This window comes from Rhizobium sp. P2_G2, from assembly GCF_056403555.1.
Genome location: NZ_JBFUFF010000001.1, coordinates 1 through 115,343, shown reverse-complemented (window position 1 = coordinate 115,343; position 115,343 = coordinate 1). Strand labels below are relative to the sequence as shown.

Here is a 115,343-nt window from a genome sequence, read left to right as displayed (position 1 = left end):
ACGGGATCACGACGATCGACTTCGGTCCGAGATTGACGGAGCCTGCCAGAACAAGTTCGGCCGGGAAGTCGATGAAGGCGGGAAAGCGCGACCGGCGCTGTAGAAGCTGTGCTGCCGGCTGCATCAGGATGGCTGCACCGCCCGTCCCGAGAAAATGAATGTTTTCGGCGCCGGCAGCAAGACACGCGCCGATGACCTGGTCGAGCCGCTGGCGCAATCCAACCGCCCCGGACTGGATGCGGAGGAATCTTTGTTCATCGAAATTGAGCATGCTGCAGCCCCGTGGAAACTGAAATCCGGTTCAAAGTTGTAAGACAACTGACATCTACAGATATGGCTGTCAAGCGCGCTATGGTGATTTTGCACGGACTTTGGACACAGAGTGGCGCGCGTTTAACACCATGGCGACATGGAAATATCTTGACCGGTCACGCATTGTCAGACAAGAAATGGGTGGGCGGATGATAAGAGGACGGCGGCCGTGGATGAGCCTTTGCGTGATGCGCGAACCCTGGCAATCCAACTGCGCGACCGGATCGCCGACCTGATCCGGGAAGACGGGCTCAAGCCCGGCGACAAGCTTCCGACCGAAGCCCAGTTGACCCAGCGTTTCAAGATCTCCAGGCCCGCCATTCGCGAGGCCCTGAAACTGCTTGAACAGGACGACCTGATCTTTGTCGAGCATGGCCGCGGCCGCTTCGTGTCAGCCATTTCGGCAGTGCAGGTGGATCGTCCGATCACGGTGTTCGAAAGTGTCACCGACATGACGAAGCACTACGGCTACACGACCGTCAACAAGGTGCTGTCGATCGCCGAGGAGAGCCCTGACAAGCTGGTGATGGAGAAGCTGCAGTTGAAACCTTCGGACCGCGCGATCCGCATCGAACGGCTGCGGCTGCAGCGGGAAGAACCGATCATGTACTGCGTGGATTATGTTCCGCGCAGCATCATCCCCACACGGCTCTACGACATCGACTGGAGCGGCTCGCTGCTGGCGCTGCTCGATCAATACAGAAACAAGCCGCGCATGTCCGCGGCGACGGTGTCCGCCGTCATGCTGCCCAACGACGTCGTCGAGCGCAACGATCTCCGGGATTTCGGACCGGCTTTGCTGATCACCGAGACCTGTTTCAATGCCGCCGGCATACCGGTGATCTATGCCATCGATTATCACCGCGGCAGCCATTTCTCTTTCAGCCTGGCACGAAAGTAGTCCTGCCGCTTGGATCTCTACTATTCTCATTTCGCATCAACATTATGAGTAGCCGGCGTTTTGGCGGCAGAGTAAGAGTAGATCGTGCAAAACGGGAATGAACATGCGCCGCAGCCTGCTTCCTGATATTGTCGATCTGCAAGCCTTCGAATGCTCTGCGCGCCACGGCAGCTTCACCCGCGCCGCAGAGGAGCTGAACCTGACGCAAAGTGCGATCAGCCGGCAAATCCGCGACCTCGAACAGAAAACCGGCCTGCTGCTCTTCGAGCGCGTCCGCCAGCGTGTCGTGCTGTCTGCCGCCGGCCAGCGTTTCCTGCCGGAGGTGCGGCGCCTGCTGGCACAGTCCGAGCAGCTGATGATCCGCGCGGTTGCCGCCGCTGAAAAAGAGGAATCGCTCAGCATCGCCACCCTGCCTACTTTCGGCTCGCGCTGGCTGATGCCACGGCTTCCGGATTTTCTGGCACACAGGCCATCGGTGGCGCTCAATGTCGAGTCGCGCTCGGAACCCTTCGACTTCGAACGGGAGGGTTTCGATCTGGCGATCCATTACGGACAGCCGACCTGGGCAAAGGCCATTCCCACTTTCCTCTGCAGCGAGATCGTCCTGCCGGTGGCCAGTGCCAGCGTCGCGGCTGGTCTCGCAACCCCGGTCGATCTTGCCGGCGCGCCGCTGATCCACCTGACGACACGGGCGCGGCTCTGGTCGCAATGGTTCGAAGCCAATGGGGTGGCAGCCGAAAACGGTTTCCGCGGCAACCGCTTCGATCAGTTCTCAATGATCATCGCCGCGGTGCTGGCAGGCATGGGCGTGGCGCTGCTGCCGTCCTATCTGATCGAAGAGGAGATCCGCACCGGCGCCCTGGTGCCGGTCTTCGACCTGCCGATGGCAACCGAATTCGGATACTATATCGTGCTGCCGGAAGATCGCCAGCACAACAAGGTCGCCACCGCCTTCCGCGACTGGCTGCTCGGCCAGGTCAGCCGGCCACAAACGGGGTAAGGTACTTGCGAACCTTGAATTCAGCAGCGACACCTGTCATATATAATACGACAACTGACATAGGATGACCTCATGGCTGTGCTGGCAGAGAAAATAGCGCCGGAAACGACGGCTGGCGAACTGCAGAAGGTAGCGGCCTTGCTCGGCGGTTCCCGCGTGCTGTCGCGCAGCCTGACCAGCCCTCTCGATGCACATGAATTGCTGCTGCGCGGCCTGCCGGCTTCGGCGCTGGACCATCTTGTCGGACAGTTGATTGTCATCGGCAAAACGGAGTCGCTTGAAAAAGCAGTTGGCATGAGCCTCAGGACATGGCAACGGCGGAAGGATGCGCCCTCCAAGCCGCTCAGCCAGGAGCAAAGCGGGCGGACCTGGAAATTCGCCGAGATTTTGTCCAAGGCGACGGACGTCTTCGGATCGCAGGCGGAGGCCGAACAATGGCTGGAACGTCCCGCGATCGGGCTCGACCAGCATCGCCCCATAGACCTCCTCGGTACGCCTGCCGGCGTCGAGCTCGTCGAAGCTCACCTCGAACGCCTCGAATACGGCGTCTATGCATGACTCTGCTGCCATTGGCGCTCGGCGGCACCGAGTTGATCGCCTGGCGGCTCGATCAGGCCGGCTATGCGTCGACATGGGACAGCGGTGAAGGCGCCTATCGTGTCGGCGGCCGGTGGAACAGCAAGGGTGTCAGGGCGGTCTATTGTTCGATCGATCCCGCAACGGCCATTCTCGACGTCGCCGTCCACAAGGGTTTTCGTGCCCTCGACATCCTTCCGCACGTGATGACGGCGGCTGTCATTACCGATATCGCCGATGTCCATGTCGTTGATCCGGCGAGTGTTCCGAATCCGAACTGGCTGCGACCCGGTATTCCCGGCGCCGGACAGCAGGACTTCGGCAACGACCTGCTCCACCGCCATCGTTTCGTAGCGATCCCCAGTGCGGTCTCGCGGCACAGTTGGAACCTCATCTTCCTGGCGGGCAGCGCAGCCGGTGCCTATACGTTGAAACTGCAGGAAGCCTTTGCCCTCGACACGAGATTGCATCCGCCGGCGGCGTGATGGAGCAAAGGCATCGCCGGATAGACAATGACGGCAATCGCGGAGAGATCGCTTCGGTCTTGACTACGTAGGTAGACAAGTTAGCGTGCGCACGAAATGCAAACGAGGACACGCCATGCATCTTTCCATGTGGACCTATCCCTGGGACATTCAGGACCAGGGGATGGAGGGCACTTTCCGTGATCTGCGCGATCGCGCCGGACTCAACACGATCAGCCTCGCCACATCTTATCATGCCGGGCGCTTCCTGCAGCCGCGCAGCCCGGCGCAGAAGGCCTATTTCCCGGAAGACGGCACGGTCTATTTCACGCCGGACGAGCAACTCTGGACCGACAAAGTCATCCGGCCGCTGAAGGCACAGAATGTCGGCGTGCGCGGCGACATGCTGAAGGCACTGGTCGAGGAGCGTGCACGCGGCGGCATGAACGTGTCCTGCTGGACGGTGTGCCTCCACAATACGCGGCTCGGCATGCTGCATTCGAACCACGTCACCCGCAACGCCTTCGGCAATCCGAACTATTACAATCTCTGCCCGTCCAGTCCGGAGGCGCGCGACTATGTCGTGACCCTGGTGAAGGACATGACGACGCATTACAAGCCCGACATGCTTGAGCTCGAAAGCCCGAATTTCATGGGTTTCGCTCATGAATACCATCACGAGAAGGATGGCGTCGGGCTGAACGACGAGGACGATTTCCTGCTCTCGCTCTGCTTCTGCGATCATTGCATGCGGCGCGCGTCGGCGGCCGGCGTGCCGATGGAAGAGGCGAAGCGGACCGTGGCCGGCTTCATCGCCGAAATGTGCGAGCGCGAAATTCCGGCAAGGCAATTTGCCGACTTCCCTGGTGCCGGCATCGATGCCTTCAAAGCCTGGCCGGCACTGCATGCCTTCCTGCAATGGCGGACGGAGCCGGTCACCAGCCTGATCAAGGAAATCAAGGACAATGCAGATCCGGCGACGAAGGTCGTGCTGATCGACCTCAAGGACGGGTGGCTCGGCGGCGTCGATCTCGAAGCCGTCGGCAAGATCTGCGACGGCGCCATTCTCTGCTGCTATTTCATGCCGCCGGACCAGACTGCGGCGGTGATGAAGGAAGGCCGCGCCGCACTCGGCCCGGATAAATATCTCGGCGTCGGCTTGCGTGTGTTCTATCCCGAGATGATCTCAGCCGAGGATCTGACCACGCGCGCCAAGGCGGCGATCGAAGCAGGGGCGGACGGCATCAATTTCTACAATTACGGCCTGATTCCAGCCAAGCGGCTGGACTGGGTACGACAGGCGGTGGACGGATTGCCGACAGCATCAGGCTGAGCGCCGCCGCCCGTCGAAAGAAGGCGGAATCGACCCTACTTGGCACATGCCTTGAGTTGCTCTATCCCGCCCCACTTCTTCAGCGCAGCGTCCCCTTTGGACTTGATCTCGTCACGCCATTTCTGCGCATTGACGGTGGGCGCAGTTGTCACGCCGGGAAACACCACCGCCAGCGTGCTGTCATCAAGACCGCCCTTGGCGCGTTTGACGCCACCTTTATCGACCATAGGATCATTGCCTAAATCCTGATGCAGCCGTACCGATGCCTCGCCCAGCTTGCCTCCGTCCCCATAGACCGCCAGTGCAAATTTACCGGTCTTTGGTCGATAGACGACAGCGAGGTCTCCAGGCCTAACCTTGAAATCATTCACGAATTTTGGCGACAACACGATGTACGGAATCTCGTTGGCATCGATCCAGTGGCGCTGTGTTCCGGCAGGGCCATCAGCAACCGAAACACTCGTCGTCGTGATATAGGCTTCATTCGGGAGGGGTCACCGGCGTCCTGCTTGACCGGCACATTCTTGGCACCGGTCAAGAAGCCGAAAATGCGCAGCTTTGTATAGTCCCCGGTCTGCAGGGCAAGTTTCCAGCCGTCGCGGCACTTCTGCTGCCAATGTTTCGGGTCACTGTCCGGCGTCGAGCCAACGGCTGTGACCCCGTCGCAGGTATAGGACAGCCCATTGCCATCCACACGATAGGAATTCGGAGCCCCGTCGGCGTCGACGGCAAGCTGGCTGCTGACGAAGGAAACGCTATCCGCGGTGGTGCGGACGACCTTGCTGTTGTATTTGACCAACGCCAGCTTGCCGCATTCGGTCGCATCCGCTCCAACGGGCGTTGCAAAAGCCAACAGAGCTGTAAGGCAAGTGGATACGACTTTCTTTGCGTTCATAATGTCACCCCCCCAATATTGTTGTCCATACACTATAAAATTGCTTTTGTCTACATAACCATCCCGAAGGTAGCAGATCGGGCGCGACGGGATGCCACCACAGGAAAAACGTTTGCATAAGCGAGCACAGGCATCCGTGTTCTCGCTTGACTACATGACCAGTCAAGTTAACATGCTTCAATCATTAAGGCTCTGGCAACGAGGGGAACCACTATGAACCTGAAGAACGCAATGATGGCCGCGGCCATCATACTTGGGCTCGCGGCGCCGGCCGCGGCGGCCGACAAATACAAGATCGGCTACGACATCTATTTCGGCGGCAATTCCTGGTCCGTGCAGCTCTACAAGGAGTTCCAGGCCGAAGCGGAGAAGCACAAGGATACGGTTGACGTCGCCTATACTGAGTCCGAGCTCAAGGCCGACAAGCAGGTCGCCAATATCGAGGACCTGATCACCAAGGGCGTCAATGCCATCATCATCACGCCGATCTCGCCGACAGCCGTCATCCCGGCGGTCAAGAAGGCGCGCGCCAAGGGCATCAAGGTCGTGCTGCTCGCCTCCAAGATCAAGACGCAGGACTATGATGCGCTCGTCACCGTCAATGACGAGGATTTTGGCAAGGCCGGCGCCGAATGGCTGGCCAAGAAGCTGAACGGCAAGGGCAAGATCATCGCGCTCAACGGCATTGCCGGCATTTCCGCCAGCGACGACCGCTGGGCCGGTGCGCAGGACGTATTCAAGAAAAATCCCGATATCCAGATCGTCAGCGTCGTCAATGCGTCCTGGGATTATGCCCAGGCCAAGGTCGCCGTGTCGAATCTGTTGGCGGCCAATCCGGAAATCGACGGCATCTGGTCGCAGGGCGGTGCGATGACGCTCGGTGCCATCGATGCTTTCGACGCCGCCCAGCGCAAGCTGGTGCCGATGACCGGCGAAGACAACAACGGCTACCTTAAGCGCTGGGTGAAGCTTGAGGACAAGGGTTTCAGCTCCGTCGCGCCGTCCAAGCCGACCTGGCTCGGTTCGGAATCGCTGCTGGTGGCGCTGAAGCTGCTCAAGGGCGAAGCGGTTTCGAAGGACACAATCTTCCCGCCGCCGGTGATTGATGACAGCAAGGTCAAGGCGTCTGTCCGCGACGACCTATCCGACAGTTTCTGGGTCAACACTCGCCTCACCGACGATCAGATACGCGCAGCCTTCAAGGACTGATCGAACCTGGCGGGTGAAGAGACAAACGGCACCCGATTAGAGCGAGGGCGGAGCGGCTTCATGCGTCGTGTATCTGAGGCCGCTCCAATTGAATGGATTAAAGACATGGTTTCCGCGAACGCCGATGCCCGCCAAACGCCATTGATGACCGTCTCCGGCATCTGCAAGGCGTTCGGCCGCAACACGGTGCTGAAGAATGTCTCGTTCACGCTGAAGCCCGGCGAAGTACTGGCGCTGGTCGGCGAGAACGGCGCCGGCAAGTCGACGCTGATGAACGTCATTTCCGGCAACCTGCCTTATGACAGCGGCGAGATCCGGCTGGCCGGCGAAACCTATCGCCCCGCTCGTCCGTCCGAAGCTATCCGCCGCGGCATCGCCATCGCGCATCAGGAAACGGCGATCATGCCGGATCTGACAGTGGCCGAGAATATCTACTTCCGCAGCGAGCCACGCAATGCATTCGGCTTGATCCGCCAACGGCGGATGCATGATGACGCCGGCCGGCTACTGACGGAACTCGGATTCGGCATCGATCCACGCCAGCTTGGCCGGACGCTCTCCGCCGCTGAGCGGCAGATGGTGGAGATCGCACGCGCCATGGTTCAGGAACCGCGCCTCCTGGTTCTCGACGAGCCGACGGCGTCGCTCTCCGCCAAGGCGGCGAACATCGTCCTCAACCTAATGACGACGCTGAAACGCCAGGGCACATCGGTGATCTTCATCTCGCACCGGCTCACGGAAATCATGGATGCCGCCGACCGCGTCGTTGTGCTGAAGGACGGCGAGATGACCTTGGAGGCCCGCCGCGGTGCCTTCGACCGCGATGACCTGATCCAGGCCATGGTCGGCCATAAGCTCACCAATATTTTCCCGCCGCGTCCGCATCTGGCGGTCGCCGATGTGGTCTTCGCGCTGGAAAATGCCGGCAACGCGGCTCTGCCGCCGATCAATCTTGAGGTTCGATGCGGTGAAATTCTCGGCATTGCCGGCCTGGAAGGCCAGGGGCAGAAGCCGCTCGCGGAGGCGCTGTGCGGCACTAGGCCGTTCACGGCAGGGATAGTCCGCCTAGAAGGCGGTGCCCTTCGGCTGAACTCGACGGCCGCGGCCATCGCCGCCGGCATTGCCAGCATTCCGGACGACCGCAAGCATGAAGGCCTGGCGCTTGGCCTGCCGATCCGCATCAATATGAGCCTGTTTGCGATTTCCGACGAGACCCGCTTCGGCTTCCTGCCGCTGGCACGCGAACGCGCTTTCGGCGAGGCGGCGCGCAAGCGCTTTTCCATCCGTTCCACCGACCTCGAACAGCCCGTCGGACAGCTTTCCGGCGGCAACCAGCAGAAAGTCGTCTTTGCCCGCTGGCTGGCGCATCGACCAAAGCTGCTCGTGCTCTACGAACCGACCAAAGGCATCGACATCCAATCGAAGAGCGAAATCTATCATCTGGTCGACGAACTGACACACCAGGGCGTCTCGGTGATCCTGATCAGCTCCGACCTAATCGAGCTGATCGGCTTGTCGGACCGTATCCTGACACTCTACGAGGGCAGGATCACCGGCGAGATCGGCAGCGCCGAGTTCTCCGAAGAAAAGATCATGCGGCTTGCCGCCGGCATCGGTGAGGACGAGCATGTGTTGAAGGTGGCCGAACATGCTTGAGGGCTCGCTGCGCTTCAATCTGCTGCTTGCACTACCGGCATTGGTGCTTACCATCCTATTGGTGGGGCTGACCGGCACGCTTTCACCAAGTTTTCTCACTGAAGCGAACCTTGCCAATCTCGCGACGCGATTGCTACCGCTCTGCCTGGTGGCGCTGGGCGAAGCCATGGTCCTGTTCGCCGGCCGTATCGACCTTTCAGTCGGTTCGATCGTCAGCCTGTCAACGGCGGCGATGGCGCTGACGTCGACAACGCTTGGCTGGGTCTCCATTCCGCTGACGCTTGCCATCGGTGTCGCCTGCGGCGTCTTCACCGCGGCCGGCATCAACCTCCTCCGGATCAATCCTCTGGTCATGGGGTTGGCCACGGCCGCGATCGTAAAGGGTATCACCTTGCTCATCCTGCCCTCCCCGGGCGGTGAAGTCGAATACGACCTCTACGATTTCCTGTTCGGCTCGGAGAGGCTGCTGGCCCTGCCGCTGTTGCTGTCGATCATGGCCTATGCGATCTTCCTGCTGGTCATGGGCTGGACGCGCTTTGGTCGGTCCGTCTATGCCTTCGGCTCCGATCCGCGCGCGGCCTTCGCCAATGGCGTTTCTAGCTGGAAGGTCGACGTTTCGGTCTACACCCTCTCCGGCTTTTTCGCCGCTGCCGCCGGCGTCGCTATCTCAATCAAGATATTGTCGGGCGATCCGCTGATTGGCGAGGCCTATACGCTGGACGCGGTCTCCGCCGCCATTCTCGGCGGCGTGGCGCTGCAGGGCGGGCGGGGCAGTCTGATCGGCGTGTTCTTCGCCGCCGTCGCACTGGTGCTGGTCAACAATACATTCAACCTGCTCGACCTCGACACCAATTACCAGGACATTGCCAAGGGGCTGATCTTCGTGCTGGCGCTCGTCTTCTTCATGCGCGGCAAGGCGGGAGAAGCATGATGGCGCTTCCGCTCGCGCTTGCCAATGCCAAGCCCGGTGCCGCCACGCTGCGTGCCATCGGCCTCCTCGCCGTGCTGCTGATCGTGCTCTTCGTCGCCTCCGGCAAGGTGTCGATGCAGCAGATCATGGACAATGCCCGCCAGGCAGCACCGCTCGGCATTATCGCGCTCGGCCAGGCGCTGATCCTGATGATGGGCAGACTCGACCTTTCGGTCGGCGCCACGGCCGGTCTCGCCAATGTCGTGCTCGCCACCGCCTTTGCCGGCAATATGGCGAACATGCCGATCGCATTGGCCCTCACCATCGGGCTCGGGCTTGTCGTCGGTCTGGTCAATGGCCTGCTGGTCGTGGCGCTGCGTATCCCCGCTTTTCTAGCCACGCTCGCCACCTCGCTGGCGCTGACCGGCGGCATCCTTGTCTATACCGGCGGCAGTCCGCGCGGCTCGATCCCCGCAGATTTTCGGGTGATCAGCGAAGGCTGGCTGATCGGCGTCCTGCCCTGGTCGGTGGTGATCTGGCTTATCGTCGGCCTCGTGCTGATGCTCTTCGTTCACTACACACTTGCCGGCCGCAAGATGCTGCTTGCCGGTGCAAACGCCACTGCGGCGCGGCTGAGCGGCATCGCTGCCGACCGCATGGTGATCCTCTCCTTCGTCATCGCCAGTTTCATGGCAACGCTCGGCGGTATCCTGCTGTCTGCTATCACCGGCATGGCTTCGATCGGCATTGCCGACAGCTACACCGTCGATACGATCGCGGCGGTCGTCATCGGTGGGGCGCTGTTCTCGGGCGGCGTCTTCCTGCCCGCGGGCGCCGCGGCCGGCAGTCTCATTCTCTTCTTCCTGCAAAGCCTGCTCTATGTGCTGTCGCTGCCGCCGGCGGCACGCTTCATCCTGCAAGGCGCGATCATCATCGCAGCGCTTGCGCTCGCCAACCTCAAGAAGGACCGCTGACCATGGAATTCATCCGGACTTTGAACGGCGACATCGCCCCTTCGGAACTGGGCGTCACCTATTCGCATGATCATCTCTTCTGCATTCCACCGCTGTGGAAGGAAAAGAAGATCGACGACTTCATGATCGATGACGTCGAAGCCTCGATCAAGGATGTCGAACTGTTCACCGCGCAGGGCGGCCAGGCCGTCTACGATGCAACCGCCATCGACTACGGCCGCGACCCGACGGCTCTGAAGACGATTTCCGACCGCACGGGCATCAAGATCATCGCCACCGCCGGCTTCAACAAGGCGATCATGTGGCCGGGACAGATGGCCGGCACAGGCGGCACATTCCAGCAATGGATCGATGGCCATAGCCGCGCCGAGATCCGCGACCATGTGGTGCGCGAACTGACCGTCGGCATGGACGGGACCGATCTCAAGGGCGGCGTCGCCAAATTCGGCACCGGCTACAACACGATTTCCGCAGCGGAAGACAAGATGGTCCGCGCCGTGCTCGACGCACACAAGGAGACGGGCTGCCCGCTGCATTCGCATACCGAACTCGGCACGTTGATCCTGGAACAGCTGAAGATCGTCAAAAACGAAGGCGTCGACCCGTCGCGGCTGACCATGGCCCATGTCGACCGCAATCCCGACCACTGGCTGCATCTCAAGGCCGCCGAGACCGGCGTCTTCATGTGCTTCGACGGTATCAGTCGTATCAAGTATCATCCCGAAAGCGTACTGATCGACTGCATCCTCAATCTCGTCCGCCACGGCCACGAGGATCAGCTGGTGGTCGGCGGCGACATTGCCCGGCGCACCATGTATCGCAATTATGGCGAAGGGGGCCTCGGCCTCGGCTATATCCTCGAAAGCTGGGTGCCGCGCTTCCGCGAACAGGCCGATGATGCCGGGTTCGACGGCAAGGCACTGATCGAGAAATTCTTCGTGAAAAATCCGCAGCACGCCTTCGTCTTCAAGCAGTGAGGAGCAATCTTGGCCATTGATAGAACCGACATAAGCCGGCTCAACGACAGCGACATGATCGCCGCCCTGGCGCAAAAGCCGGTGCTGCTCCTGCCGATCGGCGCCGTCGAAAGCCATGGCGACCACCTGCCGGCCGGCACTGACAATATTCTGGCCAGCCGCATGGCCGAGGAACTGGTGCACGTGGTCGATGGCGCCACGCCGCTCTTGCGCCTGCCGCTCCTGCCTTTCGGCCAAGTCTGGTCGCTCGGCGACGCGCCCGGTTCGTTCGGTATTTCCAACGAGACGGTGACGCGCTCGATCGTCGAGATCGCCCAATCGGCGAAGGCCAAAGGCTTATCGGTCATTGCGGTGATCAACGGCCATCTCGGCAATGCCAATGCCATCCGCGACGCGCAGCGCATCATGCGCGAACAGGGCGTCACCATCGCCAATTTCTTCTATCCCGGCTCTGGCGCCGCAATCGCAGCTCTGCGTGAAAAGCCCGAGGCGCATCCGGCCTATATGCATGCCGACGAGATCGAAACCTCCTACATGCTGCATCTTGCGCCCGGTGCCGTCGACATGGCGAAGGCGATCGCCAACTATCCGGTCTTTCCCGAGGATTTCAACACTGTCGCCTATCGCTGGACGGACTTCTCCGAAAGCCCGGTGCTCGGCGATGCCACCGCGGCAACCGCCGAAAAAGGCGAGAAAATTCTGACCGCGGTGCTCGCCAATATGGCCAAACAGGTGTCCGCGCTCTATAAAAGGCAATTCGAATAGCGCTTTTCCGGTGAGGGCCAGGTTGAATACACAGGCAGCGGCGAAGGATCATAGACCGGTCTATATCCAGATCGCCGAAACGCTCCGGGCCCGCATCGTTTCCGGTTACTACGACGACAAGATCGACGGTGAATTGCCGCTGGCCGGCGAATTCAAGGTTAGCCGGCGAACCATCCAGCAGGCGCTCGAAATTCTGGTGCAGGAGGGTCTGCTGGTTCGCCAGCATGGCATGGGCACTTTCATCAATCGAAAGGGCGTCGAGAAACGCTATCGCGCCATCACCTCGATCACCGAGGGCATTATCGGCCAGGGACTGAAGCCGGAATTCACCGTGCTCGCCAGCGCCCCGGCGTCCACCTCCGAAGAGGAACGCGCTTTCTTCCGCATCAATCCTGGTGACCAGGTCTATCGCCACAAGCGCCTCGTGGCCGCCGACGGGCGGGCATTGGCGGTGGTCGAAACCAGCCTGAACCTGAAATTCCTCGAAGGGTTGGAACTCTCGCATCTGTCGCAATCGCTGTATCAGACGCTACGCCACCAGTTCGGCAGAACTGTCGTGCAGGCCGAGGACCAATATATTCCGGCCGTCGCGGATGCAGAGATCGCACAATTGCTCGGCATTGCCGTCGGCCACCCGATCTTCATTGCTATCCGCCGTGCCACGGACCAGACAGGGGCGCCGATCGAACTTTCCCGGGTTCTGATGCTACCGGTGCCGCTCGACATCTCGATCCGCAATGTCGGCTTTCCGCGCCAGGGGCCGGACGATCTGACGCCGGAATCGCGCGAGTGGACCTATACGGTCGGCTTCGGGGATTTTCATAAGTAGCGGAAATCATGGCAAATAAGGGGAGCAGCTCAGCCTGTAGCTTTTCTACACATGCGCTGTGATCATTAGATATACTGGCCCAGAAAACACTTGCGAGTTGCAGGCCAATATGGCCTATGGCGGATGGACGCGGGCTCGTTACCCAAATCAATTCCGCGTGGCGTTTGGAGCCCGGTCTGGCGATAATGATCGCCAGACCGCCGCTTCAATAGTTTGGCATTTGCCTGCCGCAGTCTGGCTGCACTGACGCCATAGGCGGCTTCACTCCATCGCGGCCACGTTGCGCAATACATCCAGCGTCGCAGCACTGGCGATCGTGAAGCGCGCAAATCCCTCGTCATAGATTGATTTTGCCTTCGCGTTCGGCGCATGCCGACGCTTCGTACGATAGGTCGCCTCGACGGCCTCACCGAGCGAGCCGAAATCGCCGATCGCCACGGCCGAGCACAGTGCCGCCCCTTTGGCACCGAATTGCGTACCCTCGGGGATTTCCACCCCGTAGCCGGTCACATCGGAAATCATCTGCGCCCAGAACGGGCTGCGCGCGCCGCCTCCCGAAAGCCGGATTCCCTCGCCGGCGCCACCGATCGCCTCGTAGCAATCGCGGATCGCATAGGCCATGCCCTCATAGATCGAGCGCACCAGTTGCGGGCGGCCGTGATGCGGTGCCAGACCATGGAAGCCGGCACGGGCGCGCGGCTCGATCCGCGGTGCGATGACGCCGCTGGCTGAGAGATAGGGTACGAAAATCACGCCTTCGCTGCCCGGTCGGCTCGTCTCGGCCAATGCACCCAGCGTCTCGTATGGTCTTTCGCCACCGGCGATCTCAGGGCAGAGCGCGTTGAGGCACCAATCGAGCACAGTGGTGCCGGCGACATTGACCATGGTCTTCATCCAGCGCCGGCCGGGAATGATGAACAGCAGGCCAAGGTCGCGTGGCTCGTACATGGCGTGATCGAAAAGGACTCCATTGAGGCAGGTCGTGCCCAGCACGGTCACCGCCTGGCCGGGCTTGTAAGCTCCGGCGCCAAGGACGCAGGCGCCCGTGTCACCGGTTCCGATCGCCACCGGTGTACCGGCAACCAGGCCGGTGAGCGCGGACGCCTCGGCCGTGACCTCGCCCGCCAAGGTCTCACCACGCTCAACGGGAGCCAGCAGATGAGTGAAATCCTCGATACCGAGAAGCGCGGCCTGATCGGGATGGAAATCGCGGGTGCGCGCCGAGCCCGGCGCCATCGCCGCCTCGGATTCATCCGTGGCGATGCGACCCGTCAGACGATAGCGGATATAGTCCTTGGCGCAGAGCACATGGCTGGCGCGGGCGAGTGTCTCCGGCTCATTCCGCTTCAGCCAGGCAATGACCGGCAAAGTGCAGCCGAGCTGCATCATCGAGCCGGAATGGGTGAAAACTTTCGAGAACAGTTGCGGCTCACGCGTGAGCAGCGTGTCGACCAGACCCTGCGCCCGCGCGTCGTTCCAGAGCACCGGCGGGCGCAGAAGCCTGCCTGCCGCATCCATCAGCCAGGCGCCGACCATGACGCCGGTGACGCCAATACCGCGCACATCGTCTGGCCGGTAAGCGGAATTCACAAACAGAGCGCGGATGACCCTGACCGCGACCTGCCACACCGCATCGCCATCCAGTTCCGACCAACCGATCGGCGCCGGCAGCAATTGCATGCGCTCTGCCGCCTCCGCGCATTCACGGCCGGCGGCGTCGAAGAGCGCCGCCTTGATCACCGACGTGCCGATATCCAGACCGAGATACATGATGCCTCAACTTGACGAGAGATGTAGTCAAGTTATGCCGCGCGCGCGGGCATTTCTCAAGTCCTATATGAGCTTGCCGGGACGGTTGCCAGTCTGCACGCCGTTCTTGATCACTGCACCGCCATTGACCCAGACATGCGAAATGCCTGTAGGAAGTGCGGTGGAATTGGCGAATGTGGCATTGTCGGTGATCGCATCGTCGAACAGCACGAGATCTGCGGCAAGGCCGGGACGGATGAGGCCACGATCACGCAGTTGGAAACGTTGCGCCGCCACCGAGGTCATGCGCCGCACGGCATCCTCGATGCTGAACCATTTTTTGTTGCGCCTGAGCGGTCCGGCAATGCGCGGAAACGTGCCGAAGGCACGCGGATGCGGCTTCGAGCCCGGCCGCGGCAGACCGTCGGAGCCCGCCATATAGAGCCGGTTGCAGCAGGCATCATGGAGATCGATCTCGTCGAGTTGAAAAAGGATAATGCCGGTCTGGCCGGAATCCTCTTCGATGAAACGCAGCATCAGGTCGAAGGGCGTCACGCCAAGCGTGCTGGCTGCCTCGCGCATGTCGCTGCCTTCTAGATGCTTCAGGTCCGCGACCCCGATGGCGGAGAGCCGCACATTCTCCCAACCGATGAGAAACACCTTGCTCTGGCCTGGAAAGGCGGTGCTGCCATTTTCCACCCAGTTGCGAATGTCCGACAGCTGGTTCGGATCGGCGAGCCGCGCCCTGAGCCCTTCGAGCCCGCCATCCATGGCGGCAGGCGGCAGGAGTTGCAGGAGCCAGGTGCTGCCCGCTGGATAGGGATACATGTCGAAGGAAATGTCGATGCCTTCGGCGCGCATCGCCTCCAGCCGCTCGATGGCTCTGGGGATCTGCCCCCAATTCGGCTGACCGGCCGATTGCAGATGCGACAGCAGTCCTGCCGTGCCGGATTTGCGGAGCAGGCCGCCGAATTCGTCGATCGCGTCGAACAGGCCGGCCTCGTAGCTGCGCACATGGGCGGCCAGAAGCTTGCCATGCGCCTGGCATGTCCTCGCCAAGGCAACCAATTCATCTTCGTCGGCGAAGGCGCTCGGCGGATAGACGAGGCCGAGCGACAGGCCGCAGGCACCTTGCTGCAACTGTTCCGCCAGCAAGCCGCACATGTGCTCGATCTCGTGGCTGTCGGCGGGGCGGCGGTCACAGCCCATGGCGGCGAATCTGAGCGCCGCATGGCCGACGAGCGAGACGACATTGAGCGCGACGCCCTCGCCTTCGAGCGCCTGCCTGTAGCCGTCGAGATCGGCGAAGATTTCGCTGTCTCTGGTTTCACCGAGCAGGCCGGAAAAATGTTCACGGAGCATGCCGGCGGAAGATGGTGTCGAGGGGTAAAGCGAGAACGAGCAATTGCCGACGACGATGCTGGTGACGCCCTGGAACGCCTTTTCCGGGCGCTCACGCTCACGCAGGAAAATCAGGTCGTCATGGCAATGCGCATCGATGAAGCCCGGCGCCAGATAGCGCTCCGCAGCGTCGACGACTTCAGCATCTGGACCGGCCTGCAAACCATAGCCGATCCGGGAAATCGTGTTGCCGGAGATGATCAGGTCGCCGCGATACCACGGCGCACCGGTGCCGTCGATGATGCGGGCATTGCGGATCAATGTCTCCGGCATGGCGCTCTCCGATCAGACGGCTGCGACGGCGGTCATCTCGACGCGCAGATCCGGATCGGCAAGCCTGGCTTCGACGCAAGCGCGGACCGGCGGGTTATCCTTGTCGATCCAGTTGTCATAGACTGAATTCATCGCCTCGAAATCGGTGATATGGGGCAGGAAGACATTGACCGACAGTAGCTTCGACTTGTCCGTGCCGGTTTCCGTCAGCAGCGCGCCGATCTTCTCCAGCACGTCCAGCGTCTGGTCTTCGATGGAACCCTTGCGGTTGTTGGCCACCAAGCCGGCAATATAGACGGTGCCGGCGTGGACGACGGCCTGGCTCATGCGCGGGCCCTTCTGGTAACGGTCGATCATGGTTCTTCCTTTGCTTCTTGGGAGTGCTGAGATCAGCCGAAACGGGTGGGATAGGCCGCCGTGACGCGATGGTCGACGTCGAGGCCATAAAGAATGGCGTGGCGGTCCAGGCAGGTGCAGGGATGCGAAATGCCGAATTCGATGACGTCGCCGATCCGCACGTCCTCGTGCCCACTGAGATCGACGAAAGCGTGCTGGTCGTTGAGCTTGGTCACGGCAGTGCCGCTCAGATCGATCTTGCGCGCACCGTCGCGGTAAAGCGCCAGCGGTCGCGGCAAGCCCTGGTCCATGGCGACATCGCGAAGCCCCATGCCGCAGATCGCAAGGCCGGTTTCCGGCCGCGACAGAACCTCGGCCCAGACGCGTAGCGCCGGCTTGAACGTCGTGCCCGCGCTCGCCACGGAGCCATCGGGATCAAAGCCCTTACGGCTGTCGAGCGCGGCAAGCCCCCGTTCATACGTGCCATGGTCATGGAAGAAGATCGCGCCACTGCGCAGGACGATCCTGGCATTGCCGTCGCCGGCAAGCGCCGGCTTCAATGCCCTCACGACGCGATCGAAAAACACCGAGCCGCCGGCGGTGACGATCAGCTTGCGATCCGACCCGACCTTTTGGCGCACGGTCCGATAGAGCTCCACCGTCTTGGCCATCAGGCCATCGATACGCTCCAGCGTCTCTGCAGGGTCGGCTGTCGCCGCAGACCCTTCATAGGCAGCGATCCCTGTCAATCGGAAGTGTTCCGTCTCATGCAGGAGCACGTAATCGACGATGTCCATAGCCGCCTCCACAGTGCGACTGCCGGCGCGGGCTGCCCCGAGTTCCGGCAGAAGACCCAGCATTGGCAAATCGCGCCGACCTTGCCAGGCGGCTTGCAGGGTCTGTGCCAGTGCGATGGAGTCGACAAAAATATGGATTTCCGCATCGGGATATCCAGCGAGCAGCGCTGCCAGGCGTTTCGCCGCAGAGGCGCCACCCACCTCATTGGCGAGGATCAGCCGCTTCTGCCCGGCCTTGAGCATGACTGAGGCCTGGCGGATATCGGCCACTGTCGTGCCCCAGGCGCCGCCCTCGACCAGTTGCCTGGCCAGCGCCGGAACCATCGGCGTCTTGGAATGCGGCGCAATCTCCAGTCCGTGGCTGCGGACATAGCGCATCATCGCCTCGATATTGGCTGCAAAGGCATCACGGTCGAGCGAAATCAGCGGCAACGACATAGCACCATCATAGGGCTGCCAGCCCTGAGCGGCGACATCGTCGATCGAAACCGGCCCATGGCCGGCCGGAAAGCCACGGATACGATCATCGAGCATGGCGAAGGAAAGCGAGAGATCAGACATATGCAGATACCATCATCTTGAACGGGCCTCGCGGCCGGAAATCAACAGCAGCGCCAGGATCAGCGTGCCGAACATGATGCTGCGCCAGCCGGCCGAGGCATTGACCACGGTGATCAGCGCCGTGGTCGTGACCAGCAGGATCGCGCCGGGTATCGTGCCGGCATAGGTGCCGCGACCGCCGAGGATCGAGGTGCCGCCAAGCACGACCGCGGCGATAGAGGTCAGCACATAGGGTTCGCCAATGCCGACATAACCTTGCTGGTTCATACCGAGGATCAGGATGCCGGATATCCCGGCGAAGAAGCCGGACAGCGCATAGACGATCAAAGTGTGCCGGGTGACGCTGATGCCGGAAAGCCGGGCGGCAAGCGGGTTGGCGCCGAGCGCCAGGAAACGGGCGCCGATCGGCATGCGATGGATGAGCACGATGACCGCGATCGAGACGATCGCCCAGAGGATCACGCTCGCCGAAATGCCTGATGGACGCGCCTGACCGAGCCAGATCACTGCCGCATTGGTGACCGACACCGCGCTGCCGCCGGCAACGATGACCAATAGTCCCTGCAGAAAGGTCGCCATGGCGAGCGTCATGATGATCGGCGGCACGCCGAGGAAAGCAGCACCAGCGCCATTGAGAAAGCCGATCAGCGTGGCGATCGCCAGGATGACCGCGATGCCGACAAGGCCGGTGGCATCGAAACCCGGCGACAGCAGCGGCAGCAGGATCGCCGTCACTGTCATGATCGTGCCGGCGGACAGGTCGATGCCGCCCACCAGGATCACCAGCGTCTGGCCGGCGGCGACAATGCCGATGACAGCGGCGAGTTCCATCAGATAGCGCAGATGGCCGAACGAGCCGAAGCCGCGCAGGCTGAAACTGGCGATCACCAGGACCAGCACGACAAGGATGAGCGTCAGCAGCGGCGGATTGCGCATCAGCCTGGACAGGGCGTTCATCGTCTTCTCCACCGTGCTGCGAGATTGGGAATGGCGACAGCCCCGACGATGATCAGGCCCTGCGCGACATATTGCGCCACCGGCGGAAAACCCATGAAGAACATGACGTTGATCATCAGCGACAGGATCAGGCTGCCGCAGATCGCGCCGCGCATCGTTCCCTTGCCGCCGAGGAAGCCAACACCGCCGAGCACCGCGCCGGCAATCGAGTTGAGCGTGAAGGGGCCGCCGATCACCGGATCGCCCGAACCGGTCTGCGCGGCGACGAACACGCCGGCCAGCGCCGTCAACAGGCCAGAAATGGCAAAGGCCGTCAGCTTCACCCGGTCGACCGTCACGCCGGAGCGATAGGCGCCGACCGGATTGTCGCCCGCGGCATAGATGCCGAGACCGGTCGGCGTCAGCAGAAAAATCTTCCAGGCGATCAGCACCAGCACGAGCAGCATGAAGGCGACGGGCGTGTTGCCGGCGAGCAGATCGGAGAACCAGGTGGGGATGAAGCCGCCGGGCCGTGGGAGGATGAGCAGCGCGATGCCGGTGATGATGAACGAGCTCGCAAGAGTGACGATGATCGCCGGCAGCCGGAGATAGGCGACGACCGTTCCCATCAATGCCCCAAGGATCAGCCCGGAAAATGCGGCCGCGACGATGCCGCCAGGCGTGCCGAGCGGTCCGCCCATGGTCGTCGCAGCGATCACGGCGCCGAGGCTGACCATCGGGCCGATCGCCAGCGAAATGCCGCCATTGAGCATCAACAGCGCCTGCGCCAGGGTCACGAGCGCCAGCGGGAACCAATTCTGGCTGAACTTTGAAAAGCCCTCGACGCTCAGGATGCCCGGCGAGAGGAAGACATAGAGCGCGATAAGAGCTGTGACGACGATATAGAGTCCCGGCAGTCCGCGATTGCGGCGTCCCTGGACGGCGAGATAGAGATTGCCCGATGCACTGGTCATGCTGCTTCGCTCCGGGCGAGGCCCATGGCTGCGCCGACGATTGCTTCCTCGCTGGTGGCGCCGCGTTCCAGGCTACGAACAACTCGTCCCTCACTGAACACCAGCACCCGGTCGCAGAGATGCACCAGCTCCGGCGTGTCCGAACTCAAGAGGATGACCAGCTTGCCCTCGGCTGCAAAACCCTGCAGCATCAGGTAGATTTCCCGCTTCGTCTCGATATCGACGCCGCGGGTCGGATCGTTGAGCAGCAGGATCGATGGCGCTTTGGGCAGCCACTTGGCCAAAGCCACCTTCTGCTGATTGCCGCCCGACAGCGCCTGCACGGCGCGGCTCGTATCCCCCTTGATGCTGAGCCGCTGTGCCAGGCTGCCGACCAGACTCTCTTCCGCCGGGCGGTCGCGCAGACCGTTCTTCATGTTCTGCCCCAGCGACGGCAGCAGCAGATTGGAAGCAATGGAATGGGTGAGCACCAGGCCTTCCTTCTTGCGATCGGCCGGCACATAGGCAAGCCCCAGCGCATTGGCCGATCCGACCGAGGTCGCGAGACCCGCACAACCGCTGATCTCGGCCCGCTGGGCGGAGGCGGGAATGGCGCCGTAGAGGCCGAGCAGGAAATCCTCCTGCCCCTGCCCGACAAGGCCGCCGATGCCGACGATCTCGCCGGCGAAGGCGGAAAAATCCACATCGCGAACAATGCCTGCGGCAAAGCCGCTGATCTCGATCCGCCGCTCGCCGCGCTGGCGCGGTTGGTGCGGCGGAAACAGATCGCCTGGGTCGCGCCCGACCATCAACCGCACCAGGCTTTGCCCATCGATGCCGGCGAGGCTTTGGTCTGCCGTCACCACACCGTCCTTCAGGATCGTCACATGCCCGCAGAGCGACCGGACCTCGTCCAGCCGATGAGAGATGTAGAGAATGGCCGTCCCCTTGGCGGCAAGGTCGCGGACAAGGCTGGAAAGCACACCGGCCTCATGCGCCGACAGCGACGAGGTGGGTTCGTCGAGGATCAGCACGCGCGGCTTGCGATAGAGCGCCTTGGCGATCTCTACCATCTGCCGCCGGCCGAGCGCCAGATCGCCGACCGGCATATCCAGCGGCTCGGTCAGACCGACCAATGCGCAGGCCTCGGCGGCGCGATCGCGCAAAACCCTGTAATCGATGAGGCCGAGGCGCCGCGGATAGGCGCCGAGGCCGATATTTTCGGCGATCGACAATTCGGCCGCCAGGCTGAGCTCCTGCTGCACGACGGCGATGCCGGCCGCGCGCGCCGCCTTGGGGTCATAGCGGCCGGCCGGCTTGCCGTCGATCAGCACCTCGCCGCCATCCGGCAGCAAGGCGCCGGAGATGAGATTGATGAGCGTCGATTTGCCCGCGCCGTTCTCGCCCAGCAGAGCATGGATCCTGCCGGGCACAAGGCTGATGCTCACACCCTTGAGCACGGGATTGCCGAAGAAGCCCTTGGACACGGCACGGGCTTCCACCACGGGCAGACGAACGCTCATCATGGTACCTTCATCATTCGGACCGAGCAGGTTCCGGAAAAGTGTTCCACGGTTTTCCGACAAGAACCTGCGACAAAACAAAGGACTAAGCGGATGAATCGTTGGCTTGCCAACGAAAGTCTGCTTGGTCGAACTTACTGCGCCAGCAGCTTGTCGAACAGCGCCTTGTCATAGTCCGAATAGATATAGCCGTCGGCCGGGAACTTGTCGGCGCGGGCGAGGTAGCTGTCGATGTTCGAATTATCGATCACCGGCAGCGGCACTTTCACGAAGGCGGGAACATTCTTGCCCTGCAGCGCCTGAACGGCGGTGTAGACCGAGAGCGCGCCGAGCCAGTTCGGCTGCATCGTCGCCCAGCTCTTGATGCCCTTCTGTTTCCAGAGTTCGAGGAACTGACGGGCATTTTCACCGGTGATCGGCACTTGAGTACGGCCCTGGCGATCGAAAGCCATGATCGAGCCGGCCGAGAGCGCGCCGCCAAGCGACAGCACGCCGTCGATCTCAGGATTGGCGAACAGCAGGTTGGTCATCGCTTCTTGGGCCGGGGCGACATTGTATTCGGTATTGGTCTCGGTGATGATCTGCAGGCCCTTGTTGGCATCAAGTACCGGCTGCGCGCCCTTGCGGCGGTCGTCGCTGACCGAAATGCCGGCCGGGCCGTTCATGATGATGATCTTGCCCTTGCCGTGCAGTTGCTCGACCAGCCACTTGGCCGCCGCAGTGCCCCATTCGTTGGAGTCAGTGTTGATCTTGGCGGTCAGTTCATTGGTGTCGACGAGACTGTCGAAATTGACGACGGCGATGCCCTTGGCGCAGGCGTCGGCGACCACGCGGTTGAGCGCCGTCGACGAACCGGCCTCGATGATGATCGCGTCGAGATTGGCATCGATCATCGATTGGATCTGCTGGATCTGCGTCTGGGCATTGCCCTGCGCATCGGTGATCTTCAAATCCTTGACGAGGCCGGCCTTCTTCAGTTCATCGACTTCGGCGGTGATCGTGCCTTCGGTCTGCTTCATCCAGGTGGGCACGGAATAGATATTGGCCCAGCCGACTGTGTACGGCGCCTTGCGGTCGCCCTTGATGCATTTCGCCGCCGCTGCGGCCTGGTCGGCGACGCCGGTGACGGCGAGCGCCAGCATGCCGACGCCGGCCATAAGGGCGCGGCGGCTCGAAAGAAATTTTCCGATCTCCATTTTCATCGTTTCGTTCCCCATTTTTGATTTCGCCGACTTGATCAGCGCGTTGATTTGCTCTATGTCCAATATATTGGACGTTTGATCATAATATTGGACAAGCGGACTATCATGCAAAATCGAGGCGCTGGCAAGCCTGTTGCCAAAATTTTTAAGCTGCGCCAAAACACCGGGAATACCGGCTTGAAGGACGATGAAATGGATGCGGTGAACGATGAGGCGATTTCGAAACGGGCGCGCGGCTTGGACCGGGCTTTCGAAATCCTGGAATTCCTGCGGCTGAGGCAGGGACCGGCCAAGCCGAACGAGATCGCCGCCCAGATCGGCGCGCCGCGCTCCTCGGTCTATGAACTCGTCAACCTGCTGCTGCGCAACGGCATCGTCGAGTATGCCGGCGGCGAGGGCCGCATCTATCTCGGCCGCAAACTCTATTTCCTAGGTGCTGCCTATGAGAACCATTTCGACTTCATGCGCGAATGCGACCGCATTCTCGAGCATCTCGCCGCCGAGACGCGGGAAACGTCGCAGTTCTGCATGCTTGACGGCAACAAATATGCGGTCATGCGTATGCGCGAGGGTGCGCGTCCCTTCCGCATCTCCGCCGATGTCGGCCGACCGGTGCCGATCCCGTGGACAGCCTCGGGGCGCCTGCTCGTCGGCCATATGAGCGACGCCGAAATCCTCGATTTCATCCCCAAGGACGACTTCCACCTGCCGAACGGCGAATGGCTCGAGCCGGAAAAATTCATCGCCGAGGTACGCGGCGCGACCGAGGCCGGTGAATTCACCTTCAACAGCATCGTCGACAGCTTCACTCACTGCTTCGCCGTGCCGGTCAAGGACATGGATGGCAAGGCAATCGCGACGCTCTGCCTCGTGGCACCCCGCGATGACGGCCTCAAGCACCGGCAATCCTATCTCGACAGTCTCAAGCGGGCTGCAAGCCAGTTGCATTACAATAGCGGTCAGGACGGATGAAGATCACCGAGACGCTGCATCTCGTGCTCAGCGGCGCCAGCGGCTTCGATCTCAGCGATGCGCTCGACTGCAACGTCTTCCTGTTCACAGATGGCCGCGCGCACCACATTTTCGACGCCGGCGCCGGCCGCGACGTCGATGCATTGGCCGAGGCGATGCATGCCGGCGGCCTCGATCCGGCCGGCCTGAAGACCCTGCTCCTCACGCATGGCCATGCCGATCATTCGGGCGGCGCCGCAGCCCTGATCGCCCGTTTCCCCGGCCTGACCGTGGTTTCGGGACAGAGGACCGCAGAGATTCTCGCTGCCGGCGACGAGCGGCTGATCAGCCTCGATCGGGTGCGCGGCAAATTCTATCCGCTCGATTATCAGTGGCGTGCGCCGAAGGTCGACCAGGTGCTGGGCGATGGCGAGACCATGACGCTCGGCCCAATCACTGTTACCCTCTACGAGACGCCCGGGCATAGCGACGACCATTGCTGCTACCTGGTCGAGCAGGGCGGCAAGAGAAGCCTGGTGGCGGGCGATGCCTTGTTTGCCGGCGGCAAGGTGATCTTGCAGGACATCGAAGATTGCAGCGTATCGAAGACGCTTGCGTCGATCCATCGGTTGAGCCAACTGGATTTCGAACAGTTCCTGCCGGGACACGGCCGCTTTTCATTGCGCGATGGCAAGCGGCATGTCGAAGCCGCCCTGCCCTATGTCGAGGCCGGCGCCCCGCCACCACAGCTATAGCCGCTCGGCAAGCGCCACCAGCATTTCGGCCCCACGAGCGACCTCGTCCATATCGACATATTCGCTGATAGCATGCGCCTCCTCGATCCGACCGGGGCCGAAGATCACCGTCGGCGTGCCGGCGCGGGTGAGCTTGCTGGCATCCGAGCCGTAGGGCACGCCGATCACCTTGTCCGAATAACCGGCCTCGCCGACGATCGCGGCGAGTTCGCGCACGATCCGCGCGTCGTGCGGCACCTCCATCGAAACCGAATCGATGAACGACGGATGCATGATGAACCGGGCGCCGTCACTGCGTGCGTCGGAAAATGCCGCGACCACCGCAGCGATCTCGTTCCAGGCATCCTCGCCCGTCTGGTCCGGCAAGGTACGAAAATCGAACGTCAGGTGCGCTTGCGAGGGGACGCTGTTGGCGCCCTCGCCGGCCTGCATCAACGTGCAGGTCAGCGTCCGCCGGCCGAGTAGCGGGTGTTCGCTCTCCGTCGAGGCCATGTATTGCTTGAGGTGGATCACGAGATCGGCGGCTGCGAGGATGGCATTGACGCCTTCTTCCGGCCGCGCCGAATGGGCGTTCTTCCCCTGCACTTCGATGACGAAGCGGATGACGCCCTTGCAGGCGCTGACCACCTGCAAGCTGGTCGGCTCGCCGGCAATGCCGAGATCGTAGCGGCCATTTGTGCGGATGTGATGCTGGACGCCCTTGAACGTCACCTCTTCGTCGATTGCGGCGACGAATGTGAGGTCGCAACGCGAGCCACGACGACGCACTTCGCGCATCGCCAGCATGAACATGGCAAGGCATCCCTTGTCGTCGACCGCGCCGCGGCCATAGAGCTTCTCGCCTTCGATGCGCGGCGTAAACGGTGCCTGCATGCCATCCACCTGCACAGTGTCGAGATGGCCTTCCCAGATCATGCTCGGCGCGCCCGCTTGGCCTCTGATACGCGCAATCACATTAGGCCGCCCAGGCAGCACCTCTTCGAGCGCCCCCTCGATGCCGGCCTTGCGCAGCCATTCGGCGACAAAGGCCGCTATGCGCGCCTCGCCGAACCACTCCGTCGGCAGATCGGATTTCTGGAATGCTGGATTGATGCTGGGGATGGCGACCATGTCGCCGAGCAGATCTGCGACGTCGTCGCGGCTGATTGTGTCCGGCGCCATGATGCCTTTCCGGTGATGCGAAGCAATTGCCGATGCTTAACGGATCAGGGTCCTCACGCCAAGGCCGTGACAGGGACCTCAGAGAGCAATCACGTCCGGTCAGTACGGCAATGCGATTTCGTCCTTGACCGGTCCGATGACAACACTCGTCTCGATGCCGAAGACGCCGGGCAGTTCAGAGAGGACGGTGCGCAGAAAATTGTTGTAGGTATCCATGTCGGTCATCCGCATTCCCAGCACATAGTCATGGGCTCCGGTGACGAGATTGCAGCTGGTCACCTCCGGCAGCCGGCGAACGCGATCCTCGAAGTCGGCAATGGTCGGACGGTCGCGGCTTTGCAGCTTGATGAAAACATAGAGCTGGAGGCCAAAGCCACAAGCTTTCATGTCCACATCCAGCGTATAGCGGCGGATGACGCCCTCCTCTTCGAGCCGGCGAATGCGCCGCCGCACCGGGGTCGCCGATCTGTTCACCCGCTCCGCCACCCGCTCGACGCTTTGCCGTGAGTCCTGGCTCAACACTTGGAGGATTTTGACGTCTGTTTCGTCTATCATAGTCATTATCCACTAATAGCTTCATCATTTTGGCCAAAACAAGTGGGATTCTTTCAAAGCCGGCGCAGATAATCACCGACAAACCCAAAAGCAGGAGGTTACCGTGGCAAAGAACTTTCGTCGGACACATATCGACGGCCATCCGCTGCATCCGTCCACCCAGATGACCGCGTTCGGCTATGATCCCTCCCTGTCCGAAGGTGCCGTCAAACCGCCGGTCTTCCTGACCTCGACATTCGCCTTTTCCAGCGCCGAGGAAGGCGCGGAATTCTTCGATGTGGTGGCGGGCCGCAAGCCTGCCCCCGAAGGCATGGGCGCCGGAGGGCTCGTCTATTCACGCTTCAACCATCCGAACCTGGAAATCGTCGAAGATCGCCTGGCGATTTATGACCATGCCGAAAAGGCGCTGGTGACATCTTCAGGCATGGCAGCGATCAGCGCCGTCGCCCTGGCTTACCTGAGACCGGGCGACGCACTGGTACATTCAACGCCGCTGTACGGCGGCACGGAGACGCTGTTCCGCAAGGTCTTCACCCAATGGGGGATCAAGCCCATCCCGTTCGTCGATGGCACCGAGGACGAGTCGCTGGTCTACATGCTGGAAAAGGCCGCGCGTCACGGGCCGGTGAAGATGGTCTATCTCGAAACGCCCGCCAATCCGACCAATGCGACGATCGATCTCCAGACGATCCGCCACACGGTGGACGATTGGTCGCGCGCAAGCGGCCAGAAGCCGATCATCGTCTGCGACAACACGATGCTCGGACCAGTCTTCCAGACGCCGCTGGATTTCGGCGTCGATATCTGTGTCTATTCGCTGACCAAATATGTAGGCGGCCATTCCGACCTGGTTGCCGGCGGCATCACCGGTTCACGGCAATTGCTGGCGCCTGTGCGGCAGACCCGGTCAGCCTATGGCTTCCAGCTCGATCCGCATTCATGCTGGATGCTGTCGAGATCGATGGAAACCCTGGCACTCAGAATGGAGCGGGCCGCCGATTCCGCTGGCAAGGTTGCGGCCTGGCTGGCGCAAAACCCCTTTATTCCCGCCAGTGTACTGCACGTCGACCACGACATGTCGGAGGCGGAAAAGTCGGTGCATGGGCGCCAGTGCTCAGGCGCCGGGTCAACCTTCTCCTTCGTCATCCGCGACGACCGTGCACTGGCCTTCCGCATCCTCAACAACCTCACGATCTTCAAGCTGGCCGTCTCGCTCGGCGGATCGGAATCGCTTGCCTGCCACCCGGCGTCGACGACTCATTCCGGCGTTCCGATCGAGGCACGCAGCCAGACGGGCGTGACCGACGGACTGATCCGACTGTCGGTCGGGCTCGAACATCCCGACGATCTGATCCGCGATCTGGAACAGGCTTTCCGGCGCGCGGTGTCGGGGGTGGAGCCGACGGCAGTCAAGGCCGGATAAAGGGATAGGCATCGCCATTCCGGCCTCGTCCTGCTTGCAAGGCCGGCGGGATGGACGGGTTGCCGACGTTATAGGGGGTTCGCCCGGTCATCCTCGAGCCACTTGGCGAAGAAATAGACGATCTGCCGGTGCCACCAGGTCCAATCATGGCTGGCGTCGGCGCCCCAAAAATCCACCCAGGCCGGAATGCGCTTGTCCCGCAGCACGGCCTCGAGGTGACGGGTATCCTCGATCATCTGCTCCTCCCAGGCGCCCTGGCCGCAGCAGAAGAACAGGCGGCGCGATCGAATGCGATCGAGCAGGGCCTCGTCGTTCAGCCCGGCCAGATAATCCACCGGCGAGTTGAAATAGACCTGGCCGTCCAACGTTGCGCCGAAGAAATGCCGCGTGGAATAGACGCCGCTCAGTGCGATGACGCCGGCCACCCGCTCGGAAAATCGAAACTGGAAGTTGCTGGCGTGAAAAGCGCCCATAGAACAGCCCGTAAGGATGGGCCTGCGCCCGCCGAGATCGAGGATTTCCGGCAGCAGCTCTTCGCCTATATAGCGGAAATAGGCCTCATGCCGGCCGATGCGGTCCGGCAGATCGGGGCTCTGGGAGAAGAAGGTCTCGCCATCGATGCCGTCGGCGGTCCAGATCCTGATCTCTCCGGCGTCGATGCGGTCGGCGAGCACGCCGATGCAGCCGGAATCTTCATATTGGAAGAAGCGCCCGTTGGATGTGGGGAAAACCAGCACCGGCCGGCCGGCGTGACCATAGACCTTGAACTCCATCTCGCGGCCGAGGTGGCGGCTGAAGCGCTTGTGATAGTCGATTTTCAAAATCTAGCGCTCCACATCCTGGATGAAGCGCACGATGGCTTTCACCTCTTCGAAATCCTCCGAGCGGAACTGGTAGGCGAAATTGCCCATCGCCCGGCTGAACACATCCTCGATCGGCGCGAAATGCACGATCTTGTCGCCATGCGCCGTAAGAATGGCCTGATGGTCATTGACGTAGCGAATATGGTTCTTGCGGCTGGCATAGCCCGTGTAGTAACGCCCGGTAAACGGACCACCGACGGCATTGTTGACGATCATCTGCGCCCATTCGCGATAGACGTCCATGTCATAGGAATAGTTGATCGCATCGGTCATCCAGGCGCCGGGCGGGCGCATGTTGATTTCGAGCGCCACGATGCGCTTGTCCGCCCGGGTCTGGAAGAATTCGATGTGGAAGAATTTCTCACGCAGGCCGAAAGCTTTCACGGTGGCGCGCCCGGCCTTCTCGACTTCAGGATCGACGAAAGGCAGGCAATAGTAGTTGAGATGGGAATTGGTATTCACCACCTCCATGATGCTCTGCTCGAAACGATGGCTGGCAGCGAACACGACGTTGCCGTCGCGGTCGACCAGCCCGTCATAAGTCAGGATGATGCCGTCGATGAATTGCTCGGCGACATAGCCCACCCCGGCCCGTTTGCTCCTCTCGAAGGCGTCGAGCCCCTCACTACCGGTGATTTTCATTGTGTTGCTGGCGCCCGAGCCCTGGTCCGGCTTGATCACGATCGGATAGCCGACCTCAGCGATAAAAGCCTCGACGCCAGCCCGGTTGACATATTTGCGCTGCCGGATCGTCTCGACGCCGGCCTTGTCGAAGAAGCCGCGCATCTTCGACTTGTGCTTCAGGTTCTCGACGAAATCGCGCCTGATGCCGGTGATGTTGAAATCGGTACGCATGCCCGCGTCCAGCTCCAGCCAGTGCTCGTTCAGCGACTCGAAACGATCGATACGGCCCCAGCGATGAATGAAATGGCCCATGGCGCGCAGAACCTGGTCGGCATTCTCCATGTCGGCAATGCGATAGTATTCAGTGAGCACGCCCTCCAGCCTCGGGCCGAGCCGGTCGTAGGGGGCATCGCCGATACCCAGGACAGTGGCGCCCGCCTGCTGGAGGCGGTCGCAGAATTCGGTGCTGTTGGCGGGAAAATGCGGAGAGAAAAACACGAAATTCACGAGGAAACGAACTCCCTGCGGCATGAGGAGACTGGTTCTTGGTTGCCATTGAAATGGCAAAGGAGCGTATGGTCAAGCACTGCAGTGTGGGTTGCAGTGGATGCCGGAGGAAGATCGCCGGGAAGACAATCGACAGAGGCCCGGTCTCAAGGACCATCACTCGATATGCATTTCAGCTAATCGGCAGCGCAATCGTCGCTTTCAAGCCTGGACTGTTTGCCGCAAGAATGATCTCGCCGCCATGCTGGCGAACGATGGTTCGGGCGATCGACAGGCCCAGGCCTGCGCCGCCGGTTTCGGAATTGCGCGACGCTTCGAGCCGGTAAAACGGCGAGAATACCTTCTCGCGCTCGCCTTCGGGGATTCCCGGCCCGTCGTCCTCGATGACGACGGCGAGGTTGGCAGCGCCCCTCTCAATGCGGACGCTCGTCCTGCCGCCGTAGCGCAGGGCATTCTCGATGAGATTGCGGATTGCCCGCTTCAGGCCGTCGGGGCGGCATCGGTAGGTGGTCTTTGTGCCATCCTCGAAAGCAACGTCGTTGCCGAGTTCTGCCAGATCGTCACAAAGGCTGCCCACCAATGCATTGAGGTCGACGACCCTGGTTGCTTCCGAGGTCGCATCGCCCTTGGCAAAATCCAGCGTCGCCTCGGTCATCTTCTCCATTTCATCGATCGTGCTGATCAGCCGGGTGCGCGCCTCTTCGTCAGGAACGAATTCGGCCCGCAATCTCAGCGTCGTCAGCGGCGTCCTGAGGTCATGGCCGATCGCCGCGAGCATCCGGGTGCGGTCCTCGACGAACCGTGTCAGCCGCTGCTGCATGAGATCGAAGGCTTCGCTCAATTGGCGAATTTCGATCGGCCCCTTCTCGGCGAGGATCGGAATCACCTCGCCCCGGCCCATCGCCTCCGCCGACGAAGCAAGCTGCTTCAGCGGCCGCGCGATCAGGCGGGCAACGAAGAAGGCGATCAGGCACAGGAGAAGCGCGGTCACCGCCGTCGACAGGATCGCCTCCGGCCGCCAGATGCCGGCCTTCAGCGGTTTGAAATTGATGGCGTTCAGCCATGTCCCATCCTTGAGCGGCGTGGTCATGGCCATGCCGTCGGCATCCGCGAACATGAAGAATTGCGCCTTGGCGGGCTCCTCCCAGAGTTCGGAATGCAGCGGCTGCCAGCGGAAATCACTGGTATCCTGCTGGTCGAGGGCCGCCAGGAGGTCCTGATGATGCCCCTCGTCAGCACCGTTTGGGCCGCGCATGCGGGAGAGCGGCCGCCTGAGTTCCGCGAAACCATGCTTGGCCCAGGCCTCCGTGTCCATCGGGCTTTCGGTCGAGGTCCAGAAACGGGTGAACACCGTGCCGCTCGCATTGAGGATTTCCGCCCGGGCGGATGGCAGCGAATGATCCGAAAGCTGGGCGATAGCCGATGTCCGGGTGATGAACTCCGAGTGCGCCGCCTCGCGCAGCGCCGCCTTGCGTTCGTTCCAGGAGATCGCAAACGGTACGGTCTGGCCGAGAATGAGCGCAAACAGCAGAAGGAAAATGAACTGCCTGGTCAGGCTGGCGGCAACCCACCTCATCGGACCACCTCGACAATCGTCGTCAGGCTATAGCCGCCGCCCCAATGGGTCTTGATGATCGATGGGCTTTTTGGATCGGGCTCGATCTTCTTGCGCAGGCGGCTCACCTGGTTGTCGATGCTGCGGTCGAAGGGATCGGCATTGCGGCCGATCGTCAGGTCGAGCAGCTTTTCGCGGCTGAGCACGATCATCGGGTTTTCGATCAGCACCTTGAGCAGCCGGAACTCAGCCGTGCTGAGGGGAACGTCGACTCCATCCGGTCCCTGCAGTTCCTGCCGACCCATGTCGAGCTGCCATTGATCGAAACGCACCACCTTGGCGGTAACGACAGGCGGCACTTGCGCCGCCGCAGCAAAGCCGCCACGGCGCAGGACGGCACGGATGCGCGCCAGGAGTTCGCGCGGATTGAAAGGCTTGATGAGATAGTCATCCGCACCGAGCTCCAACCCGATGATGCGATCGGTATCCTCGGTCATCGCGGTCAGGAAGATAACGGGAATGGCGGAAGACTTGCGCAGCTCGCGACAGATGCTCAATCCATCTTCACCAGGCATCATGATGTCGAGGACGATGAGGTCGGGCGGGGTTTTCTCGACCAAGCGCTTCAGGGCCGCACCGCCATCGAGCGCAGTGACACGATAATCGTGCTGGGAGAGATATTGCGCGACCAGATCCCGGATATCCCGGTTGTCGTCGACGATCGCAATATGCTGAGCCACCTGCATGATACCCAATTGAACCTCCTGGTATACTTCTACAGATTGCTGCGGATACAATCACTTGAAAAAATGTATTAAAGTGTAAGCGCAGATGGCCGGCCCGCCAGTCTTGCGACACTTTGATACAATTCGCGTCCCCGCTGGCACACTTCTGCGACAGGCCGCCGCTAATGTCCTTGTGCACTGCAACAGCGACGCGCTTCGTTGCGTCGGTGCATGTCCCTATCAGATGACGGACGAGCATTATGAGAGTGAAATTGGCACTGATCGCACTGGCCGTGCTTCTGGCTGGCTGCAACGACAACCAGAAGGCAGCCAGCAATGCCCCGAAAGGGCTGCCGTCGGTCAGCGTCATCTCGCTGGAACGCAAGTCCGTGCCGATTTCTTCCGACCTCGCCGGACGGACGGTTGCGGTCAACACGGCGGAAATCCGGCCGCAGGTGAGCGGCCTGATCAAGGACCGGGTCTATACCGAAGGCACGGATATCAAGAAGGGCGACCTGCTCTACGAAATCGATCCGGCAACCTATGACGCCGCCTATCAGAGTGCGGTTGCGACACTGGCCCGCGCCAAGGCTGCGCAGGAGAATGCCGAGGTCAAGACCGACCGGCTGAAGAAGCTCGCCGACCAGCATGCCGGCAGCATCCAGGATTACGACGACGCACTCCTGGCGCTCGACCAGGCCAATGCCGATATCGCCGCGGCCAATGCCGCCATCCTGACGGCGAAGATCAATCTCGACCGCACGAAGATCACGGCGCCGATCGACGGCCGCATCGACCGCTCCGCCGTCAATATTGGCGCGCTCGTCACCGCCGAGCAGACGACGGCGCTGACCACCATCCGCCAGCTTGACCCGATCTATGTCGAGGTGACAGAGCCGAGCCAAAAACTCCTGGAGTTCCGCCGTGCGACGAGCAATGGCAGCCTGACGCCGGTCAAGGAACCCGTCGTGGACCTGACGCTCGAAGATGGCTCCGCCTATCCGCATACCGGCAAGCTGCAATTCGCCGAGGCGTCGATCAGCGAAACCTCCGGCACCGTCATTGTCCGTGCGGTCTTCCCCAATCCTGAACATCTGCTGCTGCCGGGCATGTATGTGCGCGCCAAAATCGAAGAAGGCACGATCAGGAACAGCTACCTGGTGCCGCAGCGCGCCGTCGACCGCACGGCGGACGGCGCCGCTGTCGCCAAGGTCGTCGCCAGTGACGGCAAGGTGGCCCAGCGGACGCTGACCATCGACAGGAGCAACGGGACAAACTGGGTCGTCACAGACGGCATCAAGGATGGCGACCAGTTGATCGTCGAGGGCGGCGCCCATGCCGATGTCGGCAAGCCGGTGAAGGCCACCGAGGTCGCCATCAACGACAAGACCGGCGAGATCACGCCGATCGAGGCCAAGGCGAACACGAAGTCCTCGACCGCCGAGCAGAAAGTCCAGGTCTCGGAGCGCTGATATGTCCAAGTTCTTCGTCGATCGTCCGGTTTTCGCCTGGGTCATCGCCATCATCATCATGATGGCCGGCCTGCTCGCCATTCGCACGCTGCCGATCTCGCAATATCCGCAGGTCGCCCCGACGACGATCAAGATCGTCGCCACCTATCCCGGCGCCGATGCCGCGACCGTCGAAAACTCGGTGACCAAAATCATCGAGGAAGGCCTGACCGGCATCGACTATATGGACTACATGACCTCGTCGTCGACGGCCACAGGCCAGGCGACGGTCAATGTCATCTTCACCTCGGACGCCAATCCCGACGTCGCCCAGGTGCAGGTACAGAACAAGGTACAGCTGATCACCAGCCAGCTGCCGCAAGCCGTGCAATCGCAAGGCTTGACAGTGACCAAGGCCGGCACCGGCTTCTTCATGGTCGTCGCCTTCGTCTCGACCGATGACAAGCTCAAGCCCGTCGATCTCGCCGATCTCATCGACAGCGATGTCAACGACCCCATTCGCCGCATCGAGGGCGTGGGCGACACGCAGATCTTCGGCTCCAGCTATGCGATGCGCATCTGGGTCGATCCGCAGAAGCTGGAAAAATACCAGCTGATGGTCAGCGACATCACCAAGGCCGTCACGGCGCAGAACGTGCAGGTCTCCGCCGGCCAGCTCGGTGCTTTGCCGCAGTCGCCCAGCCAGCAGCTCAACGCCACGGTGACGGCGCGCAGCCAGCTGCAGACGCCGGAACAGTTCGGCAATATCATCGTCAAGAGCGAGCAGGACGGCTCGATCGTGCGGTTGCGCGACGTGGCGCGGATCGAGGTCGGCGCCGCCAACTACAACACGTCGGGCGTCTATAACGGCCACTATTCCGCCGGCCTCGGCATCCAGCTGGCTGGCAATGCCAATGCGCTGACCACCGCGGCCGACGTCGTCTCGACGCTCGACGCACTGAAGGCCAGCTTGCCGCCGAATGTCGAAATCCACTATCCCTTCGACACGACGCCCTTTGTCAGGCTGTCGCTGGAGGATGTGGCCAAGACGCTGATCGAGGCCATCGCGCTGGTCTTCGTCGTCATGTTCGTCTTCCTGCAGAACCTGCGGGTGACGTTGATCCCGACGCTTGCCGTGCCGGTCGTGCTGCTCGGCACATTCGGTGTGCTCGCCGTGTTCGGCTATACGATCAACACACTGACCATGTTCGCCATGGTGCTGGCCATCGGCCTGTTGGTCGACGACGCCATCGTCGTGGTCGAGAATGTCGAACGCCTGATGAGCGAGGAAAAACTCAGTCCGCGGCAGGCGACGATCAAGTCGATGCAGCAGATCAGCGGCGCTCTGATCGGTATTGCCACCGTGCTGTCGGCGGTGTTCGTGCCGATGGCCTTCTTCCCGGGCTCCGTCGGCATCATCTACCGCCAGTTCTCGGTCACCATCGTTTCGGCCATGCTGCTCTCGGTGCTGGTCGCCCTGACCTTCACGCCTGCGCTCTGCGCCACCTTGTTGAAGAAGGTGCCTCACGGCGAAAAGAAGGGCATCTACGGTATCTTCAACAAGATTATCGGCGGCGCGACCAACGGCTATGGCCGGACGACCGATGTCGTCGTCCATCGCGCCTTCCGCTTCTCGATCCTGTTCGTGCTGGTCGCTGTCGCCGCAGGCTTCCTGTTTGTCCGCCTGCCCACCTCCTTCCTGCCGCAGGAAGACCAGGGCCGCCTGCTCGTCGCCGTCAACCTGCCGGCCGGCGCCACTGCGACGCGCACGACCAAGGCGCTGAACCAGGTGATCAATTACTTCCTGACCAAGGAGAAGAACAATGTCGACGGCGTCTTCGGCAGCGTCGGCTTCAATTTCACCGGTCAAGGCCAGAATGTCGCCATCGGCTTCATCGCGCTCAAGGATTTTGAACAGCGAACGGCGCCCGGATCGGATGCGCAATCGATCGCCAAGCGCGCCATGGGCAATTTCTTCCGCACCATCAAGGACGGTCAGGTCCTGATCGTCGCGCCGCCGGCGATCCCCGGCTTCGGCACCTCGTCGGGCTTTGAATTCTACCTGCAGGACACGGCCAATCTCGGCCACCTGAAACTGATGGCCGCTCGCAACCAGGTGGTCAAAGAGGCTGGGCAGGATAGCAAGCTTTCCAGCGTGCGGCCGAACGGTCTCGACGATGCGCCGGAATATTCAATTGATATCGACCAGGACAAGGCGAGCTCGATGAATCTCAGCCTCTCCGACATCGATACGACGTTGTCGAGCGCATGGGGTTCGAGCTACATCAACGACTTCAATCACAATGGCCGCATCAAGCCGGTCTATATCCAGGGCGACACGAATTCGCGCATGCAGCCCGAAGACCTGGACAAGTGGTTGGTGCGCAATTCCAATGGTGAAATGGTGCCTTTCTCCGCTTTCGCCACCGGCAAATGGCGCGTCGGCTCACCCAAGCTCGACCGCTATGACGGCTATCCCGCCGTGCAGATCCAGGGTGCTGCCAATGATGTCAGTTCCGGTGAATCGATGACGGAAATCGCCGACATCGTCGGCAAATTGCCGCCGAGCTACCACATTGCCTGGACCGGTCTGTCGAAGCAGGAAGTGGCGTCCGGCGCTTCGTCCGGCCAACTCTATGCACTCTCGGTTCTGGTCGTCTTCCTGGCGCTCGCAGCCCTCTACGAAAGCTGGTCGATCCCGTTCGCCGTGCTTTTGTCTGTTCCGATCGGCGTGCTCGGCGCGCTGACGGCCGCGACCCTGTTCGGGCAGGAAAACGACATCTATTTCAAGGTCGGCCTGCTGACCACGATCGGCCTTGCCGCCAAGAACGCCATCCTGATCATCGAGTTCGCCGTCGAAAAGATTCGTAACGACGAGCCGCTGTTGCAGGCGACCGTCGAAGCGGCCCGCCAGCGCCTGCGGCCGATCCTGATGACCTCGTTTGCCTTCATACTCGGCGTCCTGCCGCTGGCGATCGCCTCCGGCCCCGGTTCCAAAGCGCAGAACTCGATCGGCATCGGCGTCATGGGCGGCACGATCGCCTCGACCCTGCTCGGCATCTTCTTCATCCCGATGCTCTTCGTCATCACCTGGAAGATCTTCAAGCCGAAGATGAAGCATGCGGAGGAGGAAGCGACCGATCATGCCGTCGCAGCGCCGGCTGAATAGACGCTCAATTGACGAGACGCTTGTCAGAGCCAAGCGCCTCGACCGGCACGCGCCATTGCCGGCTCAGGTCACTCTGGACCTGACATTGTATTTCGGCGCACGCCATATCCCGCTGGAGATGACGTCCTCCACGATGGCCGCGGCTTTCCGGACATCGTCCTTGTCGAGATAAAGCGGGGTGAAGCCGAATCTCATGATATCGGGCGCACGGAAATCGCCGATGACGCCGCGATCGATGAGCGCCTGCATTGCCGCGTAGCCATTGTCGAACGAAAACGACACTTGGGAGCCCCGCCGCTCAGGGTCGCGCGGCGAAGCGAGCGTCAATTGCGGGCATCGCGCCTCCACCTCGGCGATGAAGAGCTCGGAGAGCTCGATCGACGCATCGCGGATGTCTCGCATGTCGACACCCTCCCAGACATCCAGCGCAACATCGAGTACGGAAAGCTGGATGATCGGCGGCGTGCCGACCCGGAGCCGTTCCGTCGACATTGCCGGACGATAGCCGAGTTCCATCGCGAACGGCGCTTCATGCCCCATCCAGCCAGCGAGGGCGGGCCGGACGTCGGAAATAACGTCGGGTCGCACATAGATGAAAGCCGGAGCACCAGGACCACCATTCAGATACTTATAGGTGCAGCCGACGGCGAACTCGGCGTTGGAGCCCTGCATGTCGACCGGCAAAGCGCCGGCGCTGTGCGCCAGGTCCCAGATCATCACGGCGCCAGCTTGATGCGCCTTGCGTGTAATTTCCGCCATGTCGTGAACCCGACCGGAACGGTAATCGACCTGGGTGAGGAGGACCACGGCGACCGTCTCGTCGATCGCGTCGGCGACATCTTCCGGCGCTGGCGTCCGGAGCTGGTAGCCTCCGCCGATTGTGTCAATCAATCCCTGGACCATGTAGAGGTCGGACGGAAAGTTTCCGTTGTCCGACAGGATGACTTTTCTATCCAGCCGCATTTTCAGCGCCGCCGCCAGTGCCTGGTAGACCTTGATGGACAGCGTGTCGCCAGTGGCGACCGTGCCTGCGGGCGCTCCGATCAACCGGCCGATCCTGTCGCCGACGCGCTGCGGCAGCGATATCCATCCGGCGGAATTCCACGCCCGGATCAGCTGGGCGCCCCATTCCTGCGTTATCGTCTTGCTGGCACGATCGACCGCGCCGTTCGGCAACGGCCCGAGGGAATTGCCGTCGAGATAAATCACGCCTTCCGGCAGTTCGAAAAGCTCTTTCTTCGGAAGTTGGTTCTTGCTCACGCTCATAGCTCTCCACGCAGTCGCCAAAGTTCGGGAAATAGTTCGACGCTCAACATTTTCTGCAGATATTGAACGCCCGCGGTGCCACCGGTTCCTCGTTTGAAGCCGATGATCCGTTCCACCGTGGTCACATGATTGAACCGCCAGCGACGGAAATAATCCTCGAGATCAACAAGTTTTTCTGCCAGTTCGTAGAGGGGCCAATAGCGCTCGACATTCTCGTAGACGATCTTCCAGCGGGCCTGCACCTCGGCGACAGGCGCATGCGGCGAGCGCAGTTGCGGCGGCGGCGCACCCTTGTCCGAACCTTCGAGTTCCCGGTAGAGATGGGCGATGACTTCGTCGTAAAAACTCGGCCGATCCAGTTCTTCGGACAGTGCCTTGTGGACCTCGGGCACATGCTGGTGCGGTCCCAGCATGTTGGGATTGCGGTTTCCGAGCACGTATTCGATCATCCGGTACTGGTAGGACTGGAAGCCGGACGATGGACCGAGTGCCTCGCGGAATTTCGTATAATCCGCCGGCGTCATGGTTCTGAGCACGTCCCACGCGCTGTTCAACTGCTCGAATATTCTCGAAACCCGCGCCAGCATCTTGAACATCGCCGGAATCTCGCCAGCCTTGAGGGCCTTGCGTGCGCCGCTGAGTTCATGGATGGCAAGCTTCATCCAGAGTTCGCTGGTTTGATGCTGGATGATGAACAGCAGTTCGTCATGCGCAGTGCTCAGCGGATGCTGCTGGCTGAGAATGCCATCGAGATGCAGATAGTCGCCATAGGACATAGCGTCGGCGAATTTCATCTTCGCCCCTTCGGCGGCGGGATTATAGGGTTGGTTGGACATCAGTTGCTCCTGAGCTTGAAGCGCTGAATTTTCCCTGTTTCCGTCTTGGGCAGCGCGTCGACGAAAACCAGCGCTCGGGGATATTTGTAGGGCGCGATCGTCGCCTTGACGTGGTCCTGAATATCCTTGGCGAGCTCCGGGCCGGGCGCGAGGCCGGGCTTCAACACGACATGCGCCTTGACGATATGACCGCGCTCCTCGTCTGGCGCACCGGTCACGGCGCATTCCGCGACGCTCCTGTGCGACAGCAACGCCGCCTCGACTTCCGGTCCTGCGATATTGTAGCCCGCCGAGATGATCATGTCGTCGTTGCGGGCGGCGAAATGGAAATATCCCTGCTCGTCGCGGATGAATGTGTCGCCGGTGATGTTCCAACCATTCTGGACATATTCGCCCTGCCTTTCTCCCCGCAGATACCGGCAGCCGGTCGGGCCGCGCACGGCGAGGCGGCCGGGCGTGCCGGCAGGCGCTTCCTCGCCATCGGCGCCGAGGACCTTCACCTCGTATCCGCCTACGGGCTTGCCGGTGCATGCGGGCTTATGGTCGTCGAACCGGTTGGTGATGAAGATGTGGAGCAATTCGGTCGAGCCGATGCCGTCGAGCATCGGCTTTCCGGTCTTGGCCATCCATTCGTCATAAATCGGACCCGGAAGCGTTTCGCCGGCCGAGACCGCAGCTCGCAGGGAGGAGAGGTCCGCGCCGCCGTCCATCGCGCGCATCATTGCCCGATAGGCGGTCGGGGCGGTGACGCACACCGTGGCGCGATACTTCTGGATGATATCGACCATGTTCGGCGGCGAAGCGGTTTCGAGAAGGGTCGCCGCAGCGCCGAAACGCAGCGGAAACACAGCCAGGCCGCCCAGGCCGAAGGTGAATGCCAGCGGCGGCGAACCGACAAACACGTCATCGGAAGTGACACCAAGCACTTCTCGCGCATATCCGTCGGCAATGATGAGCAGGTCCCGATGGAAATGCATGGTGGCTTTCGGGTCGCCGGTGGAACCCGAGGTGAAGCCGATCAGCGCGACGTCGTCCTGCGATGTCGGCACGGCGTGGAAGGTGACGGGTTTTTCCAGGGCCAGTCGGTCGAGTTCGGCGTCGTGGTTCCAGGTGCCGTCGAAACCGACCACCGTCTTCAGGTAGGCGCTGGTCTTGGCGCAGATTTGCAGTTCATCGAGCAGGCGGGTGTCGCAGAGCGCATGGCTGATCTCAGCCTTGTCGACATATTTGGCCAGTTCGCCCGCACGCAGCATCGGCATCGTGTTGACGACGACGGCGCCGGCCTTGGTCGCTGCGAGCCAGCAGGCGACCATGGCCGGATTGTTTGCCGAGCGGATCATCACCCTGTTGCCGGGCCTGACGCCGAAATCCTCGACCAGAGCATTCGCCAGGCGGTTGGTCCAGTCCGCCAATTCCTTGTAGGTGCGCCGGCGACCTTGCCCGATCAAGGCGGTGTGGTCGCCAAAACCGCGTGCGACCATGGCGTCGGTCAGTTCGACGCCCACATTGAGCCTGTCGGGATAATCGTAGCCGTCCAGCAGAAGATCCGGCCAGCTCTCCGGCGGCGGCAGGTTTTCCCGGGCAAAGATATCCTCGTGCGCCGATGGTTTTAGCATCCCATTACCCTCCTCTTAAATTGAACCGACCCGCCTATGGCGGTGGTCGCAAACCTTGAACACCTCGCCTCATGCGCTGCCGCCGATCAGTCCTCGGTCGCGCCTAAGGCTTCCTCACGCTCCTCGAGCTTGTCGGTCAGATGGTCGAGCCGCAGGATCATGCCATCGACGTCGTCCTCGTTCAGGCGGGCAAAAATCTCGTCTATCCAGGCCTCGTGCGCCGCGGCGTTGCGGACGAACTCCTCCTGGCCCTTGGTCGTCAGGCGGACGATCAGCGCCCGCCGGTCATTGGGCGGCGTGACGCGCAGCACCAGGCCCTCTTCCGCGAGCTTGTCGACGATGCCGGTGACATTGCCGTTGGAGACGCGCAGCATTTTCGAGATTTCGTTCATCCTGAGGCCTTGCGGCGACCGCGCAAGCGCCGACATCACGTCGAATCTGGGCAGCGTCGAAGAAACATCGTTACGCAAGCGCCTCCGAAGTTCGTCCTCGACATAGCGGGTCGCCTTCAGCAGCCGTAGCCACAGCTTCAGCCTCTTCTTGGAGAGGGGTATCGAACTGTGTTCGATCTGCGGTCGGGCTTTCATGGCTTTCCTCCATCGGAACAAAGGCGCGGATCATGCGCCCGGTTTCCAAGGCTCATCGCTCGCTCATGGCGGCACGCGCGAAAACATGGGCGCACGCGGACCGAAGGCGTAGCGGTTGATCTGCGGCCGATAATATTCGAGCGTCGAAACTATTTCAAGCTTGAAATATGTAGGTTTGAAATTTATAGGTTTAAACTATCTGGCGGATGGAGGAGCCTGATGCTTTGCTTGCGGGAAATCAGCTTCGCGCCACGGCACAGCCCTCTTGCCAACGGCGTGATGCCGACGCATCACGACTTGCCCTCGGATTGGAGTGACGAGATGACGGAAATCCACGGAATCGACTGGGAAGACGCTTTTGCCAACGCCGCCTATATCGCGGGCGGCATGGCGTTTCCGGAAAGGTGGACTGCACTGGCTGACACTTTTCGAAAGCAGGCCTCGTGCGAACTGGACATTGCATATGGCGATGGCCCGCGTGAGCGTTTCGATCTCTTTCGCCCTGCCAGTGTCCCCAGAGGCCTGGCCGTGTTCGTGCACGGGGGCTACTGGCTGGATTTCGACAAATCGAGCTGGTCGCATCTGGCGGGCGGCGCGCTCGCACTGGGCTGGGCTGTCGCCATGCCGAGCTATCCGCTTGCGCCAGGCGCGAGGATACACCAGATGACGCGTGCCGTCGGCACGGCGGTGACACGCGCCGCCGAGCTCGTCGACGGGCCGGTTCGCTTGGCGGGGCATTCCGCCGGTGGACATCTGGTCAGCCGCATGATCTGCGACGACAGCCCTTTGCCAAGCTCAATCGCGAACCGGGTGGAACGCGTCGTGAGCATCAGCGGACTGCATGATCTTCGTCCGCTGCAGCTGCATTCGATGAACGAGCAGCTCGGTCTCGACGCGGAGGAAGCCGTTGCCGAAAGCGCCGCCCTCAGAACCCCAAGGCCCATTTCCGAAGTGATTGCCTGGGTCGGCGCCCGCGAGCGCCCCGAATTTCTCAGGCAATCGGCACTGCTCGTCGAAGCCTGGGGTCGGAAGGGCCAGAATGCCCGGCTTGTCGCCGATCCCGGGCGTCATCATTTCGATGTCATAGAAGGTCTTTGCGATCCCGCCCATCCGCTCGCACAGGCATTTGCCGGCGAATGACGAAAGCAGCCGTCCGTCACTCGATCGAGCTGCCGCAGCTGGCTGCATTGCGCACGGATAAATAGACAGAAGTGTATAGAAATCGGGCGATTTTTGACTGCGACGACACGGCAGCCAGTCGGCTGCCGACCTCATTTGCCGTAAAGATGCACGAACTTCTCAAGTCTTTCGATCTCTTCGGCCTCGGGCTCCACGCCTGAGAAACCGCGCAGGTAGGACCTGACATGCGTAAGGCGGATTGCCTGCGTTTCCTGCACTTCGAGCGTATAGTGACCGATCTGGGTGAAATACAGGATTCGCGCGCGGATGAAGGCATCCTCGTCTTCGTATCCATAGCGCTTGAACATCTTGGACAAGGCTTCCACGCGCTGGTCGTCTGCCTGCCCAACGATGGAACGAACCTTGGGGTCACGGCGGCCCCAGAACCTCACCGCGATGTCCAGGTTGGGATCGAAAAGCTTGGGGTCAACCCAGCATTCGAAGACGTTGCAGATCGCCTTCGTGACCGTGGCAGCGGGCCGCATGGTTCGCTCGATGATCGGACCCGTATTGCGCTCAAGCCAATGGGACAGAAGCTGGTCCTGCAGGTCCTGGATACTGTCGAAGAACCAATAGAAACTCGACCGGGAAACACCGAGCTTCTTTGCCATGACCTGCACCTTGACCTGGTCGATTCCCTCGTTCACCAGCGCCTCTATGGCGAGGCTCAGCCAATCCGCCTTGGTTGATTTACCGCCAGCCGCGTTTTCATCGACCTCCTCATTGGCCTGCTTCGTCGTCGGTACCACCGGTGTCACCATGCTGGTCTCTTGTCGCTCGTGTTTTGCCGGATTCGTCCGCCGGACCAATGTCCCGTATCGCAGATCGTTTTGCAACGCGGTTCCCACCGAACGCTGACTGCGGCCGGAATCATGGACGCCTCCCAGCCGCCAGCAGCGAAATTTTCTATAGACATCATTGTACAGAAAATGTTAAGCAGGCGTCAAGTCAATAAGAGGAGGCTCCGATGGACGACAGCGCCAGGACTGCGAGGAGAGACAGACGGAGAGGGGCTTCCAGCTCATCGTCCGCGGAGCGTCATACGAACTACAATAGGCTGAGGAACACCTTTGCTCCTCAAACAATCTTCTCGGACGACGAGATCGCCAATATCCATGAGACCGCGCTCAGGGTGATCGAGAACCTGGGCATCAAGGTGCTCCTGCCGGACGCCCGTGCTCGCTATGCGGCCGCCGGCGCACTCGTCGACGAGAGCACGCAGATGGTTCGCATCGGGCGCGACATTGTCGAAAGCGCCCTCGCCGCGGCCCCGAAGAGCTTCCAGGCCAAGGCTGGCGCGCCGGAAAGAGATCAAATTTTCGAGCTTGGCACGATGATGTTTCTTGCCGGTTGCGGAGCGCCCAATGTCACCGACATCGACAGGGGACGGCGCGCAGGCACATTGGCCGATTTCGAAAATCTGACGAAGATCGTCCAGAGTTTCGATGTGCTGCATGCCCAAGGTCCCTATGTCGAAGCCCAGGACGTCGACGTCCGTTTCAGGCATTACGCTGTCGCCCGTGTCCAGCTGACGAAATCGGACAAGTTTCCGTTCGTCTATGCGCGCGGAACGCGGCAGGTGGAGCAATCGTTCGAGATGTTGAAGCTGGCGCGCGGCGTCGACGACGCCGCGTTCATGGCCACACCCCACAGCTACACCGTCATCAATACCAATTCCCCGCGGCAGCTCGACATCCCGATGGCAAGGGGCATTATCGACTTCGCGCGATCTGGGCAGATCTCGATCATCACGCCTTTCTGCCTAGCGGGCGCGATGGCGCCGATCAGCGTCGCAGGCGCATTGGCGCTTCAGCATGCCGAGGCGCTCGCGGGCATTACGCTCGCGCAAATCGTCAGCAAGGGCGCGCCTGTCGTCTATGGAAGCTTTTCGTCCAATGTCGATATGAAGTCCGGCGCGCCGGCCTTCGGCACCCCGGAACATGTCAAGGCAACGCTCGGAGCCGGCCAGCTTGCCCGGCATGTCGGCCTGCCGTGGCGCTCCGGAGCGGGTTCGGCTTCGAATACAAACGACAGCCAGGCGGCGCATGAAACGCAGTTCGCACTCTGGGGCTCGGTGCTTGCCGGAGCGACCATCTGCATCCACGCGGCCGGCTGGCTTGAAGGCGGCCTGTCCGTGTCCTACGAGAAGCTGATAACCGACCTGGAGGCCCTGCAGACATTCGCCGAACTCTTCGTGCCCACCTCGGGAAGCATCGACGAGATCGGATATGACGCAATCGCGGATGTCCAGCCGGGAGGCCACTTCTTCTCCACCCAGCACACCATGGACCGCTACAGAACCGCGTTCTACCAGCCCCTGGTCGCCGACCTCTCGAATTTCGGCAACTGGGCCGAGGCCGGCGCCAAGGACGCGACGCGACGCGCCAACGAAATCTGGAAGCGAACGGTCGCCGACCACAAGCCGATAGAGCGTGCCGACGAGATCGACGCCGTCCTGGAGGAATATATCGCGCACGGGACTGCCGCAGGCGGTGCCGAGGCCGAAAGCTAGGGACGACACGGACCGCTCCGACTTTGCCGCGCCGCAGCTTGCCGACGATCCATTTTTCGCACATTTGATGTACTGAAATGTCGCGATTTGCGCTGGCGCCAAACGGATTATGTCTATACAAATAGCCCGCGAAAGGGATGCAGGGGTTTCTGATGAAAAGTCATTATAAGGTCGTGGTCATTGGTGGCGGTGTGGTCGGAGCGGCGACGCTTTATCATCTTGCCAAATTCGGCTGGAACGACACGCTGCTGATTGAGCGCAACGTGCTGACCTCCGGCTCAAGCTGGCATGCGGCCGGCGGCTTCCATGCGCTGAACTCCAACCCGAACGTCGCGACACTGCACGCCTATACGATCGACCTGCTCACCGAGGTCGAGAAGGAATCGGGCGTCAATATCGGCATGCACACGACCGGCGGCATTTCCTATGCCTGCAATCCCGACCGCTGGGACGCGCTGAAAGCCTCTTATCGTGTCTTCCAGTCGACCGGCATCGATGACGTGCGTCTAATCGAGCTGGACGAAATCCTCGAGCGCTGCCCGATCGTCAAGCCGGACGGTATCATCGGCGGCCTCTATGCCGAGCGCGAGGGCCATATCGATCCTTCCGCCGTCGTTCACGCCTATGCCAAGGCCGCCCGCATGCGCGGCGCACAAGTCGTCGAGAAGAACCGGGTCATCGATCTCAAGCAGCGGCCGGATCAGTCCTGGGATGTGGTCACCGAGCAGGGCACCGTCAATGCCGAGCATGTCGTCAATGCCGGCGGCCTCTGGGCCAAGCAGGTCGGCCGCATGGCTGGACTGGAACTGCCGGTTTCACCGCTCGAACACATGTATTTCGTCACTGAAGCGATCCCGGAAGTCGGCGCACTCAAGCGCGAGCTGCCGACCATGGTTGACCTCGATGGCTTCTCCTATCTGCGCCAGGAGCAGAAGGGCATCCTGCTCGGCATCTACGAGCTCGAGCATCGCCACTGGAACATGGACGGCGCGCCCTGGGATTACGGCTTCGACCTGATCCAGGAAGACCCGGAACGCATCGAGCATGAGCTGACGCTATCCTACGAGCGCTATCCGGTGCTCGAAACCGCCGGCATCCGTCGCTGGGTCAACGGCGCGTTTACCTTCACGCCGGATGGCAATCCTCTGGTCGGTCCGGTGCGTGGCGTGCCGAACTACTGGGTCGCCTGCGGCGTCATGGCCGGCTTCATGCAGGGCGGCGGCGTCGGCAAGGCCTTGGCCGAATGGATGATCCACGGCGAGCCGGAAGACGACATTTTCGGCATGGACATCGCCCGCTACGGCGCCCACACCGCCAACCGGCAATATATCAAGGAGACCACCGGCCAGTTCTATTCGCGCCGGTTCGTGATGACCTATCCGAACCAGCAGCTCCCGGCCGGGCGGCCGCTGAAGGTTTCACCTTCCTACGATCAGATGACCGAGGCCGGCGCCCGCTGGGGCGTCTCCTGGGGTCTGGAAGTGCCGCTCTATTATGCGCCGAAGGACTATGTCGAGAACCACACGCTGCGCCGCTCGACCGCCTTCGATATCGTCGGCCGCGAAGTGCTGCACACCCGCGAGAAGGCGGGGCTTATCGATATCTCGGGCTATTCCCGCTATGAAGTGAAAGGTCCGAAGGCGTTCGAATGGCTCGATCGCGTCTTTGCCTGCAAGCTGCCGAAGCCCGGCCGCTCTGTGCTCGCGCCGATGCTGGCGCCGAACGGCAAGCTCAAGGGCGACCTCACCATCTTCAACTGGGGTGACGGCACCTGGTGGATCATGGGCTCCTACTATCTGCGCGAATGGCATATGCGCTGGTTCGAGAAGTTCGCGATGGAAGGCGTATCGGTCACCGACCTCTCTGACGCCTGGGTCGGCTTCTCGCTCTGCGGTCCGCGCTCGCGCGACGTGCTGCAGCGGGCGACGGAAGACGATATCTCCAACGCCAATTTCAAGTTTCTTGCCTGCAAGGAGGTCGATATCGGCCTGGTGCGTGCCAAGGTCGGCCGCATGTCGGTGACCGGCGAGATGGGCTATGAGATCAACATCCCGGCCGCTTATCACCGCACCGTGCGCGAGACGCTGATGAAGGCCGGTGCTGATCTCGGCCTCAGGGATGTCGGCTTCGGCGCTTCGCTCTCCATGCGCCTCGAAAAGAGCTACGGCATCTGGAACCGCGAATTCACGCAAGGCTATACGCCGCAGATGACGCTGTTCGATCGCTTCATCGATTTCGACAAGCCCGATTTCATCGGCAAGCAGGCGGCCGTGGCGGAAAAGGAAACGCAGTCGGCCAAGCAATTGCAGGTGACGATCGAGGTCGACGCTGTCGACGCCGATGCCTCCGGCTACGAACCGATCTGGAAGGACGGCAAGCTGGTCGGCTACGTCACCTCGGGCGGCTATGGCTATACGATCGGCAAGTCGATCGCCATGGCGCTGGTCGACCGCGAATTTGCTGTGCCGGGCATGGAGCTCAAGACGCATATCGTCGGTGACGAACGTGGCTGCCGCATCATCGAGCCGTCGCCCTATGATCCCCTGGGCAAGGTGTTGAGGGCATAGGATGACCCGCCATTACTCCGCCTTCTCCCTTCTCAAGGAAGGCCTCAACAAACAAAAGGGCTGGGAAAAGGCCTGGCGCTCGCCGGAGCCTAAATCCTCCTATGATGCGATCATCATTGGCGGCGGCGGGCACGGCCTGGCGACCGCCTATTATCTCGCCAAGATGCACGGCATCACCAACATCGCCATCATCGAAAAAGGCTGGCTCGGCGGCGGCAATACTGGCCGCAACACCACCACGATCCGGTCGAACTACTTTTATCCCGAGAGCGCCGAACTCTACGAATATTCGATGAAGCTCTACGAGGGTCTGTCGAAGGAACTGAATTACAACATCATGTTCTCGCAGCACGGCGTGTTGACCATGGTGCATTCCAAGGGCGAGATGGAAATCGCCGCCCGCCTGGTCAATGCCATGCAGATCAACGGCACCGATGCGTCACTGGTCGGGGTGGATGAAATCAAGAAGCTGGTGCCGCTCTACGACCTCTCGCCCAGTGCCCGCTTCCAGGTATGGGGTGGCGTCTGGCAGGGTCGCGCGGGCTCCGCCCGCCACGACGCCATTGCCTGGGGCTACGCGCGCGGCGCCGATCGCCTGGGCGTCGACATCATCCAGAATTGCGAAGTCCTTGACTTCATCATCGACAATGGCCGCTGCAAAGGCGTGGTGACTTCGAAAGGCCAGATCCGCTCCGACCGCGTCGGCCTTGCGGTCGCAGGCCACACGTCGCAGATGGCGGCCAAGGCCGGCTTCCGCCTGCCGATCATTTCCTACACGTTACAGGCCTGCGTCTCCGAGCCGGTCAAGCCCGCTCTCGGTTGCACGGTGCTGGCGCCTGCCACAGGCACCTATGTCAACCAGTCGGCCAAGGGCGAGTTTGTCATCGGCGGCGGCATCGATCGCACGCCGTCCTATGCCCAACGCGGCAACCTTCCGCAATTGGAGGTCGTCCTCTCGGGCCTCTTGGAAATGTTCCCGTCGCTCGGCCAATTGAAGCTGATGCGCCAATGGGGCGGCGTCTGCGACGTGACGCCGGATTCCTCGCCGATCTTCGGCGAAAGCCCGCTCAAGGGGCTCTATCTGAGCTGCGGCTGGGGCACGGGCGGCTTCAAGGCCATCCCGGCGGGCGGCGTGATGCTGGCACATCTGCTGGCCACCGGCAAACACCATGACCTGTCGAAGGCGTTCGACCTCGACCGCTTCCGCACCGGCCGGCTGATCGATGAAGCCGCCGGCTCCGGCATTCCGCACTGAGGAGCAAGAGATGCAACAATTCCCCTGCCCCTTCTGCGGCTTGCGGCCCGAGACCGAATTCCACTTCGCCGGCGACCTCGGCAACCTCCGCCCCGAGGGTTTCACGGACGTGAGCGCCGAGACCTGGTCCGGCTATCTCTTCGCCCATAACAATCCCAAGGGCGAGACGAAGGAAGTCTGGAAGCACCTGACCTGCATGGAAGTCTTTGCCATGACGCGCGACACCGTGACTCACAAGGTTGCTTCATCCATGGCGCTGCTGCCGGAGGGAGGGGTTTGATGCAGGCTAGTAGCTTGTCAGTCGTTCACGAGCATTCACCCCTCACCAAGCGCATCCAGGCCCTCGACTTCGTCTCGCGCGGACTTGCTATCCTCTCCCGCAAGGGGAGAGGCAGGGTGCCACGATCGCCGGCCTCGCTTAGGGCAAGGCGGTGCCACAGGCTTTTCCTCGCCCCTTGCGGGAGAGGATACGAAGGCCGGGTGAACGCAGTGAACCCTTGGCCGAAGTTGGTGAGGGGTGAAAAGCCTCAACAACGGTACCTCCGCTTTTTGAGAACTAACATTGCTAAAACCGGAGGCACTCCATGACCGCCTATCGCCTCCCGACCGGCGGCAACATCGACCGTTCGAGACCGCTCACCTTCACCTTCGATGGCCAAGTGGTGCAAGGCTTTGCCGGCGACACGGTCGCCTCGGCGCTGCTTGCCAACAATATCAAGCTCGTCGGCCGCAGCTTCAAATATCATCGTCCGCGCGGCCTCTGGGGTTTTGGCTCCGAGGAGCCGAACGCGCTGATCGATATTTCCGGTCCGGTCTCCGGCTCGGCCAACAGTCGCGCGACCGTCGTCGATCTGGTCGATGGCTTGAAGGTGCGCAGCGCCAACAATGATCCAAGCGCCCGCAGCGACCGCTTCGCCTATTTCGACCGCTTCTCGCGCTTCATTCCGGCCGCCTTCTACTACAAGACCTTCATGTTCCCCGACTGGAGCCGCTACGAACACCGCATCCGCGAGATGGCGGGGCTCGGCCGGCTGGACGAGAAATGGACGTCGCCGAAACGTGCGGCGCAACGCAACGCGCATGTCGACGTGCTCGTGGTCGGCATGGGTCCGGCGGGGCTTTCGACGGCGCTGGCCGCTGCTCTCAATGGCGAAACGGTCATCGTCGTCGACGAGCATTGGCAGGCCGGCGGCGCGCTCAGGCATCGTGACCACGATGCGAAGATAAACGGCTTGCCGGCGATCGACTGGGTCGAACAGACTGTCGCGCGCATTCGCGAAACCGGAGCGACGGTTCTTACCGGCACGACGGCATTCGGCATCTACGACCACCTGATGGTCGGCCTCAACCAGCGGCACAGCGACGGCACGCGCGATACGCTCTGGCGGGTGCGGGCAAAGCGCATCGTGCTGGCGACCGGCGCGATTGAGCGGCCGCTTCCTTTCGCCAACAATGACCTGCCGGGCATCATGTCGGCGGATGCCGGCTTGGCCTATCTCAAGCGTTATGGCGTGGTCGCGGGGAAAAACATCGTCATCGCTACCAACAATTCTTCAACTTTGGAGATCGCTTTTGCCCTCGCAGAAGCGGGTGCGAACGTGACTGAAGTCGACCTTTCTCAAGATCCGCCGCAGATGGACTTAGATGTCTGGCAGAACCTCAGAGTGATTTCCGGGCGCCGTGTTGTCGAGGCTATCGGTAAGTCAGAAATTACAGGGGTCGTGCTCGATGACGGTACCAGCGTGCCCTGTGACAGCCTGCTTGTCTCCGGCGGCTGGACGCCTACGGTGCATCTCTACAGCCAGGCCAAAGGCAAGCTCCATTGGAATGAACGCCTGCAGACTTTCGTGCCAGGTGCCGCAGTCGAAGGTATAGAGGTTGTCGGCGCCGCCAACGGAAAACTGCTACTGCCAGAGATTCATAGGAGCACCAAGGAAGCCACTGACCGCTACACCATCTCCGCCGCCTGGCCGACACCCGGCCAGAAGGGCCGCGTCTGGATCGACTATCAGAACGACGTCACCGCCAAGGATGTCGAACTCGCGGCGCGCGAAAACTTCACCTCGGTCGAACATCTCAAGCGCTACACCACGCTCGGCATGGCGACAGACCAGGGCAAGACGTCGAACCTCAACGGCCTGGCGTTGATGGCGACGATCACGGGCCGGTCGATCCCCGAAGTCGGCACGACCACCTATCGTCCGCCCTTTACGCCGGTTCCGATCGCGAGCTTTGCCGGCCGGCGCTCAGGGATTCTCTTCAATCCCATACGACGCCTGCCTTTGGAGAACGTGCATCGGGATGACGGTGCGACCTTCCAGGAATATGGCGGCTGGTTGCGCCCGGCCTTTTACGGCAAAGGCAACGTCGACGAGGAGATGGCCCGCGAAGCGCTGGAGGCACGGCAGTCCGTCGCTCTGTTCGACGGCTCGACACTCGGCAAGATCGAGGTTATCGGACCGCAGGCGGCCGAATTCCTTGATTTCATTTTCTACAACACCGTGTCGACCTTGAAGCCGGGCAAATGCCGCTATTGCTTCATCCTCACCGAAAGCGGCGTCGTCTACGACGACGGCGTGCTGGTGCGGCTGGCGGACGATCATTTCGTCGTGTCGTGCTCGTCCTCGCATGTCGCCGGCGTCTATTCGATGCTGGAAGACTGGCGGCAGGATCGGTTCGACCGCACCAAGGTTTTTGTCCACAATGCGACGACGAATTACGCAACGCTGACCGTCGCCGGCCCAAAATCTCGGGACTTGGTATCATCAGCGGATCTCGGGATTCCGCTGGACGATGCCACGCTGCCGCATATGTCGATCGCGCATGGATCGTTCCGCGACGAGCCCGTCCGCGTTGCCCGCGTCAGCTTCACCGGTGACCGCTCCTATGAAATCTCCATCCGGTCGGACAAGGCGGAAGGCCTGTGGCGGCATCTCAGGACTGTGGGCCGCGACTTCAACGCCTCATTGCTCGGATCCGAAGCGCTTCTGCTGCTCAGGGCGGAGAAGGGTTATGTGATCGTCGGCAAGGACACGGACGGATTGACCCGCCCAGCCGATCTCGGCCTCGACGGCCCGCTCAAGAACAAGAAGGTGGAATTCCTCGGCAGGCGTTCGCTGATGATGGACGAAGCCCAGCGACAAAACAGGCAGCAGTTTGTTGGCCTTGAGGTCGCGGATGGCGGACCGATGCTGGTCGCCGGCGCGCATGGCGTGGAGCTTGACGATGGCAAGCACCGTTCGATCGGCTACGTGACCTCCAGTTACGCCAGCCCCAATCTCAAGCGACCGATCGCACTGGGCCTGATCGAACGCGGCATCAGCCGTCATGGCGAGGTGATCGACATCCGGCACATGGGTGAGATCCGCAAGGCGAAGATTGTCCAACCCTGTGCCTTCGATCCGGAAGGAGCGCGCCTCAATGCTTGATCTCTCCCAACATTGGCCTCGGACGCCGGACTGGAATCATTCGGTTGAGTTCTCACCCGGCCTTGCTCTGACCACCGTTTTGGGCCTGCGGCAATATCTCGTCTCCGGCAACCTCGATCCCTTCGGCGAGAGCATCGGCGCATTCGGCATGGCAACGGATGAGCGCGTGATTCTCCGCGTAGCGCGCGACCGCATTCTCGCGGTGAATCCCGATAGTGAACTGGTTGCCGCCGGGTGGCATCCTCGGGGCTACGCCATGACCGATGTCTCGGCGATGTATCACGCCTTCGAGCTTTCGGGAGACGATCTCGATGACGTGATCAGCGAAGCCGTGCAGATCGATCCGCGCAACGGCGGTCCCAGCGCAGCGACGATGTTCGCCGGCACGCAAGCCTTCGTCTATTGGAGGGCTGCCGGGCGGCTCCGGGTGCATGTGGAACGACCCTTCGCAACCCACATCGTCAGCTGGCTGCAGAGCCGAGATTAGCGGCCGGATAATAAAGTAACCAATCTCAGATTCAGGCGTGGCGCTCTCAGTCTTGCCCGGTCTCGCCACGCTCGCCTCCAAGGTGGAGGACTATTGATTGATCTCAGGCTCGACAAGCTTCGCCAAGTTCCGGAGCGACTCCTGCCAGCCGAGATAGCAGCTCTCCGCCGGTATGACGTCCGGCACGCCGGCCTGGACGATGTTGAGTTCGGTGCAGCAGGAAACCTTGGTGAGGGTGATCGTGACCTCCATTTCACCCGGGAGGTTGGCGTCATCGAATGTGTCGGTGTAGCGCAGGCGCTCGCCGGGAACCAACTCGAGATAGTTGCCGCCGAAAGAATGACTGTCGCCGGTGGTGAAATTGCGGAACGACATTCTGTGCGTGCCGCCGACGACAGCTTCCAGATGATGCACGGTGCAGGTAAAGCCGTTGGGTGGCAGCCACTTGGCGAGCGCATCGGCCTCGGTGAAGGCGCGATAGACCTTTTCAGGGCTGGCAGTCAGGACACGGTGCAGGCGTATGGTGCTTGGCATGGTCATAATCCCAGTTGTTGATGGTATGGACGAACCCAGGACGCTCGGAGCCCGATCAATCCGACATGGGATCATGCATTTTTGCAAGACCCACCACAGCGAAACCCAATTCCCCGGGCAACTTCGCCTATCGCTTCCAGTTTTAGTCGCGACTGGAAGCTCTGCTAGCCCAATTGCGAGAGCCAGTTTTGTATTTCCTCAGCAAGCAGATCCGGGCATTCTCGATGAGGGGTGTGCCCGACATTCGGCAGGATTTCACAACTCCCCCGCCCTCGCTCGGCAATCCTCAGAGCATGAGCGACCGAACCATATTCGTCTCGCTCCCCATGCAGAGCGAAGAGCGGGCATTGAAGCTTTTGCAGCGCAGGATCCAAAGTCCAGTCGGCAAAACTCGGAGCCAGCCAGGTTTCGATCCAGGCCCTCAGAACCCATTCGGCCTTGTCGCCATGGTATCGGGCCAGGCGCGCCATGTTGTCGCCGGTGGCGAATTCCTGCCGGGCGATCCTGATGCCATCGCATATTCGCTCGTCGACGAAGGCCTGGGCCGCGATCGTGATAACGCCCTGGCACCGCTCCGGAAACGCCGCCCCGATCTCCACGGCCATGCCGCCGCCGACGCTGTGACCGCAAACGACAAAGTCCGACACCGACAGGGCTTTGCAGACAAGCGGTAGTGACTGCTCGGCCTCGGCTCGAATGAAATCCTTCTTCAGCGTGTCAGAGCGAACATCAGACCGGCCAAATCCAAGCCGATCATAGGCAATAACGCGACGACCGACAGTATCCGCAAGACGTTTTGGGAAATCCCTCCAGAGGGCGACCGAGCCGAGTGAATCATGAAGCAGGATCAAGGGGCATGTCGACGTCAGATCGCACGGCGTCCATGATTTGGCAAAGAGCCTTCCACCCGAGCTCTCGATCCAATGTTCACGTTCCTCTATGTCCGCCACGCATGGTCTCCGCCGGAAAAGTCCTCCGGATGAGCAAATGGCGCATGAAGTCCGCCGACGCAATCGGGATCGTCACTTCGAGACGGCAAATCCAGCGATCAACCACGTGACCGCGCGATGTCCACCACATCGACAAGCTGAAACGCAACAGCACAAGCCGTACAGAGTGGGCTTGTGCTGTGATATGCGCGAGCCGGAGCCCTGTTGTCAGTGCTTCAGCACGACCTTACCCTGGGCGCCCGCAGCAAGCGCGTTCTGCGCCTTGCCGATCTCCGACAAGGCGAAGGTGCTGGAAATCGGAATGACCAGCTCTCCCTGAGCGGCATCCCTCAGCACAGCGTCCAGCGTGGCGGCGTCGGTGCGATGGTAGAGTTCCTGGATCGTCACGCGGTTGCCGGCATTCGCGCCCTCGGGAACTTGAACGATGCTGGCGATCTTGCCGCCGTCCCGGACATGCCCGATGAGATTGCCCGCCACCGCATTCGCAGCGCTGATCGCGTAATCGAAGTCGGGGCTGGCTGCCGGCACCGTGATATCCAGCGCTTCACCGGCAAGCGTGCGCGCTTCGTCCAGCCGTTCGGGCCGAACGCCCGCCACCGGTTTGGCGCCGATCTGCTTGAGATACTGGATGGCTGCACGGCCCACGGAACCGAGCCCGCCGGAGATCAGCACACGATCACCGGCCTTGACACCGAGAGCGTCGACCGTTTGCCGACCTGTCAGCCCTGCCTTGACCAGGCCCGCCCCCTGCTCGAAGCTCAGAATTTCGGGCAGCTTGGCGACCGATGTGGCCGGGACCACGCCGAATTCGGCGTGAGCGCCTTTGCCGTTCGGCGGGAAATCGGCGACAACCCGGTCACCCACCTTAAAACCGGTTACGCCCTCGCCGAGGAGCGAAATGATGCCGGCGCCATCGCCGCCCAAGACGGCCGGCAGCGGCAGCGGTATGAACTGGGCCATATAGCCTTGGCGGAGAATGAGATCGAATGGATTGACGGCGGATGCCTCAAGCTTGATCAGGACTTCGCCGGGTCCGGGCACCGGCGTCGGAATATCGCCGATTTCGAACTGATCGACATCACCATAGGCTTTGAGAAGTGCGGCTTTCATTGCATGTCTCCAGACTTTTTGATGCCCATCCGCCCCGATCGGGGCGGATGATTGGCAACTGAACCAAAGGATCTGCGGATATTTGGCGCCTACGCTGCCGCGGTGCGGCGTGTGTTATCGAGCGTCCAGGCGCCACCACCGGCAAGCGAGAGATAAAGGAAGATGAAGCAGAACAGGATTGCCGGTTCACCGAAATTCAGCGCCGGCCAGAAGCCCTGCGATGCATGCGCCATGAAATAAGCGGCCGCCATTTCGCCAGACGCGATGAAGGCAGCGACACGGGTATAAAATCCGGCGAGCATCATCAGCGACGTGACGACTTCGATCGCACCGGCAACCAGCATGATGGTCGGCAGCGGATAGGGCACGCCCGGAATCGCGGCCGGGAACTGCAGGAACTTCATCGTTGCATGTTCCAGGAACAGCAGGGCGGTGATAATGCGCAGGACTGCAAGGACGCGCGGCGTCCAGATGGATGTATCGAGCATAGATTTCTCCGATATATGGGATAAGTGGTCAGGCGGCGGAGGCGGCCTGTTTGAGTTCCTGGTTTTCTTTCCAGAGCTTCATCGCCATGGCGAAAGCGCCGTCGACATAGTTTCGATAGACAGGCATGGTCTTCGAATCCCGGCCCGCTTTGCTGGCGAGAAACGCAACAATGTCGTCGGATTCGGTGACATAGCGCCCTGGCTCAAGCTGAGCGGAGGGAAAGCTCACCTTGTCGAGATGCGGCTGAAGTTCTGCGCGGATTGCATCTTCCTGCGCGCTGCCGGGCGTGAAGTCGCGGCTTTCGACCTCCGAAGCCAATCCCGATTCCAGCAGAAACAGGCGCACCTTGAAAGAGAAGGGGCAGTTTTCCTTGAGATAGACGGTAGGCTTGAAAGTTTCGCTGGTCATTTCGGGTCTCCGTTTGATGAGATCGCCGAGGGTGCCAGACCGAAACGGAAGCTCGATGCGGTGAGCCCGCCAGCGAAGTCTTTTTGATGATAGGTGGTGGTACCAGGTTCGTCCTCGGCAGCGCCGACCACGACCATCAGCGGAATGAGATGGTCTTCCTGCGGATGTGCTGCACGGGCGGCGGGCGCCTGCTCCCAGGCGACGAGCCGTTCGGTGCGCTTGTCGGACGGCGAATGAACCAGCGTTTCCTGCAGCCAGGCATCAAAGCGGCGCGAAGGTTCGTGTCCGCTGGTGCCGCGCATGGCCGGCAGATTGTGATAGCTCAGACCGCTGCCGATGATCAGCACGCCTTCGTCGCGCAGAGGCGCGAGCGCCCGGCCGACCTTGAGATGCTGCTCCGGGTCATAGCCCGCATCCAGTGATAGCTGGACGACGGGAATATCCTCTTCGGGATAGAGCGGCTTCATGATGCTGAACGTGCCGTGATCGAAGCCGCGCGTCGGATCGAGCGCTGCTTCGATGCCCTCGGCGCGAAGCAGTTGCTGCACGCGCTGCGCAAGCTCCGGCGAACCGGGCGCATTGTAGGCGATGTGATAGAGGTAGTCCGGAAAGCCGTAATAATCGTAGACCATTCCAGGCTTGGCGCCCGATGAAATGGTGAAGCCCCGCTCTTCCCAATGGCCCGACACGACGAGAATTGCCTTCGGCTTGTCGCGGAGTTCGGCACGCATGTCGACCAGCGATTTTTCCAGCACGTCGTAATTGCGGCGGAACTCGCCCGTCATATAAGGCCAGGGGCCACCGCCATGGCTGATGAAATAGGTTGGAAGCCGAAGATCTGTCATTGGCCCTGTCCTTCGAAATTTGCTCGCGAACGCCGCGACTGGCGGCACCGTCGGGAAGCGAGCATGTTTGGTGCTGACTTGCGGAACAGTTTGATTTTTTCCCAGACATTGATCAATGTGGTCTTTATTGAAGAACCATTTCTCCGATGTTGATGATCGATGGATACACTGACGAGCCTGCGGGTGTTCTGCACCGTCGCCGAACTGAAAAGCTTCACCGCCGCCGCCGAGCGCCTCGGCGTTTCGCCGGCAATGGCAAGCAAGCACGTCATGCAGCTGGAGGACCGGCTCGGCACCCGGCTGCTCAATCGAACGAGCCGCCGCGTCAGCCTGACCGAGTCCGGTGCGCTCTATTTCAATCAGACGAGACAGACGCTGGAAGGTCTTGACGAGGTCGAGGCGGCGATCAGCAATACCACTCTGGCGCCAAGGGGCGTGCTCAAGCTGAGCGCACCGGTCTGGACGGCCAGCGGCTGCTTTGTTGCGCTGCTGGCGGACTATAACCGGCGCTATCCCGACGTCTGCCTGGACATGGACCTCAGCGGCCGTATCGTAAACCTTGTGGACGAGGGTTTCGACCTCGCTCTGCGCGCGACCAGTCCCGACAGGCTCGATCCCGGACTGGTTGCCCGTCCCTTCATGAAGATAGAATTCCGCTTGATGGCTTCGCCGGATTACCTGGAGCGAACCGGCAGACCCCAGAAAATAGCCGAGCTCGATGGGCACGCAATGCTGCGCTTCAGTGGGTTTAACGTCGGCGACACCATGTCCTTGGAAGGGCCGGACGGCAAGCATAAGGTCACGTTCCGAACCGTCATGCTCAGTGAAAACGAGACAATGCTGCATCTGGCGGCTCTGGCGGGGATGGGCCTGGTCTTCCTGCCGAAATGGATGGCAGAGCAGGACATCCAGGCCGGGCGCCTGGAGATGGTGCTGCCTGATGCTGTCGGCTTCACCACCACTCTGTATGCCGTCTATCCAAGCCGGAAATATCTCTCAGCCAAGGTTCGGACCTTCGTGGACTTCCTGACGACGAGCTCACGGAAGATTTTCTAAGCATGCTCCGGAAGAGTGTCCCGCGGCTTGTCGACAAGAGCCTGCGACAAAACAAAAGCTCTTCTCCACGGACGGGAGAACGGAAGTGAAGGCTCCGGCAACGCCTGGGACCTGATCAACATATCACCGCTGCTGTCCATCATCCTTCCAGCGCCCCTCGATCTCGATCTCGATGTCGAAAAGATCGAGGGCGCGGGCAGCCGTGTAGGACACCATTTCCTCGATCGTCTTCGGCTTCGGGTAGAAGGCCGGCACGGGCGGCATGACGATGCCGCCCATTTCGGTCAGACGCAGCATGTTGTGGCAATGTCCGAGATGCAGCGGCGTTTCGCGGAACAGCATGACCAGACGACGACGCTCCTTGAGCACGACGTCGGCTGCCCGCGCAACCAGCGTGCCGCCGGTACCCAAGGCGATCTCGGCGAGGCTCTTGGCGGAACAAGGGGCGACGATCATACCCATGGTGCGGAAGCTGCCGCTGGCGATGGGCGCGGCGATATCCCGGTTGTCATGACAATGGTCCGCCAGCGCCTTCATCTCGCCGAAGGTCATGTCGGTTTCATGCGCCATCGCGGTGATCGCCGCACGCGAGACGACAAGATGGGTCTCAATCTCGACGGCACGCAGCATTCTGAGCAGGCAGACCGCATATTCGAAGCCGGATGCGCCGGTGACGCCAACGATAATGCGCTTTGGGGCCGCCATGGTCAATATTCCGCCAGGCGGGCGCGGACCGAAGACAGGATATCCTTCGGCGCCTGGGCGAATTCGGAAAGCGAGCTTCGTTCGCCATCGCCAGGCCGAGTGCAGGCAATGAGGCCGATCTTGGTAATGGTCAGGTTTTCATGCACCGGATCGCAGCGGTCGGCCTTCATGCCCGGCAGCACCACCATATCCTCGTGCCCGCGGAAGCGCGAGGCGAGCGACCACTCGACCTGGGTCGGATCCTCGGGATCGATATCATCCTCCACCACCGTCACCAGTTTGAAGAGATTGATCTGGCCCATGGCGAGGATGACGGCGCGCTTGCCCTCGCCGAGCCGCGGCCGGTGCATGCTGATAATGGCGTGGAGGCGCCCCATGCCTCCGTCTGTGACCAGCACCCGGCGCACGGCGGGGATCACGCGCTGCAACGCCTGGCAGGTCACAGCTTCGATCGCGAGCGCGCCCAGCAGGCAGTGTTCGGCGGCATAGCCTGGCAGGATCGCCTGATAGATGGCATCGCTGCGATGCGTGACGCAGGTGATTGCGCCGCCCGTGCCCGGTCCATAGCGGACGTAGAAGCCGTGGAATTCCGACACATCACCTTCCTCGATCAGGTCGGCATTATCGATATGGCCTTCAAGGATGATTTCAGCGCCGGCGGGAACGTCGAGCGGCACGGTCCGGCAGCGGACCAGTTCCAGCGGCTCGCCCAACAGCCCGCCGACAATGTCATATTCGTCGTCGCCAAGGCCGAGATACATCTGCGAGCCGAGAAGGACGGCGGGATGATTGCCGATGGCGACGGCGATGGGCAGCCTTTGCCCAAGCTTGCGCGCCTTTTCCGCCAGCAGGTTGAGATGGTGGTTCTTGGCAATGCCGACCATGACGCGATTGCCGCCCTCGAGCCGCAGCCGGGCGATCGACACATTCCTGCGGCCCGTCTCGGGATCCCTGGCGACGATTACACCTGCAGTGATATAAGGACCGGTTTCGTGCTCAAACCAGACCGGCACCGGCAGTATGCGGCTGAGATCGATTTCGCCCTCGTGCACGACCTCCTGCACCGGCGCAGCATCGATGAGTACGGGCTGGATCGGCTTTCCCAGCGCTTGGAGAATAACCTCATGCAGACGCGGTTTTTCGACGCCCAGGAGCCGCGCGACACGCTCGCGAGAATTCATGATATTGCCGATGACGGGCATGTCATGCCCCTTCACATCCGTGAAAAGCTGCGGCGGCTGCCTGTCTCGCAGCGCCAGCACTGCGCCGAGCTCAAAACGGGGATCAACGCTGCGCTCGACCCGATGCAGGTCACCTCCGGCTTCAAGCCGCCTGATTGCGCCGCGAAAGCTCTGGTCCACCGATGCCATCGGTCCCTCCTTACGCCAGCGACTGGGTAACGCCGAATTCGGCCTTCAGGATATCGACGATCAGGCCCAGGTCGAAAATCCTCTGACCTTCGGTGCCAATCGGCAGGACCGGCAGAATGCGCTCCACCACCGGCTTCAGACCATCACCGAGGGTTTTGATGTCGAGGGCGCGACGGTGAATGGCCCACACTGCGCAGGCGGCTTCGATCGCGACAACGGTCCAGGCGGGCTCCAGCATGCGTACCGTTTCGGCCACCGATTGCGGCGCATTGCCGGCGACGTCCTCGACGCCGTCATCGAGCTGGCCGGAATAGTTGAGCATGGCCGGATGAGCCGCCTGCCGCACAGCACCGACAGTGGCGCCAGCGATGTGACCGAAATTGAGGAACTGCACGCCGCCGATCGCACCGGGCTCCGCGGCCAAGCTGGTCGGCAGGCCGGTGAAGCCGGGCCACTGGATCTTGTGGATACGCTGGCCGGAGGCTTCGATCACCTTGGCGATCGCCTGGCGCAGCGTATCCATCGCGAGCGCACAGGCGGTGGTCTCCATGTTTCCGTGCGAGATGAACTCGCCTGTGTCCTTGTCTATGATCGGGTTATCGCAGGCTGCGCCCAATTCCGTCTCGAAGATGGCATAAGCGAAATCGAAGGCCGCCTCGGCCGCGCCATGGATCTGCGGGACGCAACGGAAGCTGAGCGGGTCCTGCAGGAACCGTGCCTCTCCGGGCCGCCAGAGGCTGCTGTTGGCAAGGGCAGCACGTAGCGCCTTGCCCGCCCGGATCTGCCCCGGCTGGCCGCGCGCCAGATCGACCTTTTCGCTCCAGGAGCGGAGGTTGCCGCGCAGGCCTTCCATCGACATGGCGCCGGCGAGCGAGGCGGCGTCGAGCAGCGCACGCAATTCCCGGAGCGCCAGCACCCCCTCGGCAAGCATGAGGCTGTTGGAATTGAGCAAGGACACTGCTTCCTTGGCCGTAAGGCCATCAAGCGGCAAAGGACCATGTCCGCCAGCCTGGGCACCTGTCCGGCCGATCAGTGGCACCGCCATTTGGCTCATCGCAACGATATCGGAGGCGCCGACAGACATGCCGAGCCGTGCGCCGGGCAGGTCGTCGACCTGGAGCCGCGCCAGCAGGCTCTCCACCAATTCGAGCCGAACGCCGGAACGGCCGCGCGCGAAGAGCGAGAGCTGGATGGCGAGGGCTGCGCGCACCACCTGCCGCGGGGCATTGCGGCCCGGCGCGAGCGTGGCATGCGCCGTGATCATCAGGTCGTTGTAACGGGCGATGGCCTCGGGATCGACGGCAAAGTCCTTCTGGCTGCCGACGCCTGTCGTCACGCCATAGGCGGGAATCTTCTCGTCCACGAGCCGGTCGACCACCGCACGCGCCTTGCTGACCGCGTCACGGCCGTCCACCGACAACGCCACGATCGCCCTGCGTTCGGCGATGGCGCCGATATCGGCGATCGTCAGTGGTTTTGTGCCTATGGATATGGTCATCGGCGTCATCGACAGTCCCCTCATCGTCGAGGCAAGATTAGTCAGCTTGCCGGCCAAGCAGGATATGCTAAAAACCGGACAATGGATGCGCGATGCGGCATGGAGCGCGGTTGAATGGACACAGCGACGCTGGCAACCGCGCTTGCGGTGATGCAGGAGAGTTCGGTGCGCGGCGCCGCTGCACTGCTCGGCCGTCCGCCATCGAGCGTCGCCGATGCCTTCGAGCGATTCGAGGCCGAACTGGCCCTGAAGCTGGCGGCTCGCCGCGACGGGGGCCTGTCGCTCACGCTGGCGGGCGAAAACCTTGCACGTTCGATCCCTGCTTTCGTAGAAATCCTGTCCGCCATCGCTGCGATCGCGGGCGAGCTGGGGGCTGGATCAGACCACGTCCTGCCTTGGGCTGCGAAGAATGCCATGCCGGTAACTGTACTCGCCAATTTCAATGCGGTCATCCGCGCCGGGTCGATCCGCCGCGCCGCGCGCGAACTCGGTATCGCCCAGCCGAACCTGTCGCGGCAGATGGCCGAACTCGAACGGACCGTCGGACGGACGCTGCTTTTGCGCCAGATGCATGGCTGCGAACCCACGCCCGAGGGGCTGGAATTCGCAGACGCGGCGCTGGCACTGTCAGCGAAACTCGCCAGCCTGACGGGACCGGCGCGCAAGCGCTTTGCCCGAGAGCTGCGCACTGTCAGGCTCGGCACGATCATTCCGGTCGGCCACGAAAGCCGGCTTGCGGCCCGACTGGCCGCCTTGGTTGCGGCCTGGCGCGCCGACGAAGGCAAGCCCGATCTGTTTGTCAGCAGCACGACGGCAGAGGATCTGGCAGAGGGGCTGCGGGCCGGCCGGTTCGATGTGGCGCTGACCGACATCGCGCTACGCAACAAGCGTTTCGAGAGCCGCGAGATTTTTTCCGGCGAGCTGGTCCTGATCGGCTCAATCGATGTCGTTGCGGCGGGAGTGGCGATCCGGCCGCTGATCGACCACCATCTGATCGCGGTGCCCAGCCTGCGAAGCGGGTTGCGCCAGTCGATCAGCGAAGCGCTTGAACCCTTCCTCGGCGACGAGGGCCAGGCGGCGGCACGGCTGGTAGAGGTCGATGCACTGTCGATCGTCATCAACCTCGTTCTCGACCACGGCTATCTCACCGTGCTGCCGCTGGAGGCGGTCGCCGCGCTCGACCGTCCGATCGGCATCGTCAGGCTGCCGGATGCACCACGGGTCGGCTTCCATCTCGTCTGGCAACGGACCCAGGCGTCGCGCCGAATCGCCATGCAGATCGCGCAATCGCTCACCGCTGCATAGCCTGTCCAGAAATCGGCATATCCCCTCGTGCGGCGGCTCGCCCTAGATTGCGGGCGTGGCTCTCATTCTTCGGGACTTCCGATGTCCGATTTCGATCTCGTCCTCAAGGGCACGCTGGTCCTGCCCGACCGGGTTGTGCCATCCGGTTTCATCGCTGTCCGTGACGGCTTCATCGCCATGCTGGGACAGGGCGCCATGCCTGCGGCCCGCGAGCAACACGATCTCGGTGCTGCATTGATCATGCCCGGCGCGATCGATGCCCAGGTGCATTCGCTCAGCCAGAAAAACCAGGAGGATTTCATCTGGTCGACGCGAGCTGCGGCCGCCGGCGGCGTCACCACCATCGTCGACATGCCCTATGACGAGGGCAACCTCGTCTGCTCGGCCGAAGCCGTGAGCGCGAAGATCGCCCATGCCGAGGCACAGGCACGCATCGACTTTGCGCTGTACGGCACCATCGATCCCGAGGAAGGCCCGCTCCGCATCGCCGAACAGGCGGAGGCCGGCGTCGCAGCCTTCAAGTTCTCCACATTCGGCACCGACCCGAAGCGCTTTCCGCGCATCCCGCCGGCGCTGCTGGCGGAGTGTTTTGCAGAAGTCGCCAAGACCGGCCTGACCGCAGGCGTGCACAACGAGAACGACGAGTATGTCCGTGCCGCCATGGCCAAGGTGAAAGCAGGGGGCATCACGGACTACACCGCTCACGGCCTGTCTCGCCCGCCGTTGACGGAACTGCTGGCCATGCACGAGATCTATGAGATCGGCGCGCAAACGGGCTGCCCGGCGCATGTCGTGCATTGCTCCCTGTCGCGCGGTTACGAGATCGCCTCGGCCTACCGGGCGCAGGGATATGCCGCGACCGTCGAATGCCTGATCCATTATCTGACGCTGGACGAGGAGACCGATGCGAAGCGGCTCGGCGGGCGGTCCAAATGCAATCCGCCGATCCGGCCGCGCGCCGAAGTGGAAGCACTGTGGCGGCAGCTTGCTGCCGGCAATGTCACGCTTCTTTCCACCGACCATGTCAGCTGGTCGCTCGACCGCAAGACGAATCCCGACATGCTGGCCAATGCCTCGGGTCTGCCGGGCCTGGAAGCACTGATGCCACTCTTCGTCAGGGGCGCATTGGAGCGTGGCGTGCCGCTCAGCTGGGGCGCACGGCTGATGGCACTCAACCCTGCGCGGCATTTCCGCATCGACCATGAAAAAGGAGCGCTCGAGCCCGGTAAACATGCCGACATCGCGGTGCTGACGCCGGAGCCCTATGTCTACGATGCTGGCAAGACCGGCAACAATGTCGCCGGATGGTCGCCCTATGACGGCATGACCCTGCCCTATCGGGTCAGCGCCACCTATCGCCGCGGTGAACTTGTCTATGATGGCGCGACGGTGCTTGCCGCGCCGGGCGCGGGCCGTTTCATACGGCCACCGGCATCCCTGGCACTGTCGAGGTCGACCGCATGAACAGCCCCCGCGACAAAAGCAATCTGCCAGTCTCGGCGGCACGCATCGCGGAGGATATCGATGCGCTGGCTGCCATCACCGAACCGGGTCGCCCCTGGACGCGCCGCGCCTTCAGCGCGCTGCATCTGGAGGGCCGCGCCTGGCTTGCCAATCGATTCCAGGCCGCGGGCCTGGAGACTCGTGTCGACGCATCGGGCAACCTGATCGGCCGCCGCGCGGGCGGCAGGCCGGGATCGGGGACATTCATGCTCGGCTCGCATTCAGACACCGTCCCCGATGGCGGCAGGTTTGACGGCATTGCCGGTGTGATAACGGCGCTGGAAGTGGCACGATCGCTCGCCGATGCCGGGATCGAGCTCGACCATGACTTGGAGATCGTCGATTTCCTGGCTGAGGAAGTCTCGATCTTCGGTGTCTCCTGCGTCGGAAGCCGCGGCATGGCGGGCATAAGGCCGCCGGAATGGCTCGAGCGGCGGGCAGACGGCATCACCCTGGCGCAAGGGCTGGTCGCCGCAGGCGGCAGCGAGGCCGCCGACCCGCCGCGGCAGGACATCAAGGCCTTCCTGGAACTGCATATCGAACAAGGGGTCATTCTCGAAACCGAAAACAGCGACGTCGGCATCGTGACTGCGATCGCCGGCATTTCGCGCAGCGAAATCACGATCGAAGGCCGGGCCGATCACGCCGGCACCACACCCATGGGCGCACGCCGCGATGCGCTGGTGGCAGCATCGAAGCTTATCCTCGGCATCGAACAATTGGCAACTGATCTGTCCCGGCGGCCCCGGCATTTTGCCGCGACCGTCGGCGAATTCGCAATGCTGCCCAATGCCGCCAATGTCGTGCCGTCCCATGTTCGATTGCTGGTCGATATCCGTTCCGAACAACGCGAGGACCTGGATAGATTTGCCGCGGCCCTGGACGACCTCTGCGCTGCCGTGGCCGAGGGTGACGGTCTCGCAATCGCCCAAAGTCGAATATCCGATGCGCCCGCCGTGCCGATGGACGCCGATCTCGGCGTCATCCTGATGGAAGCCGTCGAACGTCTCGGCGGATCGCACCGGCAACTCGCCTCCGGCGCAGGCCATGATGCCGCCTTCCTCGCGCGGATCGCACGGTCGGCGATGATCTTCATTCCCTGCCTTGCCGGCAGAAGTCATGCGCCGGACGAGTTTGCCGACAATGACGACATAGCCTTCGGGGCCGCCGTGCTCCTCGAAGCCGTGCGGGCATTGGATAGACCAATCCACAATGGCCAAGCCGACGTTACCCGCCATGCCTCGCCCGCCCTCTGAGGCTCATCCAAAGGGTGGCGATCCCCATAGCAATAGCGCGGCCATCGGCCAAAGGCCGACGGGGCGCCACCCGTGGACACTCGCCACCTTCACCCGCAATCAGGTCCGTTGCCGCAAAGCGACAGGCTATGACCATGCCGGCGACGCCCACGCCCGTTCAGGATCGCGCCTCAGCCGGAACCCGCACGTGTCGTCAGAACACGACCCGTCTTTCTCAGACAAACCAGGAAAGATCAAATGCCTCCGTCACAACGACGGGTAAGGTTCGGCTTGGTGGGCACGCCCAAGCGCGACCTTGAGCATGAACCACGATGTTGTGGGCCTCTCTTCACCATCGAGCGTGATTACTGCATCCGAACGATCGGCTTGATGGCCTTGCCGTTCTCGGAATCGCGGATCGCCTGGTTGATCTCGTCGAAATCGTAGAACGTCACCAGCTTGTCGAAGGGGAAGCGGCCCTGGGCGTGGAGTGCCGCCAGCATCGGAATGAATGTGTCCGGATTGGATTCGCCCTCGACGATGCCCATCAGCCGGCGGCCGCCGCTCATGAAATGCACTTCGTCGAGATTGATCTCGCTGCCCATGGCCGAGGCGCCGAGAATGCCGCAGGTTCCCATCGGCGCCAGCGCCAGCACCGCGGCACGGATGACGCTCGAAATTCCGGTCGTATCGAGCGCGAAATTCAACCCATGGCCGGTGATCGCCATGATCTCGGCCGTTGCGTCCGTCTTGCCGGGATTGATCACATGCGTGGCGCCGAGCTCGCGCGCCATGGCCAGCCGCTCATCGTTCATGTCCACCGCAATGATGGTCGTGGCACCAACCACTTTGGCGGCCATCAAGGCGGACAGGCCGACAGAACCCGAGCCGAACACAGCGAAGGACTTGCCGGCCGAGACCTTCAGTGCGTTCATTACAGCGCCCGCGCCGGTCTGAATGCCGCAGGCGAGCGGCCCGAGCAGTTCGAGCGGCGCCGTCTCCGGCACTTTCACGACATTCACTTCATGGCAGATGGCGTGGGTAGCGAAGGAAGACTGGCCGAAGAAGTTGCCATGGACAGGCTCGTCACCAGCTGAAAGTGCGCTGGTGCCATCGCTGCGCATGGCAAAGAAATTGCGCGGGAAGAATTCGTGGCAATAGCTGACGTGATGGTCCTGGCAGCTCGGGCAATGGCCGCAGGAATTGAACGTCATCACCACCTTGTCGCCGGCTTTAACTTTCGAAACGGCGCTGCCGACTTTTTCGACAATGCCGGCGCCTTCATGGCCGAGCACGACGGGCAGCGGCGTCGGCAGCATGCCGTCTCGCACCACGATATCGGTATGGCAGACGCCGGTGGCGACGACTTTCACCAGGATTTCATTGTCTCTGGGTTCCTCGATATCGATGGTTTCGAGGCTGAGGTCGGCGCCCTGTATGCGGGCGATGGCAGCTTTGATCTGCATGGCAGTCTCCGGAATGAAAGGGGAATGAGTGCGGCGGATGCAGGCATCGGTGCCTGCATCCGGCTTCTGGACGTCCTCAGAAGGGATAGGGCGTCGCAACGTCCTTGACGGAAATCCACTTCCAGGTGGTGAATTCTTCGATGTCGGCCGGGCCGCCGATACGGGTGCCGTTGCCGGATTTGCGCGGGCCGCCGAAAGGCGCGAAGGGACCGCCATTCACCGTCTGGTCATTGACATGAACCATACCGACATCGAGTTCATCGGCGATCCGCAGAGCGCGGCCGGTATTGGACGAGATGACGCCGGCTGCGAGACCGTAATCGCTGTTGTTGGTGAGTTCGATCGCTTCTTCTTCGGTCTTGAAGGTGGCGATGCAGGCCACCGGGCCGAAGATTTCCTCATCGAAAGCCCGCATGCCGGGTTTGACGCCGGCAAGCACGGTTGCGGCATAGAAGCGGCCATCATGCGTGCCACCCGCCAGGAGCTTTGCACCCTTGGCCACGGCATCGTCGACGATCGCCTGGATACCGGCCACCTGACCGTCCGAAATGATCGGACCCAGCGCCACCTGATTGGTCGACGGGTCGCCGGCCGGCAAATGGGCAGCTTTGGTGACGAGCCTTTCCGTCAGTGCATCGGCGATCTTTTCGTCGGCCAGAATCAGGCCCGTCGCCATGCAGATCTGCCCCTGATGCAGGAATGCGCCCCAGGCCGAATTCGAAGCGGCGACGTCGAGATCGGCATCGTCAAGCACGATCAGCGAATTCTTGCCGCCGAGTTCCAGCTGCACTTTCTTGAAATGCCTGCCGGCGACCTCGGCCACTTTGGAGCCGCCCCTTGCCGACCCGGTGAAGGAGATCATGGCGATATTCGGATCGGTGCACATGGCCTCGCCGGCATCGGCGCCGCCCGGCACGACCTGCAGCACACCTTTTGGCAGGCCGGCTTCCTCGAAGATGCGGGCGATGATGATGCCGCCCGAGATCGGCGTGCGCGGATCGGGCTTGTGAACCACGGCATTGCCGAAGGCGAGTGCAGCGGCGATCGAGCGGACGGAGAGGACAAGCGGAAAGTTGAAGGGCGAGATGACGCCGACGACGCCATGCGGCACGCGCTTGGCATAGTTCGTCCGGTTGTCCATCGCCGGGATCATCATCCCCATCGGGGCTGTGGCCAGGGATGCGGCATGGCGGATGAACAGCGCACCATGTTCGATTTCGATGCCGGCCTTCGGATAGATCGATCCGGACTCCCGCATGATCCAAGGGATCAGCTCCGCACCGTTCTGCTCGAGCAGGTCCGCGGCCTTGGATAGAATGCGCGCCCTATCGGTCGGCAGGGTCTTGGCCCAGGCCTTTTGCGCGGCACGCGCTTCCGATGCGGCTCGGGCAATATCGACCGCACCGCCGATGCCGACCGAAGCGATCACCGCCCCCGTCGCCGGGTCGGTCACGTCCATGACGCCAGCGGCTGTCTTCTGCCAATCGGCAAAGAAGGCGCGCCCTTGCCAGCGCTCGCTGTCGAGGAAATTCTGGTTCTGGATATTCATCGTCTTCCTCCTCAAAAAGTGTCCGTCCGTTGTCAGGGAGCGCATGCAGAGCTTGGCGTTACGAGATCAGGCCTTTCCCTCCGGATGCCCGACTTGGCTTGCCGCCGCTGTCCTCCTGCCGCCTCCTCAGACGGTCGGAGCTATGGCTGCAAGGGTCGTGCCAGACTGCAAGGGAGAACGACGTCCGCGCTCGAAGGAAAGCACAAGCGCTTGGCAATATTGCGTTTTCCGCGGTGGACAGCGCATTGCCTCGCTGCCTCGACAACGGCCTTGAGATTACGAAAATAATGAAATATCATTCATGAATTCATCAAATTATTAATGCCATCATGACAGACATGCAGCAGCCCGACGGTTTGATCTCTCTCGCCGAAGCCTCCCGCAAAACCGGTAAGCTGATGACGCGTGGTGATTCCAGCGAGCTTGATACCGGCGCCGCCCCCACGCTGACCGATCTCACCGAAGCGCTGCATTTTGCGCTCGGCGACGGCCGGATATGGCTGAACGACCAGCGTATGGTGCTGATCCAGTCGCTGGTGCTGGGCCGGCTCCGGCAGGAAATCATCGACGCCTTTGGCATAGAGACTGCAAAGAGCCTGTTCATGCGGGTGGGCTACATACAAGGCGTGCGCGATGCCGAACTAATCCAGAAGCGGTTTCCGCAGGAGGACCTGACGCATGCGCTTGCAGCAGGACCGCGCGTGCATACGCTGGAAGGCTTCGTCAAGGTGACGACCAAACAGTTCCAGTTCGATCTCCGTAAGGGAACCTATTTCGGCGAGTTCTACTGGGACGATTCCTCGGAGGCCGCCGAGCATATTTCCACTTATGGCATTGCCAGCGAGCCGGTCTGCTGGATGCAGACGGGCTATCCCTCGGGCTATACCAGCACGCTGTTCGGCAGGCCGGTGATCTTCCGCGAGGTCGAATGCGCGGGCATGGGCGCCTCGCGCTGCCTGGTCGTGGGCCAGCACGCCGATGCCTGGGGAAAGGACGCGCCGGAGCGCCACTATCTTGGGCTGGACTGGAAAAGCCGGCGCTATGTGGCCGTGCAATCCACCGCGCCGGCGCCAGCGGCAAAATCAGCCGGTGGCGATGCGCCGGAGACGGGCGAAGACCAGGTGGTCGGCGTCTCTGCCAGCTTCCTCAGGACACGGCTGATGCTGGAAAAAGTGGCCGACACCGACGCCACAGTGCTGTTCATCGGCGAATCCGGCGTCGGCAAAGAGCTGTTCTCCAACGCCTTGCACAAATTGAGCAACCGGGCGCGCGGCCCGTTCGTGCCGATCAATTGCGCGGCCATTCCGGAAAACCTGGTCGAATCCGAGCTCTTCGGGGTCGAAAAGGGTGCCTTTACCGGCGCGCTCCAGTCACGCGCCGGCTATTTCGAACGCGCCAACGGCGGCACCCTGCTTCTCGACGAGATCGCCTCGCTCACCTATTCGGCGCAGGGCAAATTGCTTCGCGCCCTGCAGGAGAAAAAGATCGAGCGGGTCGGCGGCTCCCGGACGATTGGCGTGGATGTGCGCGTGGTCGCGGCCTCGAATGTCGATCTGACGGAAGAGGTTCGCGCCGGCCGGTTCCGCCAGGACCTCTATTTCCGCCTCTGCGTCTTCCCGATCGTCATCCCGCCGCTGCGGGAGCGACGCGACGACATTGCCCTGCTGGCGGCGCATTTCCTGAAACTGTTTCGCGACCGGCATCGCCGCAACGTCGCTGGTTTCACCCGCCGCGCGATGGACGCACTGCTTGCCTATGACTTTCCGGGCAATATCCGCGAATTGCAGAATCTGGTCGAGCGCGGCGTCATCTTCGCCGAGAGCGGTGCGCTGATTGACATACAGCACCTGTTCACCGGTTTCGAGAAATTGCCTTCACTCTCGCTCCGGCTTACTGGCGAAGGCCGCGTCGGCACCGCGCCTAAAGAGGGCGCGCAAACCGCGGAGGAACGGCGGCTGGTGACAGGACCAGAAACCCTCAAACGGGCCGAGGAGGAGCTCTATCGCTCCGCGCTCGAAGCTGCTGGCGGCAATATCTCGGCGGCGGCGCGCCAACTCGGGCTCACCCGCGCCAAGCTGGAATACAGGCTGCGGAAGATCGGGCTTTCGTGAGATAGAATTCAACGGCTCGCTATCGGAGCGAGCCGCTGAATTGGTCGAAGACAGTATTGTTTCTGCGGGTTAGACCTTGCCTTTGCGCACCACGTCGGCGATCGTCAGCTTCTTCGGCACGAGGCCGAGGTCGAAAAACGTGTCGGCAATCGATTGCTGCTGTGCCACGACCTTGTCATCGAGGGCAGTGACCCCGAAGGATTGGCGATCAAGGGCGCGCGCCAGCACATTTTCCGGAATTCCAATCGCGGGCGCCAGTTGCTTGGCAGCGGCGGCGGTATTGGCTTTGGTCCATGTGTCGATTTCACCGACGGCTTCGATCAGCACGTCGACAGCGTCCGAATTGCCTTCGACGAAGGGCTGGGCGCCGAGATAGAACTGGTGGTTCGGCACCAGGCCGTCGCCGTTGCGCAATTCGCGCGCCTCGAGCGCCACTTCCGCCGCAGCCTGGAAAGGATCCCAGATGACCCAGGCGTCGATGGCGCCGCGTTCGAATGCGGCGCGACCATCGGCCGGAGCGAGGTAGGAGGTGGTGATGTCGCCGTATTTCAGCCCGGCTTCTTCCAGGGCCTTGACGAGCAGATAGTGCACGTTCGAACCCTTGTTCAAGGCCACATTCTTGCCCTTGAGATCGGCGACCGTCTTGATCGGGCTGTCCTTCGGCACGAGGATCGCTTCACCACGCGGTGCCGGCGGCTCATGCGCCACATAGACCAGCGCAGCACCCGCGGCCTGGGCGAAGATCGGCGGCGTTTCGCCCGTCGAGCCGAAATCGACGGAACCGACATTCAGGGCTTCGAGCAGCTGTGGGCCGGCGGGGAATTCGGTCCATTCGACACCGTAGCCGATGCTCTCCAGCTTCTTCTCCAGAATGCCCTTACCTTTGAGCAGCACCAATGTGCCGTATTTCTGGTAGCCGATACGCGCCACCTTGTCGGCGGCAAAAGCCGCTCCGCGGCTGACGAACGGCATGGCGAGCGCGCCGGCCATGACAGTGGTGAAAGTACGCCTGGAAAGTTTCATGAGAGTGCTCCCGTCAATTGAACTGGTGTCAGCTAAACCACACCGGCTCAAAATACATAGAGAATATAGAATTACCAGAAAATTTTGCACTGACGGACGATCCGGCCGGCTCGAAAGCCCCAATATCCGTCCGGCCGATTTCAAGCCACCTTCATCTTTTGGAATTGAGTTCCCGAAATCGGCTTCAGGTGAAAAACTGATCCTAGTGAAACGCTCTTTTTAGAACGATATAATATCGATAAAAAATGTAGAATAAATCAAAATGTAGAAACTTGGCGGGGGATGAATCTCCCGCTCATGCTTCCAATCCGTCGAAAGTGTGGAGAGACGCGATGACAGCAGTAGACAGCTTCAGGGACGTGGCGAGTTCCGAAGCGCCCCGCAAAGCGCGTGTGTCAGCCCCCCGCAAACCCGCGCTTAAGACCGGCGATTTCCTGCCTTATGTGCTGCCGCTCGCTATTGTCATCGTTTGGCAGTTTTCCTCCGCCGTCGGCTGGATATCCGGCAGGGTTCTGCCGTCGCCATCGGCCGTGCTGCAAGCCTTCTGGTCGACGACGATATCAGGCGAATTGCCGCACGACATCGCCGTCAGCACCGCCCGCGCCTTTGCCGGCCTCATCGTCGGCGGCTCGATCGGCTTTCTGCTCGGCATTGCCAACGGCGTGTCGCGCTTTTCCGAACGGCTGACCGACACCAGCCTGCAGATGCTGCGCACGATTCCGCATCTGGCGATGATCCCGCTGGTGATCCTCTGGTTCGGCATCGGCGAAGAGTCAAAACTCTTCCTGACATCGCTCGGCGTGCTCTTCCCGATCTATCTCAACACCTATCACGGCGTCCGCAATGTCGATCGCGACCTGATCGAGATGGGCCGCGTCTATGGCATGGGCAGCTGGACCCTGTTTCGCAAGATCATTTTCCCCGGGGCGCTGCCCTCGATTTTCGTCGGCCTGCGCTATGCGCTCGGCATCATGTGGCTGACGCTGATCGTCTCGGAAACCATCGCCGCTTCGTCCGGCATCGGCTACATGGCGATGCAGGCGCGGGAATTCATGATGACCGATGTCGTCGTGCTGGCGCTCATCATCTACGCCATGCTCGGCAAGATAGCCGATGTCGCGGTGCGCCTGCTGGAGCGGCGCGTCCTTGCCTGGAACCCGGTCTACCAAAAGTGAGCAAAGCAATGAATGTGGCACTCAAACAAGACCAGGCGGCCGGAAATCCCTCCCATCGCGAAGAAGCGAGCGTGCGCAAGCCAGCGGCCCTGAGGCTGCGCGGACTTGAGAAGGAATTTGCCGGCAATCGCGTGCTGCGCGGCGTCGATCTCGACATTCCGGCCGGCCAGTTCGTCGCCATCGTCGGCAAGAGCGGCTGCGGCAAGTCCACCCTGCTGCGGATGCTGATGGGTCTGGAACAGAAAAGCGGCGGCACGATCGAATTCCCCGACGCGGATGGCAACGGCACCGAGCCGAATTCGCGCATCGTCTTCCAGGAGCCTCGCCTGCTGCCATGGTCCGACGTCGCCGGCAATGTCGCGGTCGGCCTGGGCGACGGCGTGCCGGCGGATCAGGCCCGCCCGCGGGCGCGCGCAGCGCTCAACGACGTGCACTTGGCGGAGAAATCCGCTGAATGGCCGTCGCGGCTTTCCGGCGGCCAGCGGCAGCGCGTCGCGCTCGCCCGCGCCCTGGTCTCCAAGCCGGATTTTCTCGCGCTCGACGAGCCGCTGGGCGCGCTTGATGCGCTGACCCGCATCAGCATGCAGCAGCTTTTGAGCCGCGTCTGGCGCGAACAGGGTTTCACCGCCGTGCTGGTGACGCACGATGTCAGCGAAGCCGTCAACCTCGCCGACCGGGTGATCGTGCTTGATCAGGGACGGGTGACCGTCGACCTCGCCGTTCCCCATCCGCATCCGCGCAAGCATGGTACGCCGGGACTCGCCGAGATCGAAGGACAATTGCTGGCGGCGATCCTCGGAACGAACGCAGTCTGATCCTGCTCACCAACCCAATGGCGACAGCCGCGCCAGGCTGTCCTGTCGCCGGTCGCTATGCAGCAGATGCAGGCAATGTTGCTTCAGGCGCATGAATTCGCCCGAGGCGATGATCTCGGTCATGCGCGGCCGCTCGAACGGCACGCTGATCTCCTCATGGATGCGGCCTGGCTGCGCCTGCATGACGATGATGCGGTCCGCCAGCAGCAGGGCCTCATCGATATCGTGGGTGACGAAGACGATCGTCTTGCGGAACTGCTCCCAGATATCGAGCAGCAATTCCTGCATCCTGAGCCGCGTCAAGGCGTCAAGTGCCCCGAACGGCTCGTCCATGAGCAACAATCGCGGCTGATTGACCAGCACGCGGGCAATCTCGACACGCTGCTGCATGCCGCCCGAGAGTTGACGGGGATAGCGATCGGCAAAGCCGGTCAGGCCGACGAGATCGAGCATCTTCTCTGCCTCGAGCCGCCGCGCATCACGCTTGACGCCACGCATCTTGAGGCCGAAAGCGACGTTGTCGCGGGCGTTCTTCCACGGAAACAGCGTGTGTTGCTGGAATACGATACCGCGTTCCGGATGTGGCCCGCCGACCGGCTGGCCGTCGACTGAAAGCGTCCCGGCCGCAGGCTTGATATGCCCCGCCAGCGCGCCGAGCACAGTCGACTTGCCGCAGCCCGACGGCCCCAGCAGACAGACGAATTCGCCCGGAGCGATGCTGAAGCTGACGTCGCACACGGCCTCGAACGCCCTGGCGCCGCTGCCGAGCCGGATCGAAATATGCTCCGCCTCGATGCGGCCGGTTCCTGCCTGAAAGCTACGCGGATGGGTGTTCATCTCTTGGCTTCCTTGTTGTCCCAGGGAATCAGGGCGTTGCCGGCAAGTCTGAGCAGGGCGCTGCTGCCCATGCCCAGCAGGCCGATCACGATCATGCCGACGATGATTTCCGGATAATTCTGCAGCGTGTAGGATTCCCAGGTGTAATAGCCGATGCCGAACTGGCCGGAGATCATCTCCGCCGTCACCAGGCAGAACCAGGATGTGCCCATGCCGATGACCAGGCCGGTGACGATATTCGGCGCCGCACCGGGAATGATCACTTCAAGCAGCATGGCCCTGCGCGTACAGCCGAGGCTGCGCGCAGAAGCGATCAGCCGTGGATCGACGCTCTCGACACCGTGCACCGTGTTGAGCAGGATTGGAAACAAGGCCCCGGTAAAAGTGATGAAGATCATCGACAGTTCCGATGAGGGAAACATCAGCACGGCCAGCGGAATCCAGGCAACAGCCGGGATCGGCCGCAACAGTTCCAGCGGCGTCTGCAGGAAATCGCCCAGCCGGCGCGACCGGCCGATGATCAGGCCGAGCGCTATGCCGACGACCGCGGCGGCACCATAGCCTGCCAGCACCCGTTCCAAGCTGCTCGACACATTGGCAAATAGCTTTGGCGAGCGCAGGAAATCCAGCCCTGCCGAGAGCACATCCAACGGGCTCGGCACGTTCTCGAAGGTCACAATGCCGAGATTGACCTTGAAGGCCGATGCCATCTGCCAAAGGAGCAGGCAGATGGCGATGGAAACGATCCGGCGAAACCAGCGTCCGAAGCGGGTCATGACAACCTCAATTGCTCGCCACGATCGACGCCTTGGCGCTCGTGAAATCCAGCACATTGCCGCCATGCGCCTTGGCCCAGGCTTCCGCGTTCTGCTTGAGCAGGAAGGCGCTGATCTCGCCGCCGTCGGCCCGCACGAACCACGCCTGGTTGCCGAGCAGCTTGATGCTGCTTTCGCGATCCTGCGCATAGAACACCCGGATCGACTTGCCCTCGCCTTCCAGCCCCTTCAGCGCCTTGAAGGCATTTTCCGGCGAGGCGTAGTGACGGACGAGCGGCTCGCCCTTCACCCAGATCTCGGCGACGCGTTTTGGGTCCTTGATCGGTTCGCCGGTGGCGGCGTCCTTGGCGTTCAAGGGCAGTTGCGCATAATTCTTCAGCGCGGCGTCATAATCGAGGCCGGAAGCTTTGAACGCCGCCTTGATATAGCGGTCGTCGACAAAACTGTTCACATCCAGCGACCGGTCGGTCTTCTTGAGATATTTGAGCGTGTCGATGGCGGTCGCCACGGCCTGGCGATATTCCGGCTTCCAGGTGAGATCGCGGGTCTGCAAGCCGAGCGGACCATGGAACAGATAGTCCACCTCCGCATCGACGCCGGTCACCTTGGCGATCAACTCGCTATATTTCTCCGGCTCCTTGGCGATCAGCTGGTCCGCCTCGATCGAAGCGCGGAGATAGGCGACGACGATTTCGGGATATTTCTCAGCATAATCGGCATCGACCAGGGCACCGTGGAAAGTGGGGGTCTTGGCCTGCGATCCGTCATAGATCTTGCGGGCAATGCCGCGCCACGGGAAGAGCTCGGCGAAGGGCACGAAATCGGCATGCGCCTCGATCCGGTTGGCCTGAAGCGCGGGACCGGCCACTTCCGGCGCTTGCGTGATGATGTTGACGTCGTTTTGCGCATCCCAGCCCTCAGCCTTGACTGCCCGGAGCAGCATGCCATGCGATGTCGAGGCAAACGGCACCGAAATCGTCTTGCCCTTGAGCTCAGCGATCGACTGGATGGGCGAACTGGTCGGCACGACAATGCCGTTGCCGCTGCCATTGACGCTGCCGGACAGCACGGTGATGAACAGGCTTCTACGTCCCGCCTTGATATGCGCCAGCCCGTTGAACGAACCCGGGAAATCCGCCATCACGCCGAAATCGAGCTTTCCGGCGATCTGCTCATTGGTGATCGGCGCACCGCTGGTGAAATTCTTCCATTCGATGTCATAGGTGACATCCTTGTACTTGCCGTCATGCGGCAGATATTTGTCGAGCAGTTTCAGTTCGCGGATCATCAGCCCGCCCGTGGCGGTGTTGATCGTCGTGTCCTGCGTGCCGATCGCAACGCGGATGGTTTCGGCATCCGCCGTGGAGGCGAGTGCAGCCACCGTCAGGGCCAGGGCAGCCAAATGCGCGCGTAAATTCATCTTCTACCTCGAAATTTGGTCGCCCCGTTATCGGGCGGTTGGCGTCTCGACCCGGCAGGGATTGCCAGGCTGCTGTCCGAAATCTATGAGGCGGCGGCGCTTCGGGCATAGCAATTACTTGCACGGGGTCACGTGCCGATCTGATTTCGGCTGCCGGCGTGATGGCGCCGCCGCGACCATCATCATGAATTTTCCAATTTAATATCAACTATTTAAAAGGCGCCTTTCAGTTAGACCGAACGACAAAATGTCCATGCCGGGCCTTAAACACGCAAATATTTTCCTTTATTGTCGATAGAATTTATATATTTTAATCGCGTTTTCGCGACTCGAGAGGAGCCGGATATGAGCCTCGAACTGCATTCAACCAATCTCGACGCCAGAAGCCGGAAGCGGGAGATCGACCTTGATCTTCCCGAACAGGTCATTCTTCCCGGAGACCAGGCGCTGTTCCTCAGCGAAAGTGTCGATGGGCTGGATGAAGGCGCGCATTTCCTCGATGCGCTCAAGCCGGAGGAATGGACGAAGCTCAGGACGCACGGCCGACGGCTGACCTTCTTGGCCGGGCAGGCAATCTTCACCCAGGGCGACCAGCATGGCGGCATATTCATCATCGAGGGCGGCCAGGTCCGCGTCTTCTACACGGCACCGTCCGGCCGCGAAATCACGCTGGCCTACTGGACCTCAGGCAATTTCATCGGCGGCCCCGAAATGACCGGCGGCGGCACGCATATCTGGTCGGGCGAGGCGCTGAGCGCCTGCGAAATCCTTTATGTACCGGCCGCTGCGCTGAAAAAACTCGTCGTCGAAATGCCCAATTTCGCCCTCTGTCTGCTGCAGGGGCTGACGGCAAAGGGTAAATGCTATTCCGCCATGGCGCAGATGCTCGGCACCCGCTCGGTGATCGAACGGCTGGCGCAGTTTCTGATGAATCTCGGCGAACTCCACGGCGTGCGCGATGGCCGGGCGATCATCATCAATGCCAAAGTAACGCATGATCAGATCGCCGCCATGGTCGGCTCCACGCGGCAATGGGTGACGATGATGATGAAGCGCTTCCAGAAGGAAGGGCTGGTGACGGTGACGCCGCGGCATATCCGCATCGAGCGGCCGCATACGCTACAGGAAATGGTGTCCAAGCGCGGCGGCTAGGCCGTGTGAACGAGTCTGGGGTTGGACCCAAGGCAATCGCAAACGGCGCAAAGGCCCTCTCTGGCCTGCCGGCCATCTCCCCCACAAGGGGGGAGAAGACTCGCGGCGCTCTCCCTGCCTCAATTGGGGCAAGGCGGTGCCACGGGTTGAGGCCCTCCCCCTTGTGGGGAGGGGTTTTCGCGCCATATGCAATGGCCCTGCTCTTCCGTCCCCGCCTATACCCGTTGTCACCCGAGCCGCGTCAGCGCCCAGCGGACTGTCTTGCGCACATCCGGATCGGCGTCGGAGATGTGCTCCATCAGCGCGTCCCGCACCGATGGGTCGGCGATTTCGCCGAGTGCCGCAGCGGCTTCCTTCCTCAGCTGCGCCATCTCGCTGGCAAGCAGCGCGGCAATCTGTTCGACGGCCGAATGCGCCTTGAGCTTGCCCAGCGCATTGAGGCATTTCTGCCGGACTTGCCAATAGTCGTCGGCAAGACCCGAGACCAGTCCTTCGACAGCCGAACCCTGGCCGATGCGGCCGAGCGATTCCGCTGCGGCGGCGCGGACCTGCCAGCTCTGGTCGCCCAATCCGGTCACCACAGCGGCGGCCGCAGCCGGCTGGCTGGTGAAGGACAGGGCGTTCACTGCAACGACGCGGACCGCGGCATCCGCATCGCGCGTAGCAGCGATCAGGGATGGCAGGGTTTCCTCAAGCTTGAGATAGGCGACGACGCCGAGCGCCTGCGCACGCACATCGGCATTCGCGTCCCGCATCGCCGAGAGCGCAGGGCCAAGCGCGGCCCGCGACCGCAAACCTCTCAGGCCGCGAAAGCCTGCAGCCCGGACGAAGGCGCTCTCATGGTCGAGCAACGGCAGGATTGCCTCTGCCGCCGCGGGCTCCTTCAGCTCCGCAAGGCTGTCGGCCGCCGCTTGCGCCACGGATATATCCGCATCCGTCACCAATAGGACCAGCCCGCCAGCCGCCTCCCCGGTATCGAATTCGGACAGCGCGATCGCCACCTGCTGGCGCACCGATGCATCGGGATCGCCGGCCGCGTTGATGAGATGCGGCAGGATTTCGGCGCTCGCCGTTTCGGCAAGGTCGATGACCGCAAGCCGGCGCACCGTCGCATCGGGGTCGCCGAGGCGCTCGGCGATTTCTTCGGCATCGCCGAAATCTTCAAAAGGTTCGAAAGCACTCATGTCAGCGCAACAGGTAGGGGATGTTGACGGTGACTGCGCCGGTCGGGCAGTCGGTTTCGCAAGGCATGCAATACCAGCACTCGTCGAATTTCATGTAGGCCTTGCCGGTCAAGTCGCTGATGCGCAGCACATCGAGCGGACAGACATCGACGCAGACGGTGCAACCCTTGTCGGCAATACATTTGGCGTCGTCGACGACGACGGGAACCGTGGTGGGTGAAAGAGCAAGCGGCATGGCTTTCCTCGTCAGGCTTGGTTGGAAACGCGCAGGCGGTCATAGGCCGTGCGTTCCTCGTTCTCGATCGGAACGATATAGGGTTGGACGGTGCGCTTCTCGGAGACCATGCGGCCATCGGCCTTGCTGAGCAGCGTGTGGCAAAACCAGTTGTCGTCATCCTTTTCCGGATGATCGACGCGGTTGTGGTAGAGGCCCCAGCGGCTCTCGGTGCGATAAAGCGAGGCATGCGCCGCCATGTCGGCGCAGTCGAGGATGGAGGAGACTTCGAGCGAACGCATCAGTTCATGCGCATCGCGCGCCACGAGCGCGGTATCGAGATCCTCGCGGACTTCGGCGAGCCGCGCCTGGCCGATCCGCATCTTGGCGGTGACCTTGGGCGGCTGCAGATAGTCGTTGACCAAGCGCCGGGCCTTGTATTCCAGCTGGTTGGGCGGAATGCCATCCTCGCGCCTGGTCGGCGCCAGAACGCGCTCGCGCTCAAGCCGGACAAAATCGTTGTCGATATCCGGCAGGTCGGTTTCTCCCGCGATCTCGGCGGCATGCTCGCCCGCGACCGCGCCATTGGTGAAGGCCCCGAGCATATAGTTGTGCGGCACGCTCGCCATATCGCCTGCCGCATAGAGGCCCGGTACGGTGGTTCGCGCGAACTCGTCGACAAACACGCCCGAAGCACTGTGGCCCGAACAGAAGCCGATTTCCGATATGTGCATCTCGATCATCTTGTCGCGATAATCGGTGCCGCGCCCCTCATGGAACCGGCCGCGCGACGGGCGCTCCACCCGGTGCAGAATGTCCTCGATCTCGCCGACCGTGTCGGAATGCAGATGGTTGAGCTTGAGGAAGACCGGCCCCTTGCCCGATTGCAGTTCGTTGTAGAATTCCTGCATCATCTGCCCCGACCAATAGTCGCTCTCGATGAAGCGTTTGCCCTCGTTATTGGCTGTATAGGCGCCGAACGGACCGGCGACATAGGCACAGGCCGGGCCGTTATAGTCCTTGATCAGCGGATTGATCTGGTAGCATTCGAGATTGGCGAGCGCCGCACCCGCATGATAGGCCATGGCATAGCCGTCGCCGGAATTGGTCGGATTCTCGTAAGTGCCGAACAGATAGCCGGAATGCGGCAGGCCGAGCCGGCCCGCTGCGCCCATGCAGAGGATCACCGTCTTGGCCCGGAGCACCAGGAACTCGGCCGTGCGCGTGTTGACCGCAATGGCGCCTGCAATCCGGCCGTCTTTGGCGGTCAGCAGCCGCGTGGCCATATAGCGGTTGGAGACGAGGATGCGCTCGCGCTTGATCTGGCGGTAGAGCGCCTTCTTTACCGTTTCGCCATTCGGCATCGGCAGCACATAGGTGCCGAGGTGATGCACCTTCTTCAGGTCGAAATCGCCATTGGCATTCTTCTGGAAGCGGATGCCGAACCGGTCGAGCTCCTGGATGATGTCGTAGCAGCGCGAGGCATATTTATACACCGGCGCCTGGTCGACGATGCCGTCATTGGCGATGGTGATCTCTTTGGTATATTGCTCGGGCGTGGCATAGCCCGGCACGACGGCGTTGTTCAGCCCGTCCATGCCCATGGAAATGGCGCCCGAGCGCTTCACATTGGCCTTTTCCAGCAGAACCACATTCAGCTTCGGGTTCTTCTGCTTGGCCTTCAGCGCCGCCATCGGTCCGGCCGTGCCGCCACCGATCACCAGCACATCGCAGGCGACTTCCGCCAATCCTTCGATAAAATCGTCCATTCTCAATCCTCAGGCCCGCGGCGTGTCGCCCGAAAGTGGCTCCCGGTTTCGGGATGACGACACGCGCAAATTAAAAGTCGGCGATTTCGCGCAGGTAGCTCCAGGGATAGATGCCCCTATCATGACCGTCGGAGAAAACCAGCCGCACCGCATAGGAGCCGATCGCCTCGGCGCTCGTCACGCTGACACCGTCGAATGAACCCGTCTTGCCATCGACATCGGCACGCACCTGCAGTGCCGCCCGGCTGCGGGCTCTGAGCAGCGACGCCGGAATCGTGGAAACATGACCGTCATCCCATGTGACGGTGAGTGCTTTGCGCTCGTCCGTGAATTTGAGTTGCAGAGGTATCATGGCGCCTTCCCTGATCGTTCGCTGCTATTTTAGGGATCGGCGTAACCGCGACACGCAATAAATTGCCCTGAATTGAAATGCGTTCGAAATATCGGCGCGATTTGTTCGAGCGCCAGTCCAGGACGTTGCGACCGTCGGCAGCCGCTCATGCTTATGCTCGAACTACGACAGGGCGAGGCCCAGGCTTGCGGTTGGGACGCGAGCCTGGGCCTCGAGATATCGGCGTGTTGACGTCGGCAAACCCGACGGGTTCGAGCCTTATGACGAGGCAACCGTTACCCGATCCAGGAACAGGTGCGAGATTGCGGTGAAACGCAAGCCCTGAACCTTCGAGCTGGTGATGCGGCTATATTTCGAGAAATAGGAGATGATCAGCGGCGTTTCATCGAGAAGAAGCGCCTGGATCTTGCTGGCGGTCTCGCGCTGGGTCTTGAGATCGCGCGCCTTGCCGTAATCGACCAGCAGTGCGTCATATTGCGGGTTCTTGAAATGAGCGGCGTTCCAGGTTCCGGTGCTCTTCAGCGTGGCATTGAGGAAGATGTCCGGCGTGCCCCGGTGACCATAGTCGGTGAGGCCGAGGTTGGAGTCCAGCCAGTTGGAGCTGCCGAAGGTCGCCGAGCCGTAATAGGCATCCTGTTGAAGAATGTTGAGCTTGATGTCGATGCCGGCCAGCTTGGCGAAATTCTGGATCAGCACGGCATAGTCAGGGATTTCATAGGCCTGCTCGGTGGTCAGCGTCACCTGGAAGCCGTTGGCGACGCCGGCCTCGGCGAGCAGCTTCTTGGCCTGGGCGATATCCTGCTTGCGCTGGGGAATCGATGGGTCGGAGGAAGGGAAGATCGGCGCGAACGGCGTGTCGTTGCCGACGATGGCGCGGCCCTTGAACAGGCCCTTGACGATGACGTCGCGGTCGATCGTCAGCGCCAGCGCCTGACGCACGCGCTTGTCCTTGAACGGGTCCTGGTCGACGCGCATATGCACTTCGTCATGGGTGCTCGCCTGGACGCTGAGGATCTTGTAGGCGGGGTTGTTGTCGACGGCGAGCGCGATGCGCGGCGTATAGGGGATGACGTCGAGATCGCCGGCCTGCAGCGCCAGAACTTGTGCCTGCGGGTCGTCGTAGAACTGGATTTCCAGCCGGTCGGGAAGCGCCTTGTCGCCCCAGTAGCCGTCGTTGCGGACGAAGCTCGCGCCTTGTTTCGGTCGGAAGGATTCCAGCTTGAACGGACCGGTGCCGTTGAACGTCTTCTCGAAATCACCCTTGTAGTCGGCGGGAAGAATGATCGAATTGAACACGTCGGAGGAGACGTAGAACGGGAAATTGCTATTCGGGCTGTCGAGCGTGAAGACGACGGTCAGGTCATCCGAAGCCTTGACGGCGCCCTTCGACAGCAAGCCCTTGTAAGCTGACAGTGCCGAGGAGCCATTGGCCGGATCAACGAGCCGCTCGAATGTGGCCGCGACATCCTTGGCGGAGAGCGGGCGGCCGTCCTGGAATTTCACGCCGGAGCGGATCTTGAACGTCCATTGTGTTGCATCGTCATTGCCGGACCATGAAGTGGCCAGCGACGGCAGCAGGCCTTTCTCCGGGTCGTCCACCAACAGATATTCGCCCACCTGACTGATCAGCGCGATGCTGGCCGGATCGGCGATTTTCACCGGGTCGATGGCGCCGGCGGGCTGGTCAAGCGCTACCCGCACCGTCCCGCCGCCCTGGCCTGCAGCACGTGCCGTCGAAACGCCAAAGCCTTGCGACGCGGCAAAGCCGGTCAGGCCGATCAAGGCGGCATAGCGGATCAGGTCGCGGCGGTTCAAGAACCCGGCCGCATGCTCGTCGACCGCAACATTCCAGAGATCGCCGGAAAGCGTGCGGAGCTGGTCGATGTGGTTACGTTTGGTCATCGGACTATCCTATTGAGGTTGAAGATCAGGAGACGCGGCGGCCGTCGAGGCGGATTTCGTCGACAGCATCCGGATAGAAGGCGATCAGACCTTTGATCTTGGGAATTTCAGCCAGTGGATCGAGATAGCTCCAGGCGATGTCCTGCCTTGCAGTGCCGTCGGTCGCCGTGGTCGACCAGTAGGAGGCGATGCCCTTGTAGGGGCAGCGCGTGTGGCTCGCCGAATGCGTCAAGCGGTCCATGCGGATGTCTTCCGGCGGAATGTAGAAACGCGTCGGCAGATGGGTTTCGAACAGCAGCACCGCGCGCCGGCTGTCGGCGATCACCTCGCCACCGACCAGGACTTCGACATGGGCGGAACTCGGGATCGTATCGATGCGCGCATAGGGATCGCGCGGATGGACGAAGATTTCCTCGTCTTCCTCGAACCAGTGATCCGCGGCATTCCAGCGAAACGCGACATAGCCCTTGAGCGGCGCGAAGACGGGATCATCGACCTCGACGAAGGACCATGCGGCATTCTCCTCCGTGCGGCCTGCGGCACCGATGTTCCAGTTCCGCGTCTTGCCGCCAAACCGCTCATGGCGACCGTCGCGCGGGGCGAGAAGGACATCCGGCCGGATCGCCACCTCCGGGAAGAAATAGATCGGCAGGAACTGGTTGCTGCGCAGGATCAGCGTTTCTCGGCTGTCGGCGACCGTCTCGCCGGCAAACTCGACGCGCACGCGCTTGGGGCTGTGCAGGACATTGGTGAGCTTGGGCGTAAAAGGCTCGCGTGGCTGCAATCTGATGGTCTCCTTGCTCATGACGGCCTCCCTCACGACGCCGCGCGTCGATCACTGCCTTCGGCGGAGAAGCGGTTTGGCGGCCGCTGCAGTCCCAGCCGGTCGCGAAAGGTGCCAGGCTCGTATTCGCGGCGGAACACGCCACGGCGCTGCAGATCCGGCACGACCTGGCTGGTGAAGTTCAGCCAGTCTTCCGGCAGCAGGGGGAACATCAGGTTATAGCCATCGGCAGCACCCGCCTTGAACCAGTCTTCCAGCTGGTCGGCCACCTGCGAAGCCGTGCCGGCAATGGTTGGAACGGCGCCGGAATTGGCGAGCCGCTTGGCGATCTCGCCGAGCGTGAGATTCTGGCTCGCCCAGAGTTTTACGCGATTGAGCGCCGTCCGGCCGCCGTTGAAGGTCGACTCGTCCGGCAAGGGCGGCAATGGCCCATCCAGCGGGTAGGCGGTGAGGTCCGTGCCGCTCCAGCTCGACAGCAGGTCGACGCCGACCTGTTCCGGCATCAGGCTTTCGAGATATTGCTGCCGCTCCTCGGCCTCCGAGACGGAACCCGCGACGACAGGTAGGACACCGGGCAGGATCTTGAACGAGTCCGGCCGGCGGCCGAATTTCTTCAGCCGGGCATTGATGTCCTCGCGATAGCGCAGCCCCTCCTCCTTGTCGCGGATGATGGCGAAGTGCAGATCGGCATGTGCGGCGGCAAAGTCCTTGCCGGAATCAGACGAGCCAGCCTGGACGATGATCGGATGCCCCTGCGGCGGCCGCGGCACATTCAGCGGGCCGCGCACGCGATAATATTTGCCCTCGTGATTGAGGGAATGGACCTTGGCTGCATCGGCATAATGTCCCGAGCCGCGATCGAGCAGGATGGCATCGTCTTCCCAGCTGTCCCACAGCGCCTTGACGACATCGAGGAATTCGCCGGCACGTTCGTAACGGTCGCCATGGATGAGATTGCCGTCATGGCCGAAATTCTGCGCCTCTTCGTCCATGGCCGAGGTCACCACGTTCCACGAGGCGCGGCCCTTGCTGATATGGTCGAGCGAGGCGAACATCCGGGCGATGTTGTAGGGCTCGCTATAGGAGGTCGAGGCCGTGGTGATCAGGCCGATATGCTCCGTCACCGCGGCCAGTGCCGAAAGCAGCGTCAGCGGTTCGAGCCGCGCATTGGCATAATGGGTGACGCCGCTTTTCACCGAATCCCAGATGGCGACGTGATCGGCAACGAACAGCGTATCGAACTTCGCCCGCTCCGCATCCTGCAGGAGCTTCTTATAGAAGTCGAAATCGAACACTTCGCGCCCCGGCGCCCGCGGATGGCGCCAGGACATTCGATGATCACCCTGGGGATTGAAGAAAAATGCGCTTAAAATCAAATGATCAGCCATCGACGTATTTCCTGACAATCATGTCTGTCTCGTCGCCGGGCATCGGCTCAGGCGGACGTCATCGATAGCGCAAAGGCCGATATTAGTCTACTAAAAATATATTTTTAATATTTAACTATGAAGCAACCCATTGTCTGCATAGGAGAATTACGACCGCCGGCCGAGCCCATAGGTCAGCGCCAGCGCGCCGACCAGCACTGCGCCCTTGACGAAGTCCTGCGTGTAGTAGGGCGCGTTCAGCATGGTGAGGCCATTGAGCAGCACGCCGACGAAAACAGCGCCGGCAGCCATGCCGAAAATATTCGGGCGGCGCTGGTCGAGCACGGCGAAGCCGATCAGCGACGCAGCCACGGCATCCATCAATAGCGACCCGCCGGTCGAAATGTCGCCACGGCCGACGCGAGCGGCGATAATGATGCCGCCGAGACCCGCCAGCATGCCCGAAAGGATATAGGCCATGGTCTTCAGTTTCGCCACCGGAGCACCGGCCAGCCGCGCCGCCACGGCATTACCGCCGACCGCAAACAACAGCCGTCCCGCACGCGTATGCTCCATCAACACATGGAAGATGATGGCCGCGACTACCATGATCACCACGGGGATCGGGATGACACCAAAGAGGCTGGCGCGGCCAATCGTGAGGAAAGCTTTGTCGACCACGCCTGCTGCCTTCGACCCATCCGGCAGGATAAGGCCGGAGGAGATCGACCGGCCGGCCGTCGGGATCAGTTGCAGGCCGCTCAGCAAAAACATCATCGCCAATGTCGCCAGCAGGTCCGGCACGCGCAGCTTGACGATGAGGAAAGCATTGACCGCCCCGACGGCAGCGCCGAAGGCCAGCACCAGCGGCACCGTTTCATAGGCGTTGAGCTGCCAGACGATCATGGCGTAAGTCGCAGCCATGACCGATGAGGCGGCGACCGCGCCGATCGACAGGTCGAAACCGCCGACGGCAAGCGTCAGCGTCACGCCGATGCCAAGCACCGCCACCACTGACACGCCTTGCAATATGCTCATCAGGTTGACGATGTTGATGAACACCGGAACAGCAAGAGAGAAGCCGATGATCATCGCTGCGAGCAGCAGGAGCACGGCGCCGGAGCGGAGGGCCGCGGCGGATCTGGCCAGCCATTGACGAGCGTCCGCTTGGGCAAGTGGCGGATTGCGGCTGTCGATCGTGGTCATGGAGTTTGGCCTTCCTGCTCCGGCTTGATATGCTCGGCCGGCATTATCGTATGGTGGTGGATGTGGAGGATGCGGTCGGCGACTTCGAGCGCTTCCTCGGGATCGGATGTGGCGATCAGCGTCGCGCGGCTGCGATTGGCGCGGATCGCGGCAATAATGTCCTGGCGGGCGCCCACATCGACGCCCTGGAACGGCTCGTCGAGCAGCAGCAGCCGGCAGGGCTCAGCCTCCCAGCGGCCGAGGATCACCTTCTGCTGGTTGCCGCCCGACAGAGAACCGAGGCTGGCACGACCCGATTGCGCCTTGATGCCGAGCCGGGTGATGGCGAAATCCGCCTCAGTGAGATCGCGGCGTCCGGTGGTGAAGCCGCTCGGGAACCATTTGCCGAGATGCGGCAGGCTGATCGTGCGGGCCACGGTATCGCCCGGCCAGCCGGCAGGCATCAGCGACGAGCGGTGCCGGTCCTCCGCCGCCATGAACACGCCGGCATCGATCGCCTCTCTTGGATCGCTTGGCCGGAAAGGACGACCCGCGAGCGTCATCGCTCCTTCGGCAAGCGTTGCCGTGCCGAAAATCGCAGAGAGCAACCGGCTCTTGCCAGCGCCGAGCACACCGGTGACGGCGACGACCTCGCCTTCGAGAATATCGAGATCGAAGAGGTTTGAGTGAGGCAGCAGCCGGGCGCCCTGCAGCCGGAACACCGGCGCACCGCCATGCTCCGCCGCCGCAGCCGGCCGAGACGAGGACAACGAGCGGCCGATCATCGCCTCGATGGCCGCATCGAAATCGACCGGCGCCGAAAATTCCCGCACCATCCGGCCGCCACGCATGACGACGACGCGATCCGCCAACGCCTTCAGGTCAGCGACGCGGTGGGAGATATAGAGAATGGCAAAGCCTTTCGCACGCAATCCCCTAAGGATGTCGTAGAGCCGCTCCGCCTCGCGGCCAGAGAGACTGGCGGTGGGCTCGTCGAGGATCAACAGCGACGCCTTGCGATCGATGGCACGGGCGATCGCCAGCAATTGCCGGCCGGCGGCCGGCAGATCAGCGAAATCGGTGTCGAGCGGCAGGTCGAAACCGGCCTGATCGAGCATCTTCTTGGCCCGCCGGTGGACGGCGGCACGGTTGAGAAAGAACGGCGCCGAACCGTCGGCATAGGCATCAAGCAGCAATGTATCCGCCACACTGAGGCCAGGCGCGCCGAGTCGGTCGGTCGATTGGTGTACGGTCACGACGCCATGCCTGGCCGCCTCGGCCGGCGACCGCGGCGCATAGTTCCGGCCATTCAATGTGATGGTACCGGCATCGGCGGAGAAAGCGCCGGAGAGGATATTGACCAGCGTCGATTTGCCGGCGCCGTTAGCGCCCATCAATGCGACGATCTCACCCGCATCGAGCGAAAGCGCGGCACCGGCCAGCGCCCGCGTCGCCGCAAAGGATTTTTCGATGTTCTCGACAGTGAGCAGCGGCATGATCGACCCATAATCATATAATCGATGTATATTATGTGTTGTTCCCAAGCGAAGGGCATGGGGTTTCAACTTCGGTGGCGTGGCGGCAACGCCGTTTCCGAAACCGAGCATAAATTGGTATGATTTTATTGTATAGTATTTTTATGGATTTTATGTTTAGTAGAAGCCATGCCCTTCGAGGCAACAGGCTGGCAACAGCAAGGAGCACTCTCATGAAATCCTATCTCAAGACGGCGGCCACAGCACTTTTCGCGGCGGCAAGCTTTGCCGGCATCGGGCACGCGGCAGACGCCAAGGCACCGGCGCCGTTTGACAAGCCGGGCGTCAAGGTGGCACTGATTTCCTACATTTCCGCCGGCGACTTCTTCCAGGCCTACCAGTCCGGTGCCGAGAAGCAGGCCAAGGCGATCGGCATCGACCTGCGCGTCTTCCCCGGGCGCCAGGATGCCGCCGAGCAGCGCGACCAGATCCAGCAGGCGATCAATCTCGGCGTCAAGGGCATCGTCATCGATCACGGCCAGCCGGAAGCCCTAGGCGACGTGGTGCAGAAGGCGCTCGACGCCGGCATCAAGGTCGTGGCCTTCGACGTCAATCTCAACAATGCGAAAATCCCGCAGGTCGAGCAGAGCGATCATGAGATCGCCAAGCTCGGTCTCGAGCAGGCCTTGAAGGACAATGGCGACAAATTCACCGCCGGCTATGTCTATGTCGCCGGTTTTGCGCCGCTCGACCGCCGCAACGAGATCTGGGAAAAGTTCAAGGCCGACAACAAGGGCGTGGTCGAAAAGGCGCATTTCGGCGTCGTCAACGACACGACGGCGACCAGCACCGCCGACCAGGCCAAAGCGTCGCTGCAGGCCAATCCGGATATCACCGTCGTCTTCGCGCCCTATGACGAATTCGCCCGCGGCGTGAAGCTTGCGGTCAACGATCTCGGCCTCGCAGATAAAATCAAGATCTATTCGGCCGATGTTTCCACCGCTGACATCCAGGAGATTACCGAGGATGGCAGCCCGTGGAAGGCGACAGTGGCTACCAATCCGGCCGTGGTTGGCGCCGTGTCGATCCGTGCCGTGGCGCTCAGCATTGCCGGCGAGGACGTGCCGCATTCGATCCTCGTCAAGCCGGCGCTGCTGACACAGGATTCGCTGCGCAAGGCCGGCGTCAAGACGATCGAGGAACTTGCAGCCAAGGTGCCGTCGTTCAGCGAGAGCGATGCGGTCAACGCGCCGTGGATTCCGGCAAAACTCTACTGATGACCATCGCGGCGGCGGCGTCCTTGGATGCCGCCGCTTCGTGATTCCGATCTTTCCCCGGAGAAACCCATGAGCACCCTTCATCTCGTCAAGAAAACCGAAGATGTCGACGATCGGCGCGACACGCTCTTCGCCCGCGCTGAAGCGATTGCCAGCGATCTCGCCGATCGAGGGGCCAGCCTCGACCGCGACGGCAAGCCGCCCTATACCGAGATCAGCATCCTGAAATCGTCCGGCCTGCTGAACGCACTGCACGCGCCGCAGATCGGCGGCAGCGGCCTGTCATGGGTCGACGGCTTGCGTCTGGTGCGCATCCTGGCACGCGGGGAGGCTTCGATCGGCCAGCTGCTCGGCTATCACTTCGTCAACAGCCAGTATATCTATTGGGCACACCAGGATCCCGACAAGGCGGCCGTACTCGGCCAGGAGACCGTGTCGAAAAACCTCTATTGGGGTGCTGCCGTCAACCCGCGCGATCCGGGCCTGGTGCTGAGCCGTCAGGGCGACCACTATGTGCTCAACGGCCGCAAGACATTCTCGACCGGCGCCCATATTTCCGACCGGATCAATGCCAATGCGGTGTTCGAAGACAAGATCGCCAACTTCGTCATCCCCACCGACCGGCCCGGTTACATCGCCAATGACGACTGGGACAATTTCGGCCAGCGGCTCTCGGACTCCGGCAGCGTCGAATTCCGTGATTTTCCCGTCTATCACAGCGATTTCGTCCTGCCGCTCGCCGATCCCGACCAGGCACCCTCGGTGCTCGCCACGTTCAACACGCCGTTAATCCAGTTGGTCTTCGTCAACTTCTATCTCGGCACCGCCGAGGGGGCGCTCGCGACCGCGCTCGACTATGTGCGCAAGACGACCCGGCCGTGGATCACCTCCGGCGTGGAGAGCGCCAAACAGGATCCGTATATCCTGGAGCGGATCGGTGAGTTCACGGCGCAGCTGAAGGCCTCTGCCGCACTTGCCGACGTCGCTGCCGAAGCCGTACAGTCGGCCCTGCTGCGCGGTCCCGCTGTCACCGCCCGCGAGCGCGGCGAGGTCGCCGCCGAGGCTTATGCCGCCAAGGTCCATTCAACACATGTGTCGCTGGACATCACGTCGCGCATCTTCGAACTCATGGGCGCCCGCGCCACTGCCTCGAAACACAAGTTCGACCGCTACTGGCGCAATGTCCGGACGCACACGCTGCACGATCCGGTGTTCTACAAGGCGCGCGAGGTGGGTGAGTTTGCCCTGAACGGGACGATTCCGGAGGTTAGCCTATATAGCTAACCGCCGTCGATGTTTTGCCGCCCGACCTTTCCGTTTGGTCGGGCGAGTTGCTACACGGTAAACTCGTCTTCGTCGATGTCGCGAAACCGGCTCATGACCCGCACGATGTCGACAACTCCGGGCAAAATTCGGTAAAAGGCCGAGTAGTTGCCGATCGAAAAGCTTCGGATGTCAGGATGCAGTTCCGGCCGAGCTCGCCCGGCAAGCGGCGTTTCAGACAGCATGGCGAAAACCTGCTCGAACCGTCGCAACAGCTTATCCGCGGCCGGCGGATTGTCGTCGGCGATATAGGACCAGATCTCAATGAGGTCGCGTCTTGCCTGTGGCGTTCGCGTGATATTAAGAGCCACGGCCAACACGTTTTCTGTTCGATGCGTGTTGCTGCCGCGCCTCTTCGAGGATCGAATCCATATCAAGTGGTTCGGAAGGGCCACTTTGCATGCCGTCGCGAATAGCTTCGCGCAAGGCCACCAGCTTTGCCTCACGGAGATTTTCGCGCTCTTCAAGCAGGCGAAGCCCATCGCGCATGATCTCGCTTGCGGACGCGTACCGGCCGCTGTCGACGAGACGCCGAACAAACTCCTCGAAATGTTCTCCTAAAGTGTAGCTGGACGGCATAGTAAATCTCCTTTGTAGGGATAATATCATTTTATGATATTTCTCGCCAGTCGAGATTCCATGCTCAGCCAGACCACCTCCTCTGCGGAAGCCTACTCCGCCGCCCTCGCAGCACTCAGCCGCTCAATGTCGCGATAGGCCGCCCCCGGATGCGGCAATTCCAGTCGCGACCCTCTACCGAACAGCTTTTCGCGTAGCGTGCCAGGGCGATACTCGGTCTTGTAGACGCCGCGCTTCTGCAGTTCCGGCACCAGCATGTTGACCGTGTCCTCAAACGTTTCCGGCGTCACGGCATAAGCGAGATTGAAGCCGTCGACGTCCGTATCCTCGATCCATTCCTGCATTAGGTCGGCGACTGTCGAGGGTGAACCGACAAAGACCGGGCCGAAGCCGCCGATACCGACCCAGTCGGCCATTTCCCGCACCGTCCATTCCTTGGTCGGATCGATGGTGGTGAAGGTCTCGACGGCGGATTGCACCGCATTGGTATGGCGGTGGCGCAGCACCTCGTCCGGGGAAAACTGGCCGAAATCGATGCCGGTCCAACCCGAGATCAGCGTCAGGGCGCCTTCGTAGGAGACGTATTTGCGGTATTCGTCGAACTTGCGCTTGGCCTCGGCATCGGTCTCGCCGAGGATCACGGTCTGGAGGTTGAACGACAGGATGTCGCGCGGATTGCGGCCGATCTTCTCCGCCGCCTCGCGCACATTGGCGACGTAACGCTTCAGCACAGCCTTGGACGGAGCAGCGACGAAGATGCATTCGGCATGCGCGCCGGCAAAATCCTTGCCACGGCTCGAAGCGCCCGCCTGGTAGAGCACCGGCGTGCGCTGCGGCGACGGTTCCGACAAGTGAATGCCGGGCACGGTGTAATATTTGCCGGCGTGATTGATCGGATGGACCTTGGAGGGATGGGTGAAGATGCCGCTTTCGCGGTCGCGCACCACCGCGCCGTCTTCCCAGCTGCCTTCCCAGAGCTTGTAGCAGATGTCGAGATATTCCTCGGCGAGATCGTAGCGGTTGTCGTGCTGCGTCTGCCCGGCCTGGCCGATATTGAGCGCGCCGCTGTTGAGATAGGAGGTGACGATGTTCCAGCCGACGCGGCCCTTGGTGAGATGGTCGAGCGTCGAGATGCGCCGGGCAAATGTATAAGGATGCTCGAAGGACAACGACGCCGTCAGCCCGAAACCGAGATGCTCCGTCAAATAAGACATGGTCGGGATCAGCTGTAGCGGGTCGTTGACCGGCACCTGTGCCGAATGCTTGAGGGCAGCATTGGTGTTGCCGTTCAGCACGTCATAGACGCCGAGCACGTCGGCGATGAACAGGCCGTCGAATTTGCCACGTTCCAACGTCTGGGCGAGATTCACCCAATAGTCCATGTCCTTGTATTTCCACGACTGGTCGCGCGGATGCCGCCAGAGGCCGGGTGACTGGTGCCCGACACAATTCATGTCGAAGGCGTTCAGCCGGATTTCGCGGGTCATGTCATGCTCCTGGATTGATCAAAGCGCGCCGTTGCGCGGCGGGGTGACGCCGTTCAGCAGGTAATTGCCCACGACGTGAAATTTCCAGCGCACCGGGTCGTGCAGGGTATGCGTGCGGGCGTTGCGCCAGTGGCGGTCGAAATTGGCGCCCTGGCGGGCCGCCGAGGTGCCAGCCAGTTCGAACAGCGTGTTGGTCGCCTCGATGGCGACTTCGGTGGTCAGCACCTTGGCGCCGGCAACCGCGATGGTCGCGGCGACGACGTTGTCTTCCGTCGGATTGATCTGCGCCGTGTCGACCTTGTGGCCGGACTGTTCGAGCAGCGCCGCAGCCGCGTCGATGCGGATCGCCAGTTGGCCGATGCGGGAAATCGTCAGCGGATCGTCGGAGGCGCGTTCGATGCCGGCATCCATCCATGGCCGTGCCTTGGTCCTGACGAAATCGATCGTGTCCTTGAGCGCAGCGCGCGCAATGCCGAGATCGACGCCCGCATGGATGATCTGTCCAACCGAACCGATCGTGCCCGGCCGCTCAAAACCCTTGTGGTGATGGACGACGCAATCCGACGGCACATAGACATTTTCGATGATCGTCGTGCCGCTGCCGGTGGTCCGCTGGCCGATGCCGTCCCAGTCGTCGACGATCTCGATACCCTCGGTACCTTTCGGCACGAAGGACATGGTGAGATTACCATCCGGGTCATTGGCGAAAACGACGATCCAGTCGGCGAAGATGACACCGGTCGAATAGAATTTCTTGCCGTTGAGGCGGAAGCCGGCACCATCCGGCGTCAGCTTTGTATTGTATTGACCGACCGTCTTGGTGCCGACTTCGGACAAAGCATTGCCGAATTTGTCGCCGGCCAATGCGCGGCCGAAGAAGAATTTCTTCTGTTCCTCGCTGCCATCCAACCTCAGCGCCTCGAGGATATAGAAATGGTTCTGCGGGATCTGGCCGATCGAGCCATCGGCTTCCGACAGGATGGCGGTGACTTCGGCCAGGACCGAATTGGAGACATCGATGCCGCCATAGGCTTCCGGCACCGTGATCGCCAGCAGGCCGGAATGCGCCAGCGTCTCCATTTCCTTGAACGGCAGTTCACGATTGCGGTCGCGATCGGAAGCACCCTTGGCAAATTCGGCGGCGAGCGCCCGGGCGACGGCGAGCGCGTCGGTTTCGGTCTCGATATGGCTCGCGGGCGATACTTCCCTGTGGAATTGTGCGATGTTCGACATCTTTCACCTCCTGCCAGCGGTCAATGACCACTGGCCCTTTTGTTTGCGAAGCTGATGGCAAGCACGGCGAAGATCAGCACGCCGGTCCCGACCTGCTGCCAGTAAAAATTCAGGCCGCTGAGCAGCAGCCCGTTGGCGACGATGGCGAGCAGCAGCACGCCGAGCACCGTGCCCGCGATATTGGGCCGGCCATGCGGATTGAGTGTCGTGCCGATGAAGGTCGCGCCGATGGAATTGAGCAGAAAGGCATTGCCGGAATTGGGAATGTAGACCGTCACCGTCGAAGTCAGGATCAGGCCGGCAACCGCTGCAATCGCTGCAACGAGGATATACGTTACCGCCATATAGGCATTCAGCGAAATGCCGGAATAGCGCACGACCGGGGCCTGTATGCCGGCCGAGAGTATGACGCGCCCGAAACGCGTGCGGGTCAAAACCACCGAGGCTGCAATCCCAATGACCGCGGTGATCAGCAGCGGTGCAGGCAGCCCGGCGATCGTGCCGTGACCAAGAAAGTGGAAGCTCGCGGGGACGCCGGTTGGCGGCAGGTAGACGGGATTGCCGCCATTGGTGAGCAATTGCTGCACGCTACGACCGACGAACAGCGTGCCGAGCGTGGCCAGAAACGGCGTTACCCCAATGCCCGAGATCAGTACAGCGTTGAAGGCGCCGACCAGCACACCGGCGAGAATGCCGGCGATGAGCGCCAACGCCACCGGTAGTCCGCCCAGCACGAGCGAGACAAAGGCGAAACTGGCGAAATCGATCGCCGTGCCCACCGACAGGTCGATACCGCCGGCCGCGACCGCGAAGGTCATGGCGATCGAGACGATGGCGAGCAGGGTGAAGTTGTTGACCAGGATGCTTTCGAGATTGGCCAGGGTGAGAAAACTCGGTGCAGCGTTGGCGAAGATGGCCATGACCACGACGAGCGCTATCACCAAAGCGTAGCGGGCGACAAAGCGCAGGATGCCGGAAGGACGGGCGCGCAGCATCGTCGCGGCCGTCATCAGCGGCTCTCCCGCTTCAGAAGCGTCGTTGTCGAGACGACGAGCAGGATCAGCAGACCCTGTACGCCGCTGACCAGCGTGCTGGAAATATTGAGCAGTTGAAAGCCGTTGAGCAGGACACCGACGAACAGGGCCGACAGCAAGGTACCGGTGATGGTGGGCACCAGACGCCGCGAGAAGACGCTGCCGAGCAGCGCGGTCACGACCACGGGCAACAGCATTTCGCCGGAACCCGTCGTGCTGCCGGACAGATAGGCAGCCGAGAGAATGCCGGCAAAGCCTCCGCAGAGGCCGGAGAGGATGAAGGCAAAGCCGCGATAGGCCTTCACCCGAATGCCCGCCGCGCGCGCCGCTTCCGGAAATTCGCCGACCGCATAGAGCCTGAGCCCGAAGGATGTGCGCTGGATCACGGCGACCATCAGTGCCGTGAAGGCGATGAGAACATAGGCCAGCACCGGAACCCCGAACGGACCGGTCGCCGACAGCGTGGTCAGGAAGTCAGTCGACGCCGGGATAACGGTATTCTGCGTCAGCACGAGCTCCAGCCCGGCGACGACGTTCATCACGGCCAGCGTCGCCAGCAGTGGCACAATGCCGGCAAGCACGACAGCCAGTGCATTGACGACACCGATGGCGAGCCCGGTGCCGAGGGCTGCGAGCACCGCCGTGCTGTCGCTATATCCTGCATGGGCTAGAGTTGCATAGACGGCGGCGGAAAGGCCCATATTGGCCGCCAGTGACAGGTCTATGCCGCCGGTAACGACATTGGAACCACCCGCGATGATGACGATGGTGAGACCAATCGCCAGCACGCCCGCGATTGCCGATTGGCCAAGGATGTTGCCGATGTTGAACAGCGTCAGGAAATAGGGTGCCGTGAGCGAGAAGATCAGCAGGATCAGAGCGAAGGCGATCAGCGCGCCATAGCGAAGCGCCGCGGAAGCGAACTGACGACCCGAAAGCGTGCTGGTCCGGCTTGCCTTCCGGGCGACGATGAAGGTGGAGTCGTAATGGGAATCAACCGACATTGCGCAGAACCTCCGTTGAGCCGGTTGCCTCGGCGAGGATTTCGGCTGGCGTGGTGTTGGATGTGATGAATTCGCGGGCGATCCGGCCGCGGAACATGACCAGGACGCGGTCGGTGATGCCGGCCAGTTCATCGAGGTCCGAGGAGAGCACGATGACACCGGCGCCTCGGCTGGCCAGCTCGCCGATCAGCGCATAGATTTCGACCTTGGCGGCAATGTCGACACCCACGGTCGGTTCATCGAGCAGATAGATCTCCGAATGCTGGCTCAGCCACTTGGCGATCGCAACCTTCTGCTGATTGCCGCCCGACAACGAGCGAACGAGCGCACTGGCACCCGCCGTCTTGATCTGCAGCCGTGCGATAAGGCTATCCGCCTCCCGCGCCTCCTCCCGTCGGTTGAGGAATCCGCGTTTGACGAAGCGGGAGAGGCTGGCAAGCGTGGAATTTTCCGCCACGCTCAGATCAAGCGCCACGCCATGGCCGCGGCGGTCCTCCGGCACCAGCGCCAGCTTGCGGCTGGCGGCCTGCGAGGGGGTGGCGGTCCAGACCGTCTGGCCATTGACCTCGACACGACCCGAAGCGGCTGTTTCCAACCCGAAGAGCGTCCGGACCAGCTCCTTGGCGCCGGAGCCGAGCAGGCCGGTCAGCCCAAGAATTTCGCCCTTGCGTAGCGACAGGCTGATATCACTGTATTTCCCCGGCGCCGTCAGGCCCTGCACCTGCAGCAGCGTGTCGCCGAGTTCGACTTCCCGCTTCGGATAGAGGTCCTTGATGTCGCGGTTGACCATCAGCGCGCCGATCGCTTTAGCCGACGTTTCGGCGAGCGGCAGGGCAGCAACCGTCCTGCCGTTGCGGAGCACGGTGACCGTGTCGCAGAGGTCTTCGATCTCGCTGAGATAGTGCGAGATGTAGATGATGGTAATGCCTTCGTCGCGCAGCCGGCGGATCAGCTTGAACAGGATATCGGCCTCACGCCGGACGAGCGCGGCTGTGGGCTCGTCGAACACCAGCACGTTCGGCTGTTCGAGCAGGGCGCGAGTGATCTGGATGATCTGCTTCTCGGCGGTGGTCAGCTCCGAGATCAGCGCCGTGCTGGGAATCCTGACGCCGAAATAGCGGGCGAGGATCGCCTCCGCCTGCCGCTGCATTTCGCCCCGGTCGACGAAGGGCGTGCCGGCAATGAGCGGCTCGCGGCCGAGGAACAGCGCCTCGCCAACAGTGAATGTCGGCACGAGCAGCCGATCCTGGTGGATGAACTGGATACCGAGCCGTTCGACCAGCCGCGGCGTCAGTCTGTCATAGGCCTCGCCATCGATCTCGATCGTGCCCTTGTCGGGCTGGTGGAGACCAGCAAGCAGCTTGATCAGCGTCGATTTGCCGGCGCCATTCTGCCCGACGAGACCATGCACCGTGCCGCGCTTGACCAGGAGCGAGGCGCCGTCGAGCGCCTTGGCGCCGCCGAAATGCTTGACGATGCCGCCGAGCCAGATGACCACGTCGCGTTCGGCGAGGTGAGGAGGTGCGCTTGACGACATGATCTTGCTCCTGCGTTTGGGAATTGCGGGGCGCGGACCAGCCCGGCAGGACATCCGGGCTGGCCCACAAGCAACGGCGCGTCAGCCGATGCCGAGCTTCTTCGAGACATCGCCGACATTCTGCTTGTTGGCGAGCAGCGCCGGCACATAGGTTTCGCGCGGCAGTTTTTCGCCGGCAAGCAGGCGGGCAGCGTTGCGGACGGCCGTGCGGCCGATCTCGGCCGGCTGCTGCGCGGCATCGGCGCCGGCCGGCGAGTTCGGATCGGCGACGAGCTGCAGCACTTCCGGGCTGCCGTCGACGCCATAGGTCCGGATCTCCGTGCGGCCTGCTGCGGCCAGTGCCTGGGTCGCGCCAAGCTGCGGAATGTCCCAGGCCGACCAGATCGCCTTGATCGACCCCTTGTCCGGATATTTGTTGAGGATAGCCGTGATCTGGGTGAATGCGTCCTGCACAGTGTTCGGGATCACGTCGCGCAATTCCGGCTTCAGGATTTCGATCTTGGGGAAATACTTGGTCACATTGACGAGCTGGTCATAGCGGATAGCGCAGGGCGTCACGCCATAGAAGCCGTTGAAGACCACGATCTTGCCTTCGCCGCCGATGTCGCTGACCAGTTGCAGCGCCAGATCCTTGCCGATGCCCCAGTTGTCGGACGTGGAATTGTTGATCGAATTGGTCGAGCCGACGTCGACAGTCAGCACCGGGATGCCGGCGTCGCGTGCCTTCTTCAGCCATGGGTCGATCACCGAAAGCGTGCCGAGGGTCTGGATGATCGCATCCGGCTTCTGGGCAATCAGCGTCTGCAGCTGAGATACCAGCTTGGCGTCGTTGCGCTGGCCGTCGACGGCGATAGGCTCTCCGCCAAGCGCTTTCACTTCGGCGATCTGCGCGTTGTAAGCCTGAAGATCGAAATAGTGATCCGTGCCGGTAGCGCTGATGCCGATCCGCTTGCCTTTCAAGGACAGCGCACCGGCGGCTCGCGCAGCGGTAGCGCCGAGCAGCGTCGCACCTGCTGTCGCCGCACCGACAGCCGCCGATATCTTCAGCATGTCGCGGCGATTGAGGGTCGAAAATGAAAACCGGTCGCTCATAGAAATCTCCATTCTTATTCAGTGGACGATGATGACCTGGCAGCACCCAGCGGCGGCCGCGGCTCACCTGTTTCCCTGCCGGACCACTCAAACCGTCTCGGCCGTCAGCCACATGCATGGCGCGCTATGCCGAATGAGACGCAGCTACGGATCGGATCGGGGCGCCCGCCGCAGCGTGGCGCGTTTCCAAAAAACTAGCTTTAAAATCTATATTGTCAATCAAAATTATAGAAAATATCGGAGGCTTAGCGGCACGGCATTTTTGCAAGCCGGCGGGCCGACCGCAAATCTCGCAATATGCCGCTGCCATCGCGGACTGGTGATGACATGCAGTGCAGAAAACCCTGCAACTGACGCGTTTGCACCGGGCGTAGCTGAAACCTCGCTGACAATAATTCCGCACTTTTTGCGGAACCATCGCCGTTTCAGGAAAAATATTTCAGTCTTCTCCCTTTCGTGAAAAATTCCTGCTTTACTCTTAGTCTATATAAATTATGGATTAAGTTAGTTTAATGACACGGTGCAGGAACCGGAAAATGCGAGAACTGAAAATTGTGGGCATATCGGGCAATGTCAGGACGCCGTCACGTACGGCTTCGCTCGTCGAGGCGATCCTTGCTTCGATCGAGAGCCGGCTCAGCGTCCAGACCCGCAAGATCGACCTGGTCGATGCCGCCCCGATCCTGTTTCGCGCCCTTCGCTCCGACCAGCTCGATGATGCCGGCCGCGAACTGGTGCAGGCCGTTGAGACCGCCGACGTGCTGGTGGTCGGATCGCCCGTTTACCGCGCTTCGTATTCCGGCGCGCTCAAGCACCTTTTCGATCTCGTGCATTTCGAATCGCTGATCGGCAAGCCAGTCATCCTTGCGGCGACCGGCGGCACGCCGATGCATGGCTTGATGACCGAGCATCAGCTGCGGCCGCTGTTTGGCTTCTTCAAGGCTCTGACGCTGCCAACCGCCGTCTATGCGCTGGAAAGCGATTTCGACGCCTATTCAGTCCGCAATCCCGAAATCACCAAACGCATCGATGCTGCCGTGCGCGAACTCGGCGCGCTCTTTCCTGCCGTTTCCGAACTTGCATTGCAGACCGATGCGGCCGAGCGGCCGCGCCTTCGTGCCTGACCAAAACCTCTCATAGTGTGGATGGAGAAACCAATGTCCCAGCTCAAAAAAGACCCTTTGAAATTCGCCTACTGGGTGCCGAACGTCTCCGGCGGCCTGGTGATCAGCTCGATCGAGCAGCGGACCAGCTGGGATATCGACTATAACCGCAAGCTCGCGCAGATCGCCGAACACTCCGGCTTCGATTACGCGCTGAGCCAGATTCGCTTTACTGCCGGCTATGGCGCCGACAACCAGCATGAATCGGTATCGTTCAGCCATGCGCTGCTCGCTGCCACTGAACGCCTGCGGGTGATCGCCGCCGTCCTGCCGGGTCCGTGGAACCCCGCTTTGCTCGCCAAGCAGATCGCCACGATCAGCCATCTCACCAATGGCCGCGTCGACATCAACGTCGTTTCCGGCTGGTTCCGCGGCGAATTTGCCGCGATCGGCGAACCCTGGCTTGATCATGACGAACGCTATCGCCGTTCGGAGGAATTCATCCGTGCTGCGCGCGGCATCTGGACCGAGGACAGCTACAATCTGCGCGGCGATTTCTATCGCTTCACGGACTATTCGATGAAGCCGAAGCCGCTTGGCGGCATCCCGCAGGTGTTCCAGGGCGGCTCGTCCCGCGCCGCCCGCGACATGGCGGCCCGCGTCTCCGATTGGTACTTCACCAATGGCAATACGCCCGAGGGCCTGACCGCACAGGTGGACGACATCCGCGCCAAGGAAAAGCAGTTCGGCAAGAGCTGGCGCACGAAGATCGGCATCAACGCTTTCGGCATCGTTCGCTCGACCGAGAAGGAAGCCCAGGAAATACTGAAGGAAATCATCGACAAGGCGATCCCCGACGCGGTCAAGGGTTTCCACCACGAAGTCCAGAACGCCGGCAATTCCTCGCCGGAGCGCGAGGGCAACTGGGCCAAATCGACCTTCCAGGACCTGGTGCAGTACAATGACGGCTTCCGCTCCAACCTGATCGGCACGCCCGAACAGGTGGCGGAACGCGTCATCGGCCTGAAGCGCGCCGGCGCCGACCTGATCCTGCTCGGCTTCCTGCATTTCCAGGAAGAGGTCGAATATTTCGGCAAGCATGTGCTGCCGATCGTGCGCGAGCTCGAGGCGATCGAGGATCGGGCGCTGGAAGCCGCCGAGTAAGGCTGCGCTGCGGCCTGGGGCACCCCCCTCTGCCCTGCCGGGCATCTCCCCCTCAAGGGGGGAGATTGGATGGGGCACCAGCTCGCGCCTCTCTGCCGTCGCATCCCCTGCAACGCCTGTTTGGGGCGACGAGAGCGCCACGAGTCAATCTCCCCCCTTGAGGGGGAGATGTCCGGCAGGACAGAGGGGGGTAGCCCCGAGCACCCACGACAAAGGACGGCACCCACAGCGCCGCCCGCCAAACGAACGACAGCATGAACGGAGACCAGCATGCTGGATGCCCATTACACATTTTCCGCGCTCGACGGCACGGCGTCGCTCAGGGAATATCCTTCCCTGCCATTCCTGAACTCTTCCACCAAGGCGGAAGCCGGCAAGGTTCGAGAGGGCGTGCTCGCGGACCAGCCGGTGCTGGCGCTGGAAAATATCACCATTTCCTTCGGCGGCGTCACCGCCGTGTCAGGCGTGGACCTCGCCGTGCAACGGGGTGAAATCCGCGCCATCATCGGCCCGAACGGTGCCGGCAAGAGTTCGCTGATCAACATCATCAGCGGCATTTACCGCCCAGACAGCGGCCGTGTCTGGCTCAACGGCAGGAGCTATGCCCAGGTGCCGGCCCAGAAGGCCGCGCGGCTCGGCATTGCCCGCACCTTCCAAAATCTTGCTCTGTTCAAAGGCCTGACCGTTGTCGAAAACATCATGACCGGGCTTGCCTTCGCCCGCCGCTCAACCTTTATCGGCCAGGCGCTCGGCTCGCCGCGTGCCCGCCGTGAAGAGCGCGAAGCTCGCGATCGCGCCCGCAGTGTCGTCGAGTTCCTGCATCTGGAGCATGTCGCTGACCGACTGGCCGGATCGTTGCCCTATGGCCTGCAGAAGCGCGTCGAACTCGCCCGCGCGCTTGCCCCCAATCCCGAGATCTTGCTGCTCGACGAGCCGATGGCCGGCATGACCGCCACCGAGAAACAGGAAATGGCTGCTTACGTCCGCGCCGCCCAAGAGAGCTATGGCACGACGGTCATCCTCATCGAGCATGACATCGGCGTGGTTATGGGTCTCTCCGATCGCATAGCCGTGCTCGACTATGGCCGCAAGATCGCCGACGGCACTCCTGCCGAAGTGCGCGCCGACCGGGCGGTCATCGATGCCTATCTCGGTATTGTCAGCGAAAACGACGAAGGAGCTGGCATCTGATGGACGGCGGCTTCGACTATCTCTTCTTCCTCGAAGTGCTGACCGGCGGCCTGCTCTCTGGCGTGATGTATTCGCTCGTCGCCATCGGCTTCGTGCTGATCTACAAGACATCAGGCGTGCTGAATTTCGCCCAGGGCGCGCTGCTGCTGTTCGCTGCATTGACCTTCGTGTCGTTGGTCGAACGCGGCCTGCCCTTCTGGCTGGCGCTGGTCATCACTTTCCTCGTCATGGTGCTGATCGGCATCGCCATCGAGCGCACCGTGCTCAGGCCGCTGGTCAATAAGCCGCCGATCACCTTGTTCATGGCCACGCTCGGCCTCTCCTACGTGATCGAGGGTGCGGCTCAGCTTGTCTGGGGCACGCAGGTGCATGGACTCGATCTCGGCATCGAGGACGTCCCCTTCGAATTCCACGGCATCATGATCTCGACCTTCGACCTGTTCGCTGCCGGTGTTGCTGCGGTGATGGTCGCGGCTCTCACACTGTTCTTCCGCTATACCCGCGTCGGCTTGAGTTTTCGCGCCGTTGCCGACGATCAGTTCGCCGCCCTGGCCGTTGGTCTCAGATTGCCGCGCATCTGGGCCACGGTCTGGGCGACGTCCGGGCTGGTGGCGCTGGTCGCCGGCCTGCTCTGGGGCGCGCGGCTGGGCGTGCAGTTCTCGCTGTCGCTGGTCGTGCTCAAGGCGCTTCCAGTGCTGGTGCTGGGCGGCTTCGACTCGATTGCCGGCGCCATTGTCGGCGGGCTGCTGATCGGCGCCTCCGAAAAGCTCGCCGAAGTCTATATCGGCGATTATTTCGGTGGCGGCATCGAGGGCTGGTTCGCTTATGTCGTGGCGCTCGTCTTCCTGCTCATCCGCCCCTCCGGCCTGTTCGGCCAGAAGCTCGTGGAAAGGGTCTGACCGATGGCTGTCCTCACCGCATCGCAACCCTTGCAGGCTCAAGCCGCTAAGCTGCCGGGCTGGCTGCTGCCAGCCGTGGCCTTGGTCATCGCCTTCGCCGTCGTGCCGCTCGTCGGCCAGGGCTATCTGATCGAAGCGATTCTTCTGCCCTTCCTGGCGCTGTCGCTGGCGGGCGTCGGCCTGAACCTGCTCACCGGCTATGCCGGACAGGTATCGCTCGGCAGCGCTGCCTTCATGGCGGTGGGCGCCTTTGCCGCCTTCAACTTCAACCTCCGGATCGATGGCCTGCCAATCCTCGTCAGCATCGTGCTCGCCGGTGTCGTGGCGGCCGGAGTCGGCATCGTCTTCGGCCTGCCGAGTCTCCGGCTGCGCGGCTTCTATCTGGCCGTCTCGACCCTGGCCGCACAGTTCTTCGTGCAATGGGCACTGACCAAGTTCAACTGGTTTTCCAACAACAATCCGTCCGGCGTTATCGATGCGCCGAACCTCACCATTGCCGGCATCAATTTCGACAGCTCGACCGGCCGCTATTACTTCGCGCTCTCCATCGTCACGACGTTGACCTTCCTCGCCTGGCGCGTCGCCACCTCGCAGACCGGCCGCAATTTCATCGCCATCCGCGACAATGAGACGGCTGCTAAGATCATCGGCGTGCCGGTGCTCAGGACCAAGCTGCTCGCCTTTGCGCTGTCGTCCTTCATCATCGGCGTCGCCGGCGTCATCTGGGCGTTTACCTATCTGCGCACCGTCGAACCCGACGGCTTCGACCTCGACCGCTCGTTCCAGATCCTTTTCATCATCATTATCGGCGGGCTCGCCACCATCCGCGGCGCCTTCTTCGGCGCGGCGCTGATCGTGGTCTTCCCTGTGGTGATGTCGCGGGTCGGGCAATTCTTCCTCGGCGACCTCTTCGACTCCGGCGTGCTCGACATGAGCCAGCGGGTCGTGCTCGGCGCGCTGATCATCGTCTTCCTGATCCTCGAACCCGACGGCCTTGCCGCGCTGGGCAACCGGGTCCTCAGAGGGTTCCGTATCCGCAGACCGGAACAGCAAAGCTAAGCGGCAGGCATAAGCCGCTGGAGAATTCACCAATCCCAATCACAAGGCCGGCCAAAACCGGTCAACAGAAGGAGCATACCCAATGACAAGACTGACCAACACGCTGCGCGCAGCCGCAGCAGCCCTGACACTCACCTTCGCGGCCGGACTGACCACCGCCCACGCCGATGAGCAATATTTCCCGCTGCAGAGCTATCGCGTCGGCCCCTATGCCGCCGGCGGTACCGGCTTCTTCGGTGGCTTCATCGACTATATGAACTTGATCAACATCCGCGACGGCGGCGTCAACGGCGTCAAGCTGACCTGGGACGAGTGCGAGACCCAGTATGAAGTCGAGCGCGGCGTCGAATGCTACGAGCGCCAGAAGAGCCATCCGAATGCGGCGGCCTGGAACCCGCTCTCGGTCGGCATCGCCTATGCCATGATCGACCGCATTACCGCCGACAAGGTGCCGCTGATCACCGTCAACCATGGCCGCACCGACTCCACCGACGGCCGCGTCTTCCCCTACGTCTTCCCGCTGCTGCTGAACCCCTATTCGGAAACGTCGGGCATCATCAACTACCTCGCCACCAAGGAAGGCGGCCTCGACAAGCTCAAGGGCAAGAAGATCGTCGTGCTCTATCACGGCTCGCCCTACGGCAAGGAAACCATTCCGATCTATGAACTTCTCTCCAAGAAGTATGGCTTCAGCGTGCAACAGATCGAAGTGCCGCATCCCGGCAACGAGCAGCAGTCGCAATGGCTGACCATCCGCCGCGCTCGTCCGGATTGGGTCGTGCTGCGCGGCTGGGGCGTGATGAACCCGGTGGCGCTGAAGACCGCCCAGAAGGTCGGCTTCCCGGCAACCAAGATCGTCGGCAATGTCTGGTCGAATTCCGAGGAAGACGTGATCCCGGCCGGTCCGGCGGCCAAGGGCTATACCGCCATCACCACCCAGGCTTCGGGCGAACAGTACCCGATCGTCCAGGAGATCGTGAAGACGCTCTATGACAACGGCAAGGGCAACCTCGAGGACAAGAAGCGCATCGGCTCGGTCTACCACAACCTCGGCATCGTCAACGGCATCCTCAACGTCGAGGCCATCCGCACCGCCCAGGCTAAATTCGGCCATCGCACGCTGACCGGCGACGAAGTCCGCTGGGGCTTTGAACATCTCAAGCTCGACGATGCCAAGGTTGCCGCCCTCGGCGCCAAGGACCTGTTCCACTCGATCGACGTCACCTGGGACAATCATGAAGGCGACGGCTACGTGACCTTCCAGCAATGGGACGGCAAGAAGTGGAACGTCGTCTCGCCCTGGATCGCGCCGGACTGGAAGCTGCTGCGCCCGATCATCGAAAAGTCGGCCGAAGCCTATGCCAAGGAAAAGGGCATCAAGCTGCGCACCGCCGAGGATGCGGAGAAGACGACGGCTACGACGACGAACTGAGGATCTGGTCGACACCCCTCACCAAGCGCGCCCAAGCACTCGACCTTTGGTCTCGCGCGGGCTTGCTATCCTCTCCCGCAAGGGGAGAGGCAAGGTGCCACAATTGTCGGCCTCGCTTGGGGCAGGACGATGCCGCGACTTTTCCTCGCCCCTTGCGGGAGAGGATACGAAGGCCGGGTGAGCACTTGCGAACCCTCGGCCGAAGTTGGTGAGGGGTGAAAACCCCCGACTTCCTGAAACTGGGTGCCGGAATATCCGGCATCCTCACTCCATGGCCGCAAGGCCTAGGCATGCGGGGTCCCGTCACCCACACACTCGCGCCTCCGCATGCCACTTATTCTTCACGAGGTACTTGATGGGCGAAGAACAGATCATCCTCGAAGTCCGCAATGTCCATGCCACCTATGCGCAGACGATCCAGGCGCTCAGCGGCGTGAGCCTGACGCTCCGCAAAGGCGGGATCCTGGCTTTGCTCGGCTCGAACGGCGCCGGCAAGACCACGACGTTGAAAGCGGTCTCCAACCTGCTGCCCGCCGAGCGCGGCCAGGTGACGACGGGCGAAATCCTGTTCGAGGGGCAAAATGTGCTGTCGCAAAGCCCCGCCCGGCTGGTCCGCTCCGGCCTCGTCCAGGTGCTCGAGGGCCGGCACTGCTTCAAGGGCCTGACCGTCGAGGAAAATCTCATCTCCGGCGGCCTCGGCCGCGGCTCATCCCGGCGCGAGATCGCCGAGGACCTCGAACGCATCTATGTCACATTCCCCCGTCTCAAAGAGAAGCGCCGGACATCCTCCGGCCTCACCTCCGGCGGTGAGCAGCAGATGACGGCGATCGGCCGGGCGCTGATGTCGCGGCCGCGGCTGCTCGTGCTCGACGAACCGTCGATGGGGCTGGCGCCGCTGATCATCGAGAGTATTTTTCAATCGCTGAAGGCGCTCAACCGCGAGGCCGGGCTTTCGATCCTGGTCGCCGAGCAGAATTCGACCGTAGCGCTCAAATATGCCGACGAGGCCGTGGTGATCGAAAACGGCATTTCTGTCCTCTCCGGCACCGCGGCGGAACTGCGCGGCCGCGACGACATCAAGGCTTTCTATCTCGGCGAAGGTGCCACCTTCACCGCCGACAGGCCGGCTGCCTGACACCATCAGTTCATCAAGGGAGAAACCACATGAACGTGATCGCAAAGACGGACGAGACCAAACTGGTCGGCGTGCCCGCCGTGGCGCGGCCCGCAGAGCCAGCACACATCATCAAGGACGACGCCGAGGCGATCGCCGTGGCCCACAAGCTCGCCGCCGAATTCGTCAAGGGTTCGGCCGAGCGCGACCGCGAGCGCATCTGGCCGGTCGCCGAACTCGACGCTTTCTCGCAGAGCGGCCTCTGGTCGATCAACGTGCCGAAGGAATTCGGCGGACCGGAAGTCTCCTATGCGACGCTTGCCAAGGTGGTCGAGATCATTTCCGAGGCCGATTCCTCGATCGGCCAGATCTCGCAGAACCATCTCGGCGTGGTGGCGGCAATCCGCACCGTGTCCGACAAGGCACAGCAGAAGCTGCTGTTCGGCGAAATCCTCAAGGGCACCCGCTTCGGCAATGCCTTCTCCGAATTCGGCTCCAAGCGCGCCGTCGATTTCGAGACCAAGTTCACCGATCACGGCGACCATGTCGTTGTCAAAGGCCGGAAATTCTACTCCTCCGGCGCGCTTTTGGCGCACAAGGTGCCGATCGTGGCGCTCGATGACGAAGGTCGCGCCTGGTATGCGATCGCCGACCGCAATGCGCCGGGCCTGACCGTCATCGACGACTGGTCGAGCTTCGGCCAACGCACCACGCTCTCCGGCACGGTCATCCTCGACGACGTCAAGGTCGACAAGGCCTGGGTCGTCCCCGGCTACAAGGGCTATGACAAGCCGACGGCCGATGGCGCCATCTTCCAGATCATCCAGGTGGCCGTCGACACCGGCATCGCCTCGGCCGCCATCAAGGAGACGATCAATTTCGTCCGCACCAAGTCGCGCGCCTGGGTCGACAGCGGCGTCGACAATGCCTGGGACGATCCCTACACGATCCAGGCTGTCGGCACGCTGAGCCTCAGGCTGCATGCGGCGCAGGCTTTGTTGGAAAAAGCAGGCTACGCGATCGACCGGGCTGTCGCCAATCCGACCGCCGAGACCGTTGCCGAAGCGCAGATCATCACGGCGGAATCGAAGATCCTGTCGACCGAGATCGCCATCGAAGCCACCAACAAGCTGTTCGAACTGGCCGGTACCCGTTCGACGCTGGCAGAGCACAATCTCGATCGCCACTGGCGCAATGCCCGGACGCACACGCTGCATGATCCTGTGCGTTGGAAATATTCGATCCTCGGCAAATATTACCTCAACGGCGAGAAGCCGCCATTGCACGCCTGGAGCTGACCGGAGCTTCGGCTTCGAGGCATTCCCGTTGAAGACGGGAATGCCTCCTGTCATATTTGTTGTTCCAACCATGAGACGGTTCGCAGAGCTGGTTTTTGGTGAGATGTGCCCGCTTTTAATCCGCCTGCGTCTTTTGGAATCAGGTTCCTGAAATCGCCCTCCGCTGAAAAATTGATCCGCAAAACGCCCGATTTTTGTGACGATATAATATCGATAAAAATACTAGAATATATCAATATAGCCTGAAAGAGTGCCCGAAGGCCCGACCGTCCAGTGAAAGTAAAGGATCACGCCATGTCATCGCAAAAGCCCCTCGATTTTCTGTGGTTCATCCCGACCTCGGGCGACGGCGCCTATCTCGGCTCGAACGAACTGGCGCGGCCGACCGATCCGGCTTACCTGAAAGAGATCGCGGTCGCTGCCGATCGGCTTGGATATTCGGGCGTGCTGATCCCCACCGGCGTCGCCTGCGAAGAATCCTTCATCGTCGCCGCAGCACTGGCGCCGGTGACGGAAAAGCTGAAATTCCTGGTGGCGGTGCGGCCCGGCGTGGCGTCCCCCGCTTATTACGCAAGGCTCGCCTCGTCGCTGGACCGGTTCTCGCATGGCCGGCTGTTGCTCAATGTCGTCGTCGGCGGCAGCGCTCAGGAACTCGCCGGCGACGGCATCTTCCTGCCGCATGACGAGCGCTATGCGCATGCGGAAGAATTCTTCAAGGTCTTCAACGAACTCCTGGCGCAGGGACATTCGACGCTCGACGGCAAGTATATCAAGGCGACGAATGCGCAACTCGGCCTGCCGCCGGTGCAGGCGCCGCGGCCGCCCCTCTATTTCGGCGGCTCTTCCGACTCGGCCATCGATTTCGCCGCCGAGCACATGGACAAATATCTGACCTGGGGCGAGACCCCGGCCCAGGTCGGCGAAAAGATCGAAACCGTGCGCAAAGCCGCTGCCAAGCGCGGCCGCAAAGTCTCCTTCGGCATCCGTCTGCATTTCATCGTGCGCGAGACCGACGATGAAGCGTGGGAAGCCGCGGAGCGCCTGATCTCCAAGCTCTCCGAGGATACGATCGAGGCCGCGCGTGAACGCTTCACCAAGCAGAACGATTCCGTCGGCCAGACGCGGATGTGGGAACTGCATGGCGGCCGGCGCGACAAGCTCGAAGTCTCGCCCAATCTTTGGGCCGGCATCGGCCTGGTCCGCTCGGGCGCCGGAACTGCGCTGGTCGGCTCAGCAAAGACGGTTGCCGCCCGGCTGCGCGAATACCAGGACCTCGGCATCGAAACCGTGATCGCCTCGGGCTATCCGCATCTCGAAGAAGCCTATCGCGTCGCCGAACTGCTTTTCCCTGAGATCGGTCTCGGCGTGCCGCACCATCGTCTGCCGACATCCTTCGGCCAGTCGCAGGTTTTTGGCGGCGGCGGCCATGGCGGCAATCTGCGCGTCGTTTCGGGCTCGTAACCGGCATAAGCCGGCCCAACTGCGGAGAGCCATCGGGACATAGGCACGATGTCTCTTCCAGACTCCTTTGTTTCACTCCTTCGCGTGGTCGTCTTCCGTTTCGGCGAATATGTCCGGAACGCCATCGGCCACCGCATCTTCCCGACTGACCAATCCGGCATCTTCCAGCCTCTCGACATCAGGCAGATCGCTCAGGGTTTCCAGGCCGAATGCCGTGAGAAACCGCTTTGTCGTCACATAGCTGTAAGGCGCACCGGGTGTGGGGCTGCGCGGTCCCGAAGCAATCAAGCCGGCATCGCGCAGGCCGGCAACGGTGTCGCGGCTGATCTCGCGTCCGAACAGTTTTGACAATTCGCTGCGGGTGATCGGTTGCCAATAGGCGATCGCCGCCAGAATTGCGGCTTCGGTTTCGGACAGCGACGGAGCGGCGCCGCGCATCGGCGCCAGCGCAGCACGGATTGCCGGGGCATAGGCACTGCGGCTGCGATGCTGCCAGCCGCCGGCGACCACGACGATATCGTAGGGACGGGAACGAAGCTCCTCGCGCAGGTCGTCGATCAACAGATCGATGCTGCAATCCTTGCCGACCACCCGCGCCAGCGTCTCGCGGCTGACCGGCTCGCTCGCCGCAAAAATCACTGCCTCGGCCCGCAGCATCCATTCGCGCCAGCGCAGTTGCGGCGGCAGGTCTGCCAGTTCCCTGTCGAACAACACGTCATGCCGTGGCGCTCTCGCCGTCTGCTGCCTCCTTGCTGTGCCCGATCCGTTCGCCATCATAACCCAAAAATCCGGAATGACGTGCGGCCGGATAGCTCCCGCACCGCGCCAAAGCTCTCCAGCCGCTCGAACAGCCGGGTGGCAGCCCAGCGCGACAGATTGCCGCCAGGCGCCGAGGCCGGCAAGGCGTCCGCGTCGAGCAGTCTGCGGACGACCGCTTCAGCGCCCCTGCTGCGTAGCTTGGGTGCCGCTGCCTGCAGCTTTGCGGCGCGGCGATCGATCTCCCCGGCGCGCCGAAGTGCGTGAGCGGCGGCATCGGCCAGAGCCAGGCATATCGCCCGGCCGAACGCCGCCTGCCCCGGCTGCAGGCGCCCTCGCCCGCCGGTCGTCCGAAACGCCGCCCCATAACGTTCGGACATCAGCAGCGGTAGGCCACAATCCCAGCCCAGTTTTTCGGCCAGCAGCCGGTCGGCCAGCCACCAGGCCAAAATTTCGGCATCAGGCCGTATGGCGCAGACATTTGCGACCAAATCGGCGACCGCAAACGGAATGATGCGACGCGTTTGCAGGGCAGCGTCAAGACAGTCCGCAATTTCGTCCAGCCTCTCGCCGCCCAAGCCCATCAGGCCGGCCAGATCTTGCAGAACCTTGCTGCCGACCGCGCGCCGCTTCTCGCCCAGCTTTTGGAACGCCCAGACCATGCGTCCGGCCGGGCCTGGATCGTCACCTTGTGCCGTCAGCAGCACGGCGTCGCGCAAGCTGCCTTCGTCCATGGCGCGGCCATTGAGCCGCACCGCGGCAATCGCGCATCCAAGCCCCTGCCGGGCTCGCAAGCAGCCACCCCATAGCGGGTCACTCCGGACAAGATCGTCCAGCGTTTTCAGGGCAATGCCGACGGCGAAGGCTGCGTCCGCCTCGCTTGCTTCATGACCGCGCGCAACCGCCCAGCCCGGCAGGCGGGGCGGCTCGCTCGGTGTCGACAAGGGCGCGGTTACAAGCAAGTCCATGCCGTGAAGGTAAACCGGATGTGCAGTTTATGCCAGTTGAAACTAAGAAAACCGCACATCCCCGATACCAATCGATGAGACTTGCTGTGGCCCGGCAAACGCCCGATCAGGCTTCATCTTCTACCTGAGACGACAGTGCAGACGCTGGTTGATATCAGGATATCAGAGGTTCGGAACGACCAATGCCCGAATTTCGCCGCTGGCTGCCGGGCCGGAGATTGCCTTGATCGCGTCATCAAACCCGATCGTACGGCTGACGAGCGGTTCGACGACGATCGCTCCGGATGCGATCAGCGCGGCAGCGCGTCCATGTGTGAACGGATTCACGAATGACGTCACAATCGCGACTTCGCGAAACAGCAGATCGAAAGGTTCGATCTCGACTTTCATACCACCCGGCAGAACGCCCAGAATGACAACCGTGCCGCCGCGACCCGTCAGACGCGGTGCCTGCTCGACTGTTTCCTTGAGCCCGGCGCATTCGAAGACGACATCCGCGCCACCCGGCAGAATTCCGTGATCGCCGGTGATCCGGTCGATGACGTTGCCGGTCGAAGGATCGATCGTGGCTGTCGCGCCCAAAGTTTCAGCCAGCCTTCGCTTGGACTCGCTGCGCGTGACGAGAATGACGCTGGTGGCACCTGCCAGCCGTGCCAGTTGGACCACAAGCAGTCCGATCACGCCGCCGCCAATGACGATCGCCGACGATCCGGCCTTCATATTGGCGAGATCGACGCCGTGCAGGCAGCAGGCGAGAGGCTCGCAAAACGCCCCGTGCAGCGGTTCAAGCGTCAAGGGCAGCGCGAAGGCCTGCTTTTCCGGAAGAATGACATATTCGGCGAACCCGCCATTGCGATGGATGCCGATCGCCTGGAGGTTGTGACAAAGGTTGACGCGGCCATGATGGCATGCCGGACAGCGCCCGCAGGCAATGTTCGGATCGCCCGTGACACGCATGCCGGCTTTGAAGGCGGTGACGCTACTGCCGACCGCCTCGACGATACCCGCAAACTCGTGGCCGATCGTCACCGGCGGCCTTGAAGGAAACTCGCCGAGAAAGAGATGCCGGTCGGTGCCGCAGATGCCGCATGCCTCGACACGAACCAGAAGTTCGTCCGCCCGCGGCACCGGCTTCTCCACCTCGCGCACAGACAGCTTCCCGATTGCCTCCAAGAACAACGCCTTCATGCACAACCTCCCTCGATCCGTTCGACTGGCTCTCTCAAACCGTGACCCGCACTGCTTAAGGCTGGCCAACAGCGGAGCGCTCATGCCCAGGAACTTCAAGCCCGACGTTATCGGCTGGCCGCTTACATCGCAATGCTGCTAATCCGGCGCCATTCTCTCATGCGCAGGTTTGGGACGGAGGCCTTGCTTGTCGGAAAGGGTTCGATACCGTTCAGAGCTTTTGAAAGACGGTATTGGCCACCGGCTTTAGCGGCAGATCGAGCCCACCGGCCGTTTCGGAATGGCCGATGAACAGGTAACCGCCAGGAGCCAGGCATTTGCAGAGACGCGTCAGAACCTCTGCCTGTGCCTCCTTGTCGAAATAGATAAGCACATTGCGGCAGAAGATGAGATGCATGGGTTCGCCGATCTCATAGCGCTCGTTCATGAGATTGAAGCGGGCGAAAGCGACCTTTGACCTGAGATCAGGGACGATGCGCACCTCCCGCCTGCGCTTGTCGACAGACCGCATCACATAGCGTTGACGAAGGTCTGCCGGGACCGGATCGACCATCTCGGCCGGATAGACACCCCGCCATGCGGTCCGCAGGACTTCGGTGCTGAGATCGGTCGCGAAGACCAGATAGTTGATACCGGAATGCCGCGCTGTAAATTCCTCCAGCACCATCGCCATCGTATAGGGCTCGGCGCCGGTGGAACAGGCCGCACTCCACGCGCGGATATTGCGCTGATCGCGACGCGCGAGATCGGGCAGAGCCTGATCTTTCATGAACGCGAAGTGGTTGGGCTCGCGGAAAAAATCCGTCTTGTTGGTGGTGACGGAGTCGATCAGATAGATCGCCTCCTTCTCCAGTCCGTCTTGTTTGAAAAGATAGTCGCAGTAGGAATCGAAGGTTTTGTGGCCGGTGACGCGCAGCCGCTTGCGCAGCCGGCCTTCGAGCATGGTCAGCTTGCTATGTGGCATCTTGATGCCGCTATAGTCGTAGATGAAACCGGCAAGACGATCGAAGTTCTTCCTGCTGATGCCGTCGTCCACGACGGAGAGGCTACGTGCGATGGCTGGCATAGTCGATGTCCTGAAATGCTTCGATCAAGCTGCGTCTTGGGAAATGGTGAGAGCGGCCTCGTCCTTGGTCAGTAGCCTGGCAAGGTCGATAATCAACACGAAGCTGGTTTCGCGACGGACGACGCCGGAAATATAGTCGGAATGCCATTTGACGCCGATATCCGGTGCGGCCTCGATCTGATCCTTGCTGAACGGCGTAACCTCGAACACCCGGTCCGCGACCAATCCGAGCGTCAAAATGCGTGCCTCGAGCGGAATATCGAGCACCAGGACCCGCGTATGGGGCGTTGGCACGGTGCGCTCGAGGCCAAGCTTGAGCCTCAGATCGATCATCGGCACTCCCTGCCCCCTCACATCGCGGAGGCCGAGAAAATAATCGGGGCCATTCGGGATCTTGAACGCCTCTTCATGATCGAGGATTTCACGCACGACCTCGACGGGAACAGCAAAGACTTCCTCGCCAAGGCTGAAAGTAACGAATTGCGCTGTGTGCGAGGAGGTTGCCATGGTCATGCGCTTTCCCTGAAATCGACGTCACCGTCATCCGGGCCGCCACGCTTGAAATCGAGAGCAAAGCCCTTCACCCGCGCCTGCTGTTGGGCGACGGCGTTGTGACCGGCAGGGGCACGAGCGGCAGTCGGGCGGGCCGGTTGTCCGCTCGCCTTAGCCGGCGTTGTAGTGGACGTTGTGTCGACCTTGAAGAAGGCGATCGAGGTCTGCAGTTCTTCCGACTGGGCGGCGAGCTCTTCCGAGGTGGCCGCCATCTCTTCGGAGGCCGAGGAGTTCTGCTGCGTCACCTTGTCGAGCTGCTGGATCGCCTCGTTGATCTGGCTGGCGCCGATATCCTGCTCGCGGCAGGCGGCAGTGATTTCCGAAACCAGTTCTGCCGTCTTGCGGATATCCGGCACCAGGCGCGAGAGCATCTCGCCGGCTTCCTGTGCGGCCTGGACCGTGTCGCCCGACATGGCGCTGATTTCCGCCGCGGCCGACTGGCTGCGCTCGGCAAGCTTGCGCACTTCCGACGCCACGACGGCAAAGCCCTTGCCATGCTCGCCGGCGCGGGCGGCTTCGACGGCAGCATTCAGTGCGAGCAGATCGGTCTGGCGGGCGATTTCCTGAACGATGGAGATCTTCTCCGCGATCGTGCGCATGGCGACGACGGCGCGATTGACGGCTTCGCCGGAGGTTTCCGCGTCCTTGGCGGATTGACGGGCGATCTTCTCCGTCTGGGCAGCGTTGTCGGCATTCTGCTTGATGTTGGCGGCCATCTGCTCCATCGAAGCCGAAGCTTCTTCAGCGGCGGCTGCCTGTTCGGTGGCGCCCTGCGACACCTGCTCGGAGGAGGCTGACAATTCCTGGCTGCCGGAAGAGACGTTGTGCGAGGCCGAGAGCGCATCAGCGACCACGCCGCGCAGGCGTTCGACCATGCTTTCCAGCGACTGCCCGAGCACGTCCTTTTCGGATAGCGCCTTCGGCGAGACCGTCAGGTCACCATTGGCGATCTTGTCGGCAATCTGCGCAGTGTTGCGGAGATTGCCCGTCATCACGTTGATCGTGTTGACCAGATCCTTGATCTCGTCATTGGTCTTGATCTCAACGTTCTGATTGAGATCGCCGATTGCCACTGCATTGGCCACGCTCATAAGCTTGCGCAAGCCGCTATTGATTCCGAGTGCGATCCAGACAGCAGCAATGACAGCAATAAGAGTGGCACCGATCACGACGCCGATCAGCGTGTTGCTGGTCGTCGCGTAAAGATCGTCGGTATCTTTGTCGGCTTTCGCCATAGCGGCGGTGTTGACTTCGACAAGCGTTTCGACCGATTTTTCCATCTCCGACATTATGGCGCGGATTTCGCCAGTGGAGAGGGCCACGGCACCCTGATGGTCGCCGCCCTGGATCAATTTCAGCAGATCCTGAGATTTATTATCGAAATCCGTCGTGCTTTTTACCAGCGCTTCCCAGGACGGCCTTCCCTTCTCTGTGGACATCGCCAGGCCTCGATGACCATAGTCGATCAGCACCTGCATCTTCTGTTCGGCTGTATTCATGGCATCGAGCGCCGTTTTCTGGTCGGTCGCCAGAAGCGCGTTCTTCTGGTAGCGAATGACCTCAAGCCGCGCGGCGTTGACCCGCAACGCATATTCCATGCGTTTGGCCGACCCTGAAATGACGTCGGAAACGGCGTTGTTCAACGTATTCAGTCCGCTGATGCCGTAAACAGCGCTTCCGATGAGGAGAAGGATAACAATGCCAAAAGCTATGGCGAGTTTTAACTTGATCGTGATGCGCATGATGAGGTCCTTCCTGAATCTTCCAACAGCAGCGGCGGCCGGCTGTTCCTTGATGAAATGTGGATGCTTGGTTAGGGTCTTGAGGACAGGTTGTGGCGTTGTGCGAAGATTGCATCCATGTTCGGTACGATGATGAAGTCGTTGCCGCGCTTGACGAGGCAATCGATGTAATCAGCCCGCCAGCGCATGCCGACGCTGGGCGGCGGCTCGCTTGCG

General features: G+C 61.8%; 103 protein-coding genes and 1 pseudogene (1 of these 104 running past the window's edge). 43 read left to right on the top strand and 61 right to left on the bottom strand.

Features of this window, described 5'->3' with window-relative positions; genetic code table 11:
* A protein-coding gene (locus tag AC1D06_RS00520; RefSeq protein ID WP_477984185.1) for an SIS domain-containing protein crosses the window boundary here: on the bottom strand, positions 1-271 show its start. Its footprint begins 743 nt before the window's first position; only the first 271 of its 1,014 coding nucleotides appear in the window; it begins with the start codon at positions 269-271; its stop codon lies beyond the left edge, outside the window.
* A 210-nt stretch (positions 272-481) separates the two neighbouring features.
* On the opposite strand from AC1D06_RS00520, the gene AC1D06_RS00515 reads away from it, so the two are divergent.
* The 5 genes from AC1D06_RS00515 (at position 482) to AC1D06_RS00495 (ending at position 4,586) form a co-directional block, all read left to right on the top strand.
* The gene (locus AC1D06_RS00515; protein WP_477984183.1) at positions 482-1,213 is read left to right on the top strand and encodes a GntR family transcriptional regulator; all 732 of its coding nucleotides are present in this window, start codon (positions 482-484) and stop codon (positions 1,211-1,213) included.
* 97 nt (positions 1,214-1,310) lie between these two features.
* Positions 1,311-2,213, top strand: coding sequence for a LysR family transcriptional regulator (locus tag AC1D06_RS00510; protein ID WP_477984181.1), 903 nt, complete (start codon positions 1,311-1,313; stop codon positions 2,211-2,213).
* A gap of 72 nt (positions 2,214-2,285) precedes the next feature.
* Positions 2,286-2,771 (top strand): type II RES/Xre toxin-antitoxin system antitoxin, encoded by a 486-nt coding sequence (gene parS, locus AC1D06_RS00505; protein ID WP_477984179.1) that lies wholly within the window; start codon positions 2,286-2,288, stop codon positions 2,769-2,771.
* Positions 2,768-3,274 (top strand): RES family NAD+ phosphorylase, encoded by a 507-nt coding sequence (locus tag AC1D06_RS00500; protein ID WP_477984177.1) that lies wholly within the window; start codon positions 2,768-2,770, stop codon positions 3,272-3,274. Before parS ends, AC1D06_RS00500 begins: the two co-directional genes overlap by 4 nt.
* A 115-nt stretch (positions 3,275-3,389) precedes the next feature.
* Complete coding sequence (locus AC1D06_RS00495; RefSeq protein WP_477984175.1) at positions 3,390-4,586, top strand: hypothetical protein; 1,197 nt, start codon at positions 3,390-3,392, stop codon at positions 4,584-4,586.
* A gap of 35 nt (positions 4,587-4,621) precedes the next feature.
* Here the strand turns inward: AC1D06_RS00495 and AC1D06_RS00490 are convergent, their stop codons facing one another.
* Positions 4,622-4,957 carry a hypothetical protein gene (locus AC1D06_RS00490; protein WP_477984173.1) on the bottom strand — a complete coding sequence of 112 codons (336 nt, stop codon included), beginning with the start codon at positions 4,955-4,957 and terminating at the stop codon, positions 4,622-4,624.
* Entirely contained in the window at positions 4,954-5,481 is a 528-nt protein-coding gene (locus AC1D06_RS00485) for a hypothetical protein (RefSeq protein WP_477984171.1), read from the bottom strand. The genes AC1D06_RS00490 and AC1D06_RS00485 overlap by 4 nt, the downstream gene beginning before the upstream one ends.
* Before the next feature lie 213 nt (positions 5,482-5,694).
* On the opposite strand from AC1D06_RS00485, the gene AC1D06_RS00480 reads away from it, so the two are divergent.
* From AC1D06_RS00480 to AC1D06_RS00450, 7 genes are all read left to right on the top strand, one after another.
* On the top strand, positions 5,695-6,690 hold the full coding sequence (locus tag AC1D06_RS00480) for a substrate-binding domain-containing protein (RefSeq protein WP_477875302.1): 996 nt from the start codon (positions 5,695-5,697) through the stop codon (positions 6,688-6,690).
* A 105-nt stretch (positions 6,691-6,795) separates the two neighbouring features.
* Entirely contained in the window at positions 6,796-8,346 is a 1,551-nt protein-coding gene (locus AC1D06_RS00475; RefSeq protein ID WP_477984169.1) for a sugar ABC transporter ATP-binding protein, read from the top strand.
* Positions 8,339-9,277 (top strand): ABC transporter permease, encoded by a 939-nt coding sequence (locus AC1D06_RS00470; protein WP_477984167.1) that lies wholly within the window; start codon positions 8,339-8,341, stop codon positions 9,275-9,277. Before AC1D06_RS00475 ends, AC1D06_RS00470 begins: the two co-directional genes overlap by 8 nt.
* A complete protein-coding gene (locus AC1D06_RS00465; protein WP_477984165.1) occupies positions 9,277-10,230 on the top strand; it encodes an ABC transporter permease in 954 nt (317 codons plus the stop codon). The genes AC1D06_RS00470 and AC1D06_RS00465 overlap by 1 nt, the downstream gene beginning before the upstream one ends.
* 2 nt (positions 10,231-10,232) lie before the next feature.
* Positions 10,233-11,207 carry a phosphotriesterase family protein gene (locus AC1D06_RS00460; protein ID WP_477875298.1) on the top strand — a complete coding sequence of 325 codons (975 nt, stop codon included), beginning with the start codon at positions 10,233-10,235 and terminating at the stop codon, positions 11,205-11,207.
* A 9-nt stretch (positions 11,208-11,216) separates the two neighbouring features.
* The gene (locus AC1D06_RS00455) at positions 11,217-11,972 is read left to right on the top strand and encodes a creatininase family protein (RefSeq protein WP_477875297.1); all 756 of its coding nucleotides are present in this window, start codon (positions 11,217-11,219) and stop codon (positions 11,970-11,972) included.
* 22 nt (positions 11,973-11,994) lie between these two features.
* Entirely contained in the window at positions 11,995-12,801 is an 807-nt protein-coding gene (locus AC1D06_RS00450; RefSeq protein ID WP_477875296.1) for a GntR family transcriptional regulator, read from the top strand.
* Positions 12,802-13,062: 261 nt separating this feature from the next.
* Here AC1D06_RS00450 and AC1D06_RS00445 read toward each other — a convergent pair whose 3' ends face one another.
* From AC1D06_RS00445 to AC1D06_RS00410, 8 genes are all read right to left on the bottom strand, one after another.
* A complete protein-coding gene (locus AC1D06_RS00445) occupies positions 13,063-14,571 on the bottom strand; it encodes an FGGY-family carbohydrate kinase (protein WP_477984162.1) in 1,509 nt (502 codons plus the stop codon).
* 63 nt (positions 14,572-14,634) lie between these two features.
* Positions 14,635-16,224, bottom strand: coding sequence for an N-acyl-D-amino-acid deacylase family protein (locus tag AC1D06_RS00440; RefSeq protein WP_477984160.1), 1,590 nt, complete (start codon positions 16,222-16,224; stop codon positions 14,635-14,637).
* A gap of 12 nt (positions 16,225-16,236) precedes the next feature.
* On the bottom strand, positions 16,237-16,581 hold the full coding sequence (locus AC1D06_RS00435; RefSeq protein ID WP_477984158.1) for a RidA family protein: 345 nt from the start codon (positions 16,579-16,581) through the stop codon (positions 16,237-16,239).
* Between the two features lie 32 nt (positions 16,582-16,613).
* Positions 16,614-17,918, bottom strand: coding sequence for an alanine racemase (locus tag AC1D06_RS00430; protein ID WP_477984156.1), 1,305 nt, complete (start codon positions 17,916-17,918; stop codon positions 16,614-16,616).
* Between the two features lie 12 nt (positions 17,919-17,930).
* Positions 17,931-18,875: an ABC transporter permease gene (locus tag AC1D06_RS00425; RefSeq protein ID WP_477984154.1), complete on the bottom strand. Its 945-nt coding sequence runs from the start codon at positions 18,873-18,875 to the stop codon at positions 17,931-17,933.
* Positions 18,872-19,828, bottom strand: a complete 957-nt coding sequence (locus AC1D06_RS00420) for an ABC transporter permease (RefSeq protein WP_477984152.1) — start codon at positions 19,826-19,828, stop codon at positions 18,872-18,874. Before AC1D06_RS00420 ends, AC1D06_RS00425 begins: the two co-directional genes overlap by 4 nt.
* Entirely contained in the window at positions 19,825-21,330 is a 1,506-nt protein-coding gene (locus AC1D06_RS00415; RefSeq protein WP_477875446.1) for a sugar ABC transporter ATP-binding protein, read from the bottom strand. The genes AC1D06_RS00420 and AC1D06_RS00415 overlap by 4 nt, the downstream gene beginning before the upstream one ends.
* A 134-nt stretch (positions 21,331-21,464) precedes the next feature.
* Complete coding sequence (locus AC1D06_RS00410; protein ID WP_477875289.1) at positions 21,465-22,532, bottom strand: substrate-binding domain-containing protein; 1,068 nt, start codon at positions 22,530-22,532, stop codon at positions 21,465-21,467.
* Positions 22,533-22,724: 192 nt separating this feature from the next.
* Here AC1D06_RS00410 and AC1D06_RS00405 point away from each other — a divergent pair, with 192 nt between their 5' ends.
* The gene (locus tag AC1D06_RS00405) at positions 22,725-23,504 is read left to right on the top strand and encodes an IclR family transcriptional regulator (RefSeq protein ID WP_477984675.1); all 780 of its coding nucleotides are present in this window, start codon (positions 22,725-22,727) and stop codon (positions 23,502-23,504) included.
* Positions 23,501-24,238 (top strand): MBL fold metallo-hydrolase, encoded by a 738-nt coding sequence (locus AC1D06_RS00400; protein WP_477875288.1) that lies wholly within the window; start codon positions 23,501-23,503, stop codon positions 24,236-24,238. The genes AC1D06_RS00405 and AC1D06_RS00400 overlap by 4 nt, the downstream gene beginning before the upstream one ends.
* Here the strand turns inward: AC1D06_RS00400 and AC1D06_RS00395 are convergent.
* Together AC1D06_RS00395 and AC1D06_RS00390 are read right to left on the bottom strand one after the other, a co-directional pair.
* Positions 24,233-25,399, bottom strand: a complete 1,167-nt coding sequence (locus AC1D06_RS00395) for a M20 family metallopeptidase (protein ID WP_477984150.1) — start codon at positions 25,397-25,399, stop codon at positions 24,233-24,235. The two genes, AC1D06_RS00400 and AC1D06_RS00395, sit on opposite strands and share 6 nt — an antisense overlap.
* A 99-nt stretch (positions 25,400-25,498) precedes the next feature.
* Positions 25,499-25,954, bottom strand: coding sequence for an Lrp/AsnC family transcriptional regulator (locus AC1D06_RS00390; RefSeq protein WP_477875286.1), 456 nt, complete (start codon positions 25,952-25,954; stop codon positions 25,499-25,501).
* Between the two features lie 103 nt (positions 25,955-26,057).
* On the opposite strand from AC1D06_RS00390, the gene AC1D06_RS00385 reads away from it, so the two are divergent.
* Complete coding sequence (locus AC1D06_RS00385) at positions 26,058-27,377, top strand: cystathionine gamma-synthase family protein (RefSeq protein WP_477984148.1); 1,320 nt, start codon at positions 26,058-26,060, stop codon at positions 27,375-27,377.
* A 68-nt stretch (positions 27,378-27,445) separates the two neighbouring features.
* Here the strand turns inward: AC1D06_RS00385 and AC1D06_RS00380 are convergent, their stop codons facing one another.
* The 4 genes from AC1D06_RS00380 to AC1D06_RS00365 form a co-directional block, all read right to left on the bottom strand.
* A complete protein-coding gene (locus AC1D06_RS00380) occupies positions 27,446-28,198 on the bottom strand; it encodes an esterase family protein (protein ID WP_477984146.1) in 753 nt (250 codons plus the stop codon).
* A 3-nt stretch (positions 28,199-28,201) separates the two neighbouring features.
* Positions 28,202-29,371 carry an ATP-grasp domain-containing protein gene (locus AC1D06_RS00375; RefSeq protein ID WP_477984144.1) on the bottom strand — a complete coding sequence of 390 codons (1,170 nt, stop codon included), beginning with the start codon at positions 29,369-29,371 and terminating at the stop codon, positions 28,202-28,204.
* A 172-nt stretch (positions 29,372-29,543) separates the two neighbouring features.
* The gene (locus tag AC1D06_RS00370) at positions 29,544-30,947 is read right to left on the bottom strand and encodes an ATP-binding protein (protein WP_477984142.1); all 1,404 of its coding nucleotides are present in this window, start codon (positions 30,945-30,947) and stop codon (positions 29,544-29,546) included.
* The gene (locus AC1D06_RS00365; protein ID WP_477984673.1) at positions 30,944-31,672 is read right to left on the bottom strand and encodes a response regulator; all 729 of its coding nucleotides are present in this window, start codon (positions 31,670-31,672) and stop codon (positions 30,944-30,946) included. The genes AC1D06_RS00370 and AC1D06_RS00365 overlap by 4 nt, the downstream gene beginning before the upstream one ends.
* Positions 31,673-31,911: 239 nt before the next feature.
* On the opposite strand from AC1D06_RS00365, the gene AC1D06_RS00360 reads away from it, so the two are divergent.
* The gene (locus AC1D06_RS00360) at positions 31,912-33,123 is read left to right on the top strand and encodes an efflux RND transporter periplasmic adaptor subunit (protein WP_477984140.1); all 1,212 of its coding nucleotides are present in this window, start codon (positions 31,912-31,914) and stop codon (positions 33,121-33,123) included.
* Position 33,124: 1 nt separating this feature from the next.
* On the top strand, positions 33,125-36,271 hold the full coding sequence (locus AC1D06_RS00355) for an efflux RND transporter permease subunit (RefSeq protein ID WP_477984138.1): 3,147 nt from the start codon (positions 33,125-33,127) through the stop codon (positions 36,269-36,271).
* Between the two features lie 63 nt (positions 36,272-36,334).
* On the opposite strand, the gene kynU is transcribed toward AC1D06_RS00355, so the two are convergent.
* The 4 genes from kynU to AC1D06_RS00335 form a co-directional block, all read right to left on the bottom strand.
* The gene (kynU, locus tag AC1D06_RS00350; protein ID WP_477875277.1) at positions 36,335-37,537 is read right to left on the bottom strand and encodes a kynureninase; all 1,203 of its coding nucleotides are present in this window, start codon (positions 37,535-37,537) and stop codon (positions 36,335-36,337) included.
* Entirely contained in the window at positions 37,534-38,373 is an 840-nt protein-coding gene (locus AC1D06_RS00345; protein WP_477875275.1) for a tryptophan 2,3-dioxygenase, read from the bottom strand. Before AC1D06_RS00345 ends, kynU begins: the two co-directional genes overlap by 4 nt.
* Positions 38,373-39,989, bottom strand: coding sequence for an AMP-binding protein (locus tag AC1D06_RS00340; RefSeq protein WP_477984136.1), 1,617 nt, complete (start codon positions 39,987-39,989; stop codon positions 38,373-38,375). The genes AC1D06_RS00345 and AC1D06_RS00340 overlap by 1 nt, the downstream gene beginning before the upstream one ends.
* An 86-nt stretch (positions 39,990-40,075) precedes the next feature.
* Positions 40,076-40,576, bottom strand: coding sequence for a MarR family winged helix-turn-helix transcriptional regulator (locus AC1D06_RS00335; RefSeq protein WP_477875271.1), 501 nt, complete (start codon positions 40,574-40,576; stop codon positions 40,076-40,078).
* 321 nt (positions 40,577-40,897) lie between these two features.
* On the opposite strand from AC1D06_RS00335, the gene AC1D06_RS00330 reads away from it, so the two are divergent.
* On the top strand, positions 40,898-41,716 hold the full coding sequence (locus tag AC1D06_RS00330) for an alpha/beta hydrolase (RefSeq protein ID WP_477875269.1): 819 nt from the start codon (positions 40,898-40,900) through the stop codon (positions 41,714-41,716).
* Between the two features lie 131 nt (positions 41,717-41,847).
* Here the strand turns inward: AC1D06_RS00330 and AC1D06_RS00325 are convergent, their stop codons facing one another.
* The gene (locus tag AC1D06_RS00325; protein WP_477875267.1) at positions 41,848-42,516 is read right to left on the bottom strand and encodes a TetR/AcrR family transcriptional regulator; all 669 of its coding nucleotides are present in this window, start codon (positions 42,514-42,516) and stop codon (positions 41,848-41,850) included.
* Positions 42,517-42,722: 206 nt separating this feature from the next.
* On the opposite strand from AC1D06_RS00325, the gene AC1D06_RS00320 reads away from it, so the two are divergent.
* The 6 genes from AC1D06_RS00320 (at position 42,723) to AC1D06_RS00295 (ending at position 52,004) form a co-directional block, all read left to right on the top strand.
* On the top strand, positions 42,723-44,267 hold the full coding sequence (locus AC1D06_RS00320; RefSeq protein ID WP_477984134.1) for a trimethylamine methyltransferase family protein: 1,545 nt from the start codon (positions 42,723-42,725) through the stop codon (positions 44,265-44,267).
* A gap of 152 nt (positions 44,268-44,419) precedes the next feature.
* Positions 44,420-46,834, top strand: coding sequence for a GcvT family protein (locus AC1D06_RS00315; protein ID WP_477984132.1), 2,415 nt, complete (start codon positions 44,420-44,422; stop codon positions 46,832-46,834).
* 1 nt (position 46,835) lies between these two features.
* Entirely contained in the window at positions 46,836-48,089 is a 1,254-nt protein-coding gene (locus AC1D06_RS00310) for a sarcosine oxidase subunit beta family protein (RefSeq protein WP_477984130.1), read from the top strand.
* 10 nt (positions 48,090-48,099) lie between these two features.
* Positions 48,100-48,369 (top strand): sarcosine oxidase subunit delta, encoded by a 270-nt coding sequence (locus tag AC1D06_RS00305; protein WP_477984128.1) that lies wholly within the window; start codon positions 48,100-48,102, stop codon positions 48,367-48,369.
* A gap of 304 nt (positions 48,370-48,673) precedes the next feature.
* Entirely contained in the window at positions 48,674-51,517 is a 2,844-nt protein-coding gene (locus AC1D06_RS00300) for a sarcosine oxidase subunit alpha family protein (RefSeq protein ID WP_477984126.1), read from the top strand.
* A complete protein-coding gene (locus AC1D06_RS00295) occupies positions 51,510-52,004 on the top strand; it encodes a hypothetical protein (protein WP_477984124.1) in 495 nt (164 codons plus the stop codon). The genes AC1D06_RS00300 and AC1D06_RS00295 overlap by 8 nt, the downstream gene beginning before the upstream one ends.
* A gap of 90 nt (positions 52,005-52,094) precedes the next feature.
* Here the strand turns inward: AC1D06_RS00295 and AC1D06_RS00290 are convergent, their stop codons facing one another.
* The 6 genes from AC1D06_RS00290 to AC1D06_RS00265 form a co-directional block, all read right to left on the bottom strand.
* Positions 52,095-52,538, bottom strand: a complete 444-nt coding sequence (locus tag AC1D06_RS00290) for an SRPBCC family protein (protein WP_477984122.1) — start codon at positions 52,536-52,538, stop codon at positions 52,095-52,097.
* Between the two features lie 164 nt (positions 52,539-52,702).
* Complete coding sequence (locus tag AC1D06_RS00285) at positions 52,703-53,488, bottom strand: alpha/beta fold hydrolase (RefSeq protein ID WP_477984120.1); 786 nt, start codon at positions 53,486-53,488, stop codon at positions 52,703-52,705.
* A gap of 207 nt (positions 53,489-53,695) precedes the next feature.
* Complete coding sequence (locus tag AC1D06_RS00280) at positions 53,696-54,598, bottom strand: NADP-dependent oxidoreductase (RefSeq protein ID WP_477875249.1); 903 nt, start codon at positions 54,596-54,598, stop codon at positions 53,696-53,698.
* A gap of 89 nt (positions 54,599-54,687) precedes the next feature.
* The gene (locus tag AC1D06_RS00275) at positions 54,688-55,086 is read right to left on the bottom strand and encodes a DoxX family protein (protein ID WP_477875247.1); all 399 of its coding nucleotides are present in this window, start codon (positions 55,084-55,086) and stop codon (positions 54,688-54,690) included.
* A 28-nt stretch (positions 55,087-55,114) separates the two neighbouring features.
* Positions 55,115-55,495 (bottom strand): glutathione S-transferase N-terminal domain-containing protein, encoded by a 381-nt coding sequence (locus AC1D06_RS00270; RefSeq protein WP_477875245.1) that lies wholly within the window; start codon positions 55,493-55,495, stop codon positions 55,115-55,117.
* Complete coding sequence (locus AC1D06_RS00265; RefSeq protein WP_477875243.1) at positions 55,492-56,340, bottom strand: DODA-type extradiol aromatic ring-opening family dioxygenase; 849 nt, start codon at positions 56,338-56,340, stop codon at positions 55,492-55,494. Before AC1D06_RS00265 ends, AC1D06_RS00270 begins: the two co-directional genes overlap by 4 nt.
* A 159-nt stretch (positions 56,341-56,499) precedes the next feature.
* Between AC1D06_RS00265 and AC1D06_RS00260 the strand changes: the two genes are divergently transcribed.
* On the top strand, positions 56,500-57,396 hold the full coding sequence (locus AC1D06_RS00260; RefSeq protein ID WP_477875241.1) for a LysR family transcriptional regulator: 897 nt from the start codon (positions 56,500-56,502) through the stop codon (positions 57,394-57,396).
* Positions 57,397-57,519: 123 nt separating this feature from the next.
* Here the strand turns inward: AC1D06_RS00260 and AC1D06_RS00255 are convergent, their stop codons facing one another.
* Genes AC1D06_RS00255 through AC1D06_RS00245 form a run of 3 tightly spaced genes read right to left on the bottom strand, consistent with a single transcriptional unit; the run spans position 57,520 to position 60,978 of the window.
* Positions 57,520-58,101: a UbiX family flavin prenyltransferase gene (locus AC1D06_RS00255; RefSeq protein ID WP_477984118.1), complete on the bottom strand. Its 582-nt coding sequence runs from the start codon at positions 58,099-58,101 to the stop codon at positions 57,520-57,522.
* A 2-nt stretch (positions 58,102-58,103) separates the two neighbouring features.
* The gene (locus AC1D06_RS00250; protein WP_477984116.1) at positions 58,104-59,471 is read right to left on the bottom strand and encodes a UbiD family decarboxylase; all 1,368 of its coding nucleotides are present in this window, start codon (positions 59,469-59,471) and stop codon (positions 58,104-58,106) included.
* A 10-nt stretch (positions 59,472-59,481) separates the two neighbouring features.
* Entirely contained in the window at positions 59,482-60,978 is a 1,497-nt protein-coding gene (locus AC1D06_RS00245) for an aromatic amino acid lyase (protein WP_477875235.1), read from the bottom strand.
* Between the two features lie 105 nt (positions 60,979-61,083).
* Between AC1D06_RS00245 and AC1D06_RS00240 the strand changes: the two genes are divergently transcribed.
* From AC1D06_RS00240 to AC1D06_RS00230, 3 genes are all read left to right on the top strand, one after another.
* Positions 61,084-62,274, top strand: coding sequence for a LysR family transcriptional regulator (locus AC1D06_RS00240; protein ID WP_477984114.1), 1,191 nt, complete (start codon positions 61,084-61,086; stop codon positions 62,272-62,274).
* An 81-nt stretch (positions 62,275-62,355) separates the two neighbouring features.
* Entirely contained in the window at positions 62,356-63,738 is a 1,383-nt protein-coding gene (locus AC1D06_RS00235) for a dihydroorotase (RefSeq protein ID WP_477984112.1), read from the top strand.
* Positions 63,735-65,033: a Zn-dependent hydrolase gene (locus tag AC1D06_RS00230; protein WP_477984110.1), complete on the top strand. Its 1,299-nt coding sequence runs from the start codon at positions 63,735-63,737 to the stop codon at positions 65,031-65,033. The genes AC1D06_RS00235 and AC1D06_RS00230 overlap by 4 nt, the downstream gene beginning before the upstream one ends.
* A gap of 344 nt (positions 65,034-65,377) precedes the next feature.
* Here AC1D06_RS00230 and AC1D06_RS00225 read toward each other — a convergent pair whose 3' ends face one another.
* A complete protein-coding gene (locus AC1D06_RS00225) occupies positions 65,378-66,478 on the bottom strand; it encodes an NAD(P)-dependent alcohol dehydrogenase (protein ID WP_477984108.1) in 1,101 nt (366 codons plus the stop codon).
* Positions 66,479-66,554: 76 nt separating this feature from the next.
* On the bottom strand, positions 66,555-68,027 hold the full coding sequence (locus AC1D06_RS00220; protein ID WP_477875225.1) for a benzaldehyde dehydrogenase: 1,473 nt from the start codon (positions 68,025-68,027) through the stop codon (positions 66,555-66,557).
* Between the two features lie 329 nt (positions 68,028-68,356).
* On the opposite strand from AC1D06_RS00220, the gene AC1D06_RS00215 reads away from it, so the two are divergent.
* Entirely contained in the window at positions 68,357-70,138 is a 1,782-nt protein-coding gene (locus tag AC1D06_RS00215) for a sigma 54-interacting transcriptional regulator (RefSeq protein WP_477984106.1), read from the top strand.
* A 69-nt stretch (positions 70,139-70,207) separates the two neighbouring features.
* Here the strand turns inward: AC1D06_RS00215 and AC1D06_RS00210 are convergent, their stop codons facing one another.
* A complete protein-coding gene (locus AC1D06_RS00210; RefSeq protein WP_477875221.1) occupies positions 70,208-71,161 on the bottom strand; it encodes a sulfonate ABC transporter substrate-binding protein in 954 nt (317 codons plus the stop codon).
* A gap of 332 nt (positions 71,162-71,493) precedes the next feature.
* Between AC1D06_RS00210 and ssuC the strand changes: the two genes are divergently transcribed.
* Complete coding sequence (ssuC, locus tag AC1D06_RS00205; RefSeq protein WP_477875219.1) at positions 71,494-72,336, top strand: aliphatic sulfonate ABC transporter permease SsuC; 843 nt, start codon at positions 71,494-71,496, stop codon at positions 72,334-72,336.
* 8 nt (positions 72,337-72,344) lie between these two features.
* Positions 72,345-73,151: an ABC transporter ATP-binding protein gene (locus AC1D06_RS00200; RefSeq protein WP_477984104.1), complete on the top strand. Its 807-nt coding sequence runs from the start codon at positions 72,345-72,347 to the stop codon at positions 73,149-73,151.
* A gap of 6 nt (positions 73,152-73,157) precedes the next feature.
* On the opposite strand, the gene AC1D06_RS00195 is transcribed toward AC1D06_RS00200, so the two are convergent.
* The 3 genes from AC1D06_RS00195 to AC1D06_RS00185 are packed head-to-tail and all read right to left on the bottom strand — an operon-like array spanning position 73,158 to position 76,184.
* The gene (locus AC1D06_RS00195) at positions 73,158-73,988 is read right to left on the bottom strand and encodes an ABC transporter ATP-binding protein (protein WP_477984102.1); all 831 of its coding nucleotides are present in this window, start codon (positions 73,986-73,988) and stop codon (positions 73,158-73,160) included.
* The gene (locus AC1D06_RS00190) at positions 73,985-74,764 is read right to left on the bottom strand and encodes an ABC transporter permease (protein WP_477984100.1); all 780 of its coding nucleotides are present in this window, start codon (positions 74,762-74,764) and stop codon (positions 73,985-73,987) included. Before AC1D06_RS00190 ends, AC1D06_RS00195 begins: the two co-directional genes overlap by 4 nt.
* 7 nt (positions 74,765-74,771) lie before the next feature.
* Positions 74,772-76,184, bottom strand: coding sequence for an ABC transporter substrate-binding protein (locus tag AC1D06_RS00185; RefSeq protein ID WP_477984098.1), 1,413 nt, complete (start codon positions 76,182-76,184; stop codon positions 74,772-74,774).
* 345 nt (positions 76,185-76,529) lie between these two features.
* Here AC1D06_RS00185 and AC1D06_RS00180 point away from each other — a divergent pair, with 345 nt between their 5' ends.
* Entirely contained in the window at positions 76,530-77,336 is an 807-nt protein-coding gene (locus AC1D06_RS00180; RefSeq protein WP_477984096.1) for a Crp/Fnr family transcriptional regulator, read from the top strand.
* Between the two features lie 227 nt (positions 77,337-77,563).
* Here the strand turns inward: AC1D06_RS00180 and AC1D06_RS00175 are convergent, their stop codons facing one another.
* The 9 genes from AC1D06_RS00175 to AC1D06_RS00135 all read right to left on the bottom strand — a co-directional run bounded on the left by AC1D06_RS00175 (position 77,564) and on the right by AC1D06_RS00135 (position 87,589).
* Complete coding sequence (locus AC1D06_RS00175; RefSeq protein ID WP_477984094.1) at positions 77,564-78,520, bottom strand: HEAT repeat domain-containing protein; 957 nt, start codon at positions 78,518-78,520, stop codon at positions 77,564-77,566.
* Between the two features lies 1 nt (position 78,521).
* Positions 78,522-78,755 carry a 4Fe-4S dicluster domain-containing protein gene (locus tag AC1D06_RS00170; RefSeq protein ID WP_064253763.1) on the bottom strand — a complete coding sequence of 78 codons (234 nt, stop codon included), beginning with the start codon at positions 78,753-78,755 and terminating at the stop codon, positions 78,522-78,524.
* Positions 78,756-78,766: 11 nt separating this feature from the next.
* Positions 78,767-80,503 carry a fumarate reductase/succinate dehydrogenase flavoprotein subunit gene (locus AC1D06_RS00165; RefSeq protein WP_477984092.1) on the bottom strand — a complete coding sequence of 579 codons (1,737 nt, stop codon included), beginning with the start codon at positions 80,501-80,503 and terminating at the stop codon, positions 78,767-78,769.
* A gap of 70 nt (positions 80,504-80,573) precedes the next feature.
* On the bottom strand, positions 80,574-80,855 hold the full coding sequence (locus AC1D06_RS00160; protein WP_477875203.1) for a gamma-butyrobetaine hydroxylase-like domain-containing protein: 282 nt from the start codon (positions 80,853-80,855) through the stop codon (positions 80,574-80,576).
* Between the two features lie 258 nt (positions 80,856-81,113).
* Positions 81,114-82,757 (bottom strand): ABC transporter substrate-binding protein, encoded by a 1,644-nt coding sequence (locus AC1D06_RS00155; protein WP_477984090.1) that lies wholly within the window; start codon positions 82,755-82,757, stop codon positions 81,114-81,116.
* Positions 82,758-82,782: 25 nt separating this feature from the next.
* Positions 82,783-83,562 (bottom strand): DUF427 domain-containing protein, encoded by a 780-nt coding sequence (locus tag AC1D06_RS00150; protein ID WP_477875199.1) that lies wholly within the window; start codon positions 83,560-83,562, stop codon positions 82,783-82,785.
* Positions 83,563-83,573: 11 nt separating this feature from the next.
* Positions 83,574-84,929 carry an LLM class flavin-dependent oxidoreductase gene (locus AC1D06_RS00145; RefSeq protein WP_477984088.1) on the bottom strand — a complete coding sequence of 452 codons (1,356 nt, stop codon included), beginning with the start codon at positions 84,927-84,929 and terminating at the stop codon, positions 83,574-83,576.
* Between the two features lie 147 nt (positions 84,930-85,076).
* Complete coding sequence (locus tag AC1D06_RS00140) at positions 85,077-86,114, bottom strand: ABC transporter permease (protein ID WP_477875195.1); 1,038 nt, start codon at positions 86,112-86,114, stop codon at positions 85,077-85,079.
* On the bottom strand, positions 86,111-87,589 hold the full coding sequence (locus tag AC1D06_RS00135) for a sugar ABC transporter ATP-binding protein (RefSeq protein WP_477875193.1): 1,479 nt from the start codon (positions 87,587-87,589) through the stop codon (positions 86,111-86,113). Before AC1D06_RS00135 ends, AC1D06_RS00140 begins: the two co-directional genes overlap by 4 nt.
* A 212-nt stretch (positions 87,590-87,801) precedes the next feature.
* Here AC1D06_RS00135 and AC1D06_RS00130 point away from each other — a divergent pair, with 212 nt between their 5' ends.
* Together AC1D06_RS00130 and AC1D06_RS00125 are read left to right on the top strand one after the other, a co-directional pair.
* Positions 87,802-88,845 (top strand): substrate-binding domain-containing protein, encoded by a 1,044-nt coding sequence (locus tag AC1D06_RS00130; RefSeq protein ID WP_477875191.1) that lies wholly within the window; start codon positions 87,802-87,804, stop codon positions 88,843-88,845.
* A 69-nt stretch (positions 88,846-88,914) separates the two neighbouring features.
* On the top strand, positions 88,915-90,129 hold the full coding sequence (locus AC1D06_RS00125; RefSeq protein WP_477875189.1) for an acyl-CoA dehydrogenase family protein: 1,215 nt from the start codon (positions 88,915-88,917) through the stop codon (positions 90,127-90,129).
* A gap of 50 nt (positions 90,130-90,179) precedes the next feature.
* Here AC1D06_RS00125 and AC1D06_RS00120 read toward each other — a convergent pair whose 3' ends face one another.
* The 8 genes from AC1D06_RS00120 to AC1D06_RS00085 all read right to left on the bottom strand — a co-directional run bounded on the left by AC1D06_RS00120 (position 90,180) and on the right by AC1D06_RS00085 (position 98,134).
* Positions 90,180-90,479 carry a type II toxin-antitoxin system RelE/ParE family toxin gene (locus tag AC1D06_RS00120; RefSeq protein ID WP_477984086.1) on the bottom strand — a complete coding sequence of 100 codons (300 nt, stop codon included), beginning with the start codon at positions 90,477-90,479 and terminating at the stop codon, positions 90,180-90,182.
* Positions 90,469-90,747, bottom strand: coding sequence for a type II toxin-antitoxin system ParD family antitoxin (locus AC1D06_RS00115; RefSeq protein WP_477875185.1), 279 nt, complete (start codon positions 90,745-90,747; stop codon positions 90,469-90,471). The genes AC1D06_RS00120 and AC1D06_RS00115 overlap by 11 nt, the downstream gene beginning before the upstream one ends.
* 92 nt (positions 90,748-90,839) lie before the next feature.
* Entirely contained in the window at positions 90,840-92,234 is a 1,395-nt protein-coding gene (locus tag AC1D06_RS00110) for an LLM class flavin-dependent oxidoreductase (RefSeq protein ID WP_477875183.1), read from the bottom strand.
* Positions 92,235-92,252: 18 nt separating this feature from the next.
* The gene (locus tag AC1D06_RS00105) at positions 92,253-93,467 is read right to left on the bottom strand and encodes an SfnB family sulfur acquisition oxidoreductase (protein WP_477875181.1); all 1,215 of its coding nucleotides are present in this window, start codon (positions 93,465-93,467) and stop codon (positions 92,253-92,255) included.
* Positions 93,468-93,487: 20 nt separating this feature from the next.
* A complete protein-coding gene (locus tag AC1D06_RS00100; protein ID WP_477984084.1) occupies positions 93,488-94,477 on the bottom strand; it encodes an ABC transporter permease in 990 nt (329 codons plus the stop codon).
* Positions 94,477-95,505, bottom strand: coding sequence for an ABC transporter permease (locus AC1D06_RS00095; protein ID WP_477875177.1), 1,029 nt, complete (start codon positions 95,503-95,505; stop codon positions 94,477-94,479). The genes AC1D06_RS00100 and AC1D06_RS00095 overlap by 1 nt, the downstream gene beginning before the upstream one ends.
* On the bottom strand, positions 95,495-97,045 hold the full coding sequence (locus AC1D06_RS00090; RefSeq protein ID WP_477984671.1) for a sugar ABC transporter ATP-binding protein: 1,551 nt from the start codon (positions 97,043-97,045) through the stop codon (positions 95,495-95,497). Before AC1D06_RS00090 ends, AC1D06_RS00095 begins: the two co-directional genes overlap by 11 nt.
* A 78-nt stretch (positions 97,046-97,123) precedes the next feature.
* Positions 97,124-98,134, bottom strand: coding sequence for a sugar ABC transporter substrate-binding protein (locus AC1D06_RS00085; protein ID WP_477875175.1), 1,011 nt, complete (start codon positions 98,132-98,134; stop codon positions 97,124-97,126).
* Between the two features lie 545 nt (positions 98,135-98,679).
* Here AC1D06_RS00085 and msuE point away from each other — a divergent pair.
* The 9 genes from msuE to ssuD all read left to right on the top strand — a co-directional run bounded on the left by msuE (position 98,680) and on the right by ssuD (position 108,855).
* Complete coding sequence (gene msuE / locus AC1D06_RS00080; protein WP_477875442.1) at positions 98,680-99,258, top strand: FMN reductase; 579 nt, start codon at positions 98,680-98,682, stop codon at positions 99,256-99,258.
* Between the two features lie 33 nt (positions 99,259-99,291).
* Positions 99,292-100,401, top strand: a complete 1,110-nt coding sequence (gene sfnG / locus AC1D06_RS00075) for a dimethylsulfone monooxygenase SfnG (protein WP_477875173.1) — start codon at positions 99,292-99,294, stop codon at positions 100,399-100,401.
* Between the two features lie 270 nt (positions 100,402-100,671).
* Complete coding sequence (locus AC1D06_RS00070) at positions 100,672-101,592, top strand: ABC transporter ATP-binding protein (protein WP_477875171.1); 921 nt, start codon at positions 100,672-100,674, stop codon at positions 101,590-101,592.
* Positions 101,592-102,491, top strand: coding sequence for a branched-chain amino acid ABC transporter permease (locus AC1D06_RS00065; protein ID WP_477875169.1), 900 nt, complete (start codon positions 101,592-101,594; stop codon positions 102,489-102,491). The genes AC1D06_RS00070 and AC1D06_RS00065 overlap by 1 nt, the downstream gene beginning before the upstream one ends.
* Positions 102,492-102,494: 3 nt before the next feature.
* Positions 102,495-103,550 carry a branched-chain amino acid ABC transporter permease gene (locus AC1D06_RS00060; RefSeq protein WP_477875167.1) on the top strand — a complete coding sequence of 352 codons (1,056 nt, stop codon included), beginning with the start codon at positions 102,495-102,497 and terminating at the stop codon, positions 103,548-103,550.
* Positions 103,551-103,632: 82 nt separating this feature from the next.
* The gene (locus AC1D06_RS00055; protein ID WP_477875165.1) at positions 103,633-104,982 is read left to right on the top strand and encodes an ABC transporter substrate-binding protein; all 1,350 of its coding nucleotides are present in this window, start codon (positions 103,633-103,635) and stop codon (positions 104,980-104,982) included.
* Between the two features lie 355 nt (positions 104,983-105,337).
* Positions 105,338-106,117 carry an ABC transporter ATP-binding protein gene (locus tag AC1D06_RS00050; protein WP_477875163.1) on the top strand — a complete coding sequence of 260 codons (780 nt, stop codon included), beginning with the start codon at positions 105,338-105,340 and terminating at the stop codon, positions 106,115-106,117.
* Between the two features lie 29 nt (positions 106,118-106,146).
* Complete coding sequence (locus tag AC1D06_RS00045; protein ID WP_477875161.1) at positions 106,147-107,394, top strand: SfnB family sulfur acquisition oxidoreductase; 1,248 nt, start codon at positions 106,147-106,149, stop codon at positions 107,392-107,394.
* 294 nt (positions 107,395-107,688) lie between these two features.
* Positions 107,689-108,855 carry an FMNH2-dependent alkanesulfonate monooxygenase gene (ssuD, locus tag AC1D06_RS00040; RefSeq protein ID WP_477984082.1) on the top strand — a complete coding sequence of 389 codons (1,167 nt, stop codon included), beginning with the start codon at positions 107,689-107,691 and terminating at the stop codon, positions 108,853-108,855.
* A gap of 72 nt (positions 108,856-108,927) precedes the next feature.
* Here the strand turns inward: ssuD and scpB are convergent, their stop codons facing one another.
* The 7 genes and pseudogenes from scpB to AC1D06_RS00005 all read right to left on the bottom strand — a co-directional run.
* Entirely contained in the window at positions 108,928-109,629 is a 702-nt protein-coding gene (gene scpB / locus AC1D06_RS00035; RefSeq protein ID WP_477984080.1) for an SMC-Scp complex subunit ScpB, read from the bottom strand.
* Complete coding sequence (locus AC1D06_RS00030) at positions 109,629-110,579, bottom strand: DUF1403 family protein (protein WP_477984078.1); 951 nt, start codon at positions 110,577-110,579, stop codon at positions 109,629-109,631. Before AC1D06_RS00030 ends, scpB begins: the two co-directional genes overlap by 1 nt.
* Before the next feature lie 162 nt (positions 110,580-110,741).
* Positions 110,742-111,767, bottom strand: coding sequence for a zinc-dependent alcohol dehydrogenase family protein (locus AC1D06_RS00025; protein ID WP_477984076.1), 1,026 nt, complete (start codon positions 111,765-111,767; stop codon positions 110,742-110,744).
* Positions 111,768-111,978: 211 nt separating this feature from the next.
* On the bottom strand, positions 111,979-112,833 hold the full coding sequence (locus AC1D06_RS00020) for a CheR family methyltransferase (protein WP_477984074.1): 855 nt from the start codon (positions 112,831-112,833) through the stop codon (positions 111,979-111,981).
* A 24-nt stretch (positions 112,834-112,857) separates the two neighbouring features.
* Entirely contained in the window at positions 112,858-113,346 is a 489-nt protein-coding gene (locus tag AC1D06_RS00015) for a chemotaxis protein CheW (protein WP_477875151.1), read from the bottom strand.
* Positions 113,343-115,127 carry a methyl-accepting chemotaxis protein gene (locus AC1D06_RS00010; protein WP_477984072.1) on the bottom strand — a complete coding sequence of 595 codons (1,785 nt, stop codon included), beginning with the start codon at positions 115,125-115,127 and terminating at the stop codon, positions 113,343-113,345. The genes AC1D06_RS00015 and AC1D06_RS00010 overlap by 4 nt, the downstream gene beginning before the upstream one ends.
* Positions 115,128-115,198: 71 nt before the next feature.
* Positions 115,199-115,343 (bottom strand): annotated as a pseudogene (locus AC1D06_RS00005) (chemotaxis protein CheW); the annotation flags it as partial.

Bases quoted from the DNA above. Each gene is read 5' to 3' on its own strand.
- AC1D06_RS00510 (WP_477984181.1), top strand. From the start codon at position 1,311: ATGAACATGCGCCGCAGCCTGCTTCCTGATATTGTCGATCTGCAAGCC.
- parS (WP_477984179.1), top strand. From the start codon at position 2,286: ATGGCTGTGCTGGCAGAGAAAATAGCGCCGGAAACGACGGCTGGCGAA.
- AC1D06_RS00500 (WP_477984177.1), top strand. From the start codon at position 2,768: ATGACTCTGCTGCCATTGGCGCTCGGCGGCACCGAGTTGATCGCCTGG.
- AC1D06_RS00495 (WP_477984175.1), top strand. From the start codon at position 3,390: ATGCATCTTTCCATGTGGACCTATCCCTGGGACATTCAGGACCAGGGG.
- AC1D06_RS00485 (WP_477984171.1), bottom strand. From the start codon at position 5,481: ATGAACGCAAAGAAAGTCGTATCCACTTGCCTTACAGCTCTGTTGGCT.
- AC1D06_RS00480 (WP_477875302.1), top strand. From the start codon at position 5,695: ATGAACCTGAAGAACGCAATGATGGCCGCGGCCATCATACTTGGGCTC.
- AC1D06_RS00475 (WP_477984169.1), top strand. From the start codon at position 6,796: ATGGTTTCCGCGAACGCCGATGCCCGCCAAACGCCATTGATGACCGTC.
- AC1D06_RS00470 (WP_477984167.1), top strand. From the start codon at position 8,339: ATGCTTGAGGGCTCGCTGCGCTTCAATCTGCTGCTTGCACTACCGGCA.
- AC1D06_RS00465 (WP_477984165.1), top strand. From the start codon at position 9,277: ATGGCGCTTCCGCTCGCGCTTGCCAATGCCAAGCCCGGTGCCGCCACG.
- AC1D06_RS00460 (WP_477875298.1), top strand. From the start codon at position 10,233: ATGGAATTCATCCGGACTTTGAACGGCGACATCGCCCCTTCGGAACTG.
- AC1D06_RS00445 (WP_477984162.1), bottom strand. From the start codon at position 14,571: ATGTATCTCGGTCTGGATATCGGCACGTCGGTGATCAAGGCGGCGCTC.
- AC1D06_RS00440 (WP_477984160.1), bottom strand. From the start codon at position 16,224: ATGCCGGAGACATTGATCCGCAATGCCCGCATCATCGACGGCACCGGT.
- AC1D06_RS00435 (WP_477984158.1), bottom strand. From the start codon at position 16,581: ATGATCGACCGTTACCAGAAGGGCCCGCGCATGAGCCAGGCCGTCGTC.
- AC1D06_RS00430 (WP_477984156.1), bottom strand. From the start codon at position 17,918: ATGTCTGATCTCTCGCTTTCCTTCGCCATGCTCGATGATCGTATCCGT.
- AC1D06_RS00425 (WP_477984154.1), bottom strand. From the start codon at position 18,875: ATGAACGCCCTGTCCAGGCTGATGCGCAATCCGCCGCTGCTGACGCTC.
- AC1D06_RS00420 (WP_477984152.1), bottom strand. From the start codon at position 19,828: ATGACCAGTGCATCGGGCAATCTCTATCTCGCCGTCCAGGGACGCCGC.
- AC1D06_RS00415 (WP_477875446.1), bottom strand. From the start codon at position 21,330: ATGAGCGTTCGTCTGCCCGTGGTGGAAGCCCGTGCCGTGTCCAAGGGC.
- AC1D06_RS00410 (WP_477875289.1), bottom strand. From the start codon at position 22,532: ATGAAAATGGAGATCGGAAAATTTCTTTCGAGCCGCCGCGCCCTTATG.
- AC1D06_RS00405 (WP_477984675.1), top strand. From the start codon at position 22,725: ATGGATGCGGTGAACGATGAGGCGATTTCGAAACGGGCGCGCGGCTTG.
- AC1D06_RS00400 (WP_477875288.1), top strand. From the start codon at position 23,501: ATGAAGATCACCGAGACGCTGCATCTCGTGCTCAGCGGCGCCAGCGGC.
- AC1D06_RS00395 (WP_477984150.1), bottom strand. From the start codon at position 25,399: ATGGCGCCGGACACAATCAGCCGCGACGACGTCGCAGATCTGCTCGGC.
- AC1D06_RS00390 (WP_477875286.1), bottom strand. From the start codon at position 25,954: ATGATAGACGAAACAGACGTCAAAATCCTCCAAGTGTTGAGCCAGGAC.
- AC1D06_RS00370 (WP_477984142.1), bottom strand. From the start codon at position 30,947: ATGAGGTGGGTTGCCGCCAGCCTGACCAGGCAGTTCATTTTCCTTCTG.
- AC1D06_RS00365 (WP_477984673.1), bottom strand. From the start codon at position 31,672: ATGCAGGTGGCTCAGCATATTGCGATCGTCGACGACAACCGGGATATC.
- AC1D06_RS00360 (WP_477984140.1), top strand. From the start codon at position 31,912: ATGAGAGTGAAATTGGCACTGATCGCACTGGCCGTGCTTCTGGCTGGC.
- AC1D06_RS00355 (WP_477984138.1), top strand. From the start codon at position 33,125: ATGTCCAAGTTCTTCGTCGATCGTCCGGTTTTCGCCTGGGTCATCGCC.
- kynU (WP_477875277.1), bottom strand. From the start codon at position 37,537: ATGAGCGTGAGCAAGAACCAACTTCCGAAGAAAGAGCTTTTCGAACTG.
- AC1D06_RS00345 (WP_477875275.1), bottom strand. From the start codon at position 38,373: ATGTCCAACCAACCCTATAATCCCGCCGCCGAAGGGGCGAAGATGAAA.
- AC1D06_RS00340 (WP_477984136.1), bottom strand. From the start codon at position 39,989: ATGCTAAAACCATCGGCGCACGAGGATATCTTTGCCCGGGAAAACCTG.
- AC1D06_RS00335 (WP_477875271.1), bottom strand. From the start codon at position 40,576: ATGAAAGCCCGACCGCAGATCGAACACAGTTCGATACCCCTCTCCAAG.
- AC1D06_RS00330 (WP_477875269.1), top strand. From the start codon at position 40,898: ATGACGGAAATCCACGGAATCGACTGGGAAGACGCTTTTGCCAACGCC.
- AC1D06_RS00325 (WP_477875267.1), bottom strand. From the start codon at position 42,516: ATGGTGACACCGGTGGTACCGACGACGAAGCAGGCCAATGAGGAGGTC.
- AC1D06_RS00320 (WP_477984134.1), top strand. From the start codon at position 42,723: ATGGACGACAGCGCCAGGACTGCGAGGAGAGACAGACGGAGAGGGGCT.
- AC1D06_RS00315 (WP_477984132.1), top strand. From the start codon at position 44,420: ATGAAAAGTCATTATAAGGTCGTGGTCATTGGTGGCGGTGTGGTCGGA.
- AC1D06_RS00310 (WP_477984130.1), top strand. From the start codon at position 46,836: ATGACCCGCCATTACTCCGCCTTCTCCCTTCTCAAGGAAGGCCTCAAC.
- AC1D06_RS00305 (WP_477984128.1), top strand. From the start codon at position 48,100: ATGCAACAATTCCCCTGCCCCTTCTGCGGCTTGCGGCCCGAGACCGAA.
- AC1D06_RS00300 (WP_477984126.1), top strand. From the start codon at position 48,674: ATGACCGCCTATCGCCTCCCGACCGGCGGCAACATCGACCGTTCGAGA.
- AC1D06_RS00295 (WP_477984124.1), top strand. From the start codon at position 51,510: ATGCTTGATCTCTCCCAACATTGGCCTCGGACGCCGGACTGGAATCAT.
- AC1D06_RS00290 (WP_477984122.1), bottom strand. From the start codon at position 52,538: ATGCCAAGCACCATACGCCTGCACCGTGTCCTGACTGCCAGCCCTGAA.
- AC1D06_RS00280 (WP_477875249.1), bottom strand. From the start codon at position 54,598: ATGAAAGCCGCACTTCTCAAAGCCTATGGTGATGTCGATCAGTTCGAA.
- AC1D06_RS00275 (WP_477875247.1), bottom strand. From the start codon at position 55,086: ATGCTCGATACATCCATCTGGACGCCGCGCGTCCTTGCAGTCCTGCGC.
- AC1D06_RS00270 (WP_477875245.1), bottom strand. From the start codon at position 55,495: ATGACCAGCGAAACTTTCAAGCCTACCGTCTATCTCAAGGAAAACTGC.
- AC1D06_RS00265 (WP_477875243.1), bottom strand. From the start codon at position 56,340: ATGACAGATCTTCGGCTTCCAACCTATTTCATCAGCCATGGCGGTGGC.
- AC1D06_RS00260 (WP_477875241.1), top strand. From the start codon at position 56,500: ATGGATACACTGACGAGCCTGCGGGTGTTCTGCACCGTCGCCGAACTG.
- AC1D06_RS00255 (WP_477984118.1), bottom strand. From the start codon at position 58,101: ATGGCGGCCCCAAAGCGCATTATCGTTGGCGTCACCGGCGCATCCGGC.
- AC1D06_RS00250 (WP_477984116.1), bottom strand. From the start codon at position 59,471: ATGGCATCGGTGGACCAGAGCTTTCGCGGCGCAATCAGGCGGCTTGAA.
- AC1D06_RS00245 (WP_477875235.1), bottom strand. From the start codon at position 60,978: ATGACGCCGATGACCATATCCATAGGCACAAAACCACTGACGATCGCC.
- AC1D06_RS00240 (WP_477984114.1), top strand. From the start codon at position 61,084: ATGGACACAGCGACGCTGGCAACCGCGCTTGCGGTGATGCAGGAGAGT.
- AC1D06_RS00235 (WP_477984112.1), top strand. From the start codon at position 62,356: ATGTCCGATTTCGATCTCGTCCTCAAGGGCACGCTGGTCCTGCCCGAC.
- AC1D06_RS00230 (WP_477984110.1), top strand. From the start codon at position 63,735: ATGAACAGCCCCCGCGACAAAAGCAATCTGCCAGTCTCGGCGGCACGC.
- AC1D06_RS00225 (WP_477984108.1), bottom strand. From the start codon at position 66,478: ATGCAGATCAAAGCTGCCATCGCCCGCATACAGGGCGCCGACCTCAGC.
- AC1D06_RS00220 (WP_477875225.1), bottom strand. From the start codon at position 68,027: ATGAATATCCAGAACCAGAATTTCCTCGACAGCGAGCGCTGGCAAGGG.
- AC1D06_RS00215 (WP_477984106.1), top strand. From the start codon at position 68,357: ATGACAGACATGCAGCAGCCCGACGGTTTGATCTCTCTCGCCGAAGCC.
- AC1D06_RS00210 (WP_477875221.1), bottom strand. From the start codon at position 71,161: ATGAAACTTTCCAGGCGTACTTTCACCACTGTCATGGCCGGCGCGCTC.
- ssuC (WP_477875219.1), top strand. From the start codon at position 71,494: ATGACAGCAGTAGACAGCTTCAGGGACGTGGCGAGTTCCGAAGCGCCC.
- AC1D06_RS00200 (WP_477984104.1), top strand. From the start codon at position 72,345: ATGAATGTGGCACTCAAACAAGACCAGGCGGCCGGAAATCCCTCCCAT.
- AC1D06_RS00195 (WP_477984102.1), bottom strand. From the start codon at position 73,988: ATGAACACCCATCCGCGTAGCTTTCAGGCAGGAACCGGCCGCATCGAG.
- AC1D06_RS00190 (WP_477984100.1), bottom strand. From the start codon at position 74,764: ATGACCCGCTTCGGACGCTGGTTTCGCCGGATCGTTTCCATCGCCATC.
- AC1D06_RS00185 (WP_477984098.1), bottom strand. From the start codon at position 76,184: ATGAATTTACGCGCGCATTTGGCTGCCCTGGCCCTGACGGTGGCTGCA.
- AC1D06_RS00180 (WP_477984096.1), top strand. From the start codon at position 76,530: ATGAGCCTCGAACTGCATTCAACCAATCTCGACGCCAGAAGCCGGAAG.
- AC1D06_RS00175 (WP_477984094.1), bottom strand. From the start codon at position 78,520: ATGAGTGCTTTCGAACCTTTTGAAGATTTCGGCGATGCCGAAGAAATC.
- AC1D06_RS00170 (WP_064253763.1), bottom strand. From the start codon at position 78,755: ATGCCGCTTGCTCTTTCACCCACCACGGTTCCCGTCGTCGTCGACGAC.
- AC1D06_RS00165 (WP_477984092.1), bottom strand. From the start codon at position 80,503: ATGGACGATTTTATCGAAGGATTGGCGGAAGTCGCCTGCGATGTGCTG.
- AC1D06_RS00160 (WP_477875203.1), bottom strand. From the start codon at position 80,855: ATGATACCTCTGCAACTCAAATTCACGGACGAGCGCAAAGCACTCACC.
- AC1D06_RS00155 (WP_477984090.1), bottom strand. From the start codon at position 82,757: ATGACCAAACGTAACCACATCGACCAGCTCCGCACGCTTTCCGGCGAT.
- AC1D06_RS00150 (WP_477875199.1), bottom strand. From the start codon at position 83,562: ATGAGCAAGGAGACCATCAGATTGCAGCCACGCGAGCCTTTTACGCCC.
- AC1D06_RS00145 (WP_477984088.1), bottom strand. From the start codon at position 84,929: ATGGCTGATCATTTGATTTTAAGCGCATTTTTCTTCAATCCCCAGGGT.
- AC1D06_RS00140 (WP_477875195.1), bottom strand. From the start codon at position 86,114: ATGACCACGATCGACAGCCGCAATCCGCCACTTGCCCAAGCGGACGCT.
- AC1D06_RS00135 (WP_477875193.1), bottom strand. From the start codon at position 87,589: ATGCCGCTGCTCACTGTCGAGAACATCGAAAAATCCTTTGCGGCGACG.
- AC1D06_RS00130 (WP_477875191.1), top strand. From the start codon at position 87,802: ATGAAATCCTATCTCAAGACGGCGGCCACAGCACTTTTCGCGGCGGCA.
- AC1D06_RS00125 (WP_477875189.1), top strand. From the start codon at position 88,915: ATGAGCACCCTTCATCTCGTCAAGAAAACCGAAGATGTCGACGATCGG.
- AC1D06_RS00115 (WP_477875185.1), bottom strand. From the start codon at position 90,747: ATGCCGTCCAGCTACACTTTAGGAGAACATTTCGAGGAGTTTGTTCGG.
- AC1D06_RS00110 (WP_477875183.1), bottom strand. From the start codon at position 92,234: ATGACCCGCGAAATCCGGCTGAACGCCTTCGACATGAATTGTGTCGGG.
- AC1D06_RS00105 (WP_477875181.1), bottom strand. From the start codon at position 93,467: ATGTCGAACATCGCACAATTCCACAGGGAAGTATCGCCCGCGAGCCAT.
- AC1D06_RS00100 (WP_477984084.1), bottom strand. From the start codon at position 94,477: ATGACGGCCGCGACGATGCTGCGCGCCCGTCCTTCCGGCATCCTGCGC.
- AC1D06_RS00095 (WP_477875177.1), bottom strand. From the start codon at position 95,505: ATGTCGGTTGATTCCCATTACGACTCCACCTTCATCGTCGCCCGGAAG.
- AC1D06_RS00085 (WP_477875175.1), bottom strand. From the start codon at position 98,134: ATGAGCGACCGGTTTTCATTTTCGACCCTCAATCGCCGCGACATGCTG.
- sfnG (WP_477875173.1), top strand. From the start codon at position 99,292: ATGTCCCAGCTCAAAAAAGACCCTTTGAAATTCGCCTACTGGGTGCCG.
- AC1D06_RS00070 (WP_477875171.1), top strand. From the start codon at position 100,672: ATGCTGGATGCCCATTACACATTTTCCGCGCTCGACGGCACGGCGTCG.
- AC1D06_RS00065 (WP_477875169.1), top strand. From the start codon at position 101,592: ATGGACGGCGGCTTCGACTATCTCTTCTTCCTCGAAGTGCTGACCGGC.
- AC1D06_RS00060 (WP_477875167.1), top strand. From the start codon at position 102,495: ATGGCTGTCCTCACCGCATCGCAACCCTTGCAGGCTCAAGCCGCTAAG.
- AC1D06_RS00055 (WP_477875165.1), top strand. From the start codon at position 103,633: ATGACAAGACTGACCAACACGCTGCGCGCAGCCGCAGCAGCCCTGACA.
- AC1D06_RS00050 (WP_477875163.1), top strand. From the start codon at position 105,338: ATGGGCGAAGAACAGATCATCCTCGAAGTCCGCAATGTCCATGCCACC.
- AC1D06_RS00045 (WP_477875161.1), top strand. From the start codon at position 106,147: ATGAACGTGATCGCAAAGACGGACGAGACCAAACTGGTCGGCGTGCCC.
- ssuD (WP_477984082.1), top strand. From the start codon at position 107,689: ATGTCATCGCAAAAGCCCCTCGATTTTCTGTGGTTCATCCCGACCTCG.
- scpB (WP_477984080.1), bottom strand. From the start codon at position 109,629: ATGGCGAACGGATCGGGCACAGCAAGGAGGCAGCAGACGGCGAGAGCG.
- AC1D06_RS00030 (WP_477984078.1), bottom strand. From the start codon at position 110,579: ATGGACTTGCTTGTAACCGCGCCCTTGTCGACACCGAGCGAGCCGCCC.
- AC1D06_RS00025 (WP_477984076.1), bottom strand. From the start codon at position 111,767: ATGAAGGCGTTGTTCTTGGAGGCAATCGGGAAGCTGTCTGTGCGCGAG.
- AC1D06_RS00020 (WP_477984074.1), bottom strand. From the start codon at position 112,833: ATGCCAGCCATCGCACGTAGCCTCTCCGTCGTGGACGACGGCATCAGC.
- AC1D06_RS00015 (WP_477875151.1), bottom strand. From the start codon at position 113,346: ATGACCATGGCAACCTCCTCGCACACAGCGCAATTCGTTACTTTCAGC.
- AC1D06_RS00010 (WP_477984072.1), bottom strand. From the start codon at position 115,127: ATGCGCATCACGATCAAGTTAAAACTCGCCATAGCTTTTGGCATTGTT.